The sequence below is a fragment of the Tenacibaculum sp. HL-MS23 genome, from assembly GCF_032463465.1.
GTDB lineage: Bacteria > Bacteroidota > Bacteroidia > Flavobacteriales > Flavobacteriaceae > Polaribacter > Polaribacter bernardetii.
This window is the reverse complement of sequence record NZ_CP135989.1, coordinates 2,495,001-2,610,343: the sequence shown is the minus strand read 5'-3', so window position 1 is coordinate 2,610,343 and position 115,343 is coordinate 2,495,001. Positions and strand designations below refer to the sequence as shown.

Sequence of the window (115,343 nt, the reverse complement as noted above, 5' to 3'; positions counted from 1 at the left end):
TAGAAAGAAACCGACAGTATGATATGTTTAAGTTATTAAAAGTTGAACCAAAATTATTGGGTATCGGTGTTGATGAAAACACGGCTATTATTGTTCATAAAAATGAATTTGAAGTAATTGGAGATAAATATGTTGCTATTTACGACAACACTTTTTGGTCTAATTATTTTAATAAAATAGATTCATCAGAAACAGGGAAAAATAAGTTTTATGTTTTAAAAAATGGTGAAAAGTATAATCTAAAAAAAAGACGAGTACAACGAAATAAATTTATTAACCCCAAAAAAATCACTTTCAAAGAACTAAAAAAATATGTTGGTAATTATCTCTTTGAAAAAAGTAAAGTTTTGTGGAATAACATTTTAATTGAAAATGACACCCTTAAGTTTCAGGTTGTAAGGCGAAATATCATTCGAAAATCAATTCCGATTTATGCTTATGATAAAGATATATTTTTTGATGTTGATGCAGAGTTATGGTTTCATTTTAAAAGAGATAGCTTAGGTAAAATTATTAGTTTTAATAAACGAACACATCAATTTATAAACAGTAAGAATCGAAAATTTAATAAAACCGAATAATAGCTGTTTTACAAATATTTTATATCACATGGAAAATCGATATATAGAAACACACAAAACTTGGAATATTATTGCAAAACAATATGAGGAGAAGTTTATGGAGCTTGACTTATACAACGGCACTTATAAAATATTTTGCGATTTACTATCTAAAAAAAATGCGGCTATACTTGAAATAGGTTGTGGACCAGGAAACATTACAAATCAAATTTTACGCCTTAACCCTACTCTAAAAATTTTAGCTACAGATGTTTCAACGAACATGGTTCGTTTAACTAAAAAGAATAATCCTACTATTAAAACGCTGGTTTTAGATTGCCGAAACTTAAAAACGGTACAAAATACTTTTAATGGAATTATATGCGGATTTATAATTCCTTATTTATCAAAAAAAGATTGCTCAAAACTTATTTCAGATTGTGCTAATATATTAGATAATAAAGGTGTTTTATATTTAAGTTTTGTAAACGGGTATCCCGAAAAATCAGGATTCATATCAGGGAGTTCAGGAAACAGCGTTTACTTTTATTATCATGAATTAGAAACGATCAAAAAAGAATTAAAACTCCGCAATATGCTTATTACCAACATAATTGAAAAAGAGTATAAAAAATCAGATTCAACCTTTGAAACACACACTATATTAATTGCAAAAAAAAGCAATAATAAACAATGATAAACAATGATAATTGTAAGTAAACTATTCTTATTTGACTACTTATAAATCATTAATAAAACAACGTTAATAAGCGATAAACAAAGCTTAACAAAACGTGTTGCAATATTTTTAAAAAAACCTAATTAACGTATATTGCAACCTATTTAAAAGTGAATATTATGCAAGAGAATAAAATAGTAAATTATATTAAAGATGTACTAAAAAATATGCCAGCAGGTTGGTTAAATATTACAACACATCGATTAGATATTTATAATGAAGAATTAGCAAAAACAGAATTTTTAGAGAAGTTTGAAACTTTATACAACAATAATAATTCTGAATTAAAAGCACTTGATCAGTTACCAACTGCATATGATTATATTCGTTTAGGACACCCGTTATCTTGTGTTTTAGAATGGGGAATTGCCAATTTAAACAACCTTAAATCAGAAAACATAATTAGTTTTGATTCTAAGACAGTTCCTGTTTTAGCAATCTTAAGAAAAAATTTATTAGAAAATAAAAACACTCAAATAGTTTATAAAGGTGAGTTACCTGACTATTTTGATATTGAAACTATTCAGCATGTTTATGGTTATAAATTTGAGTTGAAGCAACTTAAAGAAACAACTGAAACTCCTGAATTTGATGGTAGCACAATATTCATTTCTCAGCAAGATGAAATTGGTTCACTTAACTTAAATACTGCTATTGATTTTTTCATCAATATTCATTCTCAAATAGGAAGTGTTTTAGTTATAAACGGCGAGAAGAACGAAAGTTATACTTCAGATATTCAGCATGTAAGAAGAAGAGAAACTGTTGCTATGACACCTAGTAATTCTCTTATGGCCTTAAAAGCTTTAACGAGCAAAACATCCATTGAAAATGAAAAAATTGATAGTTCAAATAAAGCGAGTGTTTTAAATTCTATTAAAAAAATTACTGGAGCAAATACAAAACCATTAGTAGCATCAAGCGGATTATCTATTCAGTATGCTATTTTAATGGGACTGATACATGATGCCCTAGAGAAAAATAGCGGAAAAGATATAAAAATAATTGTACCACCTAATTGTTATGGAGGAACAAATGACCAAGCAAGGCGTGTTGCTGCTTGTATTGAAAATGTTGAAATTGTAGATTTACCGGTAGATGGTGATAATGATATGGTACAGAGTATTGAAATTGTGTTGGCAAAAATCGCTAACCAAGATGCTGTTCCGTATATTATTGCTGAAATACCTACAAACCCTAGAGTTGAAGTTCCTAACCTTATAGAATTGAAAGAAGTTTTAAGTAAAAAACGCACAACTTCTTCTGGAGAAATAGCCATTGATCCTGTTTTTATTCTAGATCAAACATTTTGTCCGAATGTTCATTTTTTAGGTGAAAATGAAATTCTATCAACTGTAAGAACAATTTCTTTTGCTAGTGGATCTAAATTTCCTAGTGGTGGACAATGTACTGCTGGTTATTGTATTGGTAACGAAAAAACAACTGCATTAATCGATAAAATAGAAATGCATTTAAATCTTTGCGATAATGAAGCTACAGAGTTTCAGTATGAAATATTAGCAAAACAAATGCCTTCTATGAATCAGCGAATTATAGATGCTTATAAAAACACCCGTGAATTTGTAAACTTTATTCAGGAGGTTTTACCTGCTGCTAAAATTAATTTTGTATCAGAAGAATTAGCTGAACAAGGCTTTACTCCTTCTGTTTTTTCTTTAGATCTTCCAACAAAAGGAAATTCTGATGAAGAAAGAGAAACCTATAAAAGAGCTTTAAATTTAAAGTTAATCAATTTAATGATTACTGAGATTCCGAATGAAAGTAAATACTGTGTAAGTTACGGACAATTAAAAGGTTGTTATTGGACGATACCAGCAACATCAACACAAGGAACCACTAAAGAAGGTGACAAAGATTATATTGCACGCGTGTCTCTTTCTCCTGATATGGATCTTGACCGTCATAAAAAAGTGTTTTTAGATTTTGTAAAAAACATCTAGTTAAAATCTTCCTATCATGAATATAAACGCCGAATTTAAAACTATAGAACATTATTTTTCTCCTAAGATAATATCAGAAGTTAATGATCAATATGTAAAATTAGCGAAGATTAAAGGAGAAGATATTCCTTGGCATAATCATGAAAACGAAGATGAACTGTTTTTTATTTCTGAAGGTTCTTTATTAATGGAAATTGAAAATGAGCCTAGTTTTACAATGACTAAAGGAGATTTATTTGTTGTTAAAAAAGGCGTAAATCATCGAGTATCCGCAAAAAAAGAATGTTTGATTATGCTTATTGAAAGTAAAACAACTAAACATACAGGAACTACAGAGTCGACTATTACGAAATCAATAGAAGAACAAAAATATTAATCATAAAAAAAGCTTCCAAATTTGGAAGCTTTTTTTATTCTAAGAGTAACTTAGTTACTTATTTTAAAGCTCCTAAATAGCGCTCAGCATCTAAAGCTGCCATACAACCTGATCCTGCCGCAGTAACTGCCTGACGGTATTCTTTATCTTGTATATCACCTGCTGCAAAAACTCCTGGTAAATTTGTCTTCGTAGACTTTCCTTTGGTTATTAAATAACCAACTTCATCCATATCTAAAACATCTATAAATAAATCAGAATTTGGTTTGTGTCCAATCGCTATAAAAACTCCTGTAACTGCGATTTCTTTTTTATCTTTTGTTTGGTTGTTTACAACACGAACACCTTCAACAACATCTTTTCCTAAAACCTCATCTAATTCAGTATTGTATAACACTTCGATATTTGTTGTTTTATCTACACGGTGCTGCATTGCTTTAGAAGCTCTCATATGATCTTTACGCACTAGCATTGTAACTTTGTTACAAATATTAGCTAAATACGTTGCTTCTTCTGCTGCAGTATCTCCTGCTCCTACAACAATAACATCTTGTCCTTTATAAAAGAAACCATCGCACGTAGCACAAGCCGAAACTCCACCACCAATTAAACGTTGTTCACTTTCTAATCCTAAATATTTAGCTGTTGCACCTGTTGAAATAATTATTGTTTCAGCCTCTATCTCGATAGTTTCATCAACAATAACTTTATGAATACCACCAATCTCTGTACTTAGATCAACTTTCGTAACCATTCCAAAACGAACATCTGTACCAAAACGTTCAGCTTGTTTTTGTAAATCGTTCATCATTGCTGTTCCATCAGTTCCGTTTGGATATCCTGGGTAATTATCTACTTCGGTAGTTGTTGTTAACTGCCCCCCCATTTGCATACCTGTATACATAATAGGTTTCATATCTGCTCTTGCAGCGTATATTGCAGCACTGTATCCTGCTGGTCCTGAACCAATAATCAAACATTTAATTTTTTCTGCCATCGTCTTAATTTTTTTGGAATTACAAATGTAATTTTTTTTTAGTTCTATTATCTTTTTTTAATATATATTTTGATTATTAGGCAATAAACTAAAGCTATATTCTTTTCTGAAAATTTTTAATATTTTTTGTTTCAGATGTATTTATTTTTTATACATTTGCACACCGATAATTATTCGGGGTGTAGCGTAGCCCGGTCATCGCGCCTCGTTTGGGACGAGGAGGTCGCAGGTTCGAATCCTGCCACCCCGACAAAATTAATAATCAATTAACATCAAAACCTTGGTAATCGTAAGATTATCGAGGTTTTATGATTTTTAAGCAATCATAAGATTTGATATTATTTGATTAAAAAAGTGACCTATTCGGTTACCATTTTATAATAGGTATATAGGTAACCGAATTATTGATTTGACTTTCGTCAGTAAACAAATGTTTAACTAAAGACGAAAGATATGAAAACTTCGACAACGTTTAGTATTCTGTTTTGGCTCAAACTATCAAAAGCTAAAAATGGAAAAGCACCTCTTTATGCACGTATAACGGTAAATGGGAAAAGAGCAGAAATTAGCCTCAAACGAAAAATTAAAATTGAATTTTGGAGCTCTGCCAAAAACAAAGTAAAAGGAACCAACCAAGAGGCTCGAATTATTAACGCATATTTGGACCAGGTATCTTCAGAGCTTCACCAATCCAAAAACGAATTAAAATCCGAAGGTAAGATTACTTCAGCTCAAACCGTTAAGGCTCGTTACCTAAAAGAAGATGAACAAAATTATTCTTTAAATGATATCATAAAATATCATAATGAAGATATGGTAGGGAAACTCAAATGGGGTACTCAAAAAAATTACTTCACAACACAAGGGTACATTGCAGATTTCATTTTTGTAAAATATAAAGTTACAGATATGTATTTAAAGCAATTGGATTATAATTTCATTTTAAAGTTTGAAAAATACTTAAGAAATTTCACACCCACAGATCACCAAAAACCAATGGGTAACAATACTGTAATGAAGCATATTGAACGCTTTAGAAAAATGATTACACTATCTTATAAACTGGAATGGATTGAAAGAGATCCGTTTATAAACTTCAAATCTAAATTTGTAAAAGTAGAAAGAGGCTATTTAACTGAAATGGAATTGAACGAAATTGAAGAAAAAGATTATTCAATTGAAAGACTACAATTAGTAAAGGATCTATTTGTTTTCGCCTGTTACACCGGCTTGAGTTATATTGATGTAATAAACTTAACAGCAAGTGATATTAATTATGGTATAGATGGCGAGTTGTGGTTAATTATGAAAAGAGAGAAAACAAACAATGCCTTACGAATTCCTATACTACCTAAAGCACTTACTTTAATTAATAAGTATAAAGAAAATCCAAAATCATTAGCAAATGCTACTGTATTTCCAAAAATGTCAAACCAAAAATTAAATGCTTATTTAAAAGAAATAGCAGATTTATGCAGAATAGAAAAGAATCTAACATTTCATCTGGCACGACATACATTTGCTACAACAGTAACTTTAAGTAATGGTGTGCCTATTGAAACGGTATCTAAACTTTTAGGTCATTCTCGCATTTCAACAACACAAATTTATGCTAAAGTGATTGAACGTAAGGTAAGTGATGATATGAAAACATTAAGAGCAAAATTTGAGAAAGGTGTAAAAACAACCAAAAACCAATCAAGTTTTATTTAAAGCAAAGTTAAAATCTATTCAAATTGAATTAAATTTTATACCTTTGTTTTCAATATGAAACAAGTATTCCATAAAATAATGTCACTTTTAATGGCTTTTGTAGTGTTATTTTCTACAATGTCATTTACTGTAGATATGCACTATTGTGGAGATACTTTAATGGATACAGCTATATTCCATAAAGCAGAAACCTGTGGAATGGAAATGGAAAACCCATTAACTGATGGGTGTTCTATAACAAAAAAGAATTGTTGTAGTGATGAACAATTAGCTGTTGATGGTCAAAATGAATTACAACTTCAAGTTGATAAAATTACTTTTGAGCAGCAGGTATTTATTGCTTCTTTCGTATATACTTACATTAACCTTTTTGAAGGGTTAGATAATAACGTATCTTCTTTCGAAGAATACGAACCACCACTTGTCGTCAAGCAAATCTTCAAGATTGACGAGACTTATTTAATTTGATTTTTAAACATTAGACTGTTTTATCCTATGGCTGTATGTCATAAGGATGATTTTTTGTATTCGGTGTTTTCTTAACACCTATGTCTAACTGTTTAATAATCAAAGACAATGCTAAATAAAAGCATCAAATTTTTAATAGAAAATAAACTCGTAGCAGTATTATTACTTGTTCTCTTTATAGGCTGGGGAACGGTAAATGCACCATTTAATTGGGAAACAGGATTTTTACCAAGTAACCCTGTAGCTGTAGACGCTATTCCCGATATTGGAGAGAACCAACAAATAGTATTTACTAAATGGGATGGTCGTTCACCACAAGATATAGAAGACCAAATAACCTATCCATTAACAACATCTTTACTCGGTATTCCAGGAGTAAAAACCATTCGTAGTTCGTCTATGTTTGGCTTTTCAAGTATCTATATCATTTTTGAAGAAGATATTGAGTTTTACTGGAGTCGTAGTAGAATATTAGAAAAACTCAACTCGTTACCAAGCGGATTATTACCCGAAGGTGTTAATCCTGCTTTGGGTCCAGATGCCACAGGATTAGGGCAAATTTTTTGGTACACATTAGAAGGTCGTGATGAAAACGGAAATGTAACAGGTGGTTGGGATTTACAAGAATTACGAAGTATTCAAGACTACTATGTTAAATATGCACTATCGTCTGCAAGTGGCGTATCAGAAGTGGCATCAATTGGTGGTTATGTACAAGAATACCAAGTAGATGTTAATCCGGAATTAATGCGTCAATACAATATTGGTTTACATCATATTGTAAAAGCAGTAAAAGAAAGTAATAAAGATATTGGTGCACAAACTTTAGAAATTAATCAAGCCGAATATTTAGTTAGAGGTTTAGGTTATGTAAAATCTATTTCCGACATAGAAAATGCAGTAGTTACTTCCGAAGATTACACAGCGATTAAAATTAAAGACATAGGAAAAGTGTCTTTAGGTCCTGCAACTCGAAGAGGATTACTGGACAAGGAAGGTGCAGAAGTTGTTGGTGCTGTCGTAGTAGCGCGATATGGTGCGAATCCAATGGAAGTTATCAATAATGTTAAAGAAAAAATTAACGAATTAAGCGCAGGACTACCTTCAAAAGTATTAGCCGATGGCAGAACTTCACAAGTAACTATTGTTCCTTTTTATGACAGAACAGAACTCATTCAGGAAACTTTAGGGACACTTAATGAAGCCCTAACATTAGAAATACTAATTACTATTTTAGTTATAATCATTATGGTATTTAATCTTCGAGCTTCTGTATTGATTTCTGGCTTACTACCAGTTGCTGTATTAATGGTTTTTATAGCAATGAAACTCTTTGGTGTAGATGCTAATATTGTGGCTTTATCAGGTATCGCTATTGCTATTGGTACAATGGTAGATGTAGGTGTAATACTTTCAGAAAACATCATTAGGCATTTAGATGAAAACAAAGATAAACTGCCCATAAATAATGTGGTTTACAACGCAACAGCAGAAGTATCTGGAGCAATTGTAACAGCAGTTATGACAACCATTATAAGTTTTATTCCTGTATTTACAATGATTGGAGCTGAAGGAAAATTATTCAGACCATTAGCCTTTACTAAAACATTTGCTTTAACAGCTTCAATTATTGTAGCGTTGTTTTTAATTCCACCCTTTGCTGCATTTTTATTTAAAAAGAAAAACATTAAAACCAATTTCAAATATGTTTTAAATGGGGTTTTAATAGCATTAGGAATTATTGCCACAGTCTATGGTTATTGGTTAGGTTTAATCTTGGTAGCTTTTGGAGTTACAACACTATTAAGTGTTCAAAAAATGATAAGCGAAAAACAAGCAAATCTTATTAATATTATCATATCTGTATCTGCTATTGTGTTTTTATTAGCTGAATATTGGAGACCTTTAGGTGTAGATAAAAGCATCTTTTGGAATCTCATTTTTGTAAGTATTATTTGCTTTGGTTTATTAGGTGTTTTCTCATTATTCATAAGGTATTATACACGTATTTTAAAATGGTGTTTGAACAATAAACTAATATTCTTATCCATACCAACAGCTATTGTAATAGCAGGTTTTTTCATAATGAAAAATACAGGCAAAGAATTTATGCCATCTTTAAATGAAGGTTCTTTTTTATTAATGCCAACTTCAATGCCACATTCTGGAGTCGAAGAAAACAAACGTGTTTTACAACAGTTAGATATGGCTGTAGCAAGTATTCCAGAGATAAAAACCGTAGTTGGTAAAGCAGGTCGTACAGAATCAGCTTTAGATCCAGCGCCTTTGTCTATGTATGAAAATATTATTCAGTACAAACCAGAATATATGCTGAATAAAAACGGAGAACGTCAACGTTACAAAGTAAATGATGATGGTTTATTTGAATTAAAAGATGGACGTTTCATCGCTAATCCTAATAATACAGAAAATGTCACTTTGAGCGCTGTAGAAAGGTTACAATTAATAGAAGATAATAATGGTGAATTTTATCGAAACTGGCGACCTGAAATACAATCACCAGACGATATTTGGAATAACATTGTTAAAGTTACCAAGTTACCTGGTGTTACTTCTGCACCTAAACTACAACCTATTGAAACACGATTGGTAATGCTGCAAACAGGTATGCGTGCACCAATGGGAATAAAGGTTAAAGGTCAAGACTTAAAACAAATTGAAGCCTTTGGTGTACAGTTAGAAGGGATTTTAAAACAAGCTGAAGGTATTAAAAAAGAAGCTGTTTTTGCAGACCGTATTGTAGGGAAACCCTATTTGTTAATTGATATTGATAGAGAAAAAATTGCACGTTATGGCATTTCGATACAAGATGTTCAAGAGGTGCTAAAAGTAGCAGTTGGTGGTATGGTCTTAACCCAAACGGTTGAAGGTCGAGAACGCTATGGTGTTCGAGTACGATACCCAAGAGAATTACGAGCAAACCCAACCGACTTACAGCAGATTTATGTGCCAGTAGAAAAAGGCAGTCCAGTACCATTAAGCGAATTAGCAAGCATTAGATATGAACAAGGTCCACAAGTTATTAAGAGTGAAGATACTTTTTTAGTAGGCTATGTCTTGTTTGATAAATTAGATGGTTTTGCAGAAGTAAGCGTTGTTGAAAATGCACAAGCATTGATTCAAGAAAAGATAGATTCTGGTGAGTTAATTGTACCAAAAGGAATCAACTATGCATTCACAGGAACGTATGAAAATCAGTTACGAGCGGAAAAAACCTTATCGGTTGTTGTACCGTTAGCATTGGCAATCATTTTCTTAATTCTGTATTTCCAGTTCCGTTCGGTTGGTACGTCCTTAATGGTATTCACAGGTATCGCAGTAGCGTTTGCAGGTGGTTTTTTAATGATCTGGTTATATGGTCAAGATTGGTTTTTAAACTTCAACTTTTTTGGCGAAAATCTGCGTGATTTATTTCAGATGCATCCAATTAATTTGAGTGTGGCTGTTTGGGTAGGCTTTATTGCTCTTTTTGGAATAGCAACAGATGATGGTGTAGTTATGGCAACATATTTAACTCAAATATTTGAAAGGAATACACCAAAAAACAAAAAGCAAATCAGAGCAGCTGTTGTTGAAGCAGGAGAAAAACGTATTAGACCGTGTTTAATGACTACTGCAACAACCATATTGGCATTATTACCAGTATTAACCTCAACAGGTCGTGGTAGTGATATTATGATTCCTATGGCAATACCAAGTTTTGGAGGTATGCTAATTGCCTTAATCACCTTATTTGTAGTACCAGTTTTATACAGCTGGAAAGCAGAAGCTCAACTAAAAAGAACATCAAAATGAAACATATAAAAACAATCTTTTTTCTTTTTTCTTTTCTCTTTGTTCTCAAAGGAAATGCACAAGAATTACAAACTTTAATCGATGAAGCTTTGGTAAACAATCCAGAGATTCAAAAATTCGAGTTACAGCACAAGAGAGTTTCAGAAAAAGTAAATGAAGTTAATACCATTCCAAATACCGAATTTGGAGTAGGTTATTTTGTAAGTGAGCCAGAAACAAGAACTGGAGCCCAACGCTTTAAAGTTTCTGCAAAACAAATGTTGCCTTGGTTTGGCTCAATAACAGCAAGAGAAAATTATGTAAGTTCTTTAGCTGAAACTAAATATGAAGATATTGTAATTGCCAAACGTAAATTAATGGTTTCGGTATCACAATCGTATTACAAGTTATATACTAATAAAGCAAAACAAAAAGTATTAACTAACAATATCGAACTCTTAAAAACTTACGAAACAATGGCTTTAACTTCTGTCGAAGTTGGCAAAGCTTCAGCAGTAGATGTGTTACGATTACAGATGCGTCAAAATGAATTACAACAATTAAAAGAAGTGTTGCAACAACAATTTTTAGCAGAACAAACAACCTTAAATAAACTTTTAAATAGAGAAAAAGAGGTTTCTATAGTTGTTGTTGATAAATTAAATATGCCTTCTGAAGATTTTGAAATCACTTTTGAAAATTTAGCATTGCATCCTGAATTATTAAAATATGATAAACTCTTTAAATCCATTGAACAATCAGAATTATTAAACCAAAAAGAAAGCAGTCCTATGATTGGTTTTGGATTAGATTATATCAATGTGGCGAAACGTCCAAATATGGACTTTAGCGATAATGGAAAAGATATTGTAATGCCAATGGTGTCTTTATCAATACCAATATTTAATAAAAAATATAAATCGAAAACAAAGCAAAACGAGTTACAACAGCAGGAAATTACTGCACAAAAACAAGAACGCTTAAATACTTTGGAAACGCTTTTAGATAAAGCAATAAAAGAAAGAGTGTCTGCAAGAATAAGTTATAAAACTCAAACCAAAAATTTGAAGCAAGCTAATGATGCAGAGCAAATATTAATCAAAAGTTACGAAACAGGAACAATTGATTTTAATGATGTTTTAGACATTCAAGAACTGCAATTAAAGTTTCAAATGAATCAAATAGAATCGATTAAAACTTATTATTTACAAACCACAATCATCAATTATTTAAGCAACTAAAAACAAGTATAATTTAAAACAATAAAAATGAAATATTTAAAAACAATAGTAGCAATTTTAGTAATCTCTTTAATAAATCTTACAATAATTTCTTGTAAAGATGCAAAAAAGGAGAATACTCAAGACAGCATAGTTCATTCAGAAATGAACCATAACAAAATGGATAAATCCAATAATATGATGGATGATAATTCACAAAATTCAGGTGTTCAAAAAGTGTTAGCAGACTATATGATACTTAAAGATGCTTTAGTAGAAACCGACAAAAACAAAGCTGCTAAAGCTGGCGATAAATTGAACAATACTTTGAGCAAATTTGAAATAAATGGTTTTACTGTTGAACAGCAAAAAGAACTTAAAGATATTATTACAGATGCCAAAGAACACGCAGAACATATTGGTAGAAGTGAAATAGATCACCAAAGAGAACATTTTAAAACATTGAGTAAGGATATTATGGATATGGTTGCAATTACCGGTACTAAAAATACTTTATATCAACAATTTTGTCCAATGTATGATGGTGGCAGCGCTTGGTTAAGTTTGAACAAGGAAATTAAAAATCCTTATTACGGTAGTAAAATGCTGAAATGTGGTAAAGTGCAAAAAGAGATTAACTAAATGAAAATTGTAAAAATCATAGCATTGGTTTTAGTGGTGTGTTTTGTAGGCATACAGTTTATGCCTACAGAACTAAACCAAAGTAATATCGTACCAAAAACAGATTTTTTATTGGTAAATAATACACCTAAAAATATCAATACATTATTGCAAACGTCCTGTTATGATTGTCACAGTAATAATACAAGCTATCCTTGGTATAATAAAATTCAACCCATTGCTTGGTTTCTCGAAAACCATATTGCCGATGGAAAAGAAGAGCTGAATTTTAATAACTGGGACACGTATTCAACCAGAAGAAAGAATAGCAAATTAAAGTCAATTATTAATCAGATTAAGAACAATGAAATGCCACTTTCATCTTACACCTTAATTCATAAAAACGCAAAATTATCAACATCTGAAAAGACATTGGTTATTGATTATATAAAGAAACTAAAAGGCAATTTAAAATAAAGCCCTGATGTGGGAAGGAAATACTAATTAATTGGTTAATAGCCCTTCCCTTGTCAGGCACAAAAATAAAATAATGAAACACACATATCATATACACGGAATGACTTGCAACGGTTGTCGCAGTCACGTAGAAGAAACACTTTCAAAAGTTGATGATGTTTCAAACGTAAAAGTCAATTTAGAAAAATCAGAAGCTATTATTGAAATGCAATCACATATTTCAATTGAAATATTTCAAAAAGCATTAAAAGATGATGGTGGTCGATATAGTATTCATAAACAAGGTAAACACCAACCTAATAAAGAAAAAAAGCAGGAACAACCTAAAGGCAAAGGAACAGGTACATTTTATTGTCCTATGCACTGCGAAGAAGACAAAACATATAATAAAGCAGGTGATTGTCCTGTTTGTGGAATGGACTTGGTGGAAGAAAGAAGTTTAACTACAACAAGTAGCCAATTTACGTGTCCAATGCACCCAGAAATAATTAAAGACGAAGCAGGTTCTTGTCCTGTTTGTGGGATGGATTTAGTGCCATTAGAAGCGGATATTTCAGAAGAAGACAAAACCTATAAAAAATTGTTGAAAAAGTTTTGGATAGCTGTAATTTTTACTGTGCCAATATTTTTAATAGCAATGTCAGAAGCATTAGATAATAATCCTTTATATAATGTTTTAGAACAAAAACAATGGAACTGGATTCAGTTTGCATTATCAATCCCTGTAGTGTTTTATGCAACTTGGATGTTCTTTAAACGTGCTTACACATCAATAAAAACAATGAACCTGAATATGTTTACTTTAATTGGTATTGGTTCGGGTATCGCGTGGTTATTTAGTGTATTTGCAATGGTATTTCCAGATGTATTTCCACAAGATTTTAAAACAGCCGATGGTAATGTATTTGTTTATTTTGAAGCTACAACGGTAATTTTAACATTAGTATTATTAGGTCAATTATTAGAAGCAAGAGCACATAGTCAAACAAGTGGCGCAATAAAAGAATTACTAAAATTAGTGCCTTCAACAGCAACATTGGTTACTAATGGAGAAGATAAAGTTATTGCAATCGATAAAATTGAAAAAGACAATTTATTACGAGTTAAGCCTGGAGAAAAAATTCCAGTAGATGGTAGTATTGTAGAAGGTCATAGTAGCATTGATGAATCTATGATTACTGGAGAACCAATTCCTGTAGATAAGAGCATAGACGATAAAGTAAGTTCTGGCACAATTAACGGTACAAAGTCATTTATTATGAAAGCTGAAAAGGTAGGTTCCGAAACCTTACTTTCTCAAATTATTCATATGGTAAATAATGCAAGTCGTTCAAAAGCACCTATTCAAAAATTAGCAGATAGAATATCTAAATACTTTGTTCCAATTGTATTAGTTGTTGCAGTAATAACATTTATAGTTTGGGCTATTTTTGGTCCAGAACCTGCTTATGTTTTTGCCTTTGTAAATGCAATTGCTGTATTAATTATTGCTTGTCCTTGTGCATTAGGTTTGGCAACACCAATGTCTGTTATGGTTGGTGTTGGTAGAGGTGCACAATCTGGTGTATTAATTAAAAATGCTGAAGCATTAGAAAAAATGAATAAGGTAGATACGCTTATTGTAGATAAAACAGGTACGATTACTGAAGGAAAACCATCAGTTGAAAAAGTAATCTCAATTAATAATTTAAAAGAAGAAAAGCTACTTCATTTCATTGCTTCCTTAAATCAATATAGCGAACATCCTTTAGCAGAAGCTATTGTAAACTATGGTAAATCTAAAAATACTGTAATTACAAAAGTAAACGATTTTCAAGCTGTAGCAGGAAAAGGTGTTATAGGTACTGTTGAAAACAAAAAAGTTGCTTTAGGTAATGCAAAGTTATTAGAGCAGTTTGCCATAACTATTTCTAAAAATTTAGAAACTAATGTGGTTGCAGAACAAGAACAAGGTAAAACAGTATCGTATATAGCAGTAGATAATGAAGCTGTTGGATATGTAACTATTTTCGATGCCATTAAAACCACAAGTCAAAATGCTATTAAACAACTACAAGATAATGGTGTTGAGGTAATAATGCTAACTGGTGATAATAAAAATACTGCAAAATCGGTAGCAGAACAATTAAACCTTAAACACTATAAAGCAGAATGTCTTCCAGAAGATAAATTGAATGAAATTGATAAACTTCAACAAAAAGGAAGTGTTGTAGCAATGGCAGGTGATGGTATTAACGATGCGCCAGCTTTAGCACAATCAGATGTTGGTATTGCAATGGGTACAGGTACAGATGTAGCTATTGAAAGCGCTTCAATTACGTTAGTAAAAGGAGATTTACAAGGTATTGTAAAAGCTAAAAAATTAAGTCACGCTGTTGTTAAAAACATAAAGCAGAATCTCTTTTTTGCTTTTATATACAATGTATTGGGTGTGCCCATTGCAGCAGGTGTTTTATACCCAATATTCGGGTTATTACTCTCACCAATGATTGCAGCTTTAGCAATGAGTTTTAGTTCAGTATCAGTAATTGCAAACGCATTAAGATTAAGAAATATTAAAATATAGAAAAATGAAAAAATATATAGTTTACATAGTAATATTAGCAGTTGGCTTATTATTAGGTTGGTTGTTATTCGGTAGTTCATCAAACAAAGAAACTGAACATAATCACGATGAAATAGCAGAAACCAATCAAAAATGGACTTGCTCAATGCACCCACAAATTATGCAACCAGAACCTGGTGATTGCCCTATTTGTGGTATGGATTTAATTCCTGCCGAAGCTGGAGCAGATGGTTTAGCAGCAGACCAATTCAAATTAACAAAAAATGCAATGGCGTTGGCCAACATTCAAACATCAATTGTAGGTAGCAGTAAATCAGACGATAACGGTATTAAACTATCAGGTAAAATTGTTGCCAATGAAAAAGCAAATGCTGTGCAAGTCAGTTATTTCTCTGGAAGAATTGAACGCTTAAATGTCAGTTTTACTGGAGAAAAAGTAAACAAAGGGCAATTATTAGCAACCATTTATTCACCAGAATTATATGCAGCACAGCAAGAATTAATTACAGCAGCTTCATTAAAAGAGTCGCAACCGGCATTATATAAAGCAGTTCGTAATAAATTAAAATTATGGAAACTTTCTGAAAAGCAAATCAATCAAATAGAACAAACAGGAAAAGTAAAAGAAAATTTTCCTGTCTACGCAACTATCTCTGGTACTGTAACAGAAAAATTAGTAGAGCAAGGCGATTATATAAAACAAGGGCAACCATTATTAAAAATTGCAAACTTAAATTCAGTTTGGGGAAACTTTGATGTGTACGAAAACCAAATAGACTTATTTAAAAAAGGGCAAGAAATAAACGTAACAACAAATACTTATCCTAATAAAAAATTTAAAGGTAAAGTAGATTTTATTGATCCTATTTTAGATAACAGAACACGTACTGTTAAATTAAGAGTAGTGCTTAATAATAAAGACGAAGTATTTAAACCAGGAATGTTTATTGAAGGGAAAATTAAAGGGGTAACCTCTACTAAAGAAAAATCATTATTCGTGCCTTCATCTGCCATTTTATGGACAGGTGAACGCTCTGTAGTATATATAAAAACCAATCCAGATCAACCAGTTTTTGAAATGCGTCAAATAACTTTAGGTAACCAAATAGGTAGTAATTACAAAGTATTAAAAGGTTTAGAAAATGGTGATGAAATTGTAACCAACGGAACTTTTACAGTTGATGCAGCAGCACAATTACAAGGAAAAAAATCTATGATGAATAAAGATGGAGGAAAAGTAATGACTGGTCACGAAGGACATTTAGGTATGGATAGTAATTCATCAAAAAATAATACAGACCATACCAATATGAATGAACGGTTGGAAGTATCAAAAGCATTTCAGAAACAATTAAAAAAAGTATTTGAAAGCTATATTAATTTAAAAGATGCGTTTGTTAAAGATAACTCAAATAAAGCATCAGAAAATGCAAATAGTTTACTTGATAATTTGAATAATGTGGATATGAAATTAGTTAAAGATGAAGCTCATAATCATTGGATGTCATTAGTAAAAGAAATTAAATCTTCAACAATTGCTATTTCTAAAGCAGCAAATATAAAAGAGCAAAGAAATCATTTTAAACATTTGTCTTCGCATTTAATTAAAGCTGTGCAACTATTTGGTATCAATGAAAAGGTATATGTAGAGTTTTGTCCAATGGCAGATAGTAATAAAGGTGCCTATTGGTTAAGCAAAGAAGAAAAAGTAATCAATCCATATTTTGGCGAAGCAATGCTAACCTGTGGAGAGGTAAAACAAGTTATAGAATAATTAAATACAAATAATAACAATTAAATTTTAAAACAATGAATTTTTCAAAGAAAAATCACGAACACAAAAACAAAAATGTAATCGACGTGAGTAAAAAAGTAATTTTAAGTATAGCTGTTATAGCAGCTTTAGGTGTAACAAGTTGTAATAGTCAAACAAAAAAAGAAACAAAAACAACCACTACACAAATGTCAAAAGATATGGCAATGACAGATTTGTCTTTTGGTGTAAGAGGGAATTGCGGAATGTGTAAAAACACTATCGAAAAAGCAGCTAACGGTGTTGAAGGTGTTGCAAGTGCCAATTGGGATGTCGATAAAAAGAAGATTGATGTGTCTTTTGATGATACAAAAACCGATGCAATGGCAATTCATAAAGCAATTGCAGCTTCAGGTTACGATACTGAAAAAGTTGCAGGAAGTGAAGATGCTTACAAAAATCTGCCAGGTTGTTGTCAATACGACCACGAAATGAAAATGAATCAATAAATAAGTATGGTTTTTTAATATATTTTATAGCAAAAAGAAAATTAAGGTTTTCTCTTTTGCTATAAATATAACTAACCAAACACCTTTTAATTATTATAAAGCCTATTATTTGCACAACCATTGCATTAAATAATTTATATATTTGCTACAATGAAATTTTTAGCATTCATATTATCAATTTATATTTCCGCACTCAATCTAGTACCTTGTACAGATTTTGATGTGTCTGATAATGATGTTAAAACTGAAATTTTACAAGCTATGGATAATGACCATCAGCATCAAGGTTCAGATTTATGTTCACCTTTTTGCATTTGTCAATGCTGCCATATCAATGCCACACATCATCAATTTGTTTATACTAACATTGATTTTAGGTATATTTCTACACAAGATTTTTTCTATCATAAGAGTTTAGAAAAAGAAATCACAACTTCCATATTACAGCCACCTCGGGCATAATTCAGTTTTTTAGAGGATAACTATATCCAATTTTGAGCCTTTAAGGTTCTTTTCATTTCGAATGATTCTAATGATTACAATAGAATTATATCGAAAAGTTTAACTGAATTAATACATTTTAATATGATTAATAAAATCATTGATTTTTCAATCAATAACAAATTCATTATTGGTTTGTTAACGCTTACCATTGTTGGAGCAGGTATTTGGAGTATGACCCAAGTACCCATTGATGCTGTTCCAGATATTACCAATAACCAAGTTCAAGTCATTACGCAAGCACCCAATTTAGGCACAGAGGATATAGAACAATTTGTTACGTATCCTGTTGAAGTGGCAATGAGCAACTTGCCTGATGTAAAGGAAATCCGTTCCATTTCTCGTTTTGGCTTATCTGTGGTTACTATAGTTTTTGACGATGATATGGGAACTTATCTACCACGTCAATTAGTAGCCGAAAAACTAAACGAGGTAAAAGAACAAATTCCAAGTGGTTTTGGCGAGCCAACTATGGGACCCATTTCTTCAGGGTTAGGTGAAATTTATCAATACACACTAAAAGTAATGCCAGAGTATAAAGACAAATATTCTGTAACAGATTTACGAACAATGCAAGACTGGATTGTGCAGCGTCAAATGGCTATGGTAGAAGGTGTTGTTGAGGTTAACGCCATTGGAGGTAAAATTAAACAATATGAAGTTGCTGTTGATCCAAGCGAACTAAAAGCTATTGGAATTACAATTACAGATGTTTTTGAAGCTCTTGAGGCAAACAATCAAAATACAGGTGGCGCATACATAGAAAAGAACCATCAAGCCAATTTCATTCGTGGAGAAGGTTTGGTGCGTAGTTTAGAGGATATTAAAAAAATTACAGTTAAAAACACAAACAATATTCCAATTACAGTTGGCGACATTGCTACGGTACAATTTGGCGCTGCTATTCGTTATGGCGCTTTAACTCAAGATGGAGAAGGCGAAGTAGTTGGTGGTTTGGTTATGATGCTTAAAGGCGCTAATTCAAACGATGTTATTGAGAATGTAAAAGTACGAATGGCTCAAATTGAAAAATCATTGCCAGAAGGTGTCATTATCGAACCATTGTTAGACCGAAGTAAGTTAATAGCAGAAACAACCTCAACAGTTGCAACCAATTTAATTGAAGGCGCTTTAATAGTCATTTTTGTCCTTATTTTCTTATTAGGTAATTGGAGAGGTGGTTTAATAGTAGCTTCAACAATTCCATTATCCTTATTATTTGCATTTATTCTAATGAATGTTTTTGACGTTTGGGCTAACCTAATGAGTTTGGGAGCAATCGATTTCGGAATTATCGTTGATGGTGCTGTAATTATTGTAGAAAGTACCGTTTTCCTTATTGCTTCACAAGTCTTAAAAAAGAAAAAACTAACGTCTAAAGAACGTGATAATGTCGCAGCAAATGCTTCAAAAAAAATGATGAATGCTGCCTTTTTTGGTCAGCTAATAATCTTAATAGTTTTCTTGCCTATATTGGCATTACAAGGTATTGAAGGGAAAATGTTCAAGCCAATGGCATTGACTTTTATTTTTGCGATGATTGGTGCAATGGTACTTTGTTTAACCTATGTTCCAATGATGTCTGCACTTATTTTAAGAGCACCAAAAAATGACAAACAATCCTATGGCGATAAATTCGTGCATTGGGTAGAACGTAAATACCAACCATTATTAGAAAAAGCCTTAAAGAAAGGAAAATTAATAATTGGTGTTTCTGTTGTCTTATTTGGTATTGCAGTTTTTATGTTTACAAGAATGGGTGGCGAATTTATTCCACAATTAGATGAAGGCGACATTGCATTTCACGCCATTTTAAAACCAGGTAGTTCACTTACAGAAACAATTGAAACGACAACAAAAATTGAGCAAATTGTAAAAGCAAAGTTTCCAGAGGTTGAAAAAATAGTCAGTCGAATTGGTGTTGCAGAAATTCCTACCGATCCAATGCCAATGGATATTGCTGATGTATTTGTAATTCTGAAAGCAAAAAGCGAATGGACTACTGTATCATCTAAAGATGAACTTATTGAAAAAATGAAGGAATCTGTTGAAATAATTCCTGGTGTGAATTATGAATTTACACAACCTATTGAAATGCGTTTTAATGAATTGCTTGAAGGTGTTAGAGAAGATATTGCTATAAAACTTTATGGAGAAGATATAAACGTACTGTCTCAAAAAGCAGAAGAAATATCTAAAATTATTGCTGGTACAGAAGGTATTGGTGATATGAAAGCAGAAGCTACAACAGGTTTACCACAAATGACAATTACGTATAACAGAAGTAAATTGGCGCAATACGGACTTCAAATAAACACGTTAAATCAAATTGTGCAATCTGCTTTTGCAGGAGGAATAGCAGGAACTATTTTTGAAGGCGAAAAGCGATTTGATTTGGTGGTTAGATTAAGTTCTCATAATCGTAAAGACATAACAGATGTGCAAAATTTGTTCATCAACTTACCTTCTGGCGCACAAATTCCACTTCGCGAAGTAGCTGATGTAAGCTACAAAGCAGGTCCAATGCAAATAAGCAGAGATAACACTAACAGAAGAACCTATGTAGGTATTAATGTAAGAGGTCGTGATGTAAAATCGTTGGTAGGTGAAATCAAAACTAAATTAGATGCACAATTAGAACTACCATCTGGTTATTTTATTCGCTATGGTGGTGCTTTTGAAAATTTAGAGCGTGCCAGTAATCGCTTACTAACAGTTGTTCCTATTGCCTTGTTACTTATTTTCGTCCTTATCTATTTTGCTTTAAAATCACTACCACAAACCTTAATGATTTATTTTGCAATTCCTATGGCAACCATTGGTGGAGTTGTAGCCTTATGGATGCGTGATATGCCTTTTAGTATATCAGCAGGAGTTGGTTTTATTGTTTTATTTGGTGTAGCTGTTTTAAACGGATTGGTTATGATTAGTGGTTTAAATGAGTTGAAAGATGAAGGTGTAACTAATTTAAAGGATAGAATTACAGAAGGAACAAAACGACGAATTAGACCAATTATGTTAACTGCTTTTACAGATGTTTTAGGTTTTTTACCTATGGCAATTTCAGCATCAGCTGGTGCAGAAGTGCAGCGACCTTTAGCAACTGTTGTAATTGGTGGTTTATTAACCTCTACATTATTAACATTATTCGTTTTACCTATATTATACCATTGGGTAGAGAACAAGTCTTTTAAATTTAAAGCAAACAAAAAATTTGCAACTGCAACAGCTATTATAGTTTTTATGTTTTTGTTTCCAATAACAGGAAATGCACAACAAGTTAGCGACTCTTTGCCTATTGTTTCATTACAAGAAGCTATAAAAATGTCAAAAGAGAACTATCCTAGTTTAAAACAAAGACAGTTAGAAATTGATAAACAGCAACAATTAAAAGGGACTGCTTTCGATTTTGGCTCAACTCAAATTTTTACAGGTGGTGAGGAAATTAAAGATGGTTCAGGTATTTACACAACTATTGGTGTTGGCCAATCAAATATAGATGTGTTTGGTATTGCACCAAAGCAAAAATTATTAGAACAACGTATTCAATTAGCGCAAAAGGCGTATCAACTTTCAGAATTGGAGTTAGAATTAGAGGTGAAAAAAGCCTGGTCTAATGCCTTTAAAAGTAAACGGAATTATAATCTGTATAAAGAATTGAATGCTATTTACACCAATTTTAAAAAAGCTGTTGAGTTAAATTATGAAGTAGAAGCTATATCAAAATTAGAATATTCAGCAGCTAAAAATCAAGCTTTACAAATTAAAAATAAAACAAAGCAAGCTTATAGCGAATACCTCATTGCTTTACAGCAATTAAATTTATGGTTAGTTTCTGAAAAAATCTATACAGTTCCAAACGAGTTTAAAACCCTTAACAACATAGATTTAACAGCCTTTAGTGCAGAAGCTCATCCTTTGTATGGTGTTTCTCAACTTAAAATAGCAGAAGCAGAAGCAAATTACAAAGCTGCTAAAGCCGAGAATTTACCAAAGTTTAACCTTCAAGGTGGTTTACAAAAAGTAAACGGTAGTTCAGGCTATTATACTTATCAAGCCGGTATTTCTATACCATTTCTTTCTGGTACAACAAGAAAACAAATTAGAACTGCAAAATTCAATAAAGAAATTGCAGAAGTAAATATGTTATTTAAACAAAAGGAAGTGCAATCTAAATTTAATCAAGCAAAAGAAAATTACCAAAAATGGAAAACGTCTTGGCTATTTTATAAAGATGAAGTATTACCACTTATTAAAGAACAGAAAACTGGCGCTTTATTTGCTTATAAAGAAGGCGAAATTGATTATTCTGCCTTTACGCAACTTATAAATCAAGCCATTCAATCAGAGTTAGAAGCTCAAACAGCATTGGTAAACTATTTACAAAGCATTTTTGAATTACAATATTTTAAATAATAACACTATGAAAAACAGATCATATAATATCCTAATAATAGTAATGTTGACCTTTTTAATAACTGCCTGTGGCAATAAAGAAAAACACAACGAAGAAGATGGGCATTCTCATAATAAAGAAACCAAAATTGAAACTAATGAAGGGCATAGCGAAAACGAAGAAGTGATGCTATCAGCACAACAATTTGAAGCCTTAAAAATGAAAATTGACACCATTGCGTTGCGAAATATGAGTGGTTATGTTGAAGCCAATGGAACGTTAGAAGTACCACCACAAAATGAAGCAGCAATAACTTCCGTAATTGGAGCTAATGTAGTTTCCATTAAAGTAATTGAAGGAGATAAAGTAAACAAAGGTCAGGTTGTTGCTTATTTATCACATCCTAATATCATTCAAATGCAAACCAATTATCTCAATGCGTATAGCAATAGCAATTTTTTAAAGAAAAATTATGAACGTCAACAAAAATTATATAATGCTGGCGTAGGCTCTGGTGCAAATTTTCAAAAAGCAGAAGCAGAATACGAAGCGTCAAAGGCTATGGTTAATGGAATGGCAGCTCAACTACAATTACTAAATATCAGTACAACATCGGTTCGTAATGGCACAATAGCTCAACAAGTAGCATTGCGTAGCCCAATTGAAGGGTTTGTTCAAAAGGTAGAAGTAAAAACTGGTCAGTATGTTGAACCTCAATCAGAACTCTTTGAAATAGTAAATACACATCACGTCCACGCAGATTTAATGGTGTTTGAAAAAGATGTATATAAAGTTAAGAAAGGTCAAAAAGTAACCTTTAATGTTCAATCTACTCAAAATGAAGAATTAATTGCAGAAATCTATTCGGTAAGCAAAACATTCGAAGATAACCCTAAAGCAGTACACGTTCACGCAGAAATTGAAAATAAAAAAGGTAATTTAATTCCAGGAATGTATATCCAAGGTAAAATTCAAGTTGAAAATACAAAAACAAGAGCATTACCAGAAAGTGCCATTATAAAAGAAGGCGATACCTATTTTGTGTTTTCTGTAGAAAAGGAAAATGAAGATTGGAGTTTCAAACCAGTCGAAGTCATTTTAGGAGCTAAAGATGGTAATTGGATAGCTGTAGAGTTTACTAAAGAAATCGAAACGAGTACAAAATTCGCTTATAATAATGCCTACTACCTTATTGCAGAAATGAAAAAAGGTGAAGCAGAACACGAACATTAAATTATGCAAACTATAGAACAATTATTAGAGTCAAAAGAGATACGTGTTACAGCAATGCGATTACTTATATATAAGTTTCTTGCACAAAAACAAATAGCAGTTACATTAAGCGATATTGAAAATGCTTTTGAAAAAGCAGATAGAACCACCTTATACAGAACAGTTAAAACATTTGAAGAAAAAGCAATTGTTCATCAAATAGACGACGGTACAGGTATTACTAAATATGCCCTTTGTGAGCAAGGATGCAGTTGTGAAATTGAAACCGATTTACATTTACACTTTCATTGTAATAATTGTAACGAAACTATATGTTTAACAGAACATAAAATACCTCAAATAAAAGTGCCTGATGGTTTTGTTTCTGAAAACGTCAACTTGGTTGTAAAAGGTATTTGTGATAAATGTAGTAGCTAACAATGCACTTCCATTGCAGTCAATTTTAAAGCATCTTTGAATTAAATTTAAGTATCAATGAAAAAAAAGAAACTCAATTTAAGAGATATAAAACCTAATTCTGAAAAAGAACACAGTCACGATGATGGTCATAATCACAGTAAAGGTTCCAATAATTTTAAAGCATATAGTGCAGCGATAGTAAGTTTTGTAATGCTAATCATTGGTATTACTTTAGATTATTTTGATATTAATTTTTTTAGAGATTGGATTCGCATTGTTTGGTATATCATAGCATATATACCTGTTGGATTTCCTGTTGTAAAAGAAGGATGGAAAAGTATTAAAAAAGGTGATGTCTTTACAGAATTTTTTTAATGTCAATCGCAACCATTGGTGCGTTTATTATTGGTGAATATCCTGAAGGTGTTGCAGTAATGCTATTTTATGCAGTAGGCGAATTATTTCAAAGCACAGCAGTTAATAGAGCAAAATCAAACATTAAAGCATTGCTTGATGTTAGACCAAAGGAAGCGTTAGTTTATCGAAATAAAGATTATGTTTCTGTAAATCCTGAAGCCGTAAATATTGGCGAAAAGATACAAGTACGTGTTGGCGAAAAAGTACCTTTAGATGGTGTTTTTTTGTCTGAAAAAGGATCATTTAACACAGCAGCTTTAACTGGTGAAAGTAAACCAGATACCATTGCCAAAGGTGAAAAAGTATTTGCAGGAAGTATCAATCTCAATGGTGTTATAGAAATTGAAACCACCAAAGAATTTAAAGACAGTTCCATTGCTCGTATTCTCGATATGGTTCAAAATGCAACAGCTCGTAAATCTAAAACCGAATTATTCATAAGGAAGTTTGCACGTATCTATACGCCAATAGTTGTGTTTTTAGCCATAGGCGTTACATTATTACCTTATTTTATTGTCGATGGTTATGTCTTTAGAGATTGGTTGTATAGAGCTTTAATTTTCTTGGTAATATCTTGTCCTTGTGCTTTAGTTATTTCAATTCCATTGGGTTATTTCGGTGGTTTAGGAGCAGCTTCAAAAAACGGTATTCTATTTAAAGGTGCTTCTTTTCTTGATGCTATGACCAAAATTAATACGTTGGTTATGGATAAAACGGGTACAGTTACCAAAGGTGTTTTTAAAATCAAAAAAGTAAAAGCAATTGATTGGAGAGAAACCGAATTTATGCAATATTTAATGGCTATGGAAGAGCAGTCCACGCATCCAATAGCAAAAGCCATAATGGAGTATAAAGAAAATGGTGAAGATTTTGAAGCGCAAGACGTTTCTGAAATAGCAGGTAAAGGTTTAAAAGGTATCGTGAATGGCAAGATTGTTTTAGTTGGTAATAAAGCCTTAATGACAGCCAATAATATTAATATTTTAGAGGAAACAGAAACTATTGTAGAATCTATAGTATTAGTATCTATAGACAATACATTTGCAGGTTATGTTGTCATTGCAGACGAATTGAAAGAAGATGCCAAAGAAACCATAACCAATTTGCACAAAGTCGGTATTTCTAAAATAATGATGCTTTCCGGGGATAAAGATTCCATTACTCAAAAAGTAGCTTCTCAATTAAACATTGAAAAAGCAAAAGGTGGTTTATTACCCGAAGATAAATTGAATGAAGTTGAAACTTTAAAACAAAATTCCAAAAATAAAATAGCCTTTATTGGCGATGGTATTAATGACGCACCAGTTTTAGCAGCAAGTGATGTAGGTATTGCAATGGGAGGTTTAGGAAGTGATGTTGCCATTGAAACTGCTGATGTCATTATCCAAACAGACCAACCTTCAAAAGTAGTTAAAGCAATAAAAATTAGTCGTTCTACTCGAAAAATTGTTTGGCAGAATATCATTTTAGCTTTTGGTGTTAAAATAGTTGTTTTAATATTAGGTGCAGGTGGTTTAGCAACAATGTGGGAAGCTGTATTTGCTGATGTAGGTGTTGCGTTATTAGCAATTTTGAATGCTGTAAGATTACAACGAATGCAATGGCGTTAAATAATTAAAGTCATTGTATTTATTTTAATTTTTTTAAAGTAAAGTATTTTTAAACAAACCAGATTTATTGTCCTCATAACTACTGTAAGTTGAAAAAAATTGAAAGAATAGTAAAAAAATTAGATTCTAATTTAGATTTTTTAGAAAAAGAAATTGAAGGCGTTTTAGAGAAGTCTGAAGAGGGTATTAAGGTAACTCAAAGAGCTCTTGAACAAATAAGAGAACTTTTGTTAAAACGAAAATCAGCATCAACTTCTGATGAAATCTATTTTTTCAAAAATATTAAGCCTCAAGTTTTTAGTAAATTAATTTATTATGTGAAATTATTTAGTATTGAAAGTAAAAGACCAAGAAGTAGTAACAAATCTCAAGTAAAGTATTTTAACAAACATATAGATAGGTTGCAAAATTATTTTAATGATAATTTAGAGTTTTATCATTATTATAGACGAGGTGCTACTTTTTTGGATAACGAATATTTTATAAGAGGAAAAGCTAATATTCGTTTATTTCCAGATTCTCTTTCTTTTTTCGCAGATGATAAATTTTCTACAAGCCACGATTCTACTGTAGCCACAATTCTTGCTTATGATATGCTAATAATTTATTTAAAAACTGAAATTGATAAACTTGAAAATAACAATGGTATGGAAGCAAATTATAACGCTTTTCAAAAGCAATCAAAATTATTTTGGACAGGTAATAAAACAGATTTAATAGAACTCATTTATGCACTTCATAGTTCTGGAGTAATAAATAGTGGAACAGCAGATATTAAAGAGGTAGCCTTAATTTGCGAACAAATGTTTAACGTTAGTTTGGGCGATTATTACAGAACTTTTTTAGAAATCCGTTCACGCAAAATAAATCAAACAAAATTCATTGATAAACTAAAAGAGTCTTTAGTAGATAAAATGCTAGAATCTGATGAATAAACACCCAACTTGGGTGTTTTAAAGAGCAAATAATTATCATAGTATTTGCTCTTTTTTATTGCCTATGTTTTACAAGTAAAACATTAAAACAAATCAATGTAACTCATTAAATATGAGCGTATAAAAACACCCAAGTTGGGTGTAACTTGTGAAAAACACTCAATAATTCACTTCATATTTGCTAAACGAAAGTCAAATCACAGATTCACGAATACCTATTTGAAAAAAACATTCTAACTCGTGAATTAAATCAATTTAATAGCTGCCATTGATAACGAAAGTTTGATGTGGTAGCTGTTTTTAACTTAAATCGTTTACTATGGCAGCAACAATTATTACAACCGAAGATCTTCACGAATTCAAATTAGAATTATTAGAAGGTATTAAAACAATCATCAATAACAAAACAGGTTTAGCCACTAAAAAATGGTTAAAATCACCAGAAGTTCGCGACCTGTTAAGTATTTCACCAGGTACATTACAAAACTTACGAATTAACGGAACGTTACCATACACTAAAGTTGGTGGTGTTATTTATTACGATTATGATGATATTCAAAAAGTAATGCAAGACAATAGAATACACAACAAGTTTTAATGCCACTTTAAGTGCAGCTAAAACACCTATTCTATGCAAAAAGTTAATTATATAAAACACCTAAAAGGTGTATTTATTCAATTCTCTAAAGACAACCGTTTAAATCCAACACATATAAGTTTATATATAGCATTATTCCAAATCTGGAATAACAATCGGTTTTTAGACGAATTTTATATCAATCGAGAAGAAGTAATGAGCTTTTCAAAGATAGGCTCTAAATCAACATATCATAAATGTATTAAAGAGCTAAATCATTGGAAATATATTATTTACTATCCATCACACAATCCATTTAAGGGAAGTAAAATTAAGATGTTCAATTTTGAGACAAGTTATAAACAAGTTATGGACTCATACAATCCTATAAACGGACAAGCACTGGTATCTAATAATAAACATATACAAACTAATAAAAACATTAATAAACTTGACCAGCCAAAAAATGAAAATGATGTTATTACTTTTTTTAAAAATGAAAAATGGCCAATAATTGAAGCTCAAAAATTTTTTAATCATTATCAAGGTATTGGTTGGAAAGTAGGTGGAAAAACAAAAATTGTCAATTGGCAAGCTACTGCTAAAAATTGGATGCTAAAAGCTGAAGAAATAAAAACAAAAATAAATCAAAAAGCAGTTAGCCAAAATCAAGACAACCTAAAGTCAAGTAAAAACAAAAACTACAATGAGCCTTTATAACGCTTTGCGTCATACGGCGCTTATTTCAGTAACTCACTATCTAAAACTATGAATAAGATACAACCACATATTATAAAAGAAGGAGGTGTTCAATACCAATTAGGAGAATTTAATAACAATAATATTTCATACGATTTCAAAAAAATATTAATTTATCTTGATGCAAAAGGAAAGCTGCTCTTTGGTAAAAACTTTAAAATCTATGAAGAAGATGAGGTTATTTTATATAAACTATGTGTCTATTTTATAAGTGATTTTGAGGCTTGCAAAAAATTAGAAATAGATCCAAACAAAGGGATATTATTATCGGGACCTGTAGGCTGTGGTAAAACAAGTTTAATGAAATTATTAAGGTTTATGGTACCACATCAAAAACCGTATGAACTAATTCCTGCTAGAAATATCACATTCGCATTTAATAATATTGGTTACAAAACTATTGAAGAATATGGTAATAGTAGTTTTTATTGTTTTGATGATTTAGGTGTTGAATCAACTGGTCGTCATTTTGGTAAAGATTGTAATGTAATGGGAGAAATTCTTTTATCTCGTTACGATTTATTCCTAAAAAGAAAAATAAGAACACACGCTACAACCAACCTAAATGCACAAGAATTAGAAGAAAGATATGGTAATCGTGTACGTTCTCGAATGCGAGAATTATTTAATTTAGTTGCTTTTGATAAGGAAAGTGTTGATAAGAGAGTTTAAAAGAATTATAAACTTGCATTGCTATTCGGTTTCAACTCAATATATTTGTCTAATACACTAATTAATTGTACTTCTATGACTATAAATCGTATAAAAGTAGTTTTAGCTGAAAAAAATAAAAAGAATAAATGGTTAGCTCAAGAACTTGGTAAAAGTCAATCTACCATTTCAAATTGGTGTACGAATGAAAGTCAACCATCTTTAGAAACCCTTATTGATATAGCTAATGTTATAGATGTGGACGTAAGAGAATTAATTAATTCAACGAAAACTAATGAGTAGTAAAATTGACAATGTAAAATTAGAGCTTACAGCTTTACTATCTAAAAATCCTCCTGATTTTGGTAAGATTTTATCTCTTTCTAATGAATTAGCTAAACTAGATCCAGATCATCAAAGATTTTTTGTTGATGCAAAAACTCTAATACACTTAGGAAGAGATAGTATTAAAGATCATTCTACTGCGCTACTAGAATTAGTAAAGAACAGTTATGATGCAGATGCTAAAAATGTAGACATTGAAATATTCTCTATAACCACAGATTCAATAAGAGTAGCAGATAATGGCTTCGGTATGACCGAAGATGAATTGAAAAATAATTGGTTAAGAATTGGTTTTTCAGAGAAACGTCAGCAGAAAAAAAGCAAATTAGGAAGAAGAAAAACTGGAGAAAAAGGTATTGGAAGAATTTCAACTGATAGACTAGGTTCTCAACTAGAAATAAGAACAAAATCAAAAGATTCTGAACTGACTGGGATAAAATTAAATTGGGATGATTTCGATGTTGAAGGTAAAAATATATCTGATATTAGAGTGCAATTATTTAAACCTGATTCAATAAGTTTACCCAAGCTTTTAGGAGAGGATGCAAAAACTGGTACTGAAATTCTTATATCTAAACAAAGACAACCTTGGAGTAAAAATAATATTGAAAATCTATATCAAGAATTATCAGCTTTAACACCACCATTTGAAGATGTTGTTGATTTTGATATTTCATTAATTAATGATATCCAGCCAACTATTTCTGAAAAAATAGATACTAACTATTTAAATGCTGCAGAAATAGAAATTGAAGCTTATTATGATGGAAAAGGTTCAGAAATAGTTTATACATATTGGGACAAGTATAATAAAAAAGAAATAATCGAAAAAATTGATTGGCAAAATCTAATTTCTAAATCTAATTTAAAAGATTCACACGATTTATCTGATTCATTGAGATGTGGTCCAGTTACACTTAAATTATATTTCTTTTTAAGGGAATCAGCATCTGTTAGAGATATGGATTTTAACCTTAGTTCGCTTAGAGAGTTCTTGGATAATAATGCAGGTATAAAAGTCTATAGAGATAAGATTGTTGTAAAACCTTATGGTTTTCCTAGTTCACAATTTGGTTATGATTGGTTGGAATTAGCAGATAGAAAAGCAAAAGATCCAGCTGGTTTAAGTAGAGCAGAAAATTATAGGGTAACTCCTAATCAATTAGTTGGCGGTGTTTTCATTACAAGAGACTCAAATGTTGAATTGGCAGATAGTGCTGCAAGAGAAGGTTTAGTAGAATCAGAAGCCTTTTATGATTTACGTAGCCTAACTTTAGGTTCAATAAATATGCTTGAATCATATAGAACAAAGTTGATTCCAAAAATTAAAAGTTCAAAAGCAGGTACTAAGAAGTCTTCAACAGAAACACAGACAGATAAATTAATAAAAGCTTTATCAAACATTGAGCAAGATTTAGATGATATTAATTCTGATATTCAAGACAGTAAAGATATTGATGTAGACACAAAAATAAAAGTACAGAAAAACATTACAAATCTAAGTCGTACAACTAGTAAAGTCGAAAAGACTATTACAGATTTACTTAACTGGAATAGAACTTTGAGTGGTTTAGCAACAATAGGTATATCATCTGCAGTGTTTGGTCACGAAACAGAAGGATCTATTACTCAGTTTAAAGGCTCTGTTTCAACTGCAAAATTATTATTAAAAAGAAAAGAGCCTAACATAGAGAAAGCACTTTCAGAACTTGACAAAGCAATTCGTTATTCTAAAAGAGTAGCTGCTTGGGGTGCCTATGCTTTAACAAGAGTTCAGCGTGAAAAAAGAAACAAAAAAAATACTAATATAAAACGAACAATAGAATCTGTGGTTAATGAATTAAAACCTGCTTTCTCAGCAGCTTCTATTTCTATTGATTCGATATTGAAGAATATGTTTTCCAATACATATCAAATGGATATAGAAACTATTCTAATAAATCTATTAACTAATTCTTATACTGCTGCAACTCAAAAATCTGGTGATAGAAAAATTGTTATTACTCTATCTTTTAAAGATAAGAAAAAATCTAAAAAATCAATTATAGAAGGCTATATGATAACGGTTTCAGATTCTGGACCAGGTGTATCAAAAGAATTTAGTCATAGAGTATTTGAACCTTTATTTTCAACCAAACTTAATCCTTCAAAAGGAAGTAAAAGTATAGGAACAGGTTTAGGGTTAACTGTTGTTAGCTCTATAGTTAGAGATTTAAAAGGAGAAATATCCTTTGATCAAGACCCAATATTAAAAGGAGCTCGCTTTAAAGTATGGCTGCCAATAGAGAAAAAAAAATGAATAGAATAGGAATTATTGATGATAATAAAGATCAAAGAGAAACATTACAACTTGCTCTAGAGGCTCACTTAGAAAATAGAGAGTCTACTCTAGAAGTAATTGATATTTTTCCTTTTGATACTCAGGATTTTACTGAATATTTTGAATGGATTCAGGCAAACAATATTTGTTGCCTAATATTTGATGAAAGAATGCATAATGAATCTGAAGATAACGTAGGTCCAGTTGGTTATAGAGGAAATGAATTAGTTACAATTGTAAGAAACAAATTTAAAGATATTCCAATCTATGTAATTACTTCTAATAAAAGTGATGAAGATTTACAGCAAAAATTCAGTGAATTTGAAGACATAATTGACAGACAGGAGTTTACAGATGAAGGAGAAAGATATGTGGATAGGTTTATAAGAGCTTCACAAAGATATTTAGATGAAAATACAAGTGAGCTTGAAGAATTTCAACAACTATCAGAATTAGTAGCGTCTGGCAAAAATGATAAGGATAATTTAATTCGTCTACGTGCATTACAATTAAAACTTAACTTGCCATTAGATAGCGGATTAGGTGAAAGAAAAGATTGGCTAGATGAATATGAAAATAAAATTCAGTTTTTAGAAGAATTACAGAAAAAAATTGAAGCAAAAATCACAAAATAGTGAACTGGAAGAAGATTATAAAAGATAAAGAAAATCAACCAGCAGTTGGTACATATTCAGATTGGAAAGAACAAATTGCAAAAGAGTGTTTTTATCAATGTATTTATTGCTCAATTAACGAAGCTCAATTTGGTGGTATAGATCATTATCATATTGAACACTACAAGCCTAAGTCAATTGAAAGATTTAAAATTCTGGAAAATGATATTTGTAATTTATTTTATAGCTGTCCTATTTGCAATAGATTTAAAAGTTATGATTGGCCTAATGATGCAGATGATTTAGATATTATTTGTTATCCTGACCCTTCTACTTATGACTATTCAGATTTGTTTGTAGTAAATTCCCTAGACTACAAAGTTTATGGCACTTATGTTAGTACAAAATATATGACAGAAAGGTTATATTTAAACAGACCACAACTTTTATATGAAAGGCGTGAGTCTTTTTTAAAGCAAAGAGAAGAAAATGTTACTAAAGCTCTTGAAGTTCTTCAAGACAAAATAAATAATCCAGAAGATTTTACTCTATTAAAAGAATCATTATCAGGTATAATACAATTAAATAAAACACTTCAAAAAAGAAGCAGTATTCGTCCATATAAATTAGCAGAAATAAGGAAATGAATAAAAAAAGTTTAGGATCATATTACACTCCAATACGTTTGGCAAATTTCATAGCAGATTATTGCCTTGAAAATTTTGATCAAGATGTTATTTCTATATTAGAGCCTAGTGTTGGTGATGGTAATTTTGCTGCTGCAATTTCTAATAATAATCAATTAGATAGATTTCAAAACATTAATCTTACCTTAGTTGAAAGAGAGTTAAATGAATTAAACAAAGCTATTGATAGATGTAATCCAATTGTTAATCTCAATTCGATTCACAGTGACTATTTAGATTTTCATAATTCAGATGACAACTTATATTCCCTAATCATTGGAAACCCGCCTTATGTAAAAAGTTCACTACTTACTGATGAACAAAAAGACTTATGCAAATCCATTCATATTGATAGCGGATTAAAAGATAAAAAGATAAATAATATATGGACATCATTTTTAGTAAGTGCTATTCAAAAAATAGAAAATAATGGTGTTATCGCTTTTGTTCTTCCTTTAGAATTACTTCAGGTGAAATTTTCAGAAGAAATAAGAGATTTACTGAAATCAAGTTTTGATAGACTTGAAGTATTTATGTTTGATGAATTACAATTTCAAGAATGTAAAGGACAGGATACTGTTCTAATAGTGGGTTATAATCAACATCAAGAGCAAGGTACTTATTATACAACTATAAAAAATATTGAAGAACTAGAGAATAGAAGTTTTAATTTAATGCAAAATGTTTCTGTTTCTGAATCAAATACCAAATGGACTCATCATTTCTTATCACCAGATGAACATCAATTTTTAGAAAATTTAAAATCTCAACTAAATTTAACAACTAAATACGTAGAAAATAAAGCAGGTATAGTTACTGCTGCCAATGATTATTTCATTGTAAATGATGAGGTTGTTACTAAAAACAGATTAAGAAGTTATTCTAAACCTATTGTTCAAAAAGGGTTTTACGTAAATGGCTCTGTAACATTTGAAAATGAAGATTTTCAGAAGCTTGTAGAAGAAAATAAACCTGCTTACCTCTTGGATTTTAATAAAGCAAATCCAAGTAAGCTATCAAATAATATAGTAAATTATTTAAAAATAGGAACCGATAGAGAATTGGAAACTAGGTTTAAATGTCGTCAAAGAAAACATTGGTATCAAGTTCCAAATATTGCAAAACAATCAGAAGCTTTTTTCTTTAAAAGAGCTCACGAATATCCAAAATTATTAAAGAACAATGCAGCAGCTTATGTAACTGATAGTGCCTATATGATTGAACCAAAAGATGGTTATCTAATTGAAAATATAATATTCTCATTTTATAATTCTTTAACACTCGCATTTGCAGAATTAGAAGGCCGTTATTATGGTGGAGGTGTATTAGAAATTACTCCAAATGAATTTAGAGCTTTGCCATTGCCTTATGCGTTTGTAAATAACTTTGAAGTTTATAAACAAAATTTTAAGAATAAACTAAATATTACAGAAATCCTCTCAAAGTACAATACTGAAATATTAAATTCTGCACTTGATTTAAATTCAGAAGAAATTGATAAAATTGAAGGTATTAGAAGGAAGTTGGTTTCTAGAAGACAGAAAAACAATAAAATTGTGTAAGATAAAAATTTACAATAGGTAATTAATCTAAACAAATCCCCACAAACTAAAACCCAGTTTTTTCGTACCTCAAAATCCTCTGTCTTTTAGTTTGTTCCCCTCGCCATTCCTTTATAGCGTTTAAATTGCCTCACTTATGCAGCACATTACAGCTTGTTTCATTCGTGCCTCATTACACAACTGCAAAGAGCTGCACATTGCCAAAAGCTAATAATTTAAACGCTATCCCAAGCTATATTTACATAACGTGCAGTTATACTGCTCTTCCGTGAAAAACTCCAGGCACTATAACGCCATTATGTAAAATAGCCACACATCCGACGCGCATCCAGTAATTAATAATAACAAGTAGATAATTTAATAACATTCCGTCTTTTTTACATTGTTTTTATAAGTGCCTACTGGTAAATTTAAGTGAATATTTTTAAAATCATTAAAATTTCAGTTTATAAAAGAAATTGTAAAGCACCTATAAAATCAAAAAAAAGCCAATAAGAGTATAACTTTTTATTTGAAAAAATCAGGATAGTTGGTTTCACTAAAAGTAAATGCTATTAACAATCAAATAAACTTATATATTTCAATAATCTAACTCATAAGTAATATTTTCAAAACATTCACTTTTAACAAAACCAATCAAAAAAACAGTACAATCAAATAAAAAGCAATACACTTATTCTCGCTGCTGCCGGCGCACTAGGTATTTTAACTTTATTATAATTCCTTACCTCATTCAACTGCACAAAACCATCGTTAAGTCCAAGTATTCCTTATCTCAAGTCTTTGTTTGTTTCATTTCTTTAAGTAATCAAAAAAAATCCAGATAAAATCTATCATTTTAGATATAATAAAGGATAAAAAGAAAAACAAAAAAAAGACAGCAAAACAAATGGTTCCCTTAATGTTGCAATACTTTCAGCATCTGTTTCCCTCAAGAAAAAATGTATTTGTATAAAATTTTATCTTTTAAAAGCCTCCGCTTTTAGCCTATAAAGGTCAAGCCCTTCGGTTTTGAAAAAAATCTCCACCACTAACAGTTTAATACTTAAAATTCAACATTCAGTAGTTGGTAGTATTTTTTTCAAAAACCTTGATAGTCTATCCTCCCCATTTAGAAACAGCTTTCTTTTTGTTGTTTTTCTTTCCAAAATTTTATGGGCAAAAAAACAGCAAAAGAACCTGAACCTAAAAATGGATACTTATGCAAATTTTTGAAATCAAAACCCACAAAATTGGACGAACTTACTCAAACCCACATTTTTTTATTTTGAATAAAGGATTAAATTCTGGAAAGCCATTAGACAAACCTTGTCCAAACTGCTTTGTAATTTCCACAACTTCTACAACAAATAGAGAGTCTTTGTATTATCTGTGTTTATCCTTAAAAGTTGGTCAATACTTTGGGTGCTATTTAAAAGGCTCTGTCATTCCATTTATTGGTATTTCAGACGTAAAAAAAGTAATCACTACTGCACTGCAGAACTATGAAGAACAACAATGGCAATTGAAAGTTGAAAAACTCAAAAAAATAACTGCTTTCGAAGAAAACTTACAACAACAATTGTTAACTATTTCAAAACTAAAAATAGCCTTACTAAGATCTTAACAAATTAAACTATGAAAATAATTATAGCTGGGAGCAGAAACTTCACCAACTACCAAAAATTAAAACACGAATGTGATAAATTTCTGGACAAACAAAAAAATATCGAAATTATTTCTGGAGCTCATTACAAAGGTGCTGACAAATTAGGAGAGAAATACGCGTCTGAAAAAAACATCAACATTATAAAATTTCCGGCTGATTGGATAAAATATGGTAAAGCTGCTGGACCAAAAAGAAATAAACAAATGGCAATATATGCAGACGCATTAATTGCTTTTTGGGATGGAAAAAGTAAAGGAACAAAAAACATAATTCAACTTGCTAAACAAAGACAATTAAAAACTAGAATAATTCTCTTTGAAAACGAAATTCTAAATATCAATCAATAAAAACAAAAGAATACCCAGTACTAAAACTAGGTATTCTTTTTTTGCTTTCTAAAAAACAACCACTTTAATAATGTAGAAACAGAAAAACTAACAATTGCTCCAATAACAGCCATAATAACAGTAAAAAGTATATCGTCTAAACTAATAGTAAAAACTGTAGAGAGTAATGTTCCCCCAACAACACCTGACTTTATTTGAATATCGTTCTGAAACATATTTTTAGTCATCCTTTTTTTCATTAGAAACTACAGCTTGACTAACAGCAGTTGCAACAGTTCCTGCAACTGTCATATAAGTAGCAATTGTTATTATTGTTGCAGGAATACTTATTGGAGCTGCAATAATTGCACCTCCTGCAGTGGCTAAGGCTATACCAATGTTTCTTAACACTCGAAAGAATTTCGGTGTTGGTTTTTTATAACGTTCTATAATTTTCATAATTCTGTGATTTAATGATTAATACAATTTTTTCTTTTCGGTCTTTAGCTTGATACACTAATGACAATAATTTCTGCATAGCATTTCTGGAATATACACCTCTACCAATACCATTTAAATAGGTTACAGGAGCAATACAGCCCTCTAAATCTCTTTTAACATCATTTGCAGGATGAAATAAAATAAAGCTTCTACCTTTCACATTTTTCAAAATCAAATGATATTGAAATCGTTTTGAAAATCTTGGTAGAATTTCATATTGCCCTTCTGGTATACAAGAGATATTTCTTTTGTTATTTCTCCAGGGCAATTCAATGGTATGACAAAGGAATTTATCAGAATTAAAGAGAGTACCATTAGTACCCTCTTTAAAATATGCTCTTTGAAGTATTAACTCCATTGTTAAGGTTTATCAATAATCGTTACAGATAATGCGTTATAAGTACCATTTTTCAAAGAATACATTTGTCCATTTACCTCTTGGTAGAACTCTACTCCTAAAACCTGTACTACTGGTAATGTAGAATTAGCAGTTATAGAAGCTGTTAATGCAATTGCAGCTGTATCTGCAACTGTGTAAGGTAAAATTGCAGTTTCATCATTTTCAAAAGTTGAGGTTTCATTTACGAAATCTAATTCTGATGCTCCCATTACAATTTTAAAATGTGTCGTTCCTGCAGGAGCTGCAATTCTAACTGTTGGTGAAAAAGCAGCTAAATTTAAAGTTGTATCTCCAGAAACTCTATCAAAAGCTTTAACAAACGGAGCAAACAGAGTTGCTCCTAACTTTCCTTTCAAATTAAATTCAAACGCTTCTAAAAGGTTTAAATTACCATCCTGTAAAGTTCTCTGTCCTCTTTCATTAACAATATCGGTTTTAGTAACGGCTACTAAAATTTTTGTTAAACGAGAAACCACTCTTTTGTCTTTTGCATTTTGTAAAAGCACACGAATCGCATTTCGCAATACTTTTCCACCTTTACCTGCTCTACCAAATTCAGAACCATTTTCTCGCGTTCTTTGAAACGCTGGGTCATTTTGAATTCTACTTTTGTCTACACCACCTTTTTCACGAGCAAGATGTCCATCGCTTGTTTTGTAAAAAGAAATACCTCCGATAGTTCCTTTTAGCTTAATAATTCCAGTTTGTTTTGCCATAATTTTTACTTTTTTTTGTGATTAACATTTCAAATCACGTAACTTTATGGCAGTCAATAAAAAAACGAAATCCGTTTTTGGATGTTCGTTCCGATAACTCCAAAAACGTCATTAAAATATTGATAACACGAAAGTGTTCACAACATTTTAACAACGCATTATCAACATCATCATAAAAATATTAAGTCTGTTTTAAGTATTGATAAAGTATAGATAGAGTATTATGAATCAGAAAAGAGCTTGTATATACCCAAAAGACATTCAGCGCATCACAGGGCGTAGTGAACGTTATGGACGCAAGTTATTAAATGATATCAAGAACTTTTTAGACAAAGAACCTCATCAATTTGTTACTATCAATGATTTTTCAGAATATTCTGGAATAGAAATTGAAATCATTAATCTGTATATTAATTAGTTATAAAATCACTTCCATAAATCATAAAATTTGCGTAAATTTATGTTGCTTTGTATGTATAAGGTTTTTATATTTTTACCTCTTTTGTATAAAGCAATTCAAAACGAAAGTTCATATCATTAAAGTTACCTATTCGGTTACCTCAAAAAGGAAACAACTTGTAACTAATTGATAATTAAAGACATTAGAGTGGTAGTTACAATCCTGCCACCCCGACTAAAAGACTTAAGATTTTTCTTAAGTCTTTTTTGTTTTACCCCCACTCTCCTTCAACAATTAATCTACGTTATTTTAGAAATCCTAGACGTTTTCTGCCTTAAAAAGAACTACAATATTGTTTTTTCTGCTGTTTTTCAAAGCCTCCCTTCTTTTCATTGCTGAAAAAACTAAATACTTTAATCTGATTTACACTGCTATTGACCTGTTATAAAACACATTATTTTTTTATCAGACCTATGAACTAGCTATTTCAAAATAAATTAAAAATATTTAATTTTTAACCAATCTAAATAAAAACAATAATTATATTTGCCTCGCTATTTAAATCTAATCTAAATAAATTTTGAACGCTTTATATTTATTATCAATATCACTTCTAATAAGTTTTAACTGTTACAGTAAAACACCAAAAGAAGCTTCGTTAAAAAGCTTAACCGGTAAAGTAGTCTATAAAAATGGTGCACCAGCTGAACTAGCTTTGGTTTATATTAAACAAATAAGTAAAAACACCTATACAGATGAGAACGGAAATTTTATTTTCTCTGATATTCCTGCCGGAAAATACACTGTTTTTATTAAAGCCTACGAAACAAATGGAATTACAGTAGAGGTAGATTTAACTAAAAAATCAGATCATTTAACTATTGTTTTAGAAAACAACGAAAGCACCACGTTAGATAATGTTACTATAACTAGTAAGTCTAAAGGGAAAATTATTAAAGAAAAAGGGTTTTCGGTTGCTATAACGAACACTCAAAAGTTAGCTATTCAAAACCTACAATCAACCGAAATTTTAGGTAGAACAGCAGGCGTTAAAATAAGACAAAGTGGAGGACTTGGCTCTCACACACATTTTAATCTTAATGGTTTAAGCGGCAATTCTGTTAGGGTTTTTATTGATGGAATTCCGATTCGAAATTACGGGGAGTCTTTTTCTTTGTCAAGTATTCCTCCTGCAATGATAAAACGCATTGAAACCTACAAAGGTGTTTTGCCTGCCGAGCTAACAGAAGATGCTTTGGGTGGCGGTATTAACATTATTCTTAAAAAAAGTATTGGTACGCATCTTAGTGCATCATATTCATATGGATCTTTTAATACACATCAAGTTAATATTGATGGTGGCTACAGAAACCCCATAACAAACTTCAATATAGATGTTTCAACTTTTTTAAATAGTACAGATAATAATTATGAGGTTTGGGGCGATAATGTTTATGTTATAAATCCAAATACAGGAAAAATAAAATACGTGAGAGCAGAACGTTTTCATGACAAATATAAATCTAAAGGAATAAAAACAAACATTGGATATACTTCAATAAAATGGGCCGATGAAATTACTTTAGGTTTAATAATATCTGACATGGAAAATGATATACAAACAGGTCCTGTTATGGATATTGTATATGGTAATAGAAAAAGCAAACGTACTAGTAAGATGCTATCTTTTAAGTACCGAAAAAAGGATATCGTAATCGATGGTTTATCTCTTAACACCTTTACCTCTTTTTCTCATACAAACCGTACTGTAATTGACACCGTTCCTTATATGTATAGTTGGCTAGGAAAAATCATAAGAGATAATAATGGCGTTCCTGTTAATTGGCAAAGTAATGGCGGAGAAGCTGGTGATGCTACATTAGCTGAAAACAAAGAAATTAATATAGCCAATAGAACAGGGCTTTACTACCAACTACATCCTCAGCATAAAATAGGGCTACATTACTTTTATAACAGATTTACAAGAGATATTGACGATCCACTACGTCCACAAGCAGAAAGAGAATTAACAGATACAAGATATCTTACCAAGCAAATAATTAGCTACTCTTATGAAAGTAATTTTTTTACAAAAAAGCTAAAAACAAACCTCTTCTATAAACAGTACAAACAAGATGTAAAACTATCTGACCCTAAAAAGGCAGGACAAGAAATTGTTGCTACTACGTATAAAAAAAACATTAGTCACAATGGTTACGGAGCAGCTATTTCGTTTGCTATAACTCCTAAAATAACCCTATTAACTTCTGCCGAAAAAGCATTGCGAATGCCTGGTATTTCAGAATTATTAGGAAATACTAGTGATAACATCCAACCAACTTATACTCTTTTGCCAGAAACAAGTACGAATTTTAACCTAGGGTTTCTTTTAGGAACTTACACTACAAAAAAACATCATTTTAATATTGAAACTAATTTCTTTATAAGAGATATAAAAAACCTGATTACAAGAGGAATTAGCGGAAGTATTTCAGACACCTATGGCTTTGAAAATTTAGGTAAAGTAAAAAGTACTGGTTATGATCTTGAATTAAAGTACAACTATAACAATCGCTTATTTATCACTTCTAATTTTTCTAATTTTAATGCCCGTTATAACTTAAGATATGATGAATTTGGATCAGAATATATTTATTATAAAGACCGATTAAGAAATGCTCCGTATTTAACAGCAAATACTTATGTAGAATACAAATTTAATGACTTTATAAAGAAAAACTCAAAACTATCTATCAATTACAATTTCGGATATACACATCAATTCTACAGAAACTGGGAAAGCTTAGCTAGCAAAGGAAAAGCCTACATACCAACACAAACACTTCATGATTTAGGTATTTCTTACACAGCTCCTAACAACAAAACATCCTTAAGTTTTAATGCTAAAAACATCACCGACAAGCAAGTTTTTGATAATTGGGCTATGCAAAAACCAGGCAGGTCATTTTATTTAAAACTTACGTATAGACCACTATTTTAATCAAATTTTAAATCTAAATATAAATTACAATTATGAAAACAAATTTAATATCAATAAGCAAATCATTGCTATTAACAACTGCCTTTGCAAGTACCTTGTTTATAAGTTGCGAATCAAATGATACTATCGAAGATAAAACACCTACAGGTACTCAAGAATTTTACAACGTAGCTTTTGGAGTAGGATCTACGGGTAACTCTGCTACTTTCGTTCAGGCTTTTCCTGAATTAAAAGAAGGCTCTATTTCTTTTAAAGGTAAAGGTTTTGAGGTTCCATCGGTACGTACGGCAAGAATTTACGGTACTCCTTCTGGTAAATTTTTATACAACCTTAGTTATGGTGGTGGTATACTTTATAAATATGAAATAAACGGAGCTTCAAATTACACTCAGCTAGAAGAAACAAGTGTTCAAGTAGCAATGGGAACCGCTTACCCTCGATGGAAAGTTCTTAACGAAGATGATGCACTAGTACATGCTATTAATACCGAAAAAATATATAAAGATGACGTATACACACATACAGACGCGAAAGCAATTTTACAGAGAATTGAACTTGCAGATTTATCTTTAGCTGAAAAAGAAGAGGTAGCAATACCACAAACAGCAGATGGTTTACATATTTGGAGAATTGACAATCCAACAATTCAAAACGGAAAAGCTTATTACGGTGTAGCCAAAAGAGGTTATGATCCAAATACTGATGAAAATATTAGAACAGATGAATACAAAGCTACTACATTAGTTGTAGATTATCCTTCTTTAAAAAACCCTATATTACTAGAATCTGAAGTTGCTAAAGGATCTACTTATGGCTACAGAGCTCCTGTATATCATGTAGATGAAAAAGGAGATATTTATCATTTAACTTCTAACCCTGCAAAATTAGTTCGTATTAAAAACGGAAACTATGATGACACATATCAATTAGACTTATCTACTGCATTAGGAATGACACAAGTTGGTGCTAACGGATGGTATTATGTTGGTAACGGTATTGCTTATGCACCCTATTATGATGCTTCGATAGGAAGTGGTAGCGATAAAACAACACCTTGGGGAGTTACAAGAATTGATTTATATAACAATACTGCTGTAAAACTAAATGTACCTAGCAACTTATGGATGTGGTATTATCAATCTGGTGTTTTAGGTAAAGATGGTAAATTTCATATGGCTATTGCTCCTCTTGGTGAAAAAGGGAACATATATAGTTTCGATCCTAAAAGTACTTCACCTGATGGCTATACAAAAGGTGCCGAACTTGATAATGGAGCAGATTCATTTTATATAGGTATCTATTAATCTAAAAAAACGTTGCTATTCCCTCAATAAAAGGCTTAAGATTTTTCTTAAGCCTTTTTATTCTCTACCATATTTTACGTAAATTCGTATTTATGGAATTACTTTTTTTAGGCTTAATAGGTGGAGCAATTGGCGCTTATTTTATTTTTCAAAAATTTTCATCAGTAACTAAAAAAAGTTTAACTGAGAAGCAATCTGTTATCTTACTTGATAAAATTAAAAAGGTATCTAAGTTAATCACTATCGAAGGAGAATTCGCTGAAATTTATCATCATGAAAACTCTAAAGAAAAGTTTTTAGGTTTGTTTACTAGTAAGAAAAAAGCTATTATTTTAATTAATGCGAAAGTGCATATTGGTTTTGATTTTAGAAAAATTAAAATGCATACCGATACCAAGAAAAAAATATTAATCTTATCAGAATTTCCGGAGCCAGAAGTTTTTTCGGTTGAACCTAACCTGCGTTTTTACGACATTCAAAACGGATTATTAAACAAGTTTAGTTCAGATGATTTAACAACAGTAAACAAAGAAGCTAAAGAGCATATTTTACAAAAAATACCAGAAAGCAACTTAATGCAAACTGCAAACAAAGAAGCTTTAGAGGCTATCTCTTTAATGCAAAACCTTGTAGAAACAATTGGATGGAAGCTAGATTTCTCTACGTTAGAAATACCTGAATCTACTAAAAAAATATCAAAATAATGCATATAGAACAGCTAAGAGATTATTGTATTACTAAAAAAGGGGTTACAGAACATTTTCCTTTTGATGAGGTTACACTCGTTTTTAAAGTAATGAATAAAATGTTTGCTTTAACTGGGTTGGATAGTTGGGAAAAAGGAGAAACTAAGGTAAATTTAAAGTGCGACCCTGATAAATCTTTAGAACTTCGAGGTGAATATGAAAGTATAAACCCTGGTTGGCACATGAATAAAAAACATTGGAATACTGTTACTTTAAATAACGATGTTTCTGACGATTTTGCTTTTCAATTAATAGATCATTCTTATGATTTAATTGTAAAAGGTTTAACAAGAAAACTGCAAGAAGAATTAAAAGCGATGTGAAAATGCTAAAATCAGATCTTAGAAAATTATACAAACAGAAGAGAAAAAACTTAACTGAGGTTGAAAAAACAAAGTTTCAAGAAAACATATATCAACAAATATTCGATATAGATTTTAACGATATCAATAATGTTCACTTGTTTTTATCGATACGGAAGTTCAATGAAATAGATACACAACCAATTATTGATTTCTTCAGGAAAAAGGATAAAAAAATTATTGTGAGTCAATGTAATTTTACTGACGATTCACTTTCTCATTTTTATCTAAAAGAAGACACCAAAATTGCTGTAAATAAATTTGGAGTTCCAGAACCTATAAATGCAGAAGAAGTTAAGGTAACAAAAATCGACTTAGTATTTGTGCCCATGCTAATTTCTGATAAACAAAACTACCGAGTTGGCTACGGAAAAGGATTTTATGATCGATTTCTAGTCGCTTGCAGAAAAGATACCAAAACGATTGGTCTTAATTTTTTCCCTCCAATACAAAAAATAGAAGATACTCATAAATTTGATATTCCTTTACATCAAATTATTGTTCCTAAATAAAAAAATCCCGCTTTGCAGCGGGATTTTTTATAAATTATATTTCAGTGAACTATCCGTTCATAGAAATTAAAAACTCTTCATTATTTTTAGAAACTCTAATTTTATCATTAATAAATGTCATTGCTTCAACAGGATTCATATCTGCTAAATATTTACGCAACACCCACATACGCTGAACAGTTTTCTCATCTAATAATAAATCATCACGACGCGTACTTGATTTAATTAAATCAATAGCCGGATAAATTCTACGATTAGAAATATTACGATCTAACTGTAATTCCATGTTACCAGTACCTTTAAATTCCTCAAAGATAACCTCATCCATTTTCGAACCAGTTTCGGTAAGTGCTGTAGCAATAATCGTTAACGAACCACCGTTTTCAATATTACGAGCCGCACCAAAGAAGCGCTTTGGTTTGTGCAATGCATTAGCATCTATACCACCAGATAATATTTTACCTGAAGCAGGTGCAACAGTATTATAAGCTCTTGCTAAACGCGTAATTGAATCTAATAAAATTACCACATCGTGTCCACATTCTACCAAACGTTTTGCTTTTTCTAAAACGATATTTGCAACACGAACATGCTTATCTGCAGGTTCATCAAAAGTAGATGCAACTACTTCTCCACGCACATTACGTTTCATGTCTGTAACCTCTTCTGGTCTTTCATCAATTAATAAAACAATTTGATATACTTCAGGGTGATTTGCTGCAATTGCATTGGCAACATCCTTTAATAACATTGTTTTACCAGTTTTTGGCTGTGATACAATCATACCACGCTGCCCTTTACCTATTGGAGAGAATATATCGATAATTCTTGTAGATAATGAACTTCCTCTTTCTGCTAAGTTGAATTTCTCTTCAGAAAACAACGGCGTTAAGTGTTCAAAAGATACACGATCACGAACGATATTAGGGTTTAATCCATTTATTTTTGATACTCTAATTAAAGGAAAATACTTTTCACCTTCTTTTGGTGGACGTACATTACCTAAAACAGTATCTCCGGTTTTTAATCCGAATAATTTTATTTGTGATTGCGAAACATAAATATCATCAGGTGATGATAAGTAGTTATAATCTGACGAGCGTAAGAATCCATAACCATCTGGCATCATCTCTAACACACCTTCACTTTCTATAATACCGTCAAACTCAAAATCAGGATCTCTATACTTATTACCACTTTTGTTATGTGATTTTTTAGCATTCTGATTTTTATGTTGCGACTTCTTGCTTGCCTCTACCTGTGCTCTTGGCCTTGGTGTCGGTGTAGCTTGTTTTTTTGTCTCTGTTTGTTTTTTAGGTTCTGCTTGCTGCTCTGAACTTAAAGCTTTTTTCTTTGCTTCTACCTCTGCTCTTGGTCTTGGCCTTGGTCTTGGAGCTGGCTTTTTAACCTCAACAACTTCTTTTTCTTCTGAGACTTTATCTTTAACCGCTTCAACCTTATTAACAACTGGAGTTTCTTTTTTTCCGCTTTAACAGCTACCTTTTTAACAACTTTTTCTTTTGGCTGTTTTTGGGTTTCTTCAGATTTTTCTATTCTTCTTCTTTTAGGCTTTTCCTCTACAGGTTTAGCTTCATTTGCACTAGTTTCAGCTTGTGCATCTAAAATTTTATAAACTAAATCTAATTTTTTTAACTGACTTACTTTTGTTAAACCTATAGTTTTTGCTATTGTTTGTAAATCTATTAGTTTTTTAGTTTTTAATTCCGAAATCTCGAACATTCGTAAAATAATTAAGTTATGTATAATCCTTTATGAAAAAAAGATATAGTTGTATTTAAGTTTTAATTTGATTGTAATTATATAGGGGCTACATAATTATCGACGTGTGCAGTTACTTACGTGACAAATATATACAAATATTTTAACTTGTAATATTTCTTTTTCTAAAAAGAAATATTACATTTGCTATCGAATAAAAAATATGATACAAAGAAAACAATCTATCTATTTATTAATTGCAGGAATTATTTCTGCAGGTTTAACGTTTATCTTTAGTCTTTGGACTAATTCTCAAACTAACCTACCTATATATATAGTCGATCTATTTTCAGGAGTTTCTGTTTTAGAAAAAACAACTCCTATATTATTTTTTGCTTCAGCTTTATTATCATTTGTAACCTTGTTTTTATTTAAAAACCGTCAGTTGCAATTTGTTTTAGGGCGTTTAAACATATTGATAAACCTTTTTTTATTAGGCATATTGATATATCTGTCACAAACATTATCTGGAGAAGCTTTAGTTTCTGAGAAAGGTATTGGGATGTTTTTTCCTGTCATTGTTATTTTGCTGTTAGTTTTAGCAAATAAAGCCATTAAGAAGGATGAAGATCTTGTAAAATCTGTCGATAGATTACGATAAACCTAACATCTTAGTATATTTAGTGCGAAAAAACCGAGATTTATATCTCGGTTTTCTATTTTTGTCACGTATCGATATCACTCAAATCACACTCCAAATGTTAAAGAAATGTTAACAAAAATAGGGTTAACCCTATTTCGTTAGGGTTAACCCTTAGATGACAAATAGGGTTATTGGGTATTGTACACACTATTTTTATATTATAGATTTGTAAACGTAACAACGATGAATCAGAAGATTAAAGTTCACATAGCCGATGACCACAAAATCTTAATAGATGGAGTTATCGCCTTATTAAATACTGAGGAGGACTTTGAAATAGAAGGATACTCTTTAACAGGAAAACAAGTAGTAGACTGGTCTGCTAAAAACAAAGCTGATGTGTTAGTTTTAGATATTAACATGCCAGAAATGGATGGTATTGAAGTTTTAAAAGCCTTTAAACAGCGTAGAAAAAAATTAAAACAGTGATACTATCTAGTTTAAGCGACCCAAAACTAGTGCAAGAAATAATAAGATTAGGAGCAAACGGCTTTATAGACAAAACCTGTGCTAGTGACCATATTATTAATGCTGTAAGAAGTGTTTACAATGGTGAACAATATTTTAGTGACGACGTAAAAAGTAGCTTATTAGAGCTATATGTAACAGAAGCTAAGATAAAAGAAGAAGGATTAAGGTATGGTAACTTAACAGAAAGAGAAGTTGAAGTTTTAAAGCTAATAGCTGAAGAAAAAAACTCTACTGAAATAGCAGAGCATCTATTGGTTAGTATTAAAACTGTTGAAACATACCGTAGAAGTTTATATAAAAAATTAAAAGTAAAAAACGTAGTAGGTTTAGCGATGTACGCTGTAAGAAACGATATAGTATAGAAACCCTTCAAAATGTTTTCTTTTATCCCCCGTAATAAAGAAAATGTCCCCCGAAATCTATACTTTATCAATAGTACATCGCTAATAACTACTAAATAAAAAAATATAATAGTAATAATAATTTATAGCGATGTAAGTGTTAGTAGTAGCATAAAATAGAAAACCTTTTATCTTGTTCTCTTTTACCCCTAAAATTAAATGCCAATTGGAATTCACATATTTTAATTGCATCGCTATTTTTTTAATCTTTTAAAATAATTTAAAACTGAAAATCATGAAAAATTTTACTCCTTTTTTATTAGTATTTAGTCTAATATTTGCTTCATGTTCATCTAACCAAGACGAAGTTATAGATACAAATCCTGAAAATTTATTACAATCATACACGTTAAAAAGAGATGCTAACGGTGCTTATTCTATAGACTTCAACACTGCAGAAAACACAGATGTAACTACCGTTAAAAATACTGACAATTCTAATGACATCATCTTATCTGAAGCAAACCACAAGACAGCTATTAAACACAGCAATGACTTTAATATTGAGGAAGACCAATTAAAAATAGGTTTTTTAGATGCTAACAAAGGGAAACGTATGCAAATATCTATTGAAGATGAAGATATTAAGTTTCATAAAGGTAGTGTTACCGAATTTTTAAGTTCATATAGTATTGCTAAGAATGAAGATGGCACATTTACACTTAACTTTACAGTTAATAATAACGTTACTACAGAATTCGTTTATAATGAAGAAATAGAAACTTACGAAGTACATTTAGCTACCGGAAAAGCAAAACAACAGGAGTTCTCAAGACAATTAGAGATGAATACAACTAATTTAATTAAATTAGATTTTGTTAATCATAAATATGAAGGGAGATCTGAAGAACCTACGAGCAAGAAAAAACCAAGATTATCTATACAAGGTACTGACTTCCTATAAATGAAATTCACCTTATTTAAAAATATTATTATAGCATCTATATTATTTTTCTCAATAATAAGTTACTCATTCACTAGAAAAAGTAAAGTAAATTCTTTTTCTAGTGAAAAAGAGGTTCTAAGAATAAAAGACTCTTTATTATATAAAAAATACAATTTATACAGGTTACTATACAAGCAACAAGAATATACTAAGGCGCTTGAAAGGTCATTGCAATTAATACAAATCGGAAAAGACAAAAACGATATAGAAATTCAATTTTTATCTACTTTTTTAGTTGCAGATATCTTTGTAAAAACAAAGAATTATAAAAAAGCTATTAATTATTATAAAGACTGTTTACGCTTAATTAATGATAAGAAAAATGCTGACTACAATTTTACAAGTAATGATGAAAAATATGTAAATACCCTATTAGGTATTGGGAGTAGCTACTCATACCTTAAAAATAACGCAAATGCTGAAAAATATTATCGTGAAATAATAACTATTAACACATTAAATCAAAATATTGAATCGATTAAAGCAAAAGCTTATGTTAATTTATCTGTTATTTTAATTAACTCAAAAAAACTTGAAGAGGCTAAAAAAAATTTAAAAAAAGCTATTAAAATTCATGAAAACACAAATAATAAACCTTTTCAAGCTTCTGCTCTTAACAACCTGGCTAGCATCTATTTAATTGAAGAGAACTATGAAGAAGCAAAAAAAATTTATTTTCAGGGATTAGAGTTAGTGAACCAAACAAACTCTATTAATGCTACAAAATTTAAAGAAGAGCTTTTTTATAATTTAGCTTGGACTCTGTACTTACTTAAAGACTACAAAGCATACGAGTATCAAGAAAAAGCATATGACTTAAAAGACAACCTTAGAGATAGTGAAGTTAGAAAAATGATTGAAAAAATTCATTCTAAACAAATAATTGATCTTGAAAAAGAAAAAAATAATTTAGTTAAAAACCAAACTGAATTAATAAAAGCTAAAGACGACAAAACCACCTTACTCTTTGGTGCCTTAAGTTTATTGGTGATTGTTATTTCTGGTGGATTGGTTTATAACTATAAGTTACGTAAAGACAACTTGCAATTAAAACTATCTGAAAACAGCTTAAAACAACAGCAGAGTATCGAAAAAATAAAATCAGATGCTCAAACAAAAATATTAAATGCCACAATAGACGGTAAAGAATCTGAACGAAAACAAATAGCGGAAACGTTACATGATAACGTTAGCGCATTACTATCGTCTGCAAACATGCATTTAAGCGCCACAAAAAAACAATTTAAAGGAGTTACTCCTTTAGAGATAGAAAAAACACAAGCTATAATATTAGAGGCTTCGCAAAAAGTAAGAGATTTATCACACAACCTTGTATCTTCTATATTACTAAAATTCGGGCTAGAGTATGCTTTAAAAGATGTTGCTAAGAAATTCTCTAACAGCGAATTAAAATTTAAAGTTAGCGCCCTAAACATCAATAGGTATAATCAAGAATTTGAAATAAAAGTGTTTAATATTATTCAAGAGCTTGCTAATAATATTCTAAAACATAGTAAAGCTAATTATGCTCAAATAATTATAAAACAAGAGAAGAATCAACTAACTGTTCTTGTTAACGATGATGGGGTTGGATTTTCAACCTCATCTTCTTCTTTTAAAAATAATGGCATCGGATTAAACCAAATAGAAGCTAGAATTGAAATGATGAACGGTAAATTCACTATTAATTCAGAAGATAACAAAGGAACTAAAGTTTCTATAATCATCCCTATCCAGCAACAAAAACCATTTCAATTTTCATCGGTGAGCTAACTCTATAACTTCCATATTTGTAATTTCACCAGCATGCAACTCAAAACGCAGCATTGTTCTTATTTTATGAAAACCGTGTTTTCCTGCAGCGCCGGGATTTAAGTGTAGTAAATTAAATTTTTGGTCGTATTGTACTTTTAAAATATGCGAATGTCCACTGATAAATATTTTGGGTGTATCAACTTTTAGCGCTTCTCTTACTCTCGGTTTATATGCATTTGGATATCCACCTATATGCGTAATCCAAACAGTAATACCTTCAACAGTAAATTTACTATCTAAAGGGAATTCTGCTCTCGCATCATTATCATCAATATTACCATAAACAGCGCGTAAAGGCTTGTGTTTTTTTAAAGTATCCGTAACATTTAAATCACCTATATCGCCTGCATGCCAAACCTCATCTGCTTGCTTTACAAACTTTAATATTTGATCATCAATATAACTATGCGTATCAGAAAGTAAGAGTATCTTTTTCATTACTACAAAACTAATAAATAGTGCATAAAAAATAGATCCATAATATATAATTATGAATCTATTATTAATGCACTAATGGAGCACTTGTATTTATCTCATTTTAACGAGCCATAAACATATAACACATTAAAATTTTTGATGTTAACCTATGTTTACAAATTAAATATTAACAACCTACCTATTCTTCATTTTAAAGAAATAGACTATATTTCTTTAAATAGCCATAACAACTCAGTCTAATATTTCATAATTTAGCCCTTTTAAATTTCATTGTTTTTTGAGGTATTTTATTGAACTAGCGTATAAAGGGAAAAACTATCATGGTTGGCAAATACAACCTGATGCAATTTCTGTACAAGAAAAAATAAACAATGCTATTAGTACTGTTTTAAGGCAAAACATAATTATTACTGGTGCTGGTAGAACAGATGCTGGTGTGCATGCATCGCAAATGTTTGCTCATTTTGATACAGATATTGTTTTAGCTAAAAACTTTGCTTTTAGGTTAAATGCTCTTTTACCCGATGATATTGTAATATACAATACCAAATTAGTGCATGATGATGCACATGTTCGTTTTGATGCTACTAGCAGAAGTTATGAGTATAAAATTTGGCTTGGCAGAAATCCGTTTTCGTTAGACACTGCTTGGCAACTATACAATCAACAATTAAACATTAATTTAATGAATCAGGCTGCTGCAATTTTATATGAACATGAAGATTTCGAATGTTTTTCGAAAGTAAAAACAGGTGTTCATACTTTTAATTGCGATGTTACAAACGCTTTGTGGGTTTTAAATGGTAACGAATTGACTTTTCATATCAGCGCAAACCGTTTTTTAAGAAACATGGTAAGAGCAATTGTAGGCACATTAATAGATATCGGAATCGGTAAAACAACTATTGATGATTTTAAAAAAATTATAGAAAGCAAAAACAGAAGTAAAGCAGGAACCTCTGTACCTGCAAAAGGATTATTTTTAACAAAAGTAGAATACAATTATATATAGTGAGTAAAACAACAGGAAAAGCATTTGACATTAAGATTTTTGTAAGACTAATGAGTTTTGCAAAACTTTACCGTGTACGATTTATTGTAGCAGCAACATCAACAATACTCTTAGCTGTTTTCGCTGTAATGAGTCCGGTTATTTTAATGGCGGCTATTGATGATTTTGTGGCGCATAAAGATTTAACAAGATTACTGTATTATACAATAGCGATGCTTGCCGTGCTATTAGTACAAGTATTATTTCAGTTTAGTTTTATTTACAATGCCAATTGGGTCGGTCAACATATTATTAGAGATATAAGGGCTAAAACATTCAGAAAAATAGTAGCTTTTAAAATGAGTTATTTCAACAACTCATCCGTAGGTAAATTGGTTACCAGAGTTGTGTCTGACATCGAAACAATTGCTAATTTTTTTACGCAAGGTGTTTTTATGATTATCAGTGATGTTTTAAAAATGATCATTGTTATAATTGTAATGCTTTATACCAATTGGAAGTTAGCAATCATAGCATTGGCAACACTACCTGTTTTAATTTATGCTACAAAGATTTTTCAGATAGCCATAAAATCTACTTTTCAAGATGTACGTAATCAGGTAGCAAACCTTAATGGTTTTGTTCAAGAAAGAGTAACAGGAATGAAAATTGTGCAACTCTTTAATCGTGAAAAAATTGAATATCAAAATTTTGTTGGTATTAACGAAAAACATAAAAAAGCACATGTAAAAACGGTTTGGTATTATTCGATATTTTTTCCAATTGCAGAAATATTATCATCTATTGCTATCGGACTAATTGTATGGTTTGGCGGACTTCAAGTTGTTGAGGATAATGCGGTAACTGTTGGTGCAATTATTGGATTTATAAAAATGTCTCAAATGCTATTTAGACCACTTCGTCAAATTGCAGATAAATTCAACCAACTACAAATGGGAATTGTAGCTGGAGAAAGAGTTTTTAATGTGATTGATACCGAAAGCTCTATTACAAAAAGTGGTACCATTACTACCGAATCACTACAAGGAAACATCCGTTTTAAAGACGTGCGTTTTAGCTACATTAAAGACGAAGAAGTTTTAAAAGGCATTAGTTTTAATGTTAAAAAAGGAGAGACTATTGCCATTGTTGGTGCAACAGGAGCTGGAAAATCGACTATTATAAATTTAATAAACCGTTTTTACGAAATAGATAGCGGCGCTATTTACCTTGACGATGTTCTTGTTGAAGATTATGAAATTAATGCACTGCGTGAAAAAGTTGCTGTAGTTTTACAAGATGTATTTTTATTTTCTGATACTATTTTTAATAATATTTCTTTAAAAAACAACGACATTTCTCTTGATGATGTAAAGAAAGCTGCCAAACAAATTGGTATTCATGATTTTATCATGACATTACCCAACAACTATGCATACAATGTGAAAGAACGTGGTGGAATGCTTTCTTCTGGACAGCGCCAATTAATCGCTTTTTTACGTGCATATGTTAGCAAACCAAGTGTTTTAATTTTAGACGAAGCTACATCATCTGTAGATACACATTCTGAACAAATGATTCAACATGCTACCGACGAAATTACAAAAGGTAGAACCTCTATAGTTATTGCACACCGATTAGCAACTATAAAAAAAGCAGATACTATTATTGTTATGGATAAAGGTATAATTGTTGAGCAAGGCGATCATAATCAGTTACTTCAAAAAAATAATGGTTATTATAAAAATCTTTATGAAAAGCAATTTAGCACTGAAATTATTTAACATTTAAGTTTGTTTAGATTTGTTAAAAGAATACATTTGCGTTAATCAATCTATTAATTAAAAAAACGTAAAACAATGAAAAAAGTAATTTTAACCATGTGTGTTGCTGGTGCTTTATTAGCAACTTCTTGTAAAAATGAGGCTAAAGACGCTAAAGAAACTACTATTGAAGCTGTAGATACTGCAACTGAAAAAGCTACTGAAGCTGCTGAAGAAGTTGAAGCTGCCGCTGAAGAAGCTACTGAAGCTGTAGAAACTGCTTTTGAAGGAGTAACTATTCCTGAATTTAAAGACCCTAAAGTAGGTGAGTATTTAGAATCTTATGCTGAATATGCTCAAAACTATATTGATGCTAAAGGAGATGTATTAAAAAATACTGAATTAGCTAAAAAAGGTGTTGAATTAGCTGCTAAAGGAAAAGAAATCGTTGCTACTTTAGATGCTGAAGGAACAAAGAAATTTAACTCAGTAATGAGTGCTATACAATCTAAAATGGCTCCTGCTAAATAATTTTAGATTCTTATAAAAGTTAAAAAGCTCGCAATTGCGAGCTTTTTTTTATTTAATCCTTATATTTTTTCATCCTTTTAAATAAATCTAAAAAAATATTACTTAGGTAGTTAAATCTTTTTGAAGTCTTAAAAATAAATCTTCTTGTGTTTTATAAAATACAAATTCCCCATTATTTATATAAGATATCTCTCCTGTTTCTTCTGAAACTAACAAGCAAATAGCATCTGTTTTTTCTGTAACTCCAATAGCTGCTCTGTGCCTTAACCCAAAACGAGATGGTATTTTTGTACTTCCAGAAACAGGTAAAACTACACGAGTAGCAATAATAAAGTTATCACGAATTACAGTTGCCCCATCATGTAGCGGACTATTTTTATAAAAAATACTTTCTAAAATAGCTTCGTTTACCAAAGCATTCATTTTATCTCCTGTATTTATTAAAAAATCAAGATTGTTTGTTTTTTCAATAACCAACAAAGCACCTGTTCGTGTTTTAGACATACTTTTACATGCTGTTAAAATTGTTTCAACATCTGTTTCTGAATTAATTTCAGTTTTTAAAAACTTCAATTGGTTTAAAAAACCTCGTTTCGCTGAAAAATTAGTGGTTCCTATCATCAATAAAAACTTTCTAATTTCTTGCTGAAACACAATAAGTAAAGCAATAACACCACCAGAAAGTAAATAACCAAGAATTCCACTTAACATTTCCATGTGAAGTGCTTGTGTTATTTTCCATATTAAAAATATCAACGCAATTCCTATCACAATATTAATAGCCACTGTTCCTTTTAACAACTTATAAATATAGTAAAGTAGTATTGCTACTAGAATAATGTCAAGTACATCAAGAAACGAAAAATCGATAAAATCTAAATTCATTAATTATTTTGAAGTTTTAGTAAAAGTAATCATTTTATCCTAATTGCCTCACGATTTTTACTGCTTCAACTGCCTCTTTTACATCATGAACTCTTAAGATATTTGTTCCGTTTAAGAGCGCAATTGTATTGGCTACCGTAGTTGCGTTTAATGCTTCTTGAGGTATAATATCAAGCGTTTTGTAAAGCATTGATTTTCTTGAAACTCCTGTTAAAATAGGCACTTCTAAATTTTCAAATAACGAAAGTTTTTTCAGTAACTCGTAATTATGTTCTGTTGTTTTTCCAAAACCAAAACCTACATCTATAATAACATCGTTTACTTTTAGTTCACGGAGTTTACGTAACTGCGCTGCAAAAAACGAAATTATATCCGTTACCACATTTTCATAAACAGGGTTTAACTGCATACTCTGCGGAGTTCCTTGCATGTGCATCATTATATAAGGCACCTGCAAACTCGCCACTGCTGCAAACATTTTATCATCTTGTACACCTCCAGAAATATCATTAATTATTGATGCTCCTGCATTAATTGATTCTTTTACAACAGCACTTCTAAAAGAATCTACAGAAATAAGAATATCAGGAAAATGCTTCACCAATAATTTTATTACCGGCACTATTCTTTGCAGTTCTTCTGCCTCAGAAACATGCTTTGCTCCCGGTCTTGACGAATACGCTCCAACATCAATAAAGGTTGCACCTTCCTGTAGCATTTTCTCAGTTTGACTAAGAATTGCATGTTCGTCTTTGTACTTTCCACCATCAAAAAAAGAATCTGGGGTGATATTTAAAATCCCCATTACTTTCGGAGAAGTAAGATCGATTAATGTTCCTTTACAATTAATTGTCATCCTTATAAATTTCTAAGTAAAAATAAATGAAAAGCTTTTAATATTTACTATTTTTGATGGATTACTTTTAAATAAAAAAGATGCAAAACACATCCAAACAATATGATGTAGTAGTAGAGGAATGTAGTAGTTTGTTTACAAAAAAAATGAGCGATTATGGTAGTGCATGGAGAATCTTAAGACTTCCATCTCTAACGGATCAAATATTCATAAAAGCACAACGTATCCGCCAGTTACAAGAAAATACCAAGCGTATGGTAGACGAAGGAGAAAAACCAGAATTTATAGGGATCATTAATTATTCAATAATGGCACTTATTCAGCTAGAACTAGGTGTTGCCGACCAACCAGATTTAAATACAACTGAAGCCACATCGTTATATAATAAACACATAAAAATCACCAAAGAATTAATGGAAAATAAAAACCATGATTACGGTGAAGCTTGGCGAGATATGAGAATTTCATCTTTAACGGATTTAATTCTTCAAAAATTACTTCGCGTAAAACAAATTGAAGATAACAAAGGAAAAACCTTAGTTTCTGAAGGAATCGATGCAAATTACCAGGATATGATTAATTATGCTATTTTTGCTTTAATCCATCATTCAGAGTTAGATAGTTAACCTTAAACCCCAAAAAATGATTTTAAAAATTTTAACACACATTTCAAGAGTATTAGTAGGGCTTTTATTCATTTATTCAGGCTTTGTTAAGTTAGTAGATCCGATTGGCTCTCAATACAAGTTTCAAGAATACTTTAGTGAAGGTGTTTTAAATATGGAATTCTTAATTCCTTATACTTTGCCTTTTGCTATTCTTTTAATTATCTCTGAATTAGTTTTAGGAGTAATGCTTATTGTTGGTTACAAACCAAAACTTACGATATGGAGTATATTTAGTCTTAACATCATCTTTTTATTCTTAACATGGTATTCTTATACTTATAACAAAGTTACAGACTGCGGATGTTTTGGTGACGCCCTAAAGCTTACACCTAAAGAAACTTTTTATAAGAATGTTGTATTTATGGTTTTTATCGTCATTTTAATCTTCGGGTTAAAACATATTAAACCTTTACTTTCAGACAAACTTGGCGCTATAAAAACGTACGGAACCATATTAGTTTCGCTATTCATTACCTACTATGTATTAAATCATTTACCAATTATCGATTTTAGAGCCTATTCAATAGGTACAGATATCGCTGAAGGTATGAAATATCAAGAAGATAGCGATGAAGTACCACCAATTCATGATTTTATGATTGAAACCGACGAAGATGGAGATCAACTAGAAGCTATGCTAGCAAAAGACAAGGCAATGCTTATTATCATGTATAATTTCGAAAAAACAGAAAAACAAGGTATTGCTGCGATTTCAAAAACTGCTGCAAACGCTAAAGCCAAAGGTTATGAAGTTTATGTTTTAACAGCTTCTTATATTGAAGACTTAGCAGCCACACAAAAAGAATTTAACCTACCATATACATTCGGATTCTGTGATGAAACAGCTTTAAAAACAGTTATCAGAGCAAATCCAGGAATTGTTACTGTCGAGAAAGGAATTATCGTAGGTAAATGGAATTGGACAGATGCGGATGATGTTACTTTAAAATAACAATATCTTATAATATTCACACAATAAAACCTCGCAATTATGTGAGGTTTTATTATTTTAGCAAAGACATGAAACAACTTTTACTAGTTTTTATTGGCGGTGGCTTTGGAAGCGTTTTAAGATTCTTCATAGGAAAAACCTTAAACAACACACAAACAGGAATTCCGTACGGAACCTTTGCAGCAAATATTATCGGAAGCTTGCTCATCGGATTTATTTTAGGCTTAGCCGCCAAAAACGAAGCCTTATCTCAAAACAGTACACTATTATTAGCAACAGGGTTTTGTGGCGGATTTACCACATTCTCTACCTTTGCATATGAGAATCATATATTTTTAAAATCCGGAGACTTCACTTCATTTGCCTTATACACAATCGCAAGTTTTGTTGTAGGCTTTTTAGCTGTTTTTGCCGGAATCTACCTTATCAAATTTATTTAAATTATGAACGAATTAGTACAATATACAACAAAAGATAATTACGCAATTATCACCCTTTCTAACGGAAAAGTAAACGCCATATCACACGAAGTTATAGATTCACTATACTCTTTATTAGACAAAGCTGAACAAGAGAAAAAGATCGTTATTTTAACTGGTCAACCCGGAATGTTCTCTGCTGGTTATGATTTAAAAAGCATGACAGCATCGCCTGAATCTGCTTTAGAATTAGTTACCAAAGGATCTAAACTATCTCACAGAATGCTATCTTTTCCTTTCCCAATAATTACAGCCTGTACAGGTCATGCAGTTGCCAAAGGAGCTTTTTTATTACTTTCTTCGGATTACAGACTCGGTACGGAAGGTGATTTTAAAATAGGCTTAAACGAAGTAATGATAGGAATGACCATGCACAATGCCGGTATCGAAATAGCCAAAGCGCGTTTAGCTCCTGTTTATTTTGAACGAAGTGTAAACAATTCAGAAATCTACAGCCCAAAAGATGCTATTACAGCAGGATTTTTAGACAAAATTGTTCCTGAAACTCATTTATTACCTACAGCTATTAAAATTGCTGAAATGTTTGCTTCTTTAAACCCAAAAGCACATGCGGCTACAAAATTAAAAGTCAGAAAAGATTATTTAACTTCATTAGAAGAAGCTATTGAACAAGATATTAAAGACGGATTACATCCACCTACAAAATAAAAAAAACCTGCTTATCGCAGGCTTTTTTTTACTTCTTATACGCCATAACTCCGGCTTTTATTTCTGTATTTAAATAATTATCTCTTGGAGCAATAGGGCAAGAATATCGATCACTGTAAGCACAATACGGATTATAAGCCTCGTTAAAATCAATACCAATCGTTCCGTTACTATTTACATCTGTAATTAAAACATCTATAAATCGTCCTCCTTCATAAGATGTTTTTCCGTTTGTATTATCTAAAAAAGGTAAGAATAAATTGTCCTTGTATATAACTTCAGGATTTTCTTCCTTATAAATAGCTAACTCAAAATTTTCGCCATCAATAAAAAAAGATACGATACCGTACTGTTCATAAACCGCTACCCTATCTGTTGTTGTCGGAAAATAAAAACTAGGCGCATCAGGTGTTTTTGTTAATTTGGCCACCAACTTATATTTATCATCAATTTTAAAAAAATCTAATCCTTTAAATTTCTTTAAATCTCTTTTTGTTAGTGGTGATTTAGAAGCATCTTTAAACTTAGCATTCATTTCTTTTTGGAAATCTGAATCTCCCAATACCTTTCTTTTTTCATTACTGCTACATGCCTGAATAATAATTACAAGGATAATTAATGTGAATTTTCTCATTTATTTTCAATAATTTAAAATGTATTATTTATCAATTGTATTTATATACTCAGTAATTTTCTAAAATATTAATTTTATTTCAGAAGTAACATATCGTATTCTTTAGCAAAAATAAGGAACTTTCGTGCTTTATAAATAGTATTTCATACAAGAAAAAAAATATGACATTAGTAACAAAATAGCTTTATCTTGTTAAAATTCTACTAATAAATTTGACTTATCAAGAAAAAATTATTACATTTAACACAATAGATTAAATCTATAATTGAAGAAAAAGCAAAAATCATGCTTTAATGAACTATATAAAGAAAAATTATAAATAAATAAAACAATTTGATTGTTTTATTATAGGTTAACAAAAAGATTAATTTATATTTGTCGCCCATTTTACTTTATGATTTTACAATTTTGTGTAAAGCAAAATCAATTACCAGACTAAAATCTAAAAGATAATATAAATAACCATAAGTAAGTATTTTATGAATTCAGAATTAATTAGTAAAGCAGACGAATTTGAACACAGAAAATTCAAATTTATTACTACTAGTGATAGAATATTAGCTTCAAGAGAGGTAAAATCTTTAATACTAGAAATAAACGAAGTATATAAAGAAACAAAAGATAGTGCCCTAATGGATGCTATGAAGCGATTAACAGTTGTAAAACAACGAATTGAAAAAAGATTAAAAGGTAAACCTTTAACTGCATAAATTTATTACAACAATAAACATAGCTTTTGCTCGTTTATTACTACAAATGGAATGGTATTTTTCATAGTTTACCATTCTTAATAATATTTATTCTTGATAAAAGCTCTAGTTACATCTAGAGCTTTTTTATTTTACAGCTATTTTTTATAAAAAAATATACATATACTTCTTTAAAAATACGCTTATAAAACTTTAAAGAACCCTAAAAAAGCTATTTTAAATATTATTCTAAAAAAAAGAAATATTTTTTTCCTACATTAAACAACAGCTATTTTAATGCTAATGAGATAGTTAATTTACGCAAAAAAAAGACATCAAAAAAAGCGTTAAAAAAAACGAAAAAAACTTTTGTCAGATTCAAAAAAGAATATATATTTGCATCGCTTTTAAAGGCAAACAAGCCGATGTAGCTCAGCTGGCTAGAGCAGCTGATTTGTAATCAGCAGGTCGGAGGTTCGAGTCCTCTCATCGGCTCACTAAAAATAAAAAGCGCTAACTTAAGTTAGCGCTTTTTTTATGCACATATTTCACTAAATTTGCTTTAATAATTCATCTTAATAAAACTCAATGAAAAATATATTTGTAATCGGTATTGCTGGCGGAACAGGAAGTGGAAAAACAACCGTAGTAAATCAAATAATTAATGAGCTACCGCAAGATGAAGTATGCATTATATCACAAGATTCATATTATGCCCAAACCGACAACTTAAGCTACGAAGAACGTACAAAGATAAACTTCGACCATCCTAGGGCGATCGACTTCGATTTATTAGTAAATCATTTGAGCGATTTAAAGAGCGGCAAAATAATAGAACAACCTATTTATTCGTTTGTTGCGCACAACAGAACTAAAGACACCATAAAAACACACCCTAGAAAAGTTATTATTGTTGAAGGTATTTTAATTTTTAACAGCAAAGAACTACGAAACCTTTGCGATATAAAAGTTTTTGTACATGCAGATGCTGATGAACGTTTAATTAGAAGAGTTCGAAGAGATATAAAGGAAAGAGGTAGAGATATTGATGAAGTTTTAAATAGATATCAAAGCACCTTAAAACCAATGCACCAACAATTTATTGAACCTACAAAGAACTATGCCGACATTATAATTCCTAACGATAGGTACAACACTGTAGCCATAGATATTGTTAGAACCGTAATTAGCGACCGTTTGTAACATGAATTTAAAATCAATAAAAAATAAACCATCTTTTAAAATCGCAACAAATATTTACGTTGTTATTTTAACGGTATTTGTTATTTGGATGCTTTTTTTTGATGAAAATTCTTATCTTACCCATAGAGAGTTCAATGAAGAAATTGAAGAATTAGAAATTTGGATAGATTATCACAAGAACAAAATTGATAAAGACAAAAAAACTATAAAAAAACTTCAGGATTCTCTTCAGCTAGAACGCTATGCGCGTGAAAAATATTTGATGAAGAAAGAAGATGAAGATATTTATATTATCGAATTTGATACCCTACAAAAATAATGAGTACTTATTTATTTAATGACTTCAAGGAAATTAGTGCTGCCGAATGGAAACAAAAAATACAGGTAGATCTTAAAGGCGCGGACTATAACGATACGCTTCTTTGGAAAACCGACGAGGGCATTACAGTAAAACCCTTTTACACAAAAGAAGACCAAACAAAAACAGCAATTGCAACGCCTAAAAAGGGGTTTAATATTTGTCAGTCTATTTATATAGAGGACGAAAAAAAAGCAAATTCTTTTGCAATCGACTCTTTAAAAAGAGGTGCGAAATCTATCGAATTTAAAGCAAAAACGAAGTTCGATTACAAAACACTCCTTCAAGATGTAGACCTTAAAAACACTGTACTTTATTTTAAAGTAAAGTTTTTAGATGCTAACTTTATCATTGAATTATCAAACTATATAGCTTCAGACAACTGTTATTTTAATATTGATATTGTTGGCAATTTAACGAGTACAGGTAACTGGTTTACAAACCTAAATAATGATCACAAAGAATTCGAAAAGATCATTAATAACGTCTCTAATGCTATTTGCATTAACGTTTCAACATATCAAAATGCTGGCGCGAATAATACGCAACAACTTGCCTACGCACTTGCGCACGCAAATGAATATTTAAATCACTTCGGAAGTAAAATAGCCAACAACATACATTTTAATTTTTCTGTAGGTAGTAACTACTTTTTTGAAATAGCAAAACTAAGAGCTTTTAGAATCTTATGGGCATCACTTTTAAAAGAGTACGCTATTAAAAACAATACAACACATATATTTGCACAACCTAGCTTACGCAATAAAACCTTATACGACTACAATGTAAACATGCTTCGTACTACATCAGAATGCATGAGCGCTATTTTAGGTGGAGCTGACACGGTTTGTAATATTTCTTACGATGATATTTTTCATCATTCGAATGAATTTGGCGAGCGTATTTCTAGAAATCAATTATTGATTTTACAACAAGAAAGCGAACTTTCAGAAGCTCAGAATTTTGCAGACGGTGCTTATTATATTGAAGCTATCACGCAGCAGTTAGCTCATAATTCTTTAGAAGTATTTAAAACTATCGAAAAAGGTGGCGGGTTTTTAAAACAACTTAAAGAAGGAATCATTCAGCGAAAAATTAAAGATGCTGCCGAAAAAGAACAAGCAAAATTCGATACTGGTAAATTAGTTTTATTAGGAACTAATAAAATTCAGAACGACAAAGATAAAATGAAGAATGATTTGGAGCTTTTTCCGTTTATGAAAATCAGAAACGAAAAAACACTCATCCAACCGATTATTCAAAAAAGATTGGCTGAAAAGCTAGAACAAGAACGTTTACAAGATGAGTAGAAAAAACGTATCAAACATACAATTAGACCAAAGTCAAAAATCACAAGTTGAAAGCAAACATCATGAAGATTTCGTTGCTGGTATTGCTCCGAATTTACGCGGACCTTACTCAACAATGTACGTTCGAAGACCTTGGACTATTCGTCAATACGCCGGATTTTCAACCGCTGAAGAAAGCAATGCTTTTTACAGAAGAAACTTAGCGGCGGGTCAAAAAGGACTTTCTGTTGCTTTTGATTTAGCAACACACCGCGGGTACGATTCAGATCACGAACGTGTACAAGGTGATGTAGGAAAAGCAGGTGTAGCGATTGATTCGGTTGAAGACATGAAAATATTGTTTGACCAAATTCCGTTAGATAAAATGTCGGTTTCAATGACAATGAACGGAGCAGTTTTACCGATTCTTGCCTTTTATATTGTTGCCGCCGAAGAACAAGGTGTTGCTCCTGAACTATTATCAGGAACCATTCAAAACGACATTTTAAAAGAGTTTATGGTGCGTAATACGTATATCTACCCACCTACTCCATCAATGAAAATCATTGCTGATATTTTTAAATACACTTCGGATTTTATGCCGAAATACAACTCAATTTCTATTTCTGGCTATCACATGCAAGAAGCAGGTGCAACTGCTGAAATTGAATTGGCATATACTTTAGCTGACGGATTAGATTACATCAAAAAAGGATTAGAAGCAGGAATGGACATTGATACTTTTGCACCTAGACTATCTTTTTTCTGGGCAATAGGCATGAACCATTTTGTAGAGATTGCCAAAATGCGAGCAGCCAGAATGTTATGGGCAAAAATCGTAAAACAATTCAATCCTAAAAACCCAAAATCGTTAGCATTACGAACACACTGTCAAACAAGCGGTTGGTCTTTAACAGAGCAAGATCCTTTTAACAATGTAGCGCGAACAACAATTGAAGCTATGGCTGCAGCTTTTGGCGGCACACAAAGTTTACACACCAACGCGCTGGATGAAGCAATTGCTTTACCTACAGACTTTTCTGCACGAATTGCTCGTAACACACAAATATACTTACAAGAAGAAACACATATTACAAAAACGGTTGATCCTTGGGCAGGAAGCTATCACGTAGAACAACTTACCGAAGATATTACCAACAAAGCTTGGGAATTAATCAAGGAAGTTGAGGAATTAGGCGGAATGACAAAAGCCATTGAAAAAGGAATTCCGAAAATGCGTATTGAGGAAGCTGCTGCTAAAAAACAAGCAAAAATAGATAGCGGCCAAGACGTTATTGTAGGGGTAAATAAATACCAACTAAAAAAAGAAGATCCGTTACATATTTTAGAAGTTGATAATGAAGCGGTACGTTTATCACAAATTGAGAGGTTAAACGAAATAAAATTAAAAAGAGACAGCGCTAAGGTTACAAAATCTTTAAACGACTTAACAGCTTGCGCTAAATCCAACGAAGGAAATTTATTAGATTTAGCAGTAAAAGCTGCTAAAAACAGAGCCACTTTAGGAGAGATTTCGGACGCTTTAGAAAGTGTTTTCGGACGTCATAAAGCAGTTCACAAAACAATTTCGGGCGTGTATAGTAAGGAAATAAAAGACGATAAGTTATTTAAGAAAGCAATTGAATTTGCCGATAAATTTTCGGAGTTAGAAGGACGAAGACCAAGAATAATGATTGCCAAATTAGGGCAAGATGGTCATGATCGTGGTGCAAAAGTAGTTGCCACTGGTTATGCCGATTTAGGTTTTGATGTAGATATTGGCCCTTTATTTCAAACACCACAAGAAGCAACAAAGCAAGCTATTGAAAACGATGTTCATATTTTAGGGATTTCGTCATTAGCGGCAGGTCATAAAACACTAGTTCCCCAAGTAATTGCAGAACTAAAAAAATATGGACGTGAAGATATTATGGTCATTGTGGGTGGTGTAATTCCCGCGCAAGATTATCAATATTTATTTGATGCAGGCGCCGTAGGTGTTTTTGGCCCTGGAACCAAAATTGCACAAGCAGCAATTGATATGTTAACTATTTTAATTGATAGTGTAGAGGAATAAAATTATGAAAATAAAATTCATCGATAGAACATCTGGCAATATCATTACCGAAACTCCGCCTGGTGAAGTTTTTTTAAAGTTGTTATACAATAACCCGTTTGGTAAAATGGCTTTTTTACCCATAGCAAAACGCAAGTTTTTATCTGCTTGGTATGGTAAAAAAATGGACAAACCTTCTTCTGTAAAAAAAATAGAAGGTTTTGTAAAACAGTTAGATATTGATATTGATGAAGCTGAAAAACCAATTTCTGAATTTACTTCATTTAACGATTTCTTTTATAGAAAACTAAAACCAACTGCCAGACCTATTGAAAATGGCTTCACCTCTCCTGGAGACGGAAAAATGCTTGCTTTTGAAAACATTGCAGACATTAAAGATTTCTTTATAAAAGGACGAAAATTCACCTTAAAAGAGTTTTTAGCCAATGATAAATTAGCTGAGAAACACAAAAACTCATCGCTAATTATTTTACGATTAGCTCCAAACGACTACCACCGCTATCATTTTCCGTATGACGGTACACCTTCTGAAATGACGAAGATAAAAGGTGACTATTTTTCAGTTTCTCCCTACGCATTGGCATCAAACTTTACCAAAGTTTTTTGCGAAAACAAACGTGAGTATTGCATTTTATCATCCGAAGAAAAAGGAGAAATTATTGTAGCTCCTGTTGGTGCAACCATGGTAGGAACTATTATCGAAACTTTTAAACCCAACATAAAAATAAAAAAAGGGGATGAAATGGGCTATTTCGCCTTCGGCGGGTCTACAATTGTGCTGTTAGTTGATAAAAATAAATTAACGATTGACGCCGACCTACTAAAGAATACAAAGAACCGTATTGAAACATTTGTTAAAATGGGAGAAAAGATAGGGATATAACCTTTCTTTTTTAACGTTTTATTTCCTTAAAAATGGGTGAATTCATAAAGTTATTAAGACATTAATACGTAAATTTGCGAAGTTTTACACTTAGCTGATTTACAGATGAAAAAAATCTTAGATATACTTTACTCTACGCGCCTAACAGCGGTACTATTTTTCGTTTTTGCAGTGGCCATGGGAATCGCCACTTTTATAGAAAACGATTTCGGAACACAAACTTCAAAAGCTTTAGTTTACAATACTTGGTGGTTCGAATTAATTATGATCTTTTTTGTAATTAATTTTTTTGGAAACATCTTTAGGTATCGTTTATATAAAAAAGAAAAATGGGGTGTTTTACTTTTCCATGCAGCATTTTTACTCATATTAATTGGCGCAGGAGTTACGCGCTATGTTAGTTACGAAGGGATCATGGTTATTGATGAAGGAGAAACTACCAGTACTTTTTTTTCTGACACCAACTATTTAAACGTTGTTGTTGATAATAACGAGTTTCAAAAAGAAACAAACAACCAATTATTACTTTCTGCTTGGGGAAGCAATTCTGCAAAATTTACTGAAACTTTTCAACCAAAAAAAGACAAAGGGCAGCATGAGATATCTTACAATTTAGTAGACTATATTCCGTGGTCTGAACAAAAACTTGTTTTAGATGAAAACGGAGTAGAACACTTATTTTTAGTAGAAAGCTCTAGCGGAAGCAGACACGAACATTATATTAAAAGAGGAACTACTCAAAATATTCACAACATACTTGTAAGTTTTGATGTGCCTCAAAAAAATGCCTCGGTTAACTTTTATTACGAAGGTGATAATTTAAAAATGGTCTCTAAAAACAATGGTGATTGGCTTAGAATGGCCGACCAAAAAAGGGGACAAATCATTAAAGACAGTGCGCAACACTTTCAGTTTTTAACATTACACACTATAAAAGGATTACAATTTGTAATTCCGAGAGCTCCTGAAAAAGGAATCATGAAAACACTATCTGGAGAGAAAGATAATGAAAAATACGATACCGTTATTTTTGATGTTACAGTGAATAACGAAACTAAAAGAATATCCCTTTATGGAGGTAAGTTTAATGTAGATAATGTTGAAGAATTTAGTATTGGCGACTTAAACTTTAGAGCTTGGTATGGTGCTAAAAAGTTAGAAACTCCCTTTAAAGTGAAGTTAAATGACTTTCAACTAGAAAAATATCCTGGTTCAGAAAGTGCCGCTGCCTATGCTAGTGAAATTACAGTTATAGACGATAAAGAAACTTTTGATTTTAGAATATTTATGAATAATATTTTAGATTACAAAGGGTATAAACTGTTTCAGTCTAGTTATAAAATTGAAGGTGATAACGAACAAACTCACCTATCTGTAAATCATGATTTCGTAGGTACTTGGATTACTTATGTTGGATATACTTTATTATTCTTTGGGTTAACTTTTATTCTATTCATAAAAAACACTCGTTTTAACGACTTAAAGAATTCGCTAAATAAAATCAAGCTAAAAAAAGCTAGTTTATCTGTAATCATTTTATTCTTATCGCTTAATTCAACTGCACAAGAACATGGTGATGTGCACAAGCCAAAAGAACTATCAATAGCGCAAATAGACTCTATTTTAACAAGCAACAAACCCAGTCTTGAACACACCAATGAATTTAGCAGTTTAGTGATACAAGATATTGGTGGTAGAATGAAACCGACACACACCTTAGCTTCTGAGTTGGTAAGAAAAGTTGCGCATACCAATAGTTTTAAAGGTATGAACCCTACACAAGTTTTGCTTTCTATTACAGAAATGCCAATGCTTTGGTTAAACATTCCGTTTATTTATTTAGAAAAAGGAAATACGCAGATAAGAGAACTTTTAGGCGTTGCTAAAGACGCAAAATACGCTCGTTTTATCGATTTTTATGATACAAAAGGAACCTCTAAAATAGGTGAATTAGTTGCTGAAGCTAAGAAAAAGAAGATTCAGAGTAAGTTTGAAACAGATGCTATTAAAATTGAGCAAAGAGTTTGGTTATTATCACAAACTTTAGGTGGCGGTATGTTACGCATCTACCCAATTCCTAATGACGAAAACAACAAATGGGTATCGCAGCCAGAAACATTAAAGGCTGGTTTTAAAGGAACCGATTCTGTATTTGTACGTCAATCACTACCGGTGTATATGCAACTTCTACAAAACTCAAGAAAATCCGGAAACTATACAGAAACTAACAAGGTTTTAGACGGAATTAAAAAGTTTCAGAAAAAATTCGGAAAAGAAGTATATCCTTCAGAAGATAAAATTGAATTAGAGATTATGTATAATGAATTTGATGTTTTTAATCGTTTGATTAAGTACTTCGGATTGTCTAGTATTCTGTTGATTATCTTTTTAATCGCGCAGGTTTTCTCAAACAAAAAATGGATCAACTATGTGGTAAAAGGATTGATTGTTATTATTATTGGTTTCTTTATTTTACATACTTTAGGCTTACTGTCTAGATGGTATATTAGTGGTAATGCTCCATGGAGTAACGCCTACGAATCTATTATTTTTGTTGCTTGGGCAACGATGTTTTTTGGTTTATCATTAGGAAAAAAATCAACACTAACCATTGCTGCAGCCACTTTTATTACGGCAATCACCTTATTTTTTGCAAGTCAGAATTGGTTAGATCCAGAAATTGCAAATTTACAGCCGGTATTAAACTCTTGGTGGTTAAAAGTACACGTTTCTATTATTGTTGCGAGTTACGGACCTTTTTCTTTAGGTATGATCTTAGGGATTTTTAGTTTATTCTTAATGATTTTCACCAACTCGAAGAACAAGAGAAAAATGGATCTTCATATAAAGGAGTTAACAATTATCAATGAAATGTCTATAACTGTTGGATTGGTTTTACTAACCATTGGTACGTTTTTAGGCGGCATGTGGGCTAACGAAAGTTGGGGGCGTTATTGGGGCTGGGACCCAAAAGAAACTTGGGCATTAATATCTATTATGGTATATGCTTTTGTTTTACACATGCGATTAATTCCGGGATTAAGAGGTCGATATACGTTTAACCTTTGGTCTATCATCGCTTTTGCATCAATCATGATGACCTATTTCGGAGTGAATTTCTATTTATCAGGATTACACTCTTATGCAAGCGGAGATAAGGTAATTACACCTACCTCTGTTTATTACTCAGTTTCATTTGTTTTTATACTAGGGTTATTTGCATGGTTTAAATTCAAAAAGTTTTATAAAAAATAAACTCACAACTATTTTAACAGAAAATCGTACTTTTGTGCGTTGATTAAAAAAAGAAAAAATGTTCAATAAAAACATAAAATTAGGATTAGCAGGACTTATAACCTTATGGGCTATTTACGAATTCTCTCAAGTTCACATCATGAACGGAATTTCACTGCTTTTATTTGCTGGTATTTTCGTATTCTTTTACTTTAAAAACGAATTTATCTTACTAGCTTTCATGCAATTGCGTAAACAAAATTTCGAAGGTGCTAAAAAATGGTTAGCTTATATTAAAAATCCATCTACAGCATTGATTCAAAAACAAGAAGGCTACTATAATTATTTACACGGAATTATGTTGAGTCAAACCAATATAACGCAGGCTGAAAAATTCTTAAAAAAGGCTGTTAAATTAGGTTTAGCGATGGATCATGATTTGGCAATGGCTAAATTACAATTAGCAGGAATAGCTATGACCAAACGTAGAAAGCGTGAAGCGACTAATTTAATGACCGAAGCTAAAAAGTTAGACAAGCACGGTATGTTAAAAGAACAAATGCAAATGATGAAACAACAAATGAAAAAAATATAGTTTCATTTTATGTCAGAATATTCTTTTTAAATAAATTAGATGATTTTAATTGCAGACGGTGGCTCCACGAAAACAGATTGGATTGCACTAAACGCTCAAAAAAAAGAGTTATTTAGGGTTACATCTTTAGGTTTAAATCCGTCCGTTATAGCCAAAGAAGAATTGTTACATCGCATTAACAACATTCCACAATTAATCGACTACAAACATAAAATTGAAGAAATTCATTTTTACGGTGCTGGTTGCGGATCGCCATTATCTGTTAAACTACTGACAGATATATTACAAGTCACCTTTAAAAAGGCTAAAATTACCGTTTCTGAAGACATGTTGGCTGCTGTCTATGCTTGCAGCAACAACAAACCCGCCATTGTAAATATTCTAGGAACAGGTTCTAACAGCTGTTATTATGACGGTGTTACGATAACTAAATCATCAGCATCCTTAGGTTACACTATAATGGATGAAGCCAGTGGAAACTATTTCGGAAAAATATTACTAAGAGATTTTTTCTATAAAAAAATGCCTACTAATATAGCTACAGCATTTGAAAATCAGTTTAATGTAGATGTTGATTTTATTAAAAAGAATTTATACAGAATGCCGAACCCAAATATGTATTTGGCATCTTTTGCAACCTTTATGTTTGATTATAAACACGAAAAATACATTAAAAAAACAATTAAAAAAGGCTTTCAAAAATACTTTAAGTACTATGTGCTACCTTATAAAAAACAAGCAAACACCCCTATTTATTTCATAGGCTCTATTGCTTTTTATTTTAAAGATATTTTAGCGTATGTTGCGCAAGAAAACAATTTAACTATTACCGATGTAATTCAGCGGCCAATTGATAATTTAGTTAAATACCATCAAGAAAACACCTTTTAACAAAGAGCTACCACACGCTCTAGAGCCATACCTCTTGATCCTTTTATTAAAACAACACTTTTGTTTATCGGGTTTTCAATTAAATAAGATTTCAATCCCTCAAAACTTGAAAATTTCTGGTTATTTGTTTTCGTTTTATAGAAATTTTCACCTACAAAAAACAACTTATCAAACTCACAATCCGAAGCTAAATCTACCATACTTTGATGCTCGTTAGCGCTGTAACTTCCTAATTCAAACATATCTCCTATAATAATGGTTTTATGCGCTGCCTTAAGCGCTTTAAAACTATGCAAAGCTGCTTTCATACTCGTAGGGTTCGCATTATAGGCGTCTAAAATAATCGTATTGTTTGTTGTTTTAATGATTTGAGATCGATTATTTGATGGCGTATAGTTTTCAATCGCTTGTTTTATATTCTCCTTAGACACCTTAAAGTAACTGGCTATGGTTATTGCCGCAGCAATATTTGAAAAATTATAGGTTCCTATTAAATTACTTTGAATTTCAGTATTTTCAAATGATAATTTTACTAACGGATTTGCTGCTACGAATACTATAGAGCTCTCAAATAAAATAGTGTTTGCATTCGTAGTTTTCTCAAGTTGAATTACATCTTTAGGGTTCACAAAGATTTTTTTATTGTTAGCTATCAGAAAATCGTACAACTCTGACTTTCCTTTTACAACACCTTCTAACGAACCAAAACCCTCTAAATGTGCACTGCCAAAATTAGTGATATAGCCAAAATCTGGCTGTGATATATTTGATAAAAAAGCTATTTCATTTAAGTGATTCGCCCCCATTTCAACAATCCCTATTTCGGTGTCTGTTGTCATCGATAATAGCGTTAAAGGTACTCCGATGTGATTATTTAAATTACCTATTGTAGCCGTTGTTTTGTAGGTAGATGACAACACGGCATTGATAAGCTCTTTGGTGGTCGTTTTGCCATTGCTACCTGTTAGCGATATAATAGGTATATTTAATACGTTACGGTGATAATTTGCCAACTCCTGAAGTGTTGTTAATACATCCGCTACCAAAATTATACGTTCTGAAGTTTTAAACTCAACCTCATCAACGATCGAAAAAAGAGCGCCTTTTGTTAATGCCTCTTCTGCAAATTTATTCCCATTAAAATTACCTCCTTTTAATGCAAAAAAAAGGGTGTTCTTTCTAATTTTTCGGGTGTCAGTATCAACCAAGCCGTGTTGTATAAACAACGCATATAATTCTTTTATCTTCATGCTGTAAAAATAAAAAACCTCATTGAAATTCAATGAGGTTTTAATTTGTATTATTTACTTCTTAGTTAATTTTATCTGGAACCGCTCTTTTTCTTTTATTAAGCCTCATAGGTCCCATTTTATCAGTAGCACATCTAAAGCCTATAAAATTAGTTGCCATATATTCAGGAAAGTATCTTCTTTGTGCAGGGTCTAACCAATATTCTCTATCTGCCCAAGAACCTCCTTTATATACTCTAGATTTATCACTCACTAAAGTAGTTCTTCTTTTAGCATCATATTTATAATTCTCAATAACATTCCCTAAAGAATCTCTTTCTGCTTCAGGTTTTTTAGGTGAATTATACATTCTAGATGAGCGATCTAACTGATCTTTATCTAACTCGTAGTCTTTTGAAGATGCCTGATCTCCATCACCTAAACTTGAATTATTTGCTAAATTATAATTTCTTCTCATGTACGTATCTTCCTTTGTAATAGGAATATACTTCACACTTCCTGGTAAATCTTTAGGTACAACTCTTCCGTTTTCTAACGTATCATACTCTATTTCTCCAACCTCATCACCTACGATAACAACTTTACCGTTTTGATCTATTAATTTTTTAGTAAAAACATTACCTCTAAAATAATTAAAATCATTTGCTTCAGAATCAATTATAGGACGGTATACATCTTGGACCCATTCTGCAACATTACCAGACATATCATATAATCCAAAAGCATTCGGCGGATAACTTCTTGCGGCATTCGGAATATCCGAACCATCACTACTCCAACCAGCAATACCACTATAATCTCCTTTACCCTGCTTAAAGTTGGCTAACTGATCTCCTCTTCTTCTCTTGTCTCTATCTCTCGTATATTTTCCATTCCAAGAATACTTTTTTCTTCCGCGGATATTATTATACTCACGATTTTCAAAAATAGCCTTTGCTGCATACTCCCACTCAACTTCTGTAGGCAATCTAAATTTTTGTGCTAAAATACCATCAGATGAAGTAACTTGTCTTCCTGAAAACTGATCTTTCGAAGGTTTAGGTTCGCCGTTTCTTCTAGGCACTGGAATTCCTTTTTTATAGATTGTTGAATCCCCTTCAAACAATGCATACGGATTCGTTAAATACGTATCTGTATCAAAATTATCTTTTCCTCTAAAACTTAAAGAATCCTCTTTAAAAATGTTTTTTATAACACCTTTATCCATTAAGATTTTTAAATTCACTGCGTTGGTACGCCACTTACAGTATTTATTGGCTTGTAACCAACTAACACCTACAACTGGGTATTCGGCATACGATGGATGTCTTAAATAACTCTCAGACAATAAATTGGTATTTCCTAAACCTTTTCTCCAAACTAATGTATCTGGTAAAACAGATTTATAAATATTTTTAAACTGTGGTTCTTCTGGTGGAAATATATCTTTGGTATACTGCATAAACAAACCATATTCAGCGTTTGTAACCTCAGTTTCATCCATATAAAAAGAACGCACATGCATTTTTTTAGGTGTCGTATTCCAATCAAACATTACGTCATCTTGCACTAGCCCCATGGTAAAACTACCACCTTCTATATGTACCATACCAGGAGGTGCTTCTTTACTGTTGTTATCTTTTCCTTTTATATAACCTCCATAATTAGGATCATTAAAGTTCCAGCCAGTCAGTGAAGATTTACCTGAACCACCACTTCTGTTGCTTTTACAAGAAGTAATCAACAATCCGGTGATAACCAATAAACTAAATATTTTTAACGTGCTTTTCATGTATTTTTAACTATTTTAAGGGTGGCGCAATTTACAATATTTATAACTCCATACAACTAATTTAATTATAAATTAAAAGAACCAAAGAGTTTCTCCTGCAAGATTACAAACGACCTTTTTTTACGTTTAGTATTACGAATCTAAGAAAAAGATTAAATATCTACCATTAAAATTTATTTTTTTATCCAAAATTCATGTCGATATTAACGTATGTTAAGGTTTATTATAATGATTTTAAAAAAAAAAAAATGATTTATATAATAATCAACTGCTTCAAACGTTAAAATACTGATTAAAAACTAACAAAATTTAGCGTTTTTTTAAGAAAAACCTATATTTGCTCAACTAATAACAAATATTTACATGAAAAAATTATCGTTTTTTTTATTTTTTGTATGTTTTGCCCTTCAAACCAAAGCACAAAACACAACGGCTACGCCGTTTTTATTAATACCTACTGATGCGCGTGCTGGTGGTATGGGAGATGTAGGTGTTGCAACCTCTGCAGATGCTTTTTCTATTTTTCATAACCCTGCAAAAACAGCTTTTAATCAAAATAAGATAAGTGTGGGTGTCAACTATACTCCTTGGCTACGTAACTTAACGGATGATATTTTTGTAGGAAACGCTTCTTATGTAAATCGATTTAAAGAAAATGCAGCTTGGGGTGTAGATATTAAGTACTTTTCGCTGGGTCAGGTAGAACTAACTAATATTGACGGAGAAAGTACGGGAATCCAAAATCCTAGTGAGTTTTCACTTACAGGAGTTTATTCTATGAAATTAAGCGAAAAATTCTCAATGGGTATTGGCCTAAAGTATATCAACTCTAATATAGATGTGAATGATAGTAATATAAACGCTGTGAATTCATTTGCTGTTGATGTTTCTGGTTATTATCAATCTAACGAAAGAAATTATGGTAGTTTTAATGGTCGTTACCGATTAGGTTTTAATATTGCTAATATTGGTCCGAAAGTAGAATATACGCCTGGTCAAGAAAATTTTATTCCTACCAACGCCAAAATAGGTGGTGGTTTTGATTTTATTTTAGACAGCCAAAATATAGTGGGTCTTAATTTAGAGTTCACAAAACTATTAGTACCGTCTAGTAGTGGTAACCCTAACTCTCCAGAAGGCAGAGGAAATAACAGAGGCTGGTTCGAAGGAATGTTTACCTCGTTAGGGGACAGAAGTTTTAGTGAAGAGCTTAAAGAAACTACTTGGGCATTAGGTGCCGAATATTTATACAATAATGCCTTTGCGCTTAGGGCTGGTTACTTTCACGAAAGTGAAGAAAACGGACAAAGACAATTCTTAACATTAGGTACAGGTTTTACAGCCAAAGCATTTACGTTAGATTTATCGTATTTGGTAAATACAGCTGCAGTGAACAATCCTTTAGAAAATACCTTACGTTTTTCTTTATCATTTGATTTAGGAGAAATTTACGATGATTATTAAATTGTAGTTTTTTTTTAATAAATTCGTAGTATAATATAAAGCAGTCTTACAGGCTGCTTTTTTTGACCAACACTGTTTCTTTATGGAAAAAATAGAAGTAAAAGCCGCTGCAACCGTATATAATGACGTAGCAGAATTAGCGCAAGAAGATAAAATGTTAATGGATAAGGCTATCGAGGCAAGAGCTAAAGCGTACGCTCCTTATTCTAAATTTAAAGTAGGTGCCGCATTTTTACTAGAAAATGGTGCGGTTGTTTTAGGAAACAACCAAGAAAATGCTGCCTATCCCTCTGGGATGTGTGCCGAAAGAGTTGGTGTGTGGAAAGTTGGATCAGAATTTCCAGGAATAAAAATTAAAAAACTAGCCATTTCAGCTGCTTCTGAAAACACCAAAGTGAATAAACCTGTGGGACCTTGCGGAGCATGCAGACAAACGTTGTCTGAATACGAAATAAATCAAAAAGAACCGATAAAAGTATTTTTTATGGGCGAAGTTGGTAAAATAGTAAAAACAGATTCTTTACTTTCTTTACTACCTTTCTCTTTCGACAGTTCGTATTTGTAATATTCAAAAATCACAATCTCAAAAAAGAGTTCTCTTTTTTTTAAAATACTTAATTAAGACGCCATTTTTTAAGGATGCTGTAATTCTTATAAAATGGCTCATAATTAATACTTTAATGTAATTTAAAATGCTTTATTTGTATTTACAATTCTAATAAATAACAATGGCATCAGCAGTAATTACCGGTACAGGTTCGTACATACCATCTATCAAAAAAGAAAACAGTCAGTTTTTAGAAAGCTCTTTTTTAAATGCCGACGGAACTTCATTTAACAGTACGAATACTATAATTATTGAAAAATTCAAATCGATTACGGGTATTGAAGAACGCAGGTATGCAAAGAACGAGTACAAAGCATCTGATTTAGGTTATTTTGCTGCTAAAAAAGCAATAGAAGATGCCAATGTGAATTCAGAAGAAATCGATTATATCATATTTGCACACAATTTTGGTGATGTGAAAAATGATGCTATTCAAACTGATATTCTTCCTAGTTTAGCTAGTAGAGTAAAGCATTTACTGCAAATTGAAAATCCGAATTGTGTTGCGTACGATATTTTATTCGGCTGTCCTGGCTGGCTACAAGGTGTTATTCAGGCGCAAGCCTTTATCAAAGCAGGTATCGCTAAAAAATGTTTGGTTATTGGTGGCGAAACCTTATCAAGAGTGGTTGACACCTACGATCGAGATTCTATGATTTATAGCGACGGAGCTGGTGCTTGTGTTGTAGAATACACAGCAAATGACAATAGCGGTATACTGAGTCACGCTACCCAAACTTTTACCAAAGAGGAAGCTTATTTTTTATTTTTCGGAAAATCATTTAATGCTAATTTAGATACAGATGTGCGGTACATAAAAATGCATGGACGTAAAATTTATGAGTTTGCGTTAAACAATGTACCGCAAGCAATGAAATCTGCATTAGATAAAAGCGGAATTGAAATTGACGCCGTAAAAAAAGTGTTTATCCATCAAGCCAATGAAAAAATGGATGAAGCTATTATCAAACGTTTTTACCGACTGTACAAAAAACCGATTCCACCAGGCATTATGCCGATGAGCATTCATAAACTAGGTAACAGTTCTGTGGCAACTGTACCTACTTTATTAGACTTAGTATTAAAAGGAAATATCGAAAATCAAGAAGTACAAAAAGGAGAGGTAATTATATTGGCTTCTGTGGGAGCAGGAATGAATATAAACGCCGTGGTATATCGTTATTAAAAAACTTCAAAAAAATCTAAAATCAAATACTTAAAATATAAAATCTAAGTACTATTTTTGCCTATGCAACAACACAACGTACTTATTTTAGATTTCGGATCGCAATACACACAACTTATTGCGCGCCGTGTTAGAGAATTGAACATATACTGTGAAATTCATCCGTATAACAAAATTCCAACCAACTTAAACGACTTTAAAGCAGTAATACTTTCTGGGAGTCCTAATTCTGTTCGTTCAGAAGCGGCGTTACATCCAGATTTAGCTGAAATTAGAGGTAAAAAACCTTTATTAGCTGTTTGTTATGGCGCCCAATATTTAGCCCATTTTTCTGGCGGATTGGTAGCTCCATCAAACACTAGAGAGTATGGAAGAGCTAATTTATCTTTTGTAAAAGAAGGAGAAACGTTCTTTTCAGACATCTCAGAAGGAAGTCAGGTTTGGATGAGTCACTCAGATACTATTAAAGAGTTACCCACAAACGGAATCTTATTGGCAAGCACACACGATGTAGCAAATGCTGCTTATAAAATTGAGGGGGAAACAACGTATGCGATTCAATTTCATCCAGAAGTGTATCATTCTACCGATGGTAAACAATTATTACAAAATTTCTTAGTTACTATAGCAGGCGTAGCACAAACTTGGACACCTGATTCTTTTGTTGACGAAACCGTTGCTGATATACAAGCAAAGGTTGGAACCGAAAAAAGTGGTTTTAGGATTGTCTGGAGGTGTAGATTCTACCGTAGCAGCCGTATTATTACACAAAGCTATTGGGGATAATTTACATTGTATTTTCGTTAATAATGGTTTGTTACGTAAAAATGAATATACCGATGTATTAAAGCAATACGAAGGTATGGGCTTAAACGTAAAAGGCGTAGATGCTTCGGCACGTTTCTTGAAGGAGCTTGCTGGCTTAAGTGATCCAGAAGAAAAACGTAAAGCTATTGGTAAAGTTTTTATTGATGTTTTTGATGATGAAGCAAATCAGATTGACGACGCAAAATGGTTGGCACAAGGAACTATTTATCCTGATGTAATTGAATCAGTTTCGGTAAACGGTGGTCCATCAGCAACAATTAAAAGTCATCATAACGTAGGTGGTTTGCCTGATTTTATGAAACTAAAGATTGTAGAGCCATTACGAATGATTTTTAAAGACGAAGTGCGTCGCGTAGGAGCATCTATGGGAATTGATAAGGACTTATTAGGGCGTCATCCTTTTCCGGGTCCAGGATTGGCAATTCGTATTTTAGGAGATATTACCGAAGAAAAAGTACGTATTTTACAAGAAGTAGATGCTGTTTTTATCAACGGATTAAAAGAAGATGGCTTGTACAACAAAGTATGGCAAGCAGGTGCAATTTTATTACCTGTAAACTCTGTTGGCGTAATGGGTGATGAAAGAACTTATGAAAAAGTAGTCGCTTTACGCGCTGTAGAAAGCACGGATGGTATGACGGCAGATTGGGTAAATTTACCGTATGAATTTTTACAAAAAACATCCAATAAAATAATTAATAACGTAAAAGGTGTAAATAGAGTTGTGTACGACATAAGCTCTAAGCCACCTGCAACAATTGAATGGGAATAAACTCCTTATAATAAAAATAATGTAGATGAAGAAATTTCAATTTTTACTTTTAATTTGTATTTTAACCTTTGCCGTTTCTTGTGGCCAGCAGAAACGTTATATCTCTTACAAGGTTCAGGAAGGCGAGACAATGCGCGACATTGCAAACCGATTGGACATGAAAACAAAAGATTTATTACGTTTAAATCCTGATGTTGGCAGAAAACCAGACGCAAATACGGTAATTGTTATTCCGAACCCTGAAATTAAAACCGGAATTTCTTCAACTACTACTGATACTGACGAAACAATTGTTGATAACGATACTATAAACGAGAATTCTTCTGATAGTATTGAGGAAGAGACTCCAAAAAATACCGTTTTTCAACAAACTATATACGAGTACGAAAATCATACTGTACAGGCAGGAGAAACCGTGTATCGTATTACCAAGTTATACGACATCTCTAAAGACGAATTAATTGAATGGAATCCTGATTTCCCTACGATTAAGAACAATATATTGAGTATTGGTCAGGTTTTAAAAGTTAAATCTGTTGAAAAAGTAATTACGATTGACAGAGAAGAAGTTTTAGAAAAATTTTTAACGCATACCGTTAAAAGCAAAGAAACCGTATATAGCTTAACCCGTTTTTATAACATCTCTAAAGAAGATTTAATTCGTTTAAATCCTGAATATCCTGGAATTAAAAACAACGAATTATCGATTGATCAACTTATTAAAATAAAACCGATAGAAGAAGTTAATCCGAATGAAAACTTCGCCTTTTATAAAGATAGCATTCAAAAAAATGCAATGATCGATGTAGCCATTTTACTTCCGTTTAAATTAAAAGAGTACAAAACTACTGCTGCAAAAGATATATTTAGTAGCGAGAACAACTCGGCTTCTTTAGCAAATATGGTGACCGATTTTTATATGGGGGCTGAAATCGCTATCGATTCTATTAAAAAACAAGGTATTCTTGTTAACACAACCGTTTTTGATACCGGGAATAGAGATGATAACGTGCCTTTAATTTTAACAGAAAACAAGTTAGATTCTACTGATGTTGTTATTGGCCCTTTTTATTCAGATAAAGCAGCACTTATTGCTCGTAAAGTTCGTGTACCAGTTGTATTCCCTCATTTTTCTAATAGTCAAGATACGTTCTCTGCTGCCAAACTTATTAAGTCTGCTCCAGATAAAAACAACTACACTACTTATTTAGCCTCGTATTTAAAAGACATATATAAAGGGGAAGCCGTTTTTGTGGTGGGTGATGGTAAAGCGGATTCAAATAACAGCTTAAATAAAATTGTAAGTAGTTTAAAAAAGCACGATTCTATTAGTGAAATCCATATTTTAAAGCCAAAAGATGGCTATATTAAAAGAGAATTATTCACCGATAAAATGGCAGTAAACAAAAAAAATTGGGTAATTATTACTTCTGATGACAATGTTGCTATTGCTGATGTGTTAAATAGCATGATTGGGATACCTGATGATATGACCGTTCAGGTTTTTGCTGTTGAAAAAAATAAATCGTACGACAGAATAGAGAACAATAAGTTAGCTAGTATTAACTTTACCTATGTGTCTAATACTTTTGAAGATACATCTTCTGACAATGTAAAGGCTTTTAATAAAAAATACTATCAAAAAAATCACACCGTAGCCTCTGATTATGCTATTAAAGGTTTTGATATTACCTACGATGTTTTAATGCGTTTAGCTTCGGGTAAAGCACTGTCACAAACTTTTAAAGAAGGTGTTTCTCTTCGTTTAGAAAACAAATTCGATTACCGTAAAAAAACATTCAGTAGTACCAGTAATAACGGTTTGTTTATTATAAAATACAATAAAGACCTAAGCTTAACAAGACTTAAGTAACTAGAATACAAAAAAAATAACGTCATTACGAGAACGAAGGACAAAGTAATCTTATACTACAAAACCTTAACGTCATTACGAGGACAAAGGACGAGGTAATCTTAAACTATAAAAACTTAACGTCATTACGAGGGCAAAGAACGAAGTAATCTTACACTACAAAACCTTAACGTCATTACGAGGGCAAAGAACGAAGTAATCTTACACTACAAAACCTTAACGTCATTACGAGGACGAAGAACGAAGTAATCTTATACTACAAAACCTTAACGTCATTACGAGGACGAAGGACGAAGTAATCTTACACTACAAAACCTTAACGTCATTACGAGGACAAAGGACGAAGTAACCTTATACTTCATAACCTTAACGTCATTACGAGGACGAAGAACGAAGTAATCTTACACTACAAAACATTAACGTCATTACGAGGACGAAGGACGAAGTAATCTTAAACTACAAAACATTAACGTCATTACGAGGACGAAGGACGAAGTAATCTTACACTTCAAAACCTTAACGTCATTACGAGGACAAAGTAATCTTATACTACAAAACATTAACGTCATTACGAGGACGAAGTAACCTTACACTTCATAACAGAAAGATTCCTTCACCCTGTTCGGAATGACGTTTATATCAAAAAAATAACGTCATTACGAGGACGAAGAACGAAGTAATCTTACACTTCAAAACCTTAACGTCATTACGAGGACGAAGTAATCTTACACTTCATAACAGAAAGATTCCTTCACCCTGTTCGGAATGACGTTTATTTCCAACTATAAAAACTTAACGTCATTACGAGGGCAAAGAACGAAGTAATCTTACACTACAAAACCTTAACGTCATTACGAGGGCAAAGAACGAAGTAATCTTATACTACAAAACATTAACGTCATTACGAGAATGAAGTAACCTTATACTTCATAACAGAAAGATTCCTTCACCCTGTTCGGAATGACGCTTATATCAAAAAAATAACGTCATTACGAGGACGAAGGACGAAGTAATCTTATACTACAAAACATTAACGTCATTACGAGGACGAAGGACGAAGTAATCTTATACTACAAAACATTAACGTCATTACGAGGACGAAGGACGAAGTAATCTTAAACTTCATAACAGAAAGATTCCTTCACCTGTTCGGAATGACGTTTATATCAAAACATTAACGTCATTACGAGGACGAAGTAATCTTATACTACAAAACCTAAAGATTCCTTCACCCTGTTCGGAATGACGCTTATATCAAAAAAATAACGTCATTACGAGGACAAAGGACGAAGTAATCTTACACTACAAAACCTTAACGTGATTACGAGGACGAAGTAACCTTACACTTCATAACAGAAAGATTCCTTCACCCTGTTCGGAATGACGCTTATATCAAAAAACAACGTCATTACGAGGACGAATGACGAAGTAATCTTACTCTACAAAACCTTAACGTCATTACGAACGACAAAGTAATCTTACACTTCATAACAGAAAGATTCCTTCACCCTGTTCGGAATGACGCTTATATCAAAAAAATAACGTCATTACGAGGACGAAGTAACCTTATACTTCATAACAGAAAGATTCCTTCACCCTGTTCGGAATGACGTTTATATCAAAAAAATAACGTCATTACGAGGACAAAGGACGAAGTAATCTTACATTTCAAAACCTTAACGTCATTACGAGAACGAAGTAACCTTATACTTCATAACAGAAAGATTCCTTCACCCTGTTCGGAATGACGCTTATATCAAAAAACAACGTCATTACGAGGACGAAGGACGAAGTAATCTTACTCTACAAAACCTTAACGTCATTACGAACGACAAAGTAATCTTACACTTCATAACAGAAAGATTCCTTCACCCTGTTCGGAATGACGCTTATATCAAAAAAATAACGTCATTACGAGGACGAAGTAACCTTATACTTCATAACAGAAAGATTCCTTCACCCTGTTCGGAATGACGTTTATATCAAAAAAATAACGTCATTACGAGGACAAAGGACGAAGTAATCTTACATTTCAAAACCTTAACGTCATTACGAGAACGAAGTAACCTTATACTTCATAGCAGAAAGATTCCTTCACCTGTTCGGAATGACATTTTCTATTTCTTTGCAATAGCATCCAACCAAACCTGATTGCCTAAATACCATGCGATTGTTTTTTGCATGCCTTCTTCAAATTGCAACGAAGGTTTCCAGTGTAATTCTTTTTTAAGTTTAGAGGCATCAATGGCATACCTATAATCATGTCCTGCCCTATCCGTTATATGAGTGATCAACTTTTCTGAAGTACCAGGTTCTCTACCCAATAAAACATCCACTTCTTTAATCAGCAAGCGAATCAAATCGATATTTGTCCACTCATTATCGCCTCCTACATTATAGGTCTCACCTACTTTTCCGTCATGAAAAATAACGTCAATGGCATTTGCATGATCTTCAACATACAACCAATCTCTAATATTATCGCCTTTACCGTACACTGGCAGTGGTTTATGATGCACGATATTATTGATGAAAAGCGGAATTAATTTTTCAGGAAACTGATTTGGTCCGTAATTGTTAGAGCAATTAGAAATTACAATTGGCAATCCGTAGGTATCATGAAAAGCGCGCACAAAATGATCAGAAGATGCTTTGGAAGCCGAGTATGGCGAGTGCGGATCGTACGCGGTTTGCTCTGTAAACAAGCCTTTTTCTTGTAAAGTACCGTACACCTCATCCGTAGAAATATGATAAAACAATTTCCCTTCAAAACTATCTTTCCAGCTATGCTTCGCGTTTTCTAATAAATTTAGCGTACCCAAAACATTGGTTTTTACAAAGGCAAAAGGATCGGAAATAGAACGATCTACATGCGATTCTGCCGCTAAATGAATTACCCCATCAATCTTATGCGTTTCAAAAATATTTTTCAACAACACGGCATCACAAATATCTCCTTTTATAAAGGTGTAATTGGTGTTATTTGCAACATCTGCAACATTGGCAAGATTGCCTGCATAGGTTAACGCATCTAAATTGATGATATGATAGTCCGGGTATTTGCTTACAAACAACCGCACCACATGCGAACCAATAAAACCTGCACCACCGGTAATTAAAATATTTTTCATTACTAAAAGATAATTATGATAATTAATAAAAGAAGTCCGAAATTTACGATTATTCTACCAATTTAACTTTGCTATGCTTAACATCATGCCGAACTTCTTTGAGCATCATATGAATCATATAACAACTCACTTCACGTAAACCTAAACTCGTTTCAGTTTCTCATCTAGGTTTACCCTAATCTTTAGTTTTTTTTGATGATCATTGTCAATTCGAGTGGTTTTTAATGACTAAAAGGAAGTAAAGTTGTATCGAGAATTAATTTCTTTAAGTCGGTAAATTTCGCACTAAAAAAGTTCTCGACACAAATTTTTTGAAGAAAAAAAAACACTCGAACTGACAGTTTATTTAATTTCTTCAGATAGTTGATGCAATGATGATTGTCAATTCGAGTGGTTTTTAATGACTAAAAGGAAGTAAAATTGTATCGAGAATTTGTTTCTTTAAGTCGATAAGTTTTACACTAAAAAAGTTCTCGATACAATTTTTTGAAGAAAAAAAATCACTCGAACTAACAGTTTATTTAATTTCTTCAGATAATTGATGCGATAATGATTGTCAATTCGAGTGATTTCAATGACTAAAAGGAAGTAAAATTGTATCGAGAATTTGTTTCTTTAAATACATTAATGTTACACTAAAAAAGTTCTCGATACAATTTTTTTGAAGAAAAAAATCACTCGAACTAACAGTTTATTTAATTTCTTCAGATAATTGATGCGATAATGATTGTCAATTCGAGTGGTTTTTAATGACTAAAAGGAAGTAAAATTGTATCGTGAATTTGTTTCTTTAAGTCGATAAGTTTTACACTAAAAAAGTTCTCGATACAATTTTTTGAAGAAAAAAAAATCACTCGAACTAACAGTTTATTTAATTTCTTCAGATAATTGATGCGATAATGATTGTCAATTCGAGTGATTTTAATGACTAAAAGGAAGTAAAATTGTATCGAGAATTTGTTTCTTTAAATCCATTAATGTTACACTAAAAAAGTTCTCGATACAATTTTTTTGAAGAAAAAAATTACTCGAACTAACAGTTTATTTAATTTTTAAACAAGCTTAAAGTAGTAACTTAAAAAGGTGTTTCAAAACTCTCAAAAGAGGCTAAAGCTGTATCTTTTGATGATAAAATAATTTCTTTTGGATTGATTTTCCAATCAATATTCAAGCTAGTATCGTTATAAATAATTCCAGCATCACACTCTGGCGCGTACCAATTATCCACTTTATAGGCAAAAACTGCTTCTTCAGACAAGGTTACAAAACCATGAGCAAAACCTCGTGGTACAAACAATTGTTTTTTATTTTCTTCGGATAATTCTACCGCTACATGTTTTCCGTAGGTGGGGGAATCTTTCCGGATATCCACTACCACATCCAAAACCTTTCCTTGAATACAACGCACTAATTTTGCTTGTGCAACGGTTGGTTTTTGAAAATGTAACCCTCTTAAGGTACCGAAAACAGATTTCGATTCGTTGTCTTGCACGAAATTTATAGTTCCTAGCTGTTCGTTGAATTTTTGTTGATTGAAAGATTCAAAAAAGTACCCCCTCTCGTCTTTAAAGACGCGAGGTTCTATAATTACAACACCTTCAATTTCAGTTTTGGTAAAAATCATTAACATTATTTTAATAGCGAATCAAATTTACTAATAATAAATGGAGTACGAGTTTCTTTTAAAAATGAAAAAGAGCTCATCATTAAAGTAAACGTCGTATTGGAATTGATCAGGTTCCTGCCTTCGCAGTAATGACATTTTTTTGATGCGATGCTGAAATAAATTCCACATGACGTTGCTCTTATAATAACGCAACTCACATCAACCTAAACTTGTTTCAGGTTCGCATCCCACATATAAAATGTGCCGCTTTAATAAATTCCACATGACATTGCTCTTATAATAACGTAATTCACGGCAACCTAAACTTGTTTCAGGTTAACATCCTATAATGATGCGATGCTGAAATAAATGCAGCATGACGCGGTTATAGTAAATTAATTCACATCAACCTAAACTTGTTTCAGGTTCGCATCCCACATATAAAATGTGCCGCTTTAATAAATTCAGCATGACATTGCTCTTATAATAACGTAATTCACGGCAACCTAAACTTGTTTCTGGTTAACATCTTATAATGATGCGATGCTGAAATAAATGCAGCATGACGCTACTGCAATATTAAGTGCTGAATTTAAACGAATATACTATTACTCTTTTATAAGATTCAACAAATATTGTCCGTAGCCACTCTTACGCAAGGGTGCTGCGAGTTTACGTACTTGCTCTTTTGTGATATAGCCCATATACAACGCAATCTCTTCCAAACAAGCTACTTTTAAACCCTGGCGTTTTTCTATGGTTTCTATAAACTGACTTGCTTCTAATAAGGAATCGTGCGTACCGGTATCTAACCAAGCAAAACCACGTCCCATTAGTTGAACTTTTAGCGCATCATTTTTTAAATACTGTTGATTTACAGAGGTAATTTCCAACTCGCCTCGTTCTGAGGGTTGTACTTTTTTAGCGATATCAATAACATTGTTGGGGTAAAAATACAAGCCAACCACTGCATAATTAGACTTCGGATACTCTGGTTTTTCTATGATTGACAACGCATTTCCGCTTTCATCAAAATCCACCACGCCATAACGCTGTGCATCTTTTACATAATAACCAAAAACAGTTGCTTTATTATTGTTTACAACATTGTTCTTTGCAGACGCTAACATTTCTGGCAATCCGTGTCCGTAAAAAATATTATCGCCTAAAATCAAGCAAACAGCATCATCAGCTATAAAATCTTCGCCAATAATAAAAGCTTGTGCCAAGCCGTCTGGCGAAGGCTGTTCGGCATAACTCAACTGTATCCCTAAATCAGTGCCGTCTCCTAACAATTTCTCGAAATTCGGTACATCTTCTGGAGTCGAAATTATTAATATCTCGGTAATGCCCGCCAACATCAATACCGATAACGGATAATAAATCATCGGTTTATCATACACCGGCAACAACTGTTTCGACACCCCTTTGGTTATCGGGTACAACCTAGTTCCTGATCCGCCTGCTAATATGATTCCTTTCATGTATTGACCGTCTTTTAATAACTAAAATTTAAAATTATTTTTGCTTTTCTTGCCATTGCCAAGCAGAAAGCAAACCTTCTTCAAGCGTTTTATCGGCTGACCATCCTAAAACTTCGTTTGCTTTTGTTGTATCTGCATAAGCTGCTGTGATATCGCCTTCTCTTCGCGAAACAATTTTGTATTTTAGTTTTGTATTAGTTACTTCTTCAAAAGAATTAATAACCTCCATTACAGAAGTCCCTTTACCAGTACCAATATTAAATACCTCATATGTTAAGTTACTGGTATTTTTAAGCAATCTATTTAATGCGGCTACGTGGGCTTTAGCCAAATCTACTACATGTATATAATCTCTAACAGCTGTTCCGTCTTCTGTTGGGTAGTCATCGCCAAAAACAGCTAATTCCTTACGAATACCTGCTGCTGTTTGTGTAACAAACGGAATAAGGTTTTGTGGTGTGCCTATTGGTAACTCTCCTATTTTTACAGACTCATGAGCTCCTATTGGGTTAAAATAACGCAATGCAATAGCTTTTATACCATATGCTTCAGAACATTCCTTTAATATTTCTTCTCCAACTTTTTTAGTATTACCATATGGCGATTCAGCCTTTTTTATGGGCGCATTCTCTGTTATAGGTAACTCATCTGCTTGACCATAGACAGTACAAGACGAACTAAATATTAAATTATTTATTTCATTCTCCTTCATTGACTGCAATAAATACACCAAACTATTTATATTATTTTCATAATACTTTAAAGGATCACTTACACTCTCGCCAACAGCTTTAGATGCCGCAAAATGTATTACACCATCAACTGTATTTTGTAAAAAAAAGTTTGCTACTTCTTTTTTATTTCGTAAATCTATTTGAAAAAATGCTGGTTTAACGCCCGTTATTGCCGTTATCTGGTCAACCACCTCTATCTTGCTATTAGATAAATTATCTATAATCAAAACCTTATATCCCAATTTTTGTAAATCAACAACAACATGAGATCCTATAAAACCCAAACCACCAGTTACTAAAATATTTTTCATTGTCTTTTGCTCTTTTTGGAAACAAAAGTACTATTTTAATTACTATTCATCGTAAAAACAATCTGAACTGTTTTCAGTAATATTTTAAAATCTAATTTCCAAGAGTATTTTTTTATATAATACAAATCGTACTCTAACTTCTTTAAATTTTCTTCTGGTGTAGCTTTCGGCATATATATTTGAGCCCAACCAGATACACCGGGTCTTATCATATGCCTTAAATTGAAAAAAGGATTCTCTTTACTATACTCTTCTACGTATTTAGGCTGTTCTGGCCTCGGGCCAATTAAACTCATATCGCCCATAAGAATATTATAAAACTGGGGCAATTCATCTATTTTAGACAATCTTAAAAACTTACCGACAGGTGTTATTCGGCTATCATTTTTCACAGTAAAACCCCCATCATTGTTTTCCATAGTACGTATTTTGTAAATTTTAAACTCTTTACCTTCTCTCCCAACACGTACTTGTGAATAAAACATGTTTCCTTTTGAGGTTATTTTTGTTAAAAAACACCCTAAAATAATTAAAGGAAAAACAAAGGGAAACATTACCAAAGAAAACAACACATCAAAACTTCTTTTAAAAAAAATTAGCCTTCTCTTTCTTTTTAGACTAAAAATTTCGTCCGAGAAATACTGATTGTCTTGAATTTTTATAATTGGAATCCTTTTATTCACACATTCATAAAAATTTTCTGAATCATAGATTTCAATACCCAGCAAACGCAAATTAACCAATTCACCAACTTCTTTATTAGACAATTGGTTTAATTGTGTTTTCTCAAAAACAACAACTTTTATATTGTTCTCTTTTATGTAACAAGTAATAGCTTTGTCGTGTAAATTTAAATCTTTATGAAAAATAATTTCATACTTGTCAGATATTTTACTACTTGTTAATAACTTATCTAATGATTTGTTTAAATTTACAAACAAACATCTTTCTTTTTTTAACATAACCATGCTCTGAACTAAATCATTCTCTTTTAAAGTAATTAAATTCATTTCTTTTTTAGCTTTTTTTGCTAAATTAAGGAAAATTTATTGTCGGCAAAAAATAACATGTTTATATATCTATTTAAAATATTTAAACAAACCTTTAATAGAATAATGTAAAAAAAGGTAAATCGAATTTAAAAAGCTTACTTCTCCACATTCTCTTAACACCCTATAATGATATACTGCTGCTTTAAATTTATTACTAGAAATAGAATTTGACCGCACTCTATAAAAAGCTAAAACCTCATCATAAATACCTACGGTGTGCTTTATGTCTTTAAAAATGGTAAGCCATAAACCATAGTCCTGTCTTTTTCTAATAGTAGGCATATACCTTTTACCTAATACATTCGTGTCATAGATTGCTGTTAAGCATCCTATAGTACAACTTTTTAACAAACTATTAAAGGTTGTTTTCTTAGGCGGAAAAATTTTTGCTCCCTTAACACCTTGTTCATTCATTTTTTGATAGGCTGAATAGGTAAAAGACAGGCTATTTTTTAGCATAAAATTAACTTGCTTGTCTAGTTTATCATACTTCCATACATCGTCACTATCACAAAAAGCAATAAATCTACCTGAAGCATTTTTAATAGAATTATTTCTAGCTATTCCCGCCCCTCCGTTTTTTTTAAGTTGAAATAGTTTTATCTTAGTTGTTTTTTGCTGATATTCTTTTATAATATCAATTGTTTTATCACTAGATCCATCGTCTGTTATTAACAGTTCCCAATTAGTATATGTTTGATTTATTATGCCTTCAATTGTTGCTGAAATAAACTCTTCAGAGTTATACGAAGGTGTTATTATAGATACTTTATTGATGTTTATATTATCTTTCATTACTGCTTTAATTTATTTTTTTCATTCACATATTAAACCCTTTATAAAAAAAACCAAAAAACATTGTCACCTTTTTAAAAGTTTTCAACCTACTTCTGTACCTATATAAAAAATACACGAACAATAAGCAACCAAATACACCTGATATCCTTCTAGAGTAACCACCTAAAAAAACCATATATTCCTGATTAAAATCAGTTATTTTACCAGAACTCTCATAAGGGTGGTTTACTATGTAAAATGGATAGTAAAATATTTTCATTTCTTTTAATATAGCATCTCTTATAAAAATACTTTCTTCTCCTCCTTTAGAAAACTTAGTTGAACCTAACCCAAAATTTTTATCAAAAACTAAATCACTAGTAATGATGCTTTTTCTTCTAAAACATATTTCAATACTACTAATATTTTTGAAGTTTAAAAAAGTGATTTTTAGAACCTTCTGTTTATAATTCTTATACTCTTGCTCACCTTTATTAGTTTTGATTTTACCAGCAAACACGTCTAAACTATCATCTTTGATAAATTCATTTTTTATTTTATCAATGTAAGAATCTTTATACCTAACATCATCATCTGCTATTATACAAATATCTGAAGTTGCATGTTTGATACAATTATTACGATTCATTGATAAACCTTTTTCTTTACAGAAAAAGATACTTACATCTTTTCTTTGTTTTAAAACATCCGGTATTTCATACGCTACGTTATTTATTTCCTGAATAGAAATAATATAAGAAACATCTGCTCTCGCTTTTAATAATACAGAAGGCACATTATTTATATTAGTATTTATAGTTGCAATAAGTATATCTACGGTCATATTAGAATAATTCTTTTTTAATCTTTAAAAATTCTAGCTCGGATAACACATAAAAAATCCAGAAATACAACATATATGGCAAGTTTCTATTATAATCGTTTGAAGTATTAAACAAACAGAAAACTGTTAAAAATATAATTAAAAACAAACCTAATGCTTTATTATTCTCTTTTATTTTAAATGATAAAACATAAAACTTTATAATTAAGCATAAGTATAATAATACTCCTAAAATACCATAATTAATAAAGGTAGACACAAAACCATTCTCTATCATAAAAGCATTGTAATTCTGAACATATTCAGCTTTAGGGTTTGATGTACCAATACCTTTACCCCAAAAATACTCCATAATATTCATATTAGAAATTGCGTAATTCCAATTAATAACTCTTGCATTAGATGTATACTCATTTGTGTCAAAAAGGTTTTCAAACCTTGCTAAAACTAAATCAATATTAATATCCTTTAAAAAAACACTTCCTAAAAATCCTAATATAAAAACTACTAATGAAATAAAAAACACTTTATTAACGTAACCATCAATAGCGAAAAACACCGATAAGAAAACTGTAAAAATAAAAACTATTAGAGAAGTTCTACTAAGTGTAAGTGAAACGATAAAAAAAGTAAACAGCAGTGCTATTGGATACAAGAACTTTAACAAAAGTACTTTGTTACGATAAATCATATATAAAAAAGAAGCCATCCAGATTGATAAGGTAGCTCCTAAATTAATAGGATTTCCAGTTGTTGACATTAAACGTTGAACGGAAAACCATCTAATATGAGGAATATCCTTTAAGCTTTTTCTATATAATAACTCTAATAGTTCTTGATCCATAAATTCTAAGAACGCAACTAAAAGTGTAACAATACCTTGATAAAAAATAATTTTTATAAAAATATCCAAATAGTTAATGTTGTAATTATTAGCGTTAAAAATAAGCAAAGCCAAAAACGGAAATATAAATTCAAACTTAAATCCATCTAATTTTAAAAATAAAGAACTGGAACCTACCAAATGAAAGAAAACATAAATTACATAAACTCCTAATAAAATTGATTCCTCTCTAATTTGAATATTTTTTTTTACAAAAATATTAATCAAAAACAAAAAAATAGAGAAGACTACAAAAAGGTATTTTATGGATGTTAATATATTCAACGGTACTTTTAAGAAATAATTGATTTGCGCAACAATTATTGACCAAAAAGGAAACAACACGAATATTAGAATCAATATATAAGAATTAATTTTAGCTATTCTCATACAATAATCTATATTTATCAGCTATTATATTAATATCATATTTATTTTTCATGATTAAATAAGGGAGCTTTTTTTCAACAATTGAGTCAATAAGATCAATGTTTATTTTTTCAAATGAATCGGATAAAATAAAACCCTCTTCTCTGTCATTAAATATTTCAGCTATTACCCCATCTAATTCACTAGTAATAGGAACACAATTATTAGACATAGCCTCTAAAACAACATTTGGCAAACCTTCTTTAGAGGAAAAAAACAGAAGGGCTTTTGAGTTATTTAAAATATTTTGAGTTTCTTTTTTAGACACAAGACCGATAAAATTTATTCTTTTTCCCATACCAGCTTCGTCAACTAAGTTAAAACATTTTTTAACATAATTGTCATCAAATTCCGAGTTGTCTTTTACATCCTTATAGGGTCCTACTATATTTAAAATAGCATCATTAATATGCGAATAATTATCTATAAAATACAAAATACTTTCGTAAGTTCTTTTTCGTTCACAAACCAAACCTACATAACTAAAGTTTTGTTTTTTTTGTTTTAAAGATTTTAAATTATCTTGAAGTTCAACTCCATTTGGTATTAATTTTATTTTTGAGGCGTCAATATATTTAGAATTTATTTCCTTATTTTTTTTTGATAAAACAACATTAACATTTATTTTTTTTAAAATATAATGCTTTATACTCCAAAAGCTTTTTTTATTTAGACTATCGAAATCATCATTTCCTAAAAGAGTTGTTTTTAAAATCATTTTTCGTTTTAAAACAAACCCTAAAACAAATGCAATGGTAAAAAAACCGTGATAGTGATACGTTGTTATGTTTTTAGTTATCGTTTTATATAAAATGATAAAAAATCTTTTAAAACTACTAGAAGGTAAATCAACTACTTCTATTAAATCGTTTACACTATAGCTTTTGTAGTTGCTGTGGTTCGTGTTAAATATTAATATTTTTTTTTTTACAGTTTTTGCCAAAAGTAACGCTTGCTGAGCCGCACCACTATAACTATCTAATTTATATACGAAATAAGCTATCATTGTTTTTTAGGTAGTTTAATTAGGTTTCCATAATATAAATCTTTTTCTTCAGGATAAAATTGCCCATAACCAGAAGTGGGGTGAAACGTAATTTCACCAAAAAAAATTTTATCTTCGAAAAAATAAAAATCTACTCGACAAAAACAAAAATCAGACGCCAATTTCTCCGCTAATTTTATCATTGATTCCAATTCTTTTGGCTTAGGAATATCATGTCCATTTAGAATTTCTTTAGGCCATAGAATTGGTAATAAATTCCAATTTATATCATAGTTATTTCTCTTATGGACATCTTCTTTATTAAAGTCAACATTAATCATCTCAGCATTACCATTGAAACATTCAAATTTATAATCTTCAATTCTAGTTCCATTGTTATTTATTAATAACTTTTCTACAATTATAAAAGGCTCTATATTTTTATATTGCCACTCTCTTCCTGCCTTATAATAATTGACTTTTAAGGATTTTGATAACTTAGCTCTAATTTCTTTCCAATTTTGACTTTCTTTATTCTTTATTATAAAATACGTTCCACTATCATGGTTTGTTTTTATAATTACCGGGTAATTTGGTAAATTATCAGGAGTAATATCATTAACGTTTTTCGTTGATAGTACTAGTGGTATTAAATACTCTTCTCCTAAAACTTCTTTAATATGGTTTCTTACTTTTAACTTATCTGCACAAACTGTATGTAAAGGGGTACGGTCGTACAACTTTAGCCATTGCAATTTTTCATTTAGAGTTTGAGGTGATTTTAAATTAAGAAATTTATTAAACTTTCTATAATATTGTATTTTTAAAAACATTTTATCTGATAAACAACCAGATATCAACTTTTTAATTTTAACTGTTAAGACTTTCATATATTTTCTTTTTAAATCTTTTTTATTACGGTGTATTTTATAATTTTACACTTTTACTATAGGTGAGAAAAGCCATAACTAATCTTGTAAAAACGACCGTTATTGCTGCCCCCATAGCTCCAAAAATAGGAATAAGTATTAATGCTATAAAAAAACCAATTACAGAGTAAACTATTGTAATATTTCTCATCAACCTGTCTTTTTTTAATATTAAAAGTTTATTATTTCCATAAGCAATACCAATGGACAAGAATAAGGGGCTTAAAGCTAGTATATATATATATAGTAAACTATTTTCACCGGTAGTACCAAAAACAAGAGGTACTAGGAATCCTGAAAAAGCAAAAACACATACTGAAAACAATAGCCCTACTCCAATTGTTATTTTCGTAATCATCTGCATTTTAGAGGAATCTTTATTTAAATAAGGAAAAGTTGCATTTCTTATAACATATAAAAAGCTATTTAAAACTCCTATTAATTTAGATGCTAAAGCATAAAAACCAACAAACTCTAAAGGTGCAAAGAACCCTAATAAAAAAGTTGAAAAATTATTATACATGTTTGGCAAGAAGTCAATTACAAAAACATCCCAACTTTCTTTAAAATATTTTTTAATTATTTCAATTCTTTGAAATTCAAAAACTACGTTAAACTGTTTCTTAAGTATAAACAAAGATATTACTCCTGAAAAACAGCCCCCCAATGAATTAAAAAGAGGTACCAAAAAAACATCATTCTCTTCTTTTAAAAAAATGAATATTGCCACAGTAAAAAGGCTTTTTGAGATAATATTTAAGTACGTTATATATTTCATATTCTCCATACCTTGAAAAAACCAAATAGGAAAAAATGCTTGACCAACCACAATACCAAATGTGAACAGATAAAGTTTACTATGCTGGCTAAATACATCTACAAAAAAAACTAATATTAATAACACCATAAAACACAATAACATTAATATTGCTTTTATAGTTATTACACTACCAAATATTTCTTTTAATTTACTTAAATCTTCTCTATGAACAGCGACTTCTCTTGTTGCTGTTAAATTAAAACCATAATCTACAATAATATTAAAATACATTATGGTAGCTAAAGAAAAGGCCAATAATCCATAGTTTTCAGCACCAACCACACTTATTACATAAGGGATTGTCACTAAAGGTAGAACCATGTTAAAAATTTGGAGTATTGCTAAAAAAGAAAAATTCTTTAAAACTAAAGAGTTAGATTTTATTATATTTCTTAGTTTATTCATTAAATTAAAATGGATTTAATTACTAGCTATGAATAAAGATTTCTTTAACTTTAAATAAAAATCATGCACAAAAACATAAAATATCGAAAGAAATAAACTCAATAACAAACCTATTATAATTAATAATTTTTTACTTAGACCTGATTTTTCTATTGGAATAAAAACAGGCTCTATTATAGATATAAAGGGTGTGTTCTCATTAATTTCCAACTGTTTTGTTGCTATTTGCTTTTCAAGCTCTGAACATACATTAAAAAGTAAATCATATCTAGATCTTAAATCGAGTTGTTTAATTTTAGATCGAGCGCTAGATAAATATTGATTTTTATCCTCAAAAGAGGCCAACAAAATTTGAATATCCTTAAACTCTTTATACTTTTCTTTATATCTTTCTTCAATAAACTTTAAATCATTCTCATTTTTTTCATTTCTTAAAAGCCTTAGCTCCTCTTTTAATATATTCACTGCATTTATAACTAACTCAGAAGAAGCTAATGCCTGAGGAAAAGATGATTCGATGGTTACAATATTTTCCTTTGCTTCATATTTAAATCTCAACACATTTTCAATATTTTTAAAGACGTTCATTTCAAAATCCCCATAAACATTAACTTCAGGTAAACTAAGAACAGGCTCTTTTTTATTTTTCTTTTTAAAGTCAAAAATTGATTTTATCCTTGAAAAGATAGATGTTGGTAACTCCTTATAATACTGTTTATAGGTAATTTTTGAATTAGTATCATTTCTGGTAATAGTTATAAAACTATTTGCCATCTTATCTAAAAACGGTTTACTCTCAATAATTTTTGAGTAAATTACAGGAGAAATAACCTCTGTGCTTTTGCTTTTTAGATTAATTCCTGCCAAGGAAGCAACCCCTCCTAATCCAGACAACAATGAATTTTGTTGCGAACTTTGTGGAATAAAAACGATCTTAGACTCATATTTCTTTTCATACAAAAAGAAAGTATAAACTAAAGACACCAAGAAAACAACCAAGAAAATTATTTTAAGAGTCTTCTTTTTTTTATATATTTTTTGTATTAAAAAAGACAAGTCTAATTTATCATTTTCCATTTCAAGTAATTTATTTATCCGTTAAACTCTTTACCAACACACCCAACGTTGCCAAACCTGTAGTAATTGCAATTACTTGTTGTGTTGACATCTTATTTTTATTTTCAGGTTTATTTGGAATTAAAATAACCGAACCTGGTTTTACAGTAGGGTACGATTTAAAAAATAAAAATCGTTTGGTGGTTTTAATATCTCCATTGGCGTGAATTACATACGCCCTGCTTTTTTTTGCATTCGCTGAGAATCCCCCAGAGTTTTCTATATAATGCTTAAAGCTCTTCCCTTTTTCGTAGCGCACTAACGATGGAGACAAAACTTCTCCTTCTACTTTTACCGTTTGCCTTTCTGAAGGTATGAAAAGCTCATCACCTTCTTCTAAGATTAAATCGTATTTAGATCCTTTACCGCCTTTTGCTAAGATTTCGTTTAGATCTATTCCTATTTTAAAAGTTTTCTTTTGTTTAATTTCATCTTCGGTAACACTTGAGGTGTCTTTTTTTGAAAAGTCGGCAATCATTTCTTGCTGCTTCAGATCTTCAACTTTATTATTTTTTCTTGTTAAAAAAGCACCTTCTACATATGCATATTTTGTTAAACCCCCGGCTTGTGCAATTAAGTCTGAAATTCTTTCGTTTTTTGCGCCTATAGAATATTCTCCTTCAAAATTTGCTTCTCCTTTTATAAATACTGTTTTTTGTTCGGTATATCCTTTTAAGTAACGTACCGAAACGATATCAAAAGGCATTAGCATAAAATTATTATTATCGCTTCCTTGTAAAGAACCACTTGCTTTTAAATCAAAATTCTTACTTATTGTTTCAAAACGACCATCTTTTAATCGTCTAGAAACATCGATCATCGTAGCATCTGCACCGTCTTTTAGTCCGCCACCTAACGCAATTAAATCTTCTATTTGCATGCCTTGCATATAAGGAAACTTAGCGCCTTTATTAACTGCTCCGTTAATGGTAATAAATTCTTTTTCTTTTAGTTCCTCTTTCGAAAAAACATACACACTATCGTTTGCCTTTAACAATAAATTTTCATTGTTGTTTCTTAATGAAAAAGACACTGTTTCTTTTGTTGTTGTATCGTAGCTACGTACAATAATACCTCTATCTAAAAAAGCTTCTTTGGTAACACCTTCTGATTTTACAAGTAACGTTTCTAACGATAAATTTTCTTCATACTCATAGTTACCTGGCTGAAAAACAGCACCTGCAATACTAACTTTATTTAAAAACTGATTAGATACCTTATTGATTGTTATAAAATCTCCGTCTTTTAACTTTTCTTCCGTGAAAGCTTTAAAAGGAATCTCTACAATTTCTTTTTGTATACCATTAATTCTTTCGATAACTACATTTTGTTTGTACGCCTCTGATGTAAAACCACTGCAGTATGTTAATAAATCGGATACCGTTTCGGATGCTTTCATTTCATACAAACCAGGTCTTTTAACAGCTCCTTTTATGGTAACTATTTTAGCATAAGGTTTTACAATGATAACATCCTGGTCTTGCACCGTTATATTACCAGCTTCGGAACCGTTGATTAAAAAATCATAAAAATCGAAATCAGCTACTTTTTCACCTCCTCTAAATAATCGTATATTTCTAAAAGTTCCGTTTTCGGTAGGGCCACCAGCTGCATATAATGCGTTTAATATGGTTGAAAAACCACTTAACGAATAAGAACCTGGTACTTTAACCTCACCCACGATACTTACCTGAACATTTCTAACCTCTTTTATAGAAACAGCTATATGCACTTTATTATAACTGTTAGCCGAAGCACCAATACCAGCGTAAATTCTTTTTAAATAATTTTTGATTTTAGATTTTGCTGCTTTTATAGGCAAGCCTACTAATTGAATATAGCCTACACCCTGAATATTAATGGCGCCTTGCCTATTTACTTTTTTCTCGTAATTAGCTTCGGCAGCTCCCCATAAATCAATTGAAAGTACATCGCCGTTTCCAATAACATAATTCTCGGGAGTTGCAACGTTTAGGTTTGGTGTGAAAGAAATATTTGGATTGTTAAAAAAGTCATAGCCAAATAGTAATGATTTTTTAGTTTTTTTACTTTCTTGTCCTGTCAACCCAAAAAATAATTGATTTTCTGAAGTACTAGTATTCACCGATGTATCTCGTGATTTGATTTGATTACTTGTTGAAGTACCTAAATTTCGTATTCTAGTTTGTAATTTTTGAGCTTGAATCTCAGACATCCCCCTAGTTTTGGCTATTGCCAATGCCTGTGCTACCGTATACCCTTCTTCTTTAATTTTATCACGATAACCAGCTACTTGTTCATCTGATAAACTATCTACCTCAATCTTACTCAACTGTTGTTGAGTGCCTTGCGCATAGTTTGTAAAGCTAGCGAACATGATAAAAACCATTAAAATACTTTTTAATAGTTTTTTCCCTATTATTTTATTTTTCAATTGCATAATTTTTAAACCAATTAACAAATTCTTTAATTCCTTTAGGCAGCAATGTAGTAGGTTTATAGTTATAATCTTTTATAAGATCATTTACATTTGCCCATGTTTTTTCAACATCTCCTGGCTGTATTGGTAACATTTGTTTTTGAGCTTCTTTACCAATGTTTTTTTCTATTTCTGCTATAAAATCTAATAATTTCACCGAATTATTATTCCCTATATTATAAATCTTATACAAGTCCCTATCTTTTATTTCAGAGACCAAAATTCGCTCAATACCTTCTACAATATCATCTACATAGGTAAAGTCTCGTTGCATTTCACCATAGTTAAAAACTTTTATAGGCCTGTCGTTTGCTATTGCATCCGCAAATAACATAGGAGCCATATCGGGTCTTCCCCAAGGGCCATACACCGTAAAAAAACGCAAACCTGTAGTAGGTATTTTATATAAATGACTATAGGTATGTGCCATTAATTCATTGCTTTTTTTGGTTGCTGCGTATAAACTCACAGGTGTATCTACCTTATCTTCTTCTGAAAAAGGTATTTTTGCATTTGCCCCATATACACTAGAGCTACTTGCGTAAAGTAAATGCTTAATATTATTATGTCTACAACATTCTAGTATATTTAAAAAACCAACGATGTTACTCTGTATGTAAGCATCCGGATTCTCTATACTATAACGCACACCTGCTTGGGCTGCTAAATTACAAACAACATCGAACTTTTCTTTTTCAAATAAAGTCGTTAATACTGCTTTATCCTCTAAATTTATTCGCATAAATTTAAAGCCATTATGAGAACTACTTGTAGTTTCTTTATAAAAAACAGCAGCTTCTTCTTGTTGTATGCCTAATTCTTTTAAGCGATCGTACTTTAAATTAACATTATAATAATCGTTAATATTATCGATTCCTATAATAGTATGACCTTTGTCTAATAGTTTTTTTGACAAATGAAAACCAATAAAACCAGCAGCTCCTGTAACAAGTATTTTCATTTTACATTAGTTTTGTTTTCCTATTTGATGGTACTCGAAACCTTTATCTTGTAAGTTGAATACATTGTATTGGTTTCTACCGTCAAAAATTATAGGGGTACTTAGTTGTTGTTGTATTTCTGAAAAATCAGGAGAACGGAACTCTTTCCACTCTGTTAATAGAATTAAAGCATCTGCCTCTTTTAACACTTCGTATTTTGATTCGTAATACGAAATACCTTCAACACCTTTTAAATAAAAATGCTGTGCTTCTTCCATCGCTTTCGGATCGTATGCTTTTATGGTGGCTCCGCGCCTAACCAGTTCTTTTACTACATAAATAGCCGGTGCTTCACGCATATCATCTGTACCCGGTTTAAAGGCCAGTCCCCAAAGGGCAAAAACTTTTCCGGATAAATTTTCTCCGAATCGCTTTACAATTTTCTCTGCAATCACAAACTTCTGACGATTATTAACTTCTTCTACAGATTGAATTAATTGTGCGTTGTAGCCATTTTCTTCGGCAATTTTATTCAATGCCTTTACATCTTTAGGAAAACAAGAACCTCCATACCCCGCTCCTGGATAAATAAAACTATACCCTATTCTAGCATCTGAGCCAATACCAATACGCACTTGATTGGCATCTGCGCCTACCTTTTCGCAAATATTAGCAATCTCATTCATAAAAGAAATTTTAGTGGCTAACATGGCATTGGCTGCGTACTTTGTCATTTCTGCAGAACGAATATCCATGGTAATAAGACGGTCGTGTGCTCTTAAAAAAGGACTGTATAATTCTTTCATTTTATCAAAAGCATAGGCACTCTCAGCACCAATAACTACTCTATCAGGCTTCATAAAATCATCGATAGCAGCGCCCTCCTTTAAAAACTCAGGATTTGAAACCACATCAAATGTTATATCTTCTCCTCGGGCATCTAATTCTTGCTGAATCGTAGTCTTCACTTTATCTGCTGTTCCAACAGGTACGGTAGATTTATCAACCACCACCAATCTTTTAGTCATCTTATTACCGATCTCTTTGGCTACAGACAATACGTATTGTAAATCGGCAGAACCATCATCTCCCATAGGAGTTCCTACAGCGATAAAAACAACCTCAGCATCTTGTATAGCTTCTTCTAGTTTCGTTGTGAAAAATAGATTTTTATTGGCAATATTTTTTAACACCATGTTTTCTAAACCTGGCTCATAAATAGGTATAATTCCTTCATGTAGCTTGTCTATTTTATGTTGATCTATATCTACACAGGTTACTTTGTTTCCCATCTCTGAAAAACAGGCTCCTGAAACCAACCCTACATATCCTGATCCGACAACTGCTATATTCATGCTTATTATTTTTTATTTTTTATACTTTCTTTTTCAGCTACTTCTTTGCGTAATTCACTACTAGAAAAACGATGTTCTCGTTTGTTGTAAAATAAGGTAATGCCTTTTTCTTCGCAGTATGCACGCCCTGTAAAATTTTTATCAGCGTATTCATCTCCTAAAATACGTACATCTATTGTAAAAGATTGCAATACATCTTCTAAATCTTGCTCGGTAGCATACGGCACTATTTCATCTACATACTTACACCCTTTTAATTGGATATATCTTTCTACTACAGATTGTATGGGTTTGTTTTTTTCGGGTCTATCAACCGTAGGGTCTGTTTGCAAACCACAAATAAGGTAATCGCATTGTGCTTTTGCGTCTTCTAGCATTTTAATATGACCCGCATGCAACAAATCGAAAGCACTAAAGGTTATTCCTATTTTCATTTCTTTTTCTTTTTTGCAAATATAGTTTTATCTATTTAAAAACAAATGTTTCTCTCCTTTATTAACCAATTCAGTATTTCTAATAGCATGTACAATTTCTATAGATTGCTTGGCATCTACCAATCCGAAACCGTTTCCTTTTAAAATACCTTTATAACTTTCTGTATGCAACTCGGTAAATCCGCCACTAAACTCTATTTCTTCTCCATCTACAGTGATAGAACGGTAGGTTCTTTGTCCGTTTTCTTGCACCTGCTTTGGCAGTGAATTTTCATCAATAGATAAAAACCAACGTACTCTGGCATTTTCAAATTCTAAATAACCTGCCGATTTATCTTTTTCTCTTAGATGCACTAAATTCTCTTGTACCTCGCCAAAAACCCAAGAAAGCATGTCGTAAAAATGGACTCCGATATTGGTTGCGATTCCTCCCGATTTACTTTCATCTCCTTTCCAGGATGCATCGTACCAGTTACCACGAGAAGTGATATAGGTTAAATCGATATCATACTTCCCTTTTTTATTTTCAGCATCAACTTTTTTCTTTAAGGCAATAATACTAGGATGCAATCTTAATTGCAAAATGGTATTAATTTTATTTCCAGATTCTTTTTCTATGGCTTGTAAAGCATCTACATTCCAAGGATTCAACACTAACGGCTTTTCGCAAATAGCATCTGCACCTCTTCGCAAAGCCATGCGTATATGCGAATCGTGTAAGTAATTGGGGGTACAAATACTTACATAGTCGAGCTGTATATTTTGCTGGCGTTTAATTTTTTCGATGTGACGATCGAAACGCTCGAACTCCACAAAAAAATCTGCCTTCGGAAAATAACTATCCATCACGCCCACACTATCAAATTTATCGAGCGCAGCGATTAAGGTATTGTTCGTATCTTTTATAGCTCTTAAATGACGTGGCGCTATATATCCGGCAGCACCTATTAAAGCAAAATTTTTCATTATAATGTTTTATCTATTAATTCTTGAGGCAGGAAATTCTTTACATCATATACAACTCCGTTTTCCTTTTTTAACCGCAACAAATCTACTTCTTTAAATTCGTTATGTGATACCGCCAACACAACAGCATCATATTTTTTAGCGTAAAGCTGCTTATTTAAAGTGATACCATAAGTATCTGAAACTTCTTTTTCTTTAGCCCACGGATCGTGAATATCAATAGTAACTCCGTAGCTTTTTAAAGCGTGATGTACATCAATTACTTTTGTATTTCTAATATCGGGACAGTTTTCTTTAAACGTGATTCCTAAAATTAAAATCTCAGCATTTTTTACTTTTACATCTTCTGAAATCATCAACTTCACAACTTCTGATGCAATATGATTCCCCATACTGTCATTTAAACGCCTTCCTGATAAAATTATTTCGGGATAATACCCAAATTGTTGCGCTTTTTGGGCTAAGTAAAACGGATCTACACCAATACAATGTCCACCTACCAAACCAGGCTTAAAAGGTAAGAAGTTCCATTTAGTACCTGCAGCTTCTAAAACATCACTAGTATTAATATTCATTAAGTTGAAAATTTTAGCCAACTCATTTACAAAAGCAATATTAATATCTCTTTGACAGTTTTCTATAATTTTTGAAGCTTCTGCTACTTTAATAGAGGGTGCCATATGCGTTCCTGCAGCAATGACCGATTTATATAAATCATCTACTTTTTGAGCCGTTTCTTTAGTAGAACCTGAAGTAACTTTTAAAATATTTTCTACCGTACGGATTTTATCTCCCGGACTGATTCTTTCTGGTGAATAGCCGACATAAAAATCTTGATTTAATTTTAAGCCTGATTCTTTTTCTAATACTGGTACACAATCTTCTTCTGTAGCTCCTGGGTAAACGGTAGATTCATACACCACAATATCGCCTTTGCATAAAACACTTCCTATGGTTTTACTAGCACTTAATAATGGCGTTAAAATAGGTTGGTTGTTTTTATCTACGGATGTTGGTACCGTAACAATATAATAATTACAGTTTTTTATAGCATCAGCATTACTAGTAACAAATAAGCCTTTTTCATCAGAATCACTGTCTACTAAAACAGTTTTTAACAAAGCGTCTTCAACCTCTAACGTTACATCTACTCCCGACTTTAATTCTTCAACTCTTTTAGATTTTATATCGAAACCAACAACCGAATATTTAGTTGCAAACAATCTTGCTAAAGGCAATCCCACATAACCGAGGCCTATAACAGCGATTTTCTTTTCTTTCATAATATAAATTTAAGCAAGTTGCGAATGTACAAAAACATTATTAAAAAGAGAATAATCTATGGCTGATTTCACTTTCAACAAAAACACCTAAACTACTACAAACAAATCAGTTACTCCTAAATAATTATTTTTTTTGCAACACCACACATATCTACTACATACCACTTTACAACTATTATCTAAAAACACCCACGCTTTAAAATATTTTACACCCATCTATTTTAGCTTTAGGATACATAATTTGAAATAAACAACCTGAATAACAACATCTTTTTAACTGCCATACGTTTTTATAGTCCGCAAACACAGAAATCAAACAGTTTACATCGCTTTTTATAGCTAAAGTTCACAATTCAGTACCTACTAGAATTAGCAACGCTATACCCCATAACCTATTAAAATTGACACCTATTATTTACCCTGAAAATTACAAAACAACAAAACTCAACACTTTTTTCAACTAAAAAAATAGAGCATCCCTTCCTTAAAACAGGGTTTTTCACGTTAAAAAACACATAACAGAACTGTTTTACAACAGTTTTATTAGGTGCTTTTTTTGATACTAGCCTCCTTAACGTCGGAATTAAAGCGCAGCAGTAAGCCGTAACATAAGATTGGTTTGTTTACACTAACTCTAAAGTTTCTTTTACTAAAAACATGCCTAACTTTTAAGTAAAACTATCGTATGTTTTTTAAAAAAGATAGGGAGTTTTTTTACCTTAAAAAAAAGAAACAAAAAAAACCTCAATAACAAAAGCTATTGAGGTTAGCACTATGTATTCTTTTAAATACTACTTAAATGTAAAAGCGACATTACTTAACATATTACGCATTCTTTTATCTGGTCTAAAATTGATATGCGCCTTTTTAATAGCGCTCGATGTCAATTCCTCTTCAGTGGCAACGCCTTCCGAGCGTACCCCTATTTGAAAAGACCCTAACTTATCTAACTTTACAATTTTACCTTGCGACAATTCGTCGATAACATTATGCAACAACGATAGCAACACGGCGTAACAGTCGGCTTCTCTTACCGTACTTTGATTGGATACCAAATAAGCCAACCTTTCTAAATCTGTTGTTCCGTTTGATATTGCTTGTGCATAAAATTTTTTATCCGCTGTTCTGTCCTGCGGATTTGGACGCTCTATTGATTTTACTTTAACCATGATTTTATAATTTACTATATACAAAATGTGTAGTTTAATTTAAGAGCACACTACACAGACTTCTCTAAAGTTTTTATCTAAAACTAGGTTCTTACACCTACGCCCATCCTTCTTAAGAACAGCATCTCATTAAATAACAAGTACTTAATGGCGTTTTTTTTATTAAACTTAATCCATAACCTACCACCTGCGACTTGGTATATCGCTTTAAAAATTAATCATTTTTTTTGGTAAGTTTTAAGAAGTATTGTAATTTTGAAGTCCGAATACAAAAAACAAATACTACGTAAAGTATTACCGTTTTAACAAAGAGTCTTAGGGCACCAACTTTAAGACTTTTTTGTTTTTTATAAAGATACTACAAACTTCCCCTCCTCAAAAATCTTTCTTTCAAAGAGTTATTAACATTTTAAAGCAATTTTTAACCATTTATATAAAAAAAACGAAGCTCACTTCGCTTTTTTAAAAAAAACAGCTTAAAAACTCTTAAAATTAAAACTACCCAATTCACCATAATCACCACCAAAACAAACTAACAAATATTAATAAGTAAAGAAATCACTCCAATTACCAGTGTTTTTTTCTTTATAGTAACAGAAAAGAGAGATTAGTAGTTAGTAGTTAGTAGTTAGTAGTTAGTAGTTAGTAGTTAGTAGTTAGTAGTTAGTAGTTAGTAGTTAGTAGTTAGTAGTTAAAAAAAATACTAAAACCGACATAGCGCTTGCAAGCGAATATCAAACATTTGAAAAAATCGTAAAAACAAATGCTGTCTGCCCACATCGAGTTCAGTTGTTTTGGATTTCAAAAATTGTTATGACCGCTGAAAGTGCAAGACTAGATTTTTGTGAAGCCTGTGCTGAACTTGATTCAGTATTCAGCAATGGAAAAGAAAGAGAAAGGTTAGAAATTAGAGGTTAGAGATTAGTAGTTGGTAGTTGGTAGTTGGTAGTTGGTAGTTGGTAGTTGGTAGTTAGTAGTTAGTAGTTAGAGAAAACACTAAAACCGACATAGCGCTTGCAAGCGAGCGTCAAACATTTGAAAGAAAAGAAGACCCCGTTTACCAAACCACCTGCTACTCCCAAAAAACAATAAATAAAAACCTGAATCTAAAAACCGACATCGCACTTGCAAGCGAGTGTCAAACATTTGAAGAAATCGTAAAAACAAATGCTGTCTGAGCAAAGCGAGTTCAGTTGTTTTAGTTTTCAAAAATAACTTTGACCACTGAAAGTGCAAGACTAAATTTTTGTAAAGCCTGTGCTGAACTTGATTCAGTATTCAGCAATGGAAAAGAAAGAGAGATCAGAGTAAAACATTAAAACCGACATAGCACTTGGAAGCAAACTTCTAGTTAACGTTTAAAAATACGGAATTACAGATCCCTTACTGAAACCACTACCGCAAATACAACCCTAATGAGTTTCACTCAAATAAAATTTTTTGTTTTCAAAAAACCACGAAGTAATCTTCAGGTTTTTGAAAACAAAAAATCCTGATGAAAATTCATCAGGATTGTGATTGATGTGGGCAATGAGGGATTCGAACCCCCGACCCCCTCGGTGTAAACGAGGTGCTCTGAACCAACTGAGCTAATTGCCCGATTTTATTTTAATTCCGTTCGGCAGGAATGTTGTGGGCAATGAGGGATTCGAACCCCCGACCCCCTCGGTGTAAACGAGGTGCTCTGAACCAACTGAGCTAATTGCCCGATTTTATTTTAATTCCGTTCGGTAGGAATATTGTGGGCAATGAGGGATTCGAACCCCCGACCCCCTCGGTGTAAACGAGGTGCTCTGAACCAACTGAGCTAATTGCCCTCAATTGCGGGTGCAAATATAGTATTGTTTTAGAAAAAAACAACACTATTTTAATTTAATTTTATAAAATTTCTGCCACAACAAACGTACTCCCTCCTACATACACAACATCTTCTTTAGTTGCCCGCAAACTCGCTGCTTCAAAGGCTTGATTTACAGAACCAAAAGAATCACCACTGAGATTATGCTCGTTTGCGGTTTCTTTTAATATTTTTTCTGACATGCCTCTCGGAATCGCCGGTTTACAAAAATAATAAACAGCATTTGTTGGAAATAATGGTAAAATATCTTTTAAACTCTTATCCGAAACCACTCCTAATACAATGTGCATTATCATGTAATTTTCTTTTTTAAGCTGTTTTAAGGTATAAGATAAGCCTTCTTTATTATGAGCGGTATCGCAAATTATTTTCGGCTCTTCTTGTAGAATTTGCCAACGCCCTTTTAAATTGGTATTTTTAACAACGTTCAACAACCCTGTTTTTATATTTTTTGCTGATATTTTAAATGCTTTTAACTGCTGAATCGCTTTTACGGCTGTTTTTGTGTTCTTGACTTGATAATCACCTAATAAATCAGTTTTATAATTATCTTCTTCATCCGAAGCAAATAGTATTTCACTTTTACAAGCATCCGCTTTAGCGATAAAAACACTTTCCACCTCTTGTTGACGCTCTCCAATAATAACTGGAACTCCGTTTTTAATAATTCCTGCTTTCTCAAAAGCTATTTTTGGTAAGGTTTCTCCCAAAAATTGTGTATGATCTAAACCGATATTCGTAATTACCGACACTTCGGGCGTGATAATATTGGTAGAGTCTAATCGCCCCCCTAAACCGACCTCTATAATAGCAACATCAACTTGTTGTTTTGCAAAATAATCGAATGCCATGCCTACCGTCATTTCAAAAAAAGAAAGGCCTTGTCTTTCTAAAAAAAGTTTGTTTTCTGATATAAACTCTGCGACACTCTCTTTATCTATCTCTTCTCCGTTTATTCGGATACGTTCGGTAAAATTTTTAAGATGTGGTGACGTATATAAGCCTACTTTATAGCCTGCTTCTTGTAAAACACTCGCTAACATGTGACTTGTAGACCCTTTTCCGTTGGTACCACCAACATGAATTGTTTTAAATTTTTTCTCAGGATTCCCCAATTCATTACTTAGAGCAATACTATTGGTGAGATCTTTTTTAAAAGCTGTTTTACCTTGATTTTGGTACATTGGCAATTGCGCAAACATCCAATCTAGGGTTTCTTGATATGTCATATAGCTGTTTTATGATCTGCGAGTAGTACTACAGATGACATTATTTTATAAGTTACTTATTTAGACAAAGAAAACTTGTAGATAATGGTTCCTCTTTGTTTTGACGGCGCATTTAATGCTGCATTCCATTTTGTTTTTAAAGCAGCTTCTTTAGCTGGCTTTAGTAAACATGCTGCAGTATTTGTTGATCCTTTTACTCCTGCAATAGCTTTGGTCACTTTTCCGTTTTGATCCACCTCAATACTAACAACCACTGTACCTTCTTCTTGGCAATCTGGTTTTTGTATGGGTTTAGAAAGTGCGGTTCTTCCTTCTAAATTATAATTACCTCCAGAACCACTTCCTGAATTCCCGTAATATTTACTAGAATTTGGATCGCCTTTTTCGTTTCCTTTTACACCTGATTTATTATCATCCCCTTCTCCTTTTGTTGCGCCATCTTTTGAGGTGCCGTTTAATAAAGTATTTAAGGCATCGGTGGTTTCTTTTGATGGTGTAGGTTTTGGTTTCTTTTTAGGTATTACTTTTTTGGGAGTTTCTGTTACTACTTCCTTTTTTTTGTTGATTTCTCTATAACAGGAACCTCTTTTGCTGTTTCACTCGTAATTACTTCTTCCTGAACTGTTTCTTGAGGCGTTTCTTTTACAGGCTCTTCAACAACTTCTTCTTGTAGTTTTTCTGGTGCCGATTGAGATATTGTTTTTTCTACAGGTTCACCACTACCAACTTCCGAATTTCCGAAGTTAATAGCCAATCCGTATTCTATAGGTGGATCTAAATATTTCATTCCGAAATTAAATACTCCAACAATTAAAAGCATCAGAATAACGGCCGTAATAATGGCTGACTTACGTTTATGTTCGGTTTCAAATATCTTCATCCTACTAACTTCTCACTATTTTTTCCTCGAGAATCACCCCGAAGTATTATTTAAGTTATTTAGCTTTTACAGCTAAAATCATTTTTAATTTATTCTTGTTGGCAATATCAATAACTTTCATTACGTTTTTATAAGGCGCATTTTGATCGCCTCTAATAACGATGGTTTTCTTTTTATCTGCTCCTACTTTTGTTAGAATTGTGCGTTCTAAATCAGCTGAATTCACCTTCGTCTTATCAATATAAAAAGCAGCTTTATCAGTGATACTAACTGCTACTACTTTACTACTTTCGGTTTTACCGCCTGCCTTTGGCAATAAAACATCAATGGCACTTACAGTAACTAGTGTGGATGTTAGCATGAAAAATATTAATAACAAGAAAACAATATCCGTCATAGACGACATATTAAAACTTGGATCAACTTTATTTCTTCCTTTTAAATTCATTAGGCAGGTTCGTTTAGTAAATCTAAAAACTCTACAGATTTTGCTTCCATTTGATGCACTACTTTATCGGTACGAACCACTAAATGGTTATAAGATATATAAGCGATAATACCAACAATTAATCCACCTACTGTTGTTGTCATTGCTGTATATAATCCGTCTGAAAGTAATTTAATATCAATCTGACCACCTGAATTTGCGATTTCATGTATGGCTACAATCATTCCTATTACGGTACCTAAAAAACCGATCATTGGCGCAGCTCCAGCAATTGTTGCCACAACAGAAACGTTTCTTTCTAATTGATATACTTCTAATTTTCCCGCATTTTCAATTGCTTTATTAATGTCTTCTAATGGCTTTCCTATTCTAGAAATTCCTTTTCCGATTAAGCGTGCTGTAGGAGAATTCGTATGCTCACATAAAGCTTTCGCACTTTCTATCTTTCCGTTTGTTATGTGATCTCTGATCTGATTCATGAAGTTTTTATCTACTTCAGAAGCTGCCTTGATTGCAAAAAAACGTTCGAAATAAATGTACAATGCTACGGCTAACAATACAAAAAGTAGGCCTATAATAATTTGACCTCCTAAACCACCATCTTTAATTAACTGAAGTATAGATAATGTTTTTTCTTCGGATATTGTTTCTTTTAAATTTTCTTGAATAAATAATAACATCAACTTCTTTTTTAAGTGCTTTTAATACTAACGATTCTTTTATGCTTTAATTGTTTTAAAAAAAATCACCTTAAATTAATAACGCACAATACAAAGTACATTATTAATTCAAAATGATTTTTTAACACTTTTACTACTTTATTATATAATAAAACCTCTCATGATAACAAAGGCAATTGACCCCACTAAAAAGCCAACGAATGCTAACCATGATATTTTTTTCAAATACCAAAAGAAATCTATTTTTTCCATACCCATTGCTACAACTCCTGCTGCAGAACCAATAATTAACATAGAACCTCCTGTACCTGCAGAAAAAGCAATAAAATGCCATAACGGATTATCTATTGGCTCAGAAAACATTCCTAATGAAGCTGCTACTAGAGGTACATTATCAATCACTGCAGATCCGATACCTAATAATATTACCACTAGATCTGATACGTTTGTACCTGCTACTTCTGTACCCATTAATGGAATACTTTGCTTTAAACTATCAGCAAAATTAAACAGAATACCTAAAGATTCTAAAGCTGCAACAGCCATTAAAATACCTAAGAAAAATAAAATACTAGGCATCTCTATTTTAGATAATGAAGCATGTACAGGACTGTGGTGTGCATGAGCCTCTGACTCTGCACTACTATTGTAATCTGTCATAGAAAACTTAGTTCTACTATAAATTTCAGCAAATGTTGCTACTACTGCTAGCGATAGCATCATACCCACATAAGGAGGTAAATGTGTAACCGTTTTAAAGAATGGTACAAATACAATAGCTCCTAAACCTAAATATAACATTCTCGCACTATGCGGACTTTTCTTAGTATCTTCTTTTACTTCATCCGATTCAATATCTCCTTGAAAAGCTGGCAAGAAAGAAGCGATAACTGTTGGTACAATCATACATAATAATGAAGGTATAAATAAATAAACTACTAACATTTGTGTACTTACTTTTTTACCAATCCATAACATGGTTGTTGTTACATCTCCAATAGGAGACCATGCTCCACCAGCGTTTGCTGCAATAATAATTAAACCAGCAAACCAAATTCGGTCTTCTCTTCTTTTTACGATTTTCTGTAAAATAGAAATCAATACTATTGTTGCTGTTAAATTATCTATAATTGCTGATAAAATAAATGCTAATATCCCAAACATCCACAAGATTTTTTTCTTGCTTTTTGTTTTTACGTAATCTTTAATTGTTGAAAATCCGTCGAAATAATCTATAATTTCAACAATCGTCATTGCTCCTAAAAGGAACACTAATATTTCGGCTGTTTTACCTAAATGATGTAATAAGGTTTCTTCAACCAAATGTAATTTATCATTATGAGGTAAACCTGCAAAACCTTCGACTAAAGCATGCTGCGATGAATCAAACCAATTGGTAAAACCATCAACTCCTAATGCCACTAATGCCCAACAAATGGCCATCATTACTAATGCCGGAATTAATTTATCTAATTTTATATTATGCTCTAAAGTAATGGCCAAATATCCCATTACAAATACTAAAATAATAGCTGCTTCCATTTTTATATTTTAATTTATATCAATTCTTTTAATGCAATTTCAAATGCAGTTGAACAAATTTTTGTTTTCGATGCACTTTTTGTAAACGTTCTTTGTAATGCTTTTTTAATAATATTTGAGGTATCATCAAAAATAGCTTTATCTTCCATTGGTAAAGCAACTTTAGCTTCCATTAAGTAAGCAAAAACCCTTGCGATACCACAATTAGAAATAAAGTCTGGCAATAAACTTAAGTGATTATCAGTATACTCCATAATTGGTCCGAAGAAAATCTCTTTATCGGCAAAAGGAACATTGGCGCCCGGAGATATTACTTCTAAACCTGTATCAATCATTCGCTGTACTTGATCTTGAGAAACTAATCTTGATGCTGCTGCAGGAACAAATATTTCTGCTGGCAAGCTCCAAATTTTACTATTAATTTCATCAAAAGGAATCATATCACTAGCAACTAACTTGTTACCATCTTTCGCTAAAAATAAATCTTTCATTTCTTCCATAGAAAATCCATTTTCATTTATAACTCCGCCTTCTCTATCTATAATTCCAACAACCTTTGCTCCTAACTGAGTTAAGTAATACGCTGCTGCTGAACCTACATTTCCAAATCCCTGAACAATGGCTCTTTTTCCTGCTATATTACCACCGTAAATAGTATAATAATGCTTTACTGCTTCGGCAACACCATAACCAGTTAACATATCTGCAACCGTGTACTTTCTTGATAAATCTGGTGAGAATTGCTTGTCTTCAATCACTTTAATTACCCCCTGGCGTAACTGACCAATTCTGTTAATTTTATCCGCTTCGGTAGGTTTAAAATGTCCATTAAAAATACCTTCTTGTGGATGCCAAACTCCGCAGCTTTCTGTAATCGGAATTACATCTTTATCTGCATCAACATTTAAATCCCCTCCGGTACCATAATAATGTTTTAATAACGGAGTAACCGCTTTATACCAACGTTCTAAAACACCTCTTTTTCTTGGGTCGTTAGGATCGAAGTTAATTCCTGATTTTGCACCTCCAATTGCCGGTCCAGAAACGGTAAACTTAACTTCCATTGTTTTTGCTAAAGATAAAACCTCATTCTTGTTTAATCCTTTACGCATTCTTGTTCCTCCACCGGCAGCACCACCTCTTAATGAGTTAATAACAGTCCATCCTTCTGCATCAGTTTCTTGATCTCTCCAATGAAAAACAATTTCCGGCTCTTTTTGTTCATATATTTTAAGTAAATCTTTCATAAATATCTTCTAATAAATTTTCAACTCCAATTTGTTATAATCTTTAATATTTTTTTTCAAAATAATCCCTTAAAGAGAAGTTAAAGTTGTGTCATTTAAAAAGTTTTTTGATTGTTATTATTGCTGTTAAAAACAGACTGTCACAAACTTACCATAAAAAAATGATAGCTCAAATATTTTGATTTAAAAATACTAAACATTAAAAATTACTCCTGAAGAATGGTCTTGTTTTGCTCCTGTCACACTCCGCAAACAATTCACCTGATTTTCAAGACGTAACAAACCTAAAAAAGCAAAAATCAAGGCTTCTTTGTAATTGATAAGTTCTTTGGATTGGATTGCTATTTTATTACCTGAATAAACTTCAATTCTGCGTATTAAAAAAGAGTTAAATACACCGCCTCCTGTTATTAAAACCGATTGATTATTCTGAATAATTTTTCCTATTTGAATTGCTGAGTGTTCAGCAAATGTTCTTAAAATAGTCGGAATATCATGCTCCATTTTATCTATCAACGGAAAAATATTTGTCTGAACCCATTCTAACCCTAATGATTTTGGTGGCACTTTTTTATAAAATTCTAAAGCGTTTAGCTTTTCTAATAATTCGTAATTTATTTTACCTGTTTCTGCTATTTGTCCTTTATCATCATATTCAAATCCTAGTTTTTGCACATAATAATTTAACACGATATTTACTGCACAAATATCAAAAGCTATTCTCTTTTTATTTTCTTTAAACGACACATTTGCAAAGCCTCCAAGATTTACACAGTAATCATAATTAGCAAACAATAACTCATCTCCTATAGGAACTAGCGGAGCTCCTTGCCCTCCATAAGTAACATCTTGCGTCCTAAAATCACAAATCACTTTTTTATTTGTAATTTCAGAAATCACTTTTCCATTACCAATTTGAAGTGTAATTCCTTTAGCTGGTTCGTGTAAAATTGTGTGCCCATGAGACGCTACGAAGTCTACATTTTTTATATTATTTTTTTTGATAAAAACATTAATCTCAGCTCCTAATAACTCACCATAATCAATGTCTAATTTCAATAATTTTTCTTCAGAAAAATGAATGGCTGTTTGTAGCTTTTCTTTCCAATCATCTTTATAAGAAATAGTATCTGCAGCTAGAATTTTAAAGTTTTTATACTCCTTTTTATCAAACTGAACAAACACTAAATCTATTCCATCTAATGATGTTCCAGACATCAAACCTATAATAAAGTAAAAATCGCTATTCATATCTGTAAAAATAATAAAACTCTGTTGAAAATATGCTATGAAAAAAGTATCTTTGGAATCAAATTTTACGAATATAATAATCATATATAATGGATTTTAGTTTAACAGAAGAACACATAATGATTCGTGATGCAGCACGTGATTTTGCACAAAACGAATTATTACCAGGAGTAATTGAAAGAGATAATGCACAAACCTTTCCAGACGAATTAGTTCGTAAAATGGGTGAAGTTGGTTTTTTAGGTATCATGGTAGATCCTAAATATGGAGGAAGCGGAATGGACGCTATTTCATACGTATTAATTATGGAAGAACTTTCTAAAATTGATGCCTCTGCCTCTGTTATGGTTTCTGTAAATAACTCATTAGTATGTTATGGACTAGAAGCATATGGTACTGAAGAACAAAAACAAAAATATTTAACAAAATTAGCTACTGGTGAACAAATCGGAGCGTTTTGTTTAAGTGAACCTGAAGCAGGATCTGATGCAACTTCTCAAGCTACAACTGCCGAAGATAAAGGTGATCACTATTTATTAAATGGTACCAAAAACTGGATTACCAATGGTGGTCGTGCAGGTGTTTATTTAGTTATCGCACAAACCGATCGTAGTAAAAAACACAGAGGTATCAACGCTTTTATTGTAGAAGATGGAACGGAAGGATTTCATGTAGGTCCTAAAGAAGATAAATTAGGAATTCGTGGTTCTGACACGCATACTTTACAGTTTAACGACGTAAAAGTACCGAAAGAAAACAGAATTGGTGAAGACGGATTCGGATTCAAATTTGCCATGAAAACATTATCAGGTGGTCGTATCGGTATTGCTGCACAAGCGTTAGGTATCGCTTCTGGTGCTTATGAATTGGCTTTAAAATACTCTAAAGAGCGTAAAGCATTCGGAACAGAAATTTGTAATCATCAAGCAATTGCTTTTAAATTGGCTGATATGTACACAGAAGTTGAGGCTGCAAGAATGTTAGTAATGAAAGCTGCATGGGATAAAGATCAAGGTAACAACTACGATATGTCTGGTGCAATGGCTAAGTTATACGCTTCTAAAGTTGCCATGGAACAATCTGTTGAGGCTGTACAAATTCACGGTGGTAACGGATTCGTAAAAGATTACCATGTAGAGCGTTTAATGCGTGATGCAAAAATTACTCAGATTTATGAAGGAACTTCAGAAATTCAGAAAATTGTAATTTCAAGAGGAATTATAAAAGGATAAAACCTTTTCTATTTAACCTTAGCGGAGAACTATAAACAAAAAGTCCATCATTAATTTGATGGACTTTTTTTGTTTATACCCTATATAACTTTTCAACCTCGTTTAAATTTATAAACAAATCAACTCTGGACCACCTTTTACCTATACACGATATTTTCTCCCTTTATCATTCACATTTTACCTTTTACCCTTTTATATGTGTATTATCACAAGAGTCGCGCTTATAGTTTATCTTGAGCGGAGTCGAAAGGTACTTGCTTTTTGTTCATCCTTTACAAAAGAGCTCAAACAAAACTG

General features: G+C 31.6%; 97 protein-coding genes, 5 tRNA genes and 3 pseudogenes (1 of these 105 only partly in view). 63 read left to right on the top strand and 42 right to left on the bottom strand.

The features are described 5' to 3' along the window. From RRF68_RS12180 to RRF68_RS12165, 4 genes are all read left to right on the top strand, one after another. A protein-coding gene (locus RRF68_RS12180) for a cyanophycinase (RefSeq protein WP_315944503.1) crosses the window boundary here: on the top strand, nt 1–581 show its final stretch. Its footprint begins 640 nt before the window's first position; the window shows 581 of its 1,221 coding nt (coding positions 641–1,221); its start codon lies beyond the left edge, outside the window; it ends in the stop codon at nt 579–581. 28 nt (nt 582–609) lie between these two features. Next, complete coding sequence (locus tag RRF68_RS12175) at nt 610–1,257, top strand: class I SAM-dependent methyltransferase (protein ID WP_315944502.1); 648 nt, start codon at nt 610–612, stop codon at nt 1,255–1,257. Between the two features lie 161 nt (nt 1,258–1,418). Next, on the top strand, nt 1,419–3,260 hold the full coding sequence (locus RRF68_RS12170; protein WP_315944501.1) for a cystathionine beta-synthase: 1,842 nt from the start codon (nt 1,419–1,421) through the stop codon (nt 3,258–3,260). Between the two features lie 16 nt (nt 3,261–3,276). Further along, entirely contained in the window at nt 3,277–3,636 is a 360-nt protein-coding gene (locus RRF68_RS12165) for a cupin domain-containing protein (protein WP_315944500.1), read from the top strand. A 58-nt stretch (nt 3,637–3,694) separates the two neighbouring features. Here the strand turns inward: RRF68_RS12165 and trxB are convergent, their stop codons facing one another. Then, entirely contained in the window at nt 3,695–4,633 is a 939-nt protein-coding gene (gene trxB, locus RRF68_RS12160; protein WP_315944499.1) for a thioredoxin-disulfide reductase, read from the bottom strand. Between the two features lie 175 nt (nt 4,634–4,808). Here trxB and RRF68_RS12155 point away from each other — a divergent pair. The 26 genes and pseudogenes from RRF68_RS12155 to RRF68_RS12030 all read left to right on the top strand — a co-directional run bounded on the left by RRF68_RS12155 (nt 4,809) and on the right by RRF68_RS12030 (nt 36,755). Then, nucleotides 4,809–4,883: transfer RNA gene (locus RRF68_RS12155), tRNA-Pro, on the top strand. 203 nt (nt 4,884–5,086) lie between these two features. Continuing rightward, nucleotides 5,087–6,346: a site-specific integrase gene (locus RRF68_RS12150; protein WP_068704605.1), complete on the top strand. Its 1,260-nt coding sequence runs from the start codon at nt 5,087–5,089 to the stop codon at nt 6,344–6,346. A gap of 54 nt (nt 6,347–6,400) precedes the next feature. After that, nucleotides 6,401–6,814, top strand: a complete 414-nt coding sequence (locus tag RRF68_RS12145) for an HYC_CC_PP family protein (protein ID WP_068704607.1) — start codon at nt 6,401–6,403, stop codon at nt 6,812–6,814. Nucleotides 6,815–6,922: 108 nt separating this feature from the next. Beyond that, nucleotides 6,923–10,630 carry an efflux RND transporter permease subunit gene (locus tag RRF68_RS12140; RefSeq protein ID WP_315944498.1) on the top strand — a complete coding sequence of 1,236 codons (3,708 nt, stop codon included), beginning with the start codon at nt 6,923–6,925 and terminating at the stop codon, nt 10,628–10,630. After that, on the top strand, nt 10,627–11,850 hold the full coding sequence (locus RRF68_RS12135) for a TolC family protein (protein WP_068704610.1): 1,224 nt from the start codon (nt 10,627–10,629) through the stop codon (nt 11,848–11,850). Before RRF68_RS12140 ends, RRF68_RS12135 begins: the two co-directional genes overlap by 4 nt. 27 nt (nt 11,851–11,877) lie before the next feature. After that, the gene (locus RRF68_RS12130; RefSeq protein ID WP_068704612.1) at nt 11,878–12,471 is read left to right on the top strand and encodes a DUF3347 domain-containing protein; all 594 of its coding nucleotides are present in this window, start codon (nt 11,878–11,880) and stop codon (nt 12,469–12,471) included. Continuing rightward, the gene (locus RRF68_RS12125; protein WP_068704614.1) at nt 12,472–12,927 is read left to right on the top strand and encodes a heme-binding domain-containing protein; all 456 of its coding nucleotides are present in this window, start codon (nt 12,472–12,474) and stop codon (nt 12,925–12,927) included. Between the two features lie 73 nt (nt 12,928–13,000). Next, entirely contained in the window at nt 13,001–15,493 is a 2,493-nt protein-coding gene (locus RRF68_RS12120; protein WP_215968330.1) for a heavy metal translocating P-type ATPase, read from the top strand. A 4-nt stretch (nt 15,494–15,497) separates the two neighbouring features. Continuing rightward, nucleotides 15,498–17,267 carry an efflux RND transporter periplasmic adaptor subunit gene (locus RRF68_RS12115; protein ID WP_315944497.1) on the top strand — a complete coding sequence of 590 codons (1,770 nt, stop codon included), beginning with the start codon at nt 15,498–15,500 and terminating at the stop codon, nt 17,265–17,267. A 35-nt stretch (nt 17,268–17,302) separates the two neighbouring features. Continuing rightward, nucleotides 17,303–17,755: a heavy-metal-associated domain-containing protein gene (locus tag RRF68_RS12110; RefSeq protein WP_315944496.1), complete on the top strand. Its 453-nt coding sequence runs from the start codon at nt 17,303–17,305 to the stop codon at nt 17,753–17,755. A 150-nt stretch (nt 17,756–17,905) separates the two neighbouring features. Beyond that, nucleotides 17,906–18,217, top strand: a complete 312-nt coding sequence (locus tag RRF68_RS12105) for a DUF6660 family protein (RefSeq protein WP_315944495.1) — start codon at nt 17,906–17,908, stop codon at nt 18,215–18,217. 123 nt (nt 18,218–18,340) lie between these two features. Continuing rightward, nucleotides 18,341–22,672: a CusA/CzcA family heavy metal efflux RND transporter gene (locus RRF68_RS12100; RefSeq protein WP_315944494.1), complete on the top strand. Its 4,332-nt coding sequence runs from the start codon at nt 18,341–18,343 to the stop codon at nt 22,670–22,672. 7 nt (nt 22,673–22,679) lie between these two features. Beyond that, nucleotides 22,680–23,885, top strand: coding sequence for an efflux RND transporter periplasmic adaptor subunit (locus RRF68_RS12095; RefSeq protein ID WP_215968334.1), 1,206 nt, complete (start codon nt 22,680–22,682; stop codon nt 23,883–23,885). A gap of 3 nt (nt 23,886–23,888) precedes the next feature. Further along, complete coding sequence (locus RRF68_RS12090; RefSeq protein WP_215968335.1) at nt 23,889–24,302, top strand: Fur family transcriptional regulator; 414 nt, start codon at nt 23,889–23,891, stop codon at nt 24,300–24,302. A gap of 57 nt (nt 24,303–24,359) precedes the next feature. Beyond that, nucleotides 24,360–26,311 (top strand): annotated as a pseudogene (locus tag RRF68_RS12085) (heavy metal translocating P-type ATPase). A gap of 89 nt (nt 26,312–26,400) precedes the next feature. Further along, nucleotides 26,401–27,246: an RteC domain-containing protein gene (locus tag RRF68_RS12080; RefSeq protein ID WP_215968337.1), complete on the top strand. Its 846-nt coding sequence runs from the start codon at nt 26,401–26,403 to the stop codon at nt 27,244–27,246. Between the two features lie 319 nt (nt 27,247–27,565). After that, nucleotides 27,566–27,844: a helix-turn-helix domain-containing protein gene (locus RRF68_RS12075; protein ID WP_068704635.1), complete on the top strand. Its 279-nt coding sequence runs from the start codon at nt 27,566–27,568 to the stop codon at nt 27,842–27,844. 33 nt (nt 27,845–27,877) lie between these two features. Continuing rightward, nucleotides 27,878–28,543 carry a hypothetical protein gene (locus tag RRF68_RS12070; RefSeq protein ID WP_315944493.1) on the top strand — a complete coding sequence of 222 codons (666 nt, stop codon included), beginning with the start codon at nt 27,878–27,880 and terminating at the stop codon, nt 28,541–28,543. Nucleotides 28,544–28,591: 48 nt separating this feature from the next. Continuing rightward, nucleotides 28,592–29,254 (top strand): ATPase, encoded by a 663-nt coding sequence (locus tag RRF68_RS12065; protein ID WP_215968338.1) that lies wholly within the window; start codon nt 28,592–28,594, stop codon nt 29,252–29,254. Nucleotides 29,255–29,329: 75 nt separating this feature from the next. Continuing rightward, the gene (locus RRF68_RS12060; RefSeq protein WP_215968339.1) at nt 29,330–29,536 is read left to right on the top strand and encodes a helix-turn-helix transcriptional regulator; all 207 of its coding nucleotides are present in this window, start codon (nt 29,330–29,332) and stop codon (nt 29,534–29,536) included. Beyond that, complete coding sequence (locus RRF68_RS12055; protein ID WP_315944492.1) at nt 29,529–31,877, top strand: ATP-binding protein; 2,349 nt, start codon at nt 29,529–29,531, stop codon at nt 31,875–31,877. The genes RRF68_RS12060 and RRF68_RS12055 overlap by 8 nt, the downstream gene beginning before the upstream one ends. Next, the gene (locus tag RRF68_RS12050) at nt 31,850–32,533 is read left to right on the top strand and encodes a hypothetical protein (protein WP_315944491.1); all 684 of its coding nucleotides are present in this window, start codon (nt 31,850–31,852) and stop codon (nt 32,531–32,533) included. Before RRF68_RS12055 ends, RRF68_RS12050 begins: the two co-directional genes overlap by 28 nt. Next, a complete protein-coding gene (locus tag RRF68_RS12045) occupies nt 32,533–33,159 on the top strand; it encodes a hypothetical protein (RefSeq protein ID WP_215968342.1) in 627 nt (208 codons plus the stop codon). Before RRF68_RS12050 ends, RRF68_RS12045 begins: the two co-directional genes overlap by 1 nt. Further along, on the top strand, nt 33,156–34,760 hold the full coding sequence (locus tag RRF68_RS12040; RefSeq protein ID WP_215968343.1) for an Eco57I restriction-modification methylase domain-containing protein: 1,605 nt from the start codon (nt 33,156–33,158) through the stop codon (nt 34,758–34,760). The genes RRF68_RS12045 and RRF68_RS12040 overlap by 4 nt, the downstream gene beginning before the upstream one ends. 1,201 nt (nt 34,761–35,961) lie before the next feature. After that, a complete protein-coding gene (locus RRF68_RS12035) occupies nt 35,962–36,366 on the top strand; it encodes a DUF6943 family protein (RefSeq protein ID WP_068704647.1) in 405 nt (134 codons plus the stop codon). Nucleotides 36,367–36,377: 11 nt separating this feature from the next. Beyond that, complete coding sequence (locus tag RRF68_RS12030; protein ID WP_068704649.1) at nt 36,378–36,755, top strand: DUF2493 domain-containing protein; 378 nt, start codon at nt 36,378–36,380, stop codon at nt 36,753–36,755. A 26-nt stretch (nt 36,756–36,781) separates the two neighbouring features. On the opposite strand, the gene RRF68_RS12025 is transcribed toward RRF68_RS12030, so the two are convergent. Genes RRF68_RS12025 through RRF68_RS12010 form a run of 4 tightly spaced genes read right to left on the bottom strand, consistent with a single transcriptional unit; the run spans nt 36,782 to nt 38,351 of the window. After that, nucleotides 36,782–36,970: a hypothetical protein gene (locus tag RRF68_RS12025; RefSeq protein ID WP_068704837.1), complete on the bottom strand. Its 189-nt coding sequence runs from the start codon at nt 36,968–36,970 to the stop codon at nt 36,782–36,784. 4 nt (nt 36,971–36,974) lie between these two features. After that, nucleotides 36,975–37,193, bottom strand: a complete 219-nt coding sequence (locus RRF68_RS12020) for a hypothetical protein (protein WP_068704652.1) — start codon at nt 37,191–37,193, stop codon at nt 36,975–36,977. Continuing rightward, entirely contained in the window at nt 37,171–37,593 is a 423-nt protein-coding gene (locus tag RRF68_RS12015) for a DUF5675 family protein (RefSeq protein WP_068704654.1), read from the bottom strand. Before RRF68_RS12015 ends, RRF68_RS12020 begins: the two co-directional genes overlap by 23 nt. Before the next feature lie 2 nt (nt 37,594–37,595). Then, nucleotides 37,596–38,351, bottom strand: coding sequence for a hypothetical protein (locus RRF68_RS12010; protein WP_068704656.1), 756 nt, complete (start codon nt 38,349–38,351; stop codon nt 37,596–37,598). A gap of 980 nt (nt 38,352–39,331) precedes the next feature. Between RRF68_RS12010 and RRF68_RS12005 the strand changes: the two genes are divergently transcribed. The 5 genes from RRF68_RS12005 to RRF68_RS11985 all read left to right on the top strand — a co-directional run bounded on the left by RRF68_RS12005 (nt 39,332) and on the right by RRF68_RS11985 (nt 44,676). Then, nucleotides 39,332–41,752, top strand: coding sequence for a TonB-dependent receptor (locus tag RRF68_RS12005; protein WP_315944490.1), 2,421 nt, complete (start codon nt 39,332–39,334; stop codon nt 41,750–41,752). A 32-nt stretch (nt 41,753–41,784) separates the two neighbouring features. Continuing rightward, on the top strand, nt 41,785–43,056 hold the full coding sequence (locus RRF68_RS12000; protein ID WP_315944489.1) for a hypothetical protein: 1,272 nt from the start codon (nt 41,785–41,787) through the stop codon (nt 43,054–43,056). A 92-nt stretch (nt 43,057–43,148) separates the two neighbouring features. Beyond that, the gene (locus RRF68_RS11995; RefSeq protein ID WP_218773191.1) at nt 43,149–43,760 is read left to right on the top strand and encodes a DUF4230 domain-containing protein; all 612 of its coding nucleotides are present in this window, start codon (nt 43,149–43,151) and stop codon (nt 43,758–43,760) included. Continuing rightward, entirely contained in the window at nt 43,760–44,125 is a 366-nt protein-coding gene (locus tag RRF68_RS11990) for an MmcQ/YjbR family DNA-binding protein (protein WP_218773192.1), read from the top strand. Before RRF68_RS11995 ends, RRF68_RS11990 begins: the two co-directional genes overlap by 1 nt. Nucleotides 44,126–44,127: 2 nt before the next feature. After that, nucleotides 44,128–44,676: a 5-formyltetrahydrofolate cyclo-ligase gene (locus tag RRF68_RS11985; protein WP_315944488.1), complete on the top strand. Its 549-nt coding sequence runs from the start codon at nt 44,128–44,130 to the stop codon at nt 44,674–44,676. A 49-nt stretch (nt 44,677–44,725) separates the two neighbouring features. On the opposite strand, the pseudogene rho reads toward RRF68_RS11985, so the two are convergent. Continuing rightward, nucleotides 44,726–46,416, bottom strand: a pseudogene (gene rho / locus RRF68_RS11980) (transcription termination factor Rho). Between the two features lie 202 nt (nt 46,417–46,618). Between rho and RRF68_RS11975 the strand changes: the two are divergent. The 5 genes from RRF68_RS11975 (at nt 46,619) to RRF68_RS11955 (ending at nt 50,689) form a co-directional block, all read left to right on the top strand. Then, on the top strand, nt 46,619–47,056 hold the full coding sequence (locus RRF68_RS11975) for a DUF4293 domain-containing protein (RefSeq protein ID WP_275314928.1): 438 nt from the start codon (nt 46,619–46,621) through the stop codon (nt 47,054–47,056). A 225-nt stretch (nt 47,057–47,281) separates the two neighbouring features. After that, the gene (locus RRF68_RS11970; protein ID WP_315944487.1) at nt 47,282–47,527 is read left to right on the top strand and encodes a response regulator transcription factor; all 246 of its coding nucleotides are present in this window, start codon (nt 47,282–47,284) and stop codon (nt 47,525–47,527) included. Further along, entirely contained in the window at nt 47,524–47,931 is a 408-nt protein-coding gene (locus tag RRF68_RS11965; protein WP_315944486.1) for a response regulator transcription factor, read from the top strand. Before RRF68_RS11970 ends, RRF68_RS11965 begins: the two co-directional genes overlap by 4 nt. A 274-nt stretch (nt 47,932–48,205) precedes the next feature. Beyond that, entirely contained in the window at nt 48,206–48,874 is a 669-nt protein-coding gene (locus tag RRF68_RS11960) for a hypothetical protein (protein WP_315944485.1), read from the top strand. Nucleotides 48,875–49,084: 210 nt separating this feature from the next. Next, nucleotides 49,085–50,689: a tetratricopeptide repeat protein gene (locus tag RRF68_RS11955; RefSeq protein WP_315944484.1), complete on the top strand. Its 1,605-nt coding sequence runs from the start codon at nt 49,085–49,087 to the stop codon at nt 50,687–50,689. Here RRF68_RS11955 and RRF68_RS11950 read toward each other — a convergent pair. Next, nucleotides 50,675–51,169 carry a metallophosphoesterase family protein gene (locus tag RRF68_RS11950; RefSeq protein ID WP_275314931.1) on the bottom strand — a complete coding sequence of 165 codons (495 nt, stop codon included), beginning with the start codon at nt 51,167–51,169 and terminating at the stop codon, nt 50,675–50,677. The two genes, RRF68_RS11955 and RRF68_RS11950, sit on opposite strands and share 15 nt — an antisense overlap. Nucleotides 51,170–51,446: 277 nt before the next feature. On the opposite strand from RRF68_RS11950, the gene truA reads away from it, so the two are divergent. The 3 genes from truA to RRF68_RS11935 all read left to right on the top strand — a co-directional run bounded on the left by truA (nt 51,447) and on the right by RRF68_RS11935 (nt 54,454). Beyond that, complete coding sequence (truA, locus tag RRF68_RS11945; protein WP_218773200.1) at nt 51,447–52,181, top strand: tRNA pseudouridine(38-40) synthase TruA; 735 nt, start codon at nt 51,447–51,449, stop codon at nt 52,179–52,181. After that, complete coding sequence (locus tag RRF68_RS11940; RefSeq protein ID WP_315944483.1) at nt 52,181–53,944, top strand: ABC transporter ATP-binding protein; 1,764 nt, start codon at nt 52,181–52,183, stop codon at nt 53,942–53,944. Before truA ends, RRF68_RS11940 begins: the two co-directional genes overlap by 1 nt. Before the next feature lie 75 nt (nt 53,945–54,019). Beyond that, entirely contained in the window at nt 54,020–54,454 is a 435-nt protein-coding gene (locus tag RRF68_RS11935; RefSeq protein ID WP_218773202.1) for a hypothetical protein, read from the top strand. 102 nt (nt 54,455–54,556) lie between these two features. On the opposite strand, the gene cdaA is transcribed toward RRF68_RS11935, so the two are convergent. Both cdaA and folP read right to left on the bottom strand, forming a co-directional pair. Beyond that, nucleotides 54,557–55,339, bottom strand: a complete 783-nt coding sequence (gene cdaA, locus RRF68_RS11930) for a diadenylate cyclase CdaA (RefSeq protein WP_218773203.1) — start codon at nt 55,337–55,339, stop codon at nt 54,557–54,559. 34 nt (nt 55,340–55,373) lie between these two features. Further along, entirely contained in the window at nt 55,374–56,195 is an 822-nt protein-coding gene (gene folP, locus RRF68_RS11925) for a dihydropteroate synthase (RefSeq protein WP_315944482.1), read from the bottom strand. 80 nt (nt 56,196–56,275) lie between these two features. On the opposite strand from folP, the gene RRF68_RS11920 reads away from it, so the two are divergent. The 4 genes from RRF68_RS11920 (at nt 56,276) to RRF68_RS11905 (ending at nt 58,963) form a co-directional block, all read left to right on the top strand. Continuing rightward, nucleotides 56,276–56,821 carry a DUF1599 domain-containing protein gene (locus RRF68_RS11920; protein WP_218773205.1) on the top strand — a complete coding sequence of 182 codons (546 nt, stop codon included), beginning with the start codon at nt 56,276–56,278 and terminating at the stop codon, nt 56,819–56,821. Nucleotides 56,822–56,837: 16 nt separating this feature from the next. Then, nucleotides 56,838–57,815, top strand: coding sequence for a DoxX family protein (locus tag RRF68_RS11915; protein ID WP_218773206.1), 978 nt, complete (start codon nt 56,838–56,840; stop codon nt 57,813–57,815). Between the two features lie 68 nt (nt 57,816–57,883). Beyond that, entirely contained in the window at nt 57,884–58,255 is a 372-nt protein-coding gene (gene crcB / locus RRF68_RS11910) for a fluoride efflux transporter CrcB (RefSeq protein ID WP_218773207.1), read from the top strand. 3 nt (nt 58,256–58,258) lie between these two features. Beyond that, a complete protein-coding gene (locus RRF68_RS11905) occupies nt 58,259–58,963 on the top strand; it encodes a crotonase/enoyl-CoA hydratase family protein (RefSeq protein ID WP_218773208.1) in 705 nt (234 codons plus the stop codon). Between the two features lie 28 nt (nt 58,964–58,991). On the opposite strand, the gene RRF68_RS11900 is transcribed toward RRF68_RS11905, so the two are convergent. Continuing rightward, nucleotides 58,992–59,597 (bottom strand): DUF1684 domain-containing protein, encoded by a 606-nt coding sequence (locus RRF68_RS11900; RefSeq protein ID WP_275314936.1) that lies wholly within the window; start codon nt 59,595–59,597, stop codon nt 58,992–58,994. A 479-nt stretch (nt 59,598–60,076) separates the two neighbouring features. Between RRF68_RS11900 and RRF68_RS11895 the strand changes: the two genes are divergently transcribed. The 10 genes from RRF68_RS11895 (at nt 60,077) to RRF68_RS11850 (ending at nt 70,816) form a co-directional block, all read left to right on the top strand. Continuing rightward, nucleotides 60,077–60,307, top strand: a complete 231-nt coding sequence (locus RRF68_RS11895) for a hypothetical protein (RefSeq protein WP_058884388.1) — start codon at nt 60,077–60,079, stop codon at nt 60,305–60,307. Between the two features lie 400 nt (nt 60,308–60,707). After that, nucleotides 60,708–60,781, top strand: a tRNA-Thr gene (locus RRF68_RS11890). A 102-nt stretch (nt 60,782–60,883) separates the two neighbouring features. Continuing rightward, a complete protein-coding gene (udk, locus tag RRF68_RS11885; RefSeq protein ID WP_218773473.1) occupies nt 60,884–61,489 on the top strand; it encodes a uridine kinase in 606 nt (201 codons plus the stop codon). Nucleotide 61,490: 1 nt separating this feature from the next. Further along, a complete protein-coding gene (locus RRF68_RS11880) occupies nt 61,491–61,808 on the top strand; it encodes a septum formation initiator family protein (RefSeq protein WP_275314938.1) in 318 nt (105 codons plus the stop codon). Further along, a complete protein-coding gene (locus RRF68_RS11875) occupies nt 61,808–63,157 on the top strand; it encodes a methylmalonyl-CoA mutase subunit beta (RefSeq protein WP_315944481.1) in 1,350 nt (449 codons plus the stop codon). The genes RRF68_RS11880 and RRF68_RS11875 overlap by 1 nt, the downstream gene beginning before the upstream one ends. Next, a complete protein-coding gene (scpA, locus tag RRF68_RS11870) occupies nt 63,150–65,213 on the top strand; it encodes a methylmalonyl-CoA mutase (protein WP_218773212.1) in 2,064 nt (687 codons plus the stop codon). Before RRF68_RS11875 ends, scpA begins: the two co-directional genes overlap by 8 nt. A 4-nt stretch (nt 65,214–65,217) precedes the next feature. Next, complete coding sequence (gene asd, locus RRF68_RS11865) at nt 65,218–66,096, top strand: archaetidylserine decarboxylase (RefSeq protein WP_315944480.1); 879 nt, start codon at nt 65,218–65,220, stop codon at nt 66,094–66,096. Nucleotides 66,097–66,201: 105 nt separating this feature from the next. Then, nucleotides 66,202–69,351 (top strand): cytochrome c biogenesis protein CcsA, encoded by a 3,150-nt coding sequence (gene ccsA / locus RRF68_RS11860; RefSeq protein WP_315944479.1) that lies wholly within the window; start codon nt 66,202–66,204, stop codon nt 69,349–69,351. 58 nt (nt 69,352–69,409) lie between these two features. Continuing rightward, nucleotides 69,410–69,925, top strand: a complete 516-nt coding sequence (locus RRF68_RS11855; protein WP_218773215.1) for a DUF2892 domain-containing protein — start codon at nt 69,410–69,412, stop codon at nt 69,923–69,925. A 39-nt stretch (nt 69,926–69,964) separates the two neighbouring features. Beyond that, nucleotides 69,965–70,816 carry an N-acetylglucosamine kinase gene (locus RRF68_RS11850; protein ID WP_315944478.1) on the top strand — a complete coding sequence of 284 codons (852 nt, stop codon included), beginning with the start codon at nt 69,965–69,967 and terminating at the stop codon, nt 70,814–70,816. Here the strand turns inward: RRF68_RS11850 and murF are convergent. After that, complete coding sequence (murF, locus tag RRF68_RS11845; RefSeq protein WP_315944477.1) at nt 70,813–72,066, bottom strand: UDP-N-acetylmuramoyl-tripeptide--D-alanyl-D-alanine ligase; 1,254 nt, start codon at nt 72,064–72,066, stop codon at nt 70,813–70,815. The two genes, RRF68_RS11850 and murF, sit on opposite strands and share 4 nt — an antisense overlap. 61 nt (nt 72,067–72,127) lie before the next feature. Next, nucleotides 72,128–73,837 carry a gliding motility lipoprotein GldJ gene (gldJ, locus tag RRF68_RS11840; RefSeq protein WP_315944476.1) on the bottom strand — a complete coding sequence of 570 codons (1,710 nt, stop codon included), beginning with the start codon at nt 73,835–73,837 and terminating at the stop codon, nt 72,128–72,130. A gap of 363 nt (nt 73,838–74,200) precedes the next feature. Here gldJ and porV point away from each other — a divergent pair, with 363 nt between their 5' ends. The 5 genes and pseudogenes from porV to RRF68_RS11815 all read left to right on the top strand — a co-directional run bounded on the left by porV (nt 74,201) and on the right by RRF68_RS11815 (nt 80,567). Further along, complete coding sequence (porV, locus tag RRF68_RS11835; protein ID WP_315944475.1) at nt 74,201–75,301, top strand: type IX secretion system outer membrane channel protein PorV; 1,101 nt, start codon at nt 74,201–74,203, stop codon at nt 75,299–75,301. Nucleotides 75,302–75,383: 82 nt separating this feature from the next. Further along, complete coding sequence (gene cdd / locus RRF68_RS11830; protein ID WP_315944474.1) at nt 75,384–75,866, top strand: cytidine deaminase; 483 nt, start codon at nt 75,384–75,386, stop codon at nt 75,864–75,866. A 163-nt stretch (nt 75,867–76,029) separates the two neighbouring features. Then, complete coding sequence (locus RRF68_RS11825; protein WP_315944473.1) at nt 76,030–77,094, top strand: 3-oxoacyl-ACP synthase III family protein; 1,065 nt, start codon at nt 76,030–76,032, stop codon at nt 77,092–77,094. A gap of 63 nt (nt 77,095–77,157) precedes the next feature. Continuing rightward, a pseudogene (gene guaA / locus RRF68_RS11820) lies at nt 77,158–78,694 on the top strand (glutamine-hydrolyzing GMP synthase). A gap of 25 nt (nt 78,695–78,719) precedes the next feature. Continuing rightward, nucleotides 78,720–80,567 carry a LysM peptidoglycan-binding domain-containing protein gene (locus tag RRF68_RS11815; RefSeq protein WP_315944472.1) on the top strand — a complete coding sequence of 616 codons (1,848 nt, stop codon included), beginning with the start codon at nt 78,720–78,722 and terminating at the stop codon, nt 80,565–80,567. 2,117 nt (nt 80,568–82,684) lie between these two features. Here the strand turns inward: RRF68_RS11815 and rfbB are convergent. From rfbB to RRF68_RS11665, 30 genes are all read right to left on the bottom strand, one after another. Then, entirely contained in the window at nt 82,685–83,698 is a 1,014-nt protein-coding gene (gene rfbB, locus RRF68_RS11810) for a dTDP-glucose 4,6-dehydratase (RefSeq protein WP_315944471.1), read from the bottom strand. Between the two features lie 1,075 nt (nt 83,699–84,773). After that, nucleotides 84,774–85,322, bottom strand: a complete 549-nt coding sequence (gene rfbC / locus RRF68_RS11805; protein WP_315944470.1) for a dTDP-4-dehydrorhamnose 3,5-epimerase — start codon at nt 85,320–85,322, stop codon at nt 84,774–84,776. A gap of 590 nt (nt 85,323–85,912) precedes the next feature. Next, nucleotides 85,913–86,788, bottom strand: coding sequence for a glucose-1-phosphate thymidylyltransferase RfbA (gene rfbA / locus RRF68_RS11800; RefSeq protein WP_315944469.1), 876 nt, complete (start codon nt 86,786–86,788; stop codon nt 85,913–85,915). A 34-nt stretch (nt 86,789–86,822) separates the two neighbouring features. Next, nucleotides 86,823–87,833, bottom strand: coding sequence for a UDP-glucose 4-epimerase GalE (gene galE / locus RRF68_RS11795; RefSeq protein WP_218773227.1), 1,011 nt, complete (start codon nt 87,831–87,833; stop codon nt 86,823–86,825). Between the two features lie 35 nt (nt 87,834–87,868). Next, nucleotides 87,869–88,843 (bottom strand): sugar transferase, encoded by a 975-nt coding sequence (locus RRF68_RS11790; protein ID WP_315944468.1) that lies wholly within the window; start codon nt 88,841–88,843, stop codon nt 87,869–87,871. Between the two features lie 69 nt (nt 88,844–88,912). Continuing rightward, the gene (locus tag RRF68_RS11785; protein ID WP_315944467.1) at nt 88,913–89,680 is read right to left on the bottom strand and encodes a glycosyltransferase family 2 protein; all 768 of its coding nucleotides are present in this window, start codon (nt 89,678–89,680) and stop codon (nt 88,913–88,915) included. A gap of 25 nt (nt 89,681–89,705) precedes the next feature. After that, on the bottom strand, nt 89,706–90,506 hold the full coding sequence (locus tag RRF68_RS11780; RefSeq protein WP_315944466.1) for a glycosyltransferase family A protein: 801 nt from the start codon (nt 90,504–90,506) through the stop codon (nt 89,706–89,708). 1 nt (nt 90,507) lies between these two features. Then, nucleotides 90,508–91,350: an O-antigen ligase family protein gene (locus RRF68_RS11775; RefSeq protein WP_218775061.1), complete on the bottom strand. Its 843-nt coding sequence runs from the start codon at nt 91,348–91,350 to the stop codon at nt 90,508–90,510. Nucleotides 91,351–91,765: 415 nt separating this feature from the next. Continuing rightward, nucleotides 91,766–92,536 (bottom strand): glycosyltransferase, encoded by a 771-nt coding sequence (locus RRF68_RS11770; protein ID WP_218773231.1) that lies wholly within the window; start codon nt 92,534–92,536, stop codon nt 91,766–91,768. Nucleotides 92,537–92,820: 284 nt separating this feature from the next. Beyond that, a complete protein-coding gene (locus tag RRF68_RS11765; RefSeq protein ID WP_315944465.1) occupies nt 92,821–93,693 on the bottom strand; it encodes an ATP-grasp fold amidoligase family protein in 873 nt (290 codons plus the stop codon). A gap of 37 nt (nt 93,694–93,730) precedes the next feature. Further along, nucleotides 93,731–94,957 (bottom strand): flippase, encoded by a 1,227-nt coding sequence (locus tag RRF68_RS11760; RefSeq protein WP_218773233.1) that lies wholly within the window; start codon nt 94,955–94,957, stop codon nt 93,731–93,733. Nucleotides 94,958–94,972: 15 nt separating this feature from the next. Beyond that, entirely contained in the window at nt 94,973–96,034 is a 1,062-nt protein-coding gene (locus RRF68_RS11755; RefSeq protein WP_218773234.1) for a Wzz/FepE/Etk N-terminal domain-containing protein, read from the bottom strand. A 10-nt stretch (nt 96,035–96,044) separates the two neighbouring features. Continuing rightward, nucleotides 96,045–98,486 carry an SLBB domain-containing protein gene (locus RRF68_RS11750; RefSeq protein ID WP_315944464.1) on the bottom strand — a complete coding sequence of 814 codons (2,442 nt, stop codon included), beginning with the start codon at nt 98,484–98,486 and terminating at the stop codon, nt 96,045–96,047. Then, nucleotides 98,476–99,492 carry an NAD-dependent epimerase gene (locus tag RRF68_RS11745; protein ID WP_315944463.1) on the bottom strand — a complete coding sequence of 339 codons (1,017 nt, stop codon included), beginning with the start codon at nt 99,490–99,492 and terminating at the stop codon, nt 98,476–98,478. The genes RRF68_RS11750 and RRF68_RS11745 overlap by 11 nt, the downstream gene beginning before the upstream one ends. 6 nt (nt 99,493–99,498) lie before the next feature. Beyond that, on the bottom strand, nt 99,499–100,827 hold the full coding sequence (locus RRF68_RS11740) for a UDP-glucose/GDP-mannose dehydrogenase family protein (RefSeq protein ID WP_315944462.1): 1,329 nt from the start codon (nt 100,825–100,827) through the stop codon (nt 99,499–99,501). Nucleotides 100,828–100,832: 5 nt separating this feature from the next. Continuing rightward, the gene (locus RRF68_RS11735) at nt 100,833–101,261 is read right to left on the bottom strand and encodes an adenylyltransferase/cytidyltransferase family protein (RefSeq protein WP_218773238.1); all 429 of its coding nucleotides are present in this window, start codon (nt 101,259–101,261) and stop codon (nt 100,833–100,835) included. A gap of 27 nt (nt 101,262–101,288) precedes the next feature. After that, nucleotides 101,289–102,227, bottom strand: coding sequence for a Gfo/Idh/MocA family oxidoreductase (locus tag RRF68_RS11730; protein WP_315944461.1), 939 nt, complete (start codon nt 102,225–102,227; stop codon nt 101,289–101,291). Next, a complete protein-coding gene (locus RRF68_RS11725) occupies nt 102,227–103,510 on the bottom strand; it encodes a nucleotide sugar dehydrogenase (RefSeq protein WP_315944460.1) in 1,284 nt (427 codons plus the stop codon). The genes RRF68_RS11730 and RRF68_RS11725 overlap by 1 nt, the downstream gene beginning before the upstream one ends. Nucleotides 103,511–104,301: 791 nt before the next feature. Continuing rightward, nucleotides 104,302–104,679, bottom strand: a complete 378-nt coding sequence (locus RRF68_RS11720; RefSeq protein WP_218773240.1) for an HU family DNA-binding protein — start codon at nt 104,677–104,679, stop codon at nt 104,302–104,304. Between the two features lie 1,524 nt (nt 104,680–106,203). Next, nucleotides 106,204–106,278 (bottom strand) — tRNA-Val (locus RRF68_RS11715). A gap of 34 nt (nt 106,279–106,312) precedes the next feature. After that, nucleotides 106,313–106,387 (bottom strand) — tRNA-Val (locus tag RRF68_RS11710). Nucleotides 106,388–106,421: 34 nt separating this feature from the next. Then, nucleotides 106,422–106,496: transfer RNA gene (locus tag RRF68_RS11705), tRNA-Val, on the bottom strand. Between the two features lie 61 nt (nt 106,497–106,557). Beyond that, entirely contained in the window at nt 106,558–107,766 is a 1,209-nt protein-coding gene (locus RRF68_RS11700; protein ID WP_315944459.1) for a folylpolyglutamate synthase/dihydrofolate synthase family protein, read from the bottom strand. A gap of 56 nt (nt 107,767–107,822) precedes the next feature. Continuing rightward, nucleotides 107,823–108,020, bottom strand: coding sequence for a hypothetical protein (locus tag RRF68_RS11695; protein ID WP_315944458.1), 198 nt, complete (start codon nt 108,018–108,020; stop codon nt 107,823–107,825). Between the two features lie 290 nt (nt 108,021–108,310). Next, on the bottom strand, nt 108,311–108,646 hold the full coding sequence (locus RRF68_RS11690) for a hypothetical protein (RefSeq protein ID WP_315944457.1): 336 nt from the start codon (nt 108,644–108,646) through the stop codon (nt 108,311–108,313). Nucleotides 108,647–108,701: 55 nt separating this feature from the next. Continuing rightward, nucleotides 108,702–109,094 carry an ExbD/TolR family protein gene (locus RRF68_RS11685; RefSeq protein WP_275316935.1) on the bottom strand — a complete coding sequence of 131 codons (393 nt, stop codon included), beginning with the start codon at nt 109,092–109,094 and terminating at the stop codon, nt 108,702–108,704. After that, nucleotides 109,094–109,774, bottom strand: coding sequence for a MotA/TolQ/ExbB proton channel family protein (locus tag RRF68_RS11680; RefSeq protein WP_315944456.1), 681 nt, complete (start codon nt 109,772–109,774; stop codon nt 109,094–109,096). The genes RRF68_RS11685 and RRF68_RS11680 overlap by 1 nt, the downstream gene beginning before the upstream one ends. Before the next feature lie 141 nt (nt 109,775–109,915). After that, entirely contained in the window at nt 109,916–111,316 is a 1,401-nt protein-coding gene (nhaD, locus tag RRF68_RS11675) for a sodium:proton antiporter NhaD (RefSeq protein WP_315944455.1), read from the bottom strand. 14 nt (nt 111,317–111,330) lie between these two features. Beyond that, a complete protein-coding gene (locus RRF68_RS11670) occupies nt 111,331–112,563 on the bottom strand; it encodes a Glu/Leu/Phe/Val dehydrogenase dimerization domain-containing protein (protein WP_315944454.1) in 1,233 nt (410 codons plus the stop codon). Between the two features lie 192 nt (nt 112,564–112,755). Next, on the bottom strand, nt 112,756–113,814 hold the full coding sequence (locus RRF68_RS11665) for an anhydro-N-acetylmuramic acid kinase (protein ID WP_315945379.1): 1,059 nt from the start codon (nt 113,812–113,814) through the stop codon (nt 112,756–112,758). Nucleotides 113,815–113,903: 89 nt separating this feature from the next. On the opposite strand from RRF68_RS11665, the gene RRF68_RS11660 reads away from it, so the two are divergent. Continuing rightward, nucleotides 113,904–115,046, top strand: a complete 1,143-nt coding sequence (locus RRF68_RS11660) for an acyl-CoA dehydrogenase (protein WP_315944453.1) — start codon at nt 113,904–113,906, stop codon at nt 115,044–115,046. Nucleotides 115,047–115,343 lie beyond the last annotated feature (297 nt).

Excerpts from the sequence above, each read along its gene's own strand:
- RRF68_RS12175 (WP_315944502.1), top strand. The coding sequence starts at position 610 with ATGGAAAATCGATATATAGAAACACACAAAACTTGGAATATTATTGCA.
- RRF68_RS12170 (WP_315944501.1), top strand. The coding sequence starts at position 1,419 with ATGCAAGAGAATAAAATAGTAAATTATATTAAAGATGTACTAAAAAAT.
- RRF68_RS12165 (WP_315944500.1), top strand. The coding sequence starts at position 3,277 with ATGAATATAAACGCCGAATTTAAAACTATAGAACATTATTTTTCTCCT.
- trxB (WP_315944499.1), bottom strand. The coding sequence starts at position 4,633 with ATGGCAGAAAAAATTAAATGTTTGATTATTGGTTCAGGACCAGCAGGA.
- RRF68_RS12150 (WP_068704605.1), top strand. The coding sequence starts at position 5,087 with ATGAAAACTTCGACAACGTTTAGTATTCTGTTTTGGCTCAAACTATCA.
- RRF68_RS12145 (WP_068704607.1), top strand. The coding sequence starts at position 6,401 with ATGAAACAAGTATTCCATAAAATAATGTCACTTTTAATGGCTTTTGTA.
- RRF68_RS12140 (WP_315944498.1), top strand. The coding sequence starts at position 6,923 with ATGCTAAATAAAAGCATCAAATTTTTAATAGAAAATAAACTCGTAGCA.
- RRF68_RS12135 (WP_068704610.1), top strand. The coding sequence starts at position 10,627 with ATGAAACATATAAAAACAATCTTTTTTCTTTTTTCTTTTCTCTTTGTT.
- RRF68_RS12130 (WP_068704612.1), top strand. The coding sequence starts at position 11,878 with ATGAAATATTTAAAAACAATAGTAGCAATTTTAGTAATCTCTTTAATA.
- RRF68_RS12125 (WP_068704614.1), top strand. The coding sequence starts at position 12,472 with ATGAAAATTGTAAAAATCATAGCATTGGTTTTAGTGGTGTGTTTTGTA.
- RRF68_RS12120 (WP_215968330.1), top strand. The coding sequence starts at position 13,001 with ATGAAACACACATATCATATACACGGAATGACTTGCAACGGTTGTCGC.
- RRF68_RS12115 (WP_315944497.1), top strand. The coding sequence starts at position 15,498 with ATGAAAAAATATATAGTTTACATAGTAATATTAGCAGTTGGCTTATTA.
- RRF68_RS12110 (WP_315944496.1), top strand. The coding sequence starts at position 17,303 with ATGAATTTTTCAAAGAAAAATCACGAACACAAAAACAAAAATGTAATC.
- RRF68_RS12105 (WP_315944495.1), top strand. The coding sequence starts at position 17,906 with ATGAAATTTTTAGCATTCATATTATCAATTTATATTTCCGCACTCAAT.
- RRF68_RS12100 (WP_315944494.1), top strand. The coding sequence starts at position 18,341 with ATGATTAATAAAATCATTGATTTTTCAATCAATAACAAATTCATTATT.
- RRF68_RS12095 (WP_215968334.1), top strand. The coding sequence starts at position 22,680 with ATGAAAAACAGATCATATAATATCCTAATAATAGTAATGTTGACCTTT.
- RRF68_RS12090 (WP_215968335.1), top strand. The coding sequence starts at position 23,889 with ATGCAAACTATAGAACAATTATTAGAGTCAAAAGAGATACGTGTTACA.
- RRF68_RS12075 (WP_068704635.1), top strand. The coding sequence starts at position 27,566 with ATGGCAGCAACAATTATTACAACCGAAGATCTTCACGAATTCAAATTA.
- RRF68_RS12070 (WP_315944493.1), top strand. The coding sequence starts at position 27,878 with ATGCAAAAAGTTAATTATATAAAACACCTAAAAGGTGTATTTATTCAA.
- RRF68_RS12065 (WP_215968338.1), top strand. The coding sequence starts at position 28,592 with ATGAATAAGATACAACCACATATTATAAAAGAAGGAGGTGTTCAATAC.
- RRF68_RS12060 (WP_215968339.1), top strand. The coding sequence starts at position 29,330 with ATGACTATAAATCGTATAAAAGTAGTTTTAGCTGAAAAAAATAAAAAG.
- RRF68_RS12055 (WP_315944492.1), top strand. The coding sequence starts at position 29,529 with ATGAGTAGTAAAATTGACAATGTAAAATTAGAGCTTACAGCTTTACTA.
- RRF68_RS12050 (WP_315944491.1), top strand. The coding sequence starts at position 31,850 with ATGGCTGCCAATAGAGAAAAAAAAATGAATAGAATAGGAATTATTGAT.
- RRF68_RS12040 (WP_215968343.1), top strand. The coding sequence starts at position 33,156 with ATGAATAAAAAAAGTTTAGGATCATATTACACTCCAATACGTTTGGCA.
- RRF68_RS12035 (WP_068704647.1), top strand. The coding sequence starts at position 35,962 with ATGCAAATTTTTGAAATCAAAACCCACAAAATTGGACGAACTTACTCA.
- RRF68_RS12030 (WP_068704649.1), top strand. The coding sequence starts at position 36,378 with ATGAAAATAATTATAGCTGGGAGCAGAAACTTCACCAACTACCAAAAA.
- RRF68_RS12025 (WP_068704837.1), bottom strand. The coding sequence starts at position 36,970 with ATGTTTCAGAACGATATTCAAATAAAGTCAGGTGTTGTTGGGGGAACA.
- RRF68_RS12020 (WP_068704652.1), bottom strand. The coding sequence starts at position 37,193 with ATGAAAATTATAGAACGTTATAAAAAACCAACACCGAAATTCTTTCGA.
- RRF68_RS12015 (WP_068704654.1), bottom strand. The coding sequence starts at position 37,593 with ATGGAGTTAATACTTCAAAGAGCATATTTTAAAGAGGGTACTAATGGT.
- RRF68_RS12010 (WP_068704656.1), bottom strand. The coding sequence starts at position 38,351 with ATGGCAAAACAAACTGGAATTATTAAGCTAAAAGGAACTATCGGAGGT.
- RRF68_RS12000 (WP_315944489.1), top strand. The coding sequence starts at position 41,785 with ATGAAAACAAATTTAATATCAATAAGCAAATCATTGCTATTAACAACT.
- RRF68_RS11995 (WP_218773191.1), top strand. The coding sequence starts at position 43,149 with ATGGAATTACTTTTTTTAGGCTTAATAGGTGGAGCAATTGGCGCTTAT.
- RRF68_RS11990 (WP_218773192.1), top strand. The coding sequence starts at position 43,760 with ATGCATATAGAACAGCTAAGAGATTATTGTATTACTAAAAAAGGGGTT.
- RRF68_RS11985 (WP_315944488.1), top strand. The coding sequence starts at position 44,128 with ATGCTAAAATCAGATCTTAGAAAATTATACAAACAGAAGAGAAAAAAC.
- RRF68_RS11975 (WP_275314928.1), top strand. The coding sequence starts at position 46,619 with ATGATACAAAGAAAACAATCTATCTATTTATTAATTGCAGGAATTATT.
- RRF68_RS11970 (WP_315944487.1), top strand. The coding sequence starts at position 47,282 with ATGAATCAGAAGATTAAAGTTCACATAGCCGATGACCACAAAATCTTA.
- RRF68_RS11960 (WP_315944485.1), top strand. The coding sequence starts at position 48,206 with ATGAAAAATTTTACTCCTTTTTTATTAGTATTTAGTCTAATATTTGCT.
- RRF68_RS11950 (WP_275314931.1), bottom strand. The coding sequence starts at position 51,169 with ATGAAAAAGATACTCTTACTTTCTGATACGCATAGTTATATTGATGAT.
- RRF68_RS11935 (WP_218773202.1), top strand. The coding sequence starts at position 54,020 with ATGAAAAAAGTAATTTTAACCATGTGTGTTGCTGGTGCTTTATTAGCA.
- cdaA (WP_218773203.1), bottom strand. The coding sequence starts at position 55,339 with ATGAATTTAGATTTTATCGATTTTTCGTTTCTTGATGTACTTGACATT.
- folP (WP_315944482.1), bottom strand. The coding sequence starts at position 56,195 with ATGACAATTAATTGTAAAGGAACATTAATCGATCTTACTTCTCCGAAA.
- RRF68_RS11920 (WP_218773205.1), top strand. The coding sequence starts at position 56,276 with ATGCAAAACACATCCAAACAATATGATGTAGTAGTAGAGGAATGTAGT.
- RRF68_RS11915 (WP_218773206.1), top strand. The coding sequence starts at position 56,838 with ATGATTTTAAAAATTTTAACACACATTTCAAGAGTATTAGTAGGGCTT.
- crcB (WP_218773207.1), top strand. The coding sequence starts at position 57,884 with ATGAAACAACTTTTACTAGTTTTTATTGGCGGTGGCTTTGGAAGCGTT.
- RRF68_RS11905 (WP_218773208.1), top strand. The coding sequence starts at position 58,259 with ATGAACGAATTAGTACAATATACAACAAAAGATAATTACGCAATTATC.
- RRF68_RS11900 (WP_275314936.1), bottom strand. The coding sequence starts at position 59,597 with ATGAGAAAATTCACATTAATTATCCTTGTAATTATTATTCAGGCATGT.
- RRF68_RS11895 (WP_058884388.1), top strand. The coding sequence starts at position 60,077 with ATGAATTCAGAATTAATTAGTAAAGCAGACGAATTTGAACACAGAAAA.
- RRF68_RS11880 (WP_275314938.1), top strand. The coding sequence starts at position 61,491 with ATGAATTTAAAATCAATAAAAAATAAACCATCTTTTAAAATCGCAACA.
- RRF68_RS11875 (WP_315944481.1), top strand. The coding sequence starts at position 61,808 with ATGAGTACTTATTTATTTAATGACTTCAAGGAAATTAGTGCTGCCGAA.
- scpA (WP_218773212.1), top strand. The coding sequence starts at position 63,150 with ATGAGTAGAAAAAACGTATCAAACATACAATTAGACCAAAGTCAAAAA.
- asd (WP_315944480.1), top strand. The coding sequence starts at position 65,218 with ATGAAAATAAAATTCATCGATAGAACATCTGGCAATATCATTACCGAA.
- ccsA (WP_315944479.1), top strand. The coding sequence starts at position 66,202 with ATGAAAAAAATCTTAGATATACTTTACTCTACGCGCCTAACAGCGGTA.
- RRF68_RS11855 (WP_218773215.1), top strand. The coding sequence starts at position 69,410 with ATGTTCAATAAAAACATAAAATTAGGATTAGCAGGACTTATAACCTTA.
- RRF68_RS11850 (WP_315944478.1), top strand. The coding sequence starts at position 69,965 with ATGATTTTAATTGCAGACGGTGGCTCCACGAAAACAGATTGGATTGCA.
- murF (WP_315944477.1), bottom strand. The coding sequence starts at position 72,066 with ATGAAGATAAAAGAATTATATGCGTTGTTTATACAACACGGCTTGGTT.
- gldJ (WP_315944476.1), bottom strand. The coding sequence starts at position 73,837 with ATGAAAAGCACGTTAAAAATATTTAGTTTATTGGTTATCACCGGATTG.
- porV (WP_315944475.1), top strand. The coding sequence starts at position 74,201 with ATGAAAAAATTATCGTTTTTTTTATTTTTTGTATGTTTTGCCCTTCAA.
- cdd (WP_315944474.1), top strand. The coding sequence starts at position 75,384 with ATGGAAAAAATAGAAGTAAAAGCCGCTGCAACCGTATATAATGACGTA.
- RRF68_RS11825 (WP_315944473.1), top strand. The coding sequence starts at position 76,030 with ATGGCATCAGCAGTAATTACCGGTACAGGTTCGTACATACCATCTATC.
- RRF68_RS11815 (WP_315944472.1), top strand. The coding sequence starts at position 78,720 with ATGAAGAAATTTCAATTTTTACTTTTAATTTGTATTTTAACCTTTGCC.
- rfbB (WP_315944471.1), bottom strand. The coding sequence starts at position 83,698 with ATGAAAAATATTTTAATTACCGGTGGTGCAGGTTTTATTGGTTCGCAT.
- rfbC (WP_315944470.1), bottom strand. The coding sequence starts at position 85,322 with ATGATTTTTACCAAAACTGAAATTGAAGGTGTTGTAATTATAGAACCT.
- rfbA (WP_315944469.1), bottom strand. The coding sequence starts at position 86,788 with ATGAAAGGAATCATATTAGCAGGCGGATCAGGAACTAGGTTGTACCCG.
- galE (WP_218773227.1), bottom strand. The coding sequence starts at position 87,833 with ATGAAAAATATTTTAGTAACTGGTGGTTTGGGTTTTATAGGATCTCAT.
- RRF68_RS11790 (WP_315944468.1), bottom strand. The coding sequence starts at position 88,843 with ATGAATTTAATTACTTTAAAAGAGAATGATTTAGTTCAGAGCATGGTT.
- RRF68_RS11785 (WP_315944467.1), bottom strand. The coding sequence starts at position 89,680 with ATGAAAGATAATATAAACATCAATAAAGTATCTATAATAACACCTTCG.
- RRF68_RS11780 (WP_315944466.1), bottom strand. The coding sequence starts at position 90,506 with ATGACCGTAGATATACTTATTGCAACTATAAATACTAATATAAATAAT.
- RRF68_RS11775 (WP_218775061.1), bottom strand. The coding sequence starts at position 91,350 with ATGGATCAAGAACTATTAGAGTTATTATATAGAAAAAGCTTAAAGGAT.
- RRF68_RS11770 (WP_218773231.1), bottom strand. The coding sequence starts at position 92,536 with ATGATTTTAAAAACAACTCTTTTAGGAAATGATGATTTCGATAGTCTA.
- RRF68_RS11765 (WP_315944465.1), bottom strand. The coding sequence starts at position 93,693 with ATGAAAGTCTTAACAGTTAAAATTAAAAAGTTGATATCTGGTTGTTTA.
- RRF68_RS11760 (WP_218773233.1), bottom strand. The coding sequence starts at position 94,957 with ATGAATAAACTAAGAAATATAATAAAATCTAACTCTTTAGTTTTAAAG.
- RRF68_RS11755 (WP_218773234.1), bottom strand. The coding sequence starts at position 96,034 with ATGGAAAATGATAAATTAGACTTGTCTTTTTTAATACAAAAAATATAT.
- RRF68_RS11745 (WP_315944463.1), bottom strand. The coding sequence starts at position 99,492 with ATGAAAATACTTGTTACAGGAGCTGCTGGTTTTATTGGTTTTCATTTG.
- RRF68_RS11740 (WP_315944462.1), bottom strand. The coding sequence starts at position 100,827 with ATGAATATAGCAGTTGTCGGATCAGGATATGTAGGGTTGGTTTCAGGA.
- RRF68_RS11735 (WP_218773238.1), bottom strand. The coding sequence starts at position 101,261 with ATGAAAATAGGAATAACCTTTAGTGCTTTCGATTTGTTGCATGCGGGT.
- RRF68_RS11730 (WP_315944461.1), bottom strand. The coding sequence starts at position 102,227 with ATGAAAAATTTTGCTTTAATAGGTGCTGCCGGATATATAGCGCCACGT.
- RRF68_RS11725 (WP_315944460.1), bottom strand. The coding sequence starts at position 103,510 with ATGAAAGAAAAGAAAATCGCTGTTATAGGCCTCGGTTATGTGGGATTG.
- RRF68_RS11720 (WP_218773240.1), bottom strand. The coding sequence starts at position 104,679 with ATGGTTAAAGTAAAATCAATAGAGCGTCCAAATCCGCAGGACAGAACA.
- RRF68_RS11700 (WP_315944459.1), bottom strand. The coding sequence starts at position 107,766 with ATGACATATCAAGAAACCCTAGATTGGATGTTTGCGCAATTGCCAATG.
- RRF68_RS11690 (WP_315944457.1), bottom strand. The coding sequence starts at position 108,646 with ATGAAGATATTTGAAACCGAACATAAACGTAAGTCAGCCATTATTACG.
- RRF68_RS11685 (WP_275316935.1), bottom strand. The coding sequence starts at position 109,094 with ATGAATTTAAAAGGAAGAAATAAAGTTGATCCAAGTTTTAATATGTCG.
- RRF68_RS11680 (WP_315944456.1), bottom strand. The coding sequence starts at position 109,774 with ATGTTATTATTTATTCAAGAAAATTTAAAAGAAACAATATCCGAAGAA.
- nhaD (WP_315944455.1), bottom strand. The coding sequence starts at position 111,316 with ATGGAAGCAGCTATTATTTTAGTATTTGTAATGGGATATTTGGCCATT.
- RRF68_RS11670 (WP_315944454.1), bottom strand. The coding sequence starts at position 112,563 with ATGAAAGATTTACTTAAAATATATGAACAAAAAGAGCCGGAAATTGTT.
- RRF68_RS11665 (WP_315945379.1), bottom strand. The coding sequence starts at position 113,814 with ATGAATAGCGATTTTTACTTTATTATAGGTTTGATGTCTGGAACATCA.
- RRF68_RS11660 (WP_315944453.1), top strand. The coding sequence starts at position 113,904 with ATGGATTTTAGTTTAACAGAAGAACACATAATGATTCGTGATGCAGCA.